Origin of the sequence: Mucilaginibacter sp. PAMB04274, from assembly GCF_039634385.2 — a bacterium.
Classification (GTDB): domain Bacteria; phylum Bacteroidota; class Bacteroidia; order Sphingobacteriales; family Sphingobacteriaceae; genus Mucilaginibacter.
The window spans coordinates 5,363,169-5,478,511 of record NZ_CP155081.2 but is presented as its reverse complement, the minus strand read 5'-3'; the positions used below and the strand labels follow the sequence as shown (position 1 = coordinate 5,478,511).

Sequence of the window (115,343 nt, the reverse complement as noted above, 5' to 3'; positions counted from 1 at the left end):
TGCATGCGTATGCGTGCAGGTATCTGTGTGTATTTCTCCTTTTGTGTGAAGTGACGGAAACGGTAAAAGATGTTGTTTGATGCCAGTAATGATGCGCAGCCAGCGGCTTCACCGGTTTCTGCGGCTGTAGCTCCCTGCTCTTCAGCGTATTTAGTGAAGTATTGGGTTAACGGTTTGTTATTATTGTTTATAGCCGTACTTAAAGCAATTAAAGCGCACTCTTTGGTATTTAAATGTTCAGAAGTTAAGGTGCTGGTCAGGTTCAGCTTTAAATCGCGCAGGTAGCGTGATTCGCCTTTCTCAAGCAGCGTTAAACTTTCAGTACGGTAATCTTTGTCTACAGCAACGCTTTGCAGTAATTCTTCTATGATATCGGTGCTTTCGCTCATTTTTGTATTTAATTTAGAATGGATTAAAAACAACAATCCCCGTAATGAGATACATTACGGGGATTAATTATAGTGTTATGCAGTTAATGTTTCCTGACCTTTTTCCCAGTTACAAGGGCAAAGCTCGTCAGTTTGTAAACCGTCTAATACACGTAAAACTTCTTTAACGTTACGGCCAACGTTCAGGTCGTTAACACAAACCCAACGTACAACACCAGTAGGATCGATGATGAAAGTAGCACGGTAAGCGATTTTTTCGGTAGGCTCTAAAATACCCAGATCTTCAGCTAATGATTTTGAAGTATCAGCCAGCATTGGGAACTTCAAATCACGTAAATCATCATGATTTTTTCTCCAGGCTGCGTGTACAAACTCAGAGTCGGTAGAAGCACCGATTAAACGGGCATCGCGGTCGCGGAACTCACCGTAATTTTTGTTAAACTCAGCGATCTCAGTAGGGCAAACAAAAGTAAAGTCTTTTGGCCACCAGAACATTACAGTCCAAACGTTATCATCGTTTATCAAAAAATCAGAAGTTATGTCTTCAAACTCTTTTCCTTTTTCAATGCTAACTACAGCTTTTTTATTAAAAGAAGGAAATTTTTCACCAACTGTTATCATAATGTATCTTTTGTTAGATTTTTTACAAATATAAGGAAGATTAGTTGGTTGCAGTATTTTTTTAATTGATGTTGTATAGCTTTTGTCTATATATAAATTGATTTTTATAGTCGTCTAAAATAAATCTAAAGCTGAGTTATTTTGTTGCTTATATTATGAACGAAACGGAGTTTTTAGCGCTGAAACAACAATACAAACCTAAGAAGGTAGAGATCCTTTTTATTGCCGATGGCATGCCGGTTAACAACAGATATTTCTACCTCAAAAACTCTAGTATGTTCAGGGCGGTAAAAGACGCTTTTACGCAGGCCTTTGGCGACTTTAATTCTAATGACGGATTTTTGACGGCCTTTCAGGAAATGGGAGCCTACTTTGATAGCCTAACGGTAGAGCCTATCAAATATCTGCCACCTAAGGAGCAAACTATTGCCAGGCAAAAAGGGGTTCAGCCGCTGGCAGACAGGATTGCTGAAATGCAACCTCGCCTGGTAATCATCTCATTAAAAACGATAGAGAAGTATGCCCGGGAAGCCATTCACTTATCGGGTGTTACATCTATAGAGCATGTTGCCGTTACACCATTCCCGGTTAAAAGTATGGCGAATGTGAACAACTGCATTAACGGAATAATTACTGCGCTAAAGGCGGTAGATTGGTAGGAACAATTCAGCCAGGCTTGATCCTAAATATTATAAAGGACAGTAACGCTTCAATCGATTACGGTTCGCCCTCCCTAATAAGCTGTGAATTGTTATTATTTTATCGGTGCCCAAGATCCTAACACAAAAAAGCCCGGCTCTCAATAAGAACCGGGCAACTATGACTAACTAAACTAAAAAATATGCTAAAATAATTCTGGGCGTGATACTGGCCCGCCCTGCTCTGTTCCCATAGCACCCATTACACCAAATATGGCTGCAAACGCCAGTAGTGAGTGAATCAAATCAGTTGCATTATATACAAATACACTAACAGCCCATCCGGTAAGGCATATAGCCGCTATTAAAAAAAATAATATTCTCATCATGATAATAGCCCCCTTGTTTTTTATAGATAGATGCTCTATTGTACGGGCGTAATCTAAAACAGGTTGCTATTATTTTTAATTTTTTTGCCGAATTATATTTTAAGCCATTTTTTGCGTACCGCCAGTTGTTGTGGTGTAAGGTCGGTGCGGCTTTGTATGTTGTACCTAACAATAGTGCTTTTTAACAAGGTTACCGGTATTACCAGCGGAAGCCCATCGCATATTACGGCTACCTGTACTCGGTCTCCAACTTGTTTACCCGGTATCAGGTTCTTGAGGTCGGTTGCGGGTATACCATCAATTGATACCAGCTCATCGTTCACGTTAACGCCGTCCACCCAAGCCGATGTACCACGCAAAACTCCGCTTACTTTTAATCGGCCGCCGGCCAGCGCTACGGTGCGAATACCCAGATCAGGCAGGTTCAGGTTCTCGTTTTCGTTAAAGACATGGTAGCCGGCATATCCCAGATACTTATTATAATCCAGCGGCTCTACGCCATTGATGTATTTACGGTAAAAGTCGTCCATTTTTTTGCCGGCAAACTTTTCTACAGCAGCTTTAAATTCAGCATCGGTGTAGCCGCGTTTTTTTACTTTGTAATACTCGTTATACATATAGCGCATCACATCATCTAATGATTGCCTGCCGTTGGTGGCATTTATGATTTCCAGGTCCATCATCATGCCAATTACCGAGCCCTTATTGTAGTATGAAATACTGGTATTAATGGTGTTTTCATCGGGGCGGTAACTTTTTATCCAAGCATCAAAGCTGGCTTGCGAAAGGGGCTGTATTTTAGTGCCAGGCGTGTTTTCAATAATTCCAAAATCACCGGCAAGTGCCGTAAAATAATGATCAACCGGAAACAGCTGCGTACGCCTTACTATTAGGTTGTCATAATAAGCGGTAAAACCTTCGGCAATCCACAGGTTGGTGGTATAATTCTCGTTATCATAGTCAAACGGACCTAAAGCAATTGGGCGTAGGCGCTTAACGTTCCACAAATGGAAATGCTCATGCGCTACCAGGCTTAAAAAGCCTTCATAGGTCGACTCTTTAGCGTATCCATCACGTGCAGCACCCAAAACGGTAGAACTTAAATGTTCCAGGCCTCCGCTGCCTTTGGCATAGTTATGCACAATAAAAACATAGCGCTTGTTAGGGTTTTCGCCAAATATGGCTACTTCCTCGGCAATTACTTTGGCCATGTCTTTCTTTAAGCGTTCGGCGTCATAATTAGCCTCCCCATACATAGCTACTTCGTAGTGTGTATCGCCAACTTTAAAATCAAATACATCCTGCGTACCTACTTCAATTGGCGAGTCGAACAGAATATCGTAGTTGGGCGATTTAACCGTGAACGGATCATTATTCACCATCTCCAAACTGGTTGATACTTTATTCCAGTTTTTGTAAGGTTTAATTTTAATGGTTGATGGCAGGTTAAGACCACCTTCGGGGTAAAAGAACATGCCAGAGGTAGACAGGAACGCGTGCGTTACATCAATAAACGCTGTACGTACCGATATCTCGAAGGCATAAAAGCGATATTTTACTTTTACTGATGATAAGCCCTGGGTGTTTAGCTGCCAGACATTTTTACGGGTTTTGGTTACACTAACTGGCTTGCTGCCGCTTTGTGCCGTAAACGATTCCACGTTTTTAGAAAACTCACGGACAAGGTAGGAGCCGGGTGTCCATACCGGTAATTTCAGGTTCAGCTTACTTTGCGCCAGGCCCTTGATCTCCATTTCAATATCAGCATAATGTGCCTGTGCTTCTGGAAAACTAACGGTATAGGCTATTTGCAGCGGACCCGCTGCCTGGCTTGTTGTGCTCATGAGTACAAAATAAAATAAAACAAGAATATTCAGTTGCCACTTTTTCATGCCGCCAAAATAGAAAAATTTGGTGGCTAAGCTTTGTTTAAGCCTTCATATACAAGTTGTAAAATGGTTGATACATACATCGGGAGTTAGTAATAACGGCTTATTTTGCCTGTTAGTTAAGGTATAAACACAATCAGCCCTTATTTCGTACGCATATTTATTTTCATTATAAATTGTGTGCAATATAATGTAGCATGTAAGCTAAACATGGCATTTACCATATTTATAAAACGGAAGGTTGTATGAATTTACCTGGCTAAAACAATTTTGAGATCATTAAACACAAAAAAGCATACTGGTAATTATTAGTTCATGAAGATCAGATACATAGTTTATATAGCAATAGCTTTGATTGTTGGTTACCTGGTTTACAACAAACTTCATGGTGATAAGGGTAAGGAGGGGCAGGGCCAGGCCACCGGTGGTGGTGGTGCCGGCGGCGGTAAAGACGGTAAGCGCAAAGGCGGCCCTATACCGGTAACGGTTCAAATAGTTAAGGATACGGTAATGACCAATACCATTAACTTAACCGGTACTGTTGATGCCAATGAGCGCGTTAATTTAATTAGCCAAACGGCCGGCAATATAACCGGCATCTACTTTACAGAAGGCGGGCACGTTACCAAAGGGCAGGTACTGGTGAAGGTATATGATCAGGATTTGCAGGCTACTTTAAAGCAAAACCAGTATCAAATTGCACTGGCAAAAGAAAACGAATACCGAAACCGCGTTTTGCTACAAAAGGAAGCTGTAAGCCGCCAGGAGTATGATACGTCTTTATCGAGTTACAATACATTAAAAGCACAGGGCGATGTAATAAAGGCACAAATTGCCCGTACGGTGGTAAGAGCCCCCTTTAGCGGTGTAATTGGCTTGCGTAATGTAAGCCCGGGCGGTTATCTGTCGCCCTCAACAGCGATTGCTACGCTGGTAAATACCGATCCAATGAAGGTGACGTTTTCGATACCCGAGCGTTACAGGTCGTTTGTAAAACCAGGCAGTAAAGTGAACTTTACCATTGCCAGTTCGCGCAACAACTTTTCGGCAACGGTTTATGCTATAGACCCCTCCGTTGATCCCTCAACCCGAACCGTTACGGTAAGGGCCCGGGCGGCTAATCCGCGTAACGAGATCACGGCCGGTGGTTTTGCAAAAATTAACCTGGTGCTGGAGCAATCGCCCCGCGCCATTATGGTACCTACCCAGTGCGTAGTGCCCGATCTTAAATCAAGCAAGGTATTTCTTGCCCGTAATGATACGGCCATAGCAGTACCGGTAAAAACAGATAACCGTACAGATGTTGCCATTGAGGTAACCGAGGGTTTAAAGCCCGGCGATAGCTTAATCGTATCGGGTATTATCCAGATGCGCCCTAAGGTGCCGTTAAAAATTATTAAAGTTCTTCATTAAGCATATTCAATGAGTTTATCCTCAGTAAGTATAAAACGGCCGGTACTGGCCACGGTAATGTCGGTCATTATTGTGGTGTTTGGGGTCATAGGCTATAAGTTTTTAGGTATACGCGATTTCCCGTCCGTAGATCCTCCCATTGTTAGTGTAAGTACCAGCTACTCGGGTGCTAATGCTGATGTTATTGAGTCGCAGATTACCGAGCCGCTCGAAAAGGCCATTAACGGCGTACAGGGTATCCGTAATATTTCATCAACCAGTTCGGTTGGTTCAAGTAATATTACGGTAGAGTTTAACCTCGATGCCGACCTTGAAACAGCAGCGAACGACGTGCGTGATAAGGTATCGCAGGCACAGCGCCAGCTCCCCCAGGATATTAATGCCCCACCGGTAGTGAGCAAGGCTGATGCCAATGCCGATAACATTATTACCCTTACCGTAAGCAGTAACACCCGTAACATTACGCAGATAAATGATTATGCGGAGAACGTATTACAGGAAGCTCTGCAAACCATACCAGGGGTAAGCGCCATCAACCTGCAGGGGCAGCGCCAGTATGCTATGCGCTTGTGGATCGATCCTAACAAGCTGTCGGCCTTAAGCCTTACCGCTTCAGACATCAGCGCCGCACTGGCTCAGGAAAACGTGGAGCTGCCTGCGGGTAAAATTGAGGGTAACAATACCGAGGTAACCGTACGCGCCCTGGGTAAACTGGTAACCGAGCAGGATTTTAATAACCTCATTATCCGGTCGGATAGTAACCGTGTTATTCGCCTGAGCGATGTGGGTTATGCCGTGTTAGGTTCGGCCAATGAGCAAACTGCTTTTAAGGAATCGGGCGTACCACAGGTGGGTTTGGCTGTTATACCGCAGCCTGGCGCTAACTACGTACAAATAGCCAAAGACTTTTACAAACGCCTGGAGCAGGTAAAAAAAGATTTGCCGCCCGATATTCAGGTACAGGTGGCGCTGGATAATACCCGTTTCATTAATCAATCGATAGAGGAGGTAGAAGAAACGCTGATCATTTCTTTCATACTGGTGGTAATCATCATTTACCTGTTCTTCCGCGACTGGCTCATTGCTTTCCGTCCGCTGATAGATATTCCGGTATCATTGATCGGGGCATTTTTTATCATGTATGTATGTGGCTTCTCCATCAATATTCTTACCCTGCTGGGCATTGTACTGGCAACAGGATTAGTGGTGGATGACGGTATCGTTGTGACAGAAAACATTTACAAGAAAATAGAGGAGGGCATGCCAATACGCAAGGCTGCTTTTGAGGGTTCGGCCGAGATATTTTTTGCGGTTATATCTACATCGGTAACGTTAGCTGCAGTGTTTTTACCCATTGTGTTTTTGCAAGGATTTACCGGAAGGCTGTTTCGCGAGTTTGCGGTTGTAGTGGCAGGCGCGGTATTAATATCGGCCTTTGTTTCACTGTCCTTAACACCGATGCTGAACGTGAAACTGGTGCGAAAAAACCACAAAAAGTCGGCTTTTTATGAAAAAACTGAGCCGTTTTTTGTGCGTATGAACACGGCCTACACCGAAACGCTGATTACGTTCATGAAACGCAAATGGGTATCGGTATTGATACTGGTTGTTTCTATTGTGCTGGTTGGCGTGCTGGTAAAAGTAATCCCTTCAGAACTTGCCCCTTTGGATGACCGCAGCTTATTGCGTTACACCGCAACGGCATCAGAAGGTGCTACCTACGAGTACATGACCAAGTACATGGACAAGGTATCTCAACTGGTGGAAGACTCTATTCCGGAAGCAAAAATTAATATCGAGATCGTATCGCCGGGCTTTGGTGGGGCGGGCTCAACCAATTCCGGCTTTGGCCGTATAGGCTTGGTTGCACCTGATGAACGTACCCGAACACAGGCCCAGATTGCTGACTGGCTCAACGCCAAGCTCAAACGTATGCCCGATGCTCGGGCCCTGGTTGTGCAGGAGCAAACCATAAGCGGTGGTGGTAGCGGAGCGCGTACATCGCTACCGGTACAGTTCGTAATCCAGAATCAGGATTTTGAAAAAATACGTAAGGTACTGCCCGAGTTCTTCTCTGAGGTGAGCAAAAGCCCGGTATTCTCCAGCTCCGATGTGAACCTGAAATTTACCAAGCCCGAGTTGCGCATAACTACTGACCGCGACCGTGCACGGGATTTGGGTGTATCGGTAGCGGCTATTTCGCAAACCTTGCAGCTTTATTATAGTGCTGGCCGTTTAGATTATTTTTTAATGAGCGGGAAGCAATACCAGGTGATTGCACAGGTTGATCGCGCCAACCGCGATCAACCGCTTGACCTGAAATCGGTTTATGTGCGTAGTGATAAGGGCACCCTGGTGCAGCTTGATAACGTGGTTAAGGTTGAAGAAAGTGCGGCTCCACCAGCCATTTATCACTTTAACCGTTATAAGTCGGCCACGGTGCAGGCAGGCTTAGCCCCCGGCTATACTATTGGCGATGGCATTGATGAAATGCAGCGCATATCAAACAAAATGCTCGACCCAAGCTTTAGTACCGCCCTGAGCGGCCCCTCACGTGACTATGCCGAAAGCTCGTCTAATATCCTTTTTGCATTTGGCTTTGCGCTGTTATTGATATATCTGGTACTCGCCGCACAATTTGAGAGTTTTATGGACCCGGTAATTGTGATGCTTACCGTGCCGTTGGCTATTGCCGGTGCCTTTGTATCGCTTTGGCTGTTTAACCAAACGCTCAATATTTTTAGTGAGATTGGTATGATTACCTTAGTAGGGTTGGTAACCAAAAATGGTATTTTGATTGTGGAGTTCGCCAACCAGCGTATGGAGCAGGGCCTAGCCAAATATGAGGCTGTTGTTGAAGCGGCTACCGCTCGTTTGCGCCCCATCCTCATGACCAGCTTGGCCGTGGTGTTGGGTGCGGTGCCGATTGCATTTGCATTAGGAGCAGGTGCAAAAAGCCGTGTATCATTAGGTATTGTAATTATGGGCGGTATGATGTTCTCGCTCATACTAACGCTTTATGTAATACCTATGATGTATGTATTGCTGGCTTCCAAAACCAGGCATAACCCCGACGAAGAAATTGAGGAAGAAGAACCTAAAAAAGAACCTTTATTAATTGAAAACCTGTAAGCAACAAATGAGTATAAGGAAAGTAATATACCTTGTTATGGGATGCTTTATAGGAATCAACACTGTAAATGCACAAGATAACAAGGTGCCCAATGCACCCGTTTTAACGTTACGTGAGGCGGTTGAAATTGCGCTTCAAAACAATTATGACATACGGCTGTCCAGAAACACATCAACTATAGCCAGTAACAATGTTACCTTAGGTAATGCAGGCATATTGCCAAGTGTTTCGGGTAACTATACCGCAAGCAACAGTATACAAAGCACCACCCAAACCCGGTCTGACAGTACGGTTAACCAAATAACCAGGGCTAACAATACCGGCAGCAACTATGGTGTAAGCCTTAACTGGACCATTTTTGACGGCTTTAACATGTTTGCCACTTATGATGCCTTAAAAGAGCGCAATAAATTAGGGCAGATACGTTTGCAGGATACCATCCAGCGTACGGTGGCCGGCCTTGTGAACACTTACTTTGACCTCATTAATCAGCAAAAGCAAATTGAGGCTTTACAAAGTGTAATTGCTATATCGCGTACACAGCTTCGCTATGCTAACGATCGGTTCCAGGTAGGCCGTGTTGCCCGGCTGGATGTATACAACGCTCAGGTGGCTTTAAATACCGATACAGCAGCCCTTATAGCACAGCAGCAAACGTTTAAGGCCAGTAAGATAGAATTGAACCGCATTATGTCTCGCGATCCTCAAACTGAGTTTAACGTGGCCGACACGATTGTGGTAGATGATAAGCTGATTTTGGCTAACATCATCAATCAGGCACAAACTCAAAACCCGGCTATCCTTTCGGCAAACATAAGCCAGCGGTTGTCGGAGCTTACATTAAAACAGGTACGGTCTACCCGCTACCCGCAGGTATCGGTTAATACAGGTTATGTGTGGAGCAATAGTACTAACCCGGCTGGCTTTGCCCGTGTGCAGCGGTCTAACGGCTTAAACTATGGTTTGGCAGCCACTATTAACATATTCGACGGCTTTAACCAATGGCGGCGCGAGCGCAATGCTAAATTACAGATAGATAATTCGAAACTTAATGCCGAGCAAACACGTATAGAGGTCGAAGCGCAGATTTCCAACTTGTTCAGCAGCTACCTTTCGGGTCTGCAACTGATCAAAATTGGTCAATCTAGTGTTGAGTTGGCGCGTAAAAGCCTCGACATTTCTCTGGAGAAATACAGACTGGGTACCATTACCCCTTTAGAGATACGCGAAGCACAGCGCAACTACCTGGATGCACAGGCTGTGTTTTATAATGCCCAGTATCAATCTAAAGTAGCCGAAACTACGTTAAAGCAAATAACAGGCAGTATAAACATCCAGTAAAATGTTTACGGTTGTTTTTTTTATAAGGTTAAAAGCCTAAATTTGAACGTAATGTATAGTGGCTTTAAAACATGTTTGCTCATTGACGATAATTACATAGATAATTTCGTTACCCGCAGAATACTGGAATCCAGTCATTTTGCTGAAACTATTATTGTACAGCAATCGGCCACTGATGCAATCACTGCTATAAGGGAAGGCTCTTTAAAACCCGATGTAATATTTCTGGATTTGCGCATGCCTTTAATGAACGGTTTTGAGTTTTTGCAGGAGTATGATAAGCTGAAGGAGCAGGATAAAACTGCCGCTAAAATTTTCATGCTTTCTTCCTCACTTGACCCTGTTGACGTTAAGCGTTCTGATCAAAATAAATACATTACACAGTTTATACACAAACCTCTTACCCAAAAAATTCTGGACGGACTGACTGCATGATATTAGTTGCCGATAGCGGATCTTCTAAAACCGATTGGGTGCTGGCGTCAGATAAACAAAAGCCGGTTAAGTTTAGTACAGGAGGATTAAATCCTTATTTTTTATCTGAAAAGGAAATCATTAAAATCATTCAGGATGAAGCCCCTGTGATGGTGAACCATTTTCCTTTAATTGAAGAAATTTACTTCTTTGGCGCCGGCTGTTCCAGCCCCGACAGGCGCGAAATGGTTTCTAATGCCCTTTCACAGATTTTCCCCCGGGCGTTTATCAGTGTTGATAGCGATTTGCTGGGATCGGCATATGCCACCTGTGGCCACCGCAAAGGGATAGTTTGCGTGTTGGGTACCGGTTCAAATATCTCTTTTTTTGATGGCGAAGATATAACAGTGGGCAAACACGGTTTGGGTTATATACTGGGTGATGAAGGTTCGGGTACTTGGTTTGGCAAGGCGCTGGTTACACATTACATGTATGGTAATATGCCGGCCGATGTGTACAGCCGTTTTAAAAACACATTTAACCTTACCAAAGACGATGTGATTAACAATGTATACTTGAAACGTGGTGCTAACTCTTACCTGGCTTCGTTTGCACGCTTTTTAACCGATATTAAACATACCGACTACGGCCGGCAGCTTATACGCCAGGGCATGTTAGAGTTTATTGAAACCAACGTTAAATCATACACCGAATACCACCAGTATACCTGCCATTTTGTGGGATCTATTGCCTACTTTTTTGGCGATGAGCTAAGAGAGTTGTGCGCCGAAAATGGAGTATCGGTAGGTAAAGTTATCAGGCACCCTATTGATGACCTGCTTGCGTTTATTTTAGAGCGTAATCAAACGCAAGCCTAGTAACAAAAACGCCTGCTTATAGCAGGCGTTTTTGTTTAAACTATAATCTTAATGCGCTTCGAGCCAGTTGGAGCCGGTTCCCATTTCTACCATGATGGGCACCTCGGTTTTGATGGCGCTTTTCATGTGGTGAGCAATAATGGGTTTAACGGTTTCTAATTCGTGTTTGGGTACATCAAACACCAACTCATCATGCACCTGCATGGTCATGCGGGTATCCAGTTTTTTAGCTTTAAACTCCCGATGGATGTTGATCATGGCTATCTTAATCATATCGGCAGCCGAGCCCTGTATAGGGGCATTAATGGCGTTTCGCTCGGCAAAGCCGCGTACGGTTGCATTGGCCGAGTTTATATCGCGCAGGTAACGGCGGCGACCCATCAGCGTTTTCACATAGCCGTTTTCGCGGGCAAAGTTCATGGTATCGCTCATGTAGTTTTTAATGCCGGCATACTGCACAAAGTACTGCTCAATAATATCATTAGCTTCTTTACGCGGAATACCCAAGCTTTGTGATAAGCCAAATGACGACTGGCCGTATATGATACCAAAGTTTACGGCCTTGGCATTACGGCGCTGATCGCTTGTTACTTCTTCCAGCGGTACGCCGTATACATTGGCCGCCGTAGCGGTGTGAATGTCCAGGTTCTTGGCAAAGGCATCCAACATGTTAGGGTCCTGGCTTATTTCAGCAATAATGCGTAGCTCAATCTGCGAGTAATCTGCCGATAGCAGGATGTGGTTTTCATCCCTCGGTATAAAAGCCTTTCGCACCTCGCGGCCACGCTCGGTACGGATCGGGATATTTTGCAGGTTAGGGTTTTGCGAACTTAAACGTCCTGTTGCGGCCACGGCCTGGTTATAATTCGTGTGTATGCGGCCGGTTTTTGGATTCACCATAAGTGGCAGTGCATCCACATAGGTAGATTTTAATTTCAGCAGCTGGCGGAAATCCAATATATCGCGCACAATATCACTTTTGCTGGCCAGCGCCAGCAGCACATCCTCTCCGGTTTGGTATTGGCCGGTTTTGGTCTTCTTGGCCTTAGGATCCAACATAAGTTTTTCGAACAACACTTCTCCCAGTTGTTTTGGCGATGAAACATTGAACTTTACGCCTGCCTTCTCATAAACGGTTTGTTCAAGCCGGTTTATGTCTGTTTCCAGTTCTTTAGATATATCTTTAAGAGTGTTTTCATCTATGCGCACACCTTCAAATTCCACATCGGCCAGTACGTAGATGAGTGGGTGCTCAATTTTATTAACTAAATCTTCGGCTTCAACGGCCTGTAATTTAGGCTCAAATACCGCCTTCAGCTGCAAAGTTACATCGGCATCTTCACCTGCGTAATCCTTTACTTTCTCCACCGGTACATCGCGCATGGTTAGCTGGTTCTTACCTTTGGGGCCAATCAGTTCGGTGATGGATACCGGCGTGTAACCCAAGTAGTTTTCAGAGAGGATATCCATGTTGTGGCGGGTATCCGGATCCAGAATGTAGTGGGCCATCATGGTATCAAACAGCTGACCTTTTACTTCAATGTCATACCACTTCAACACCAGTATATCATACTTTACGTTCTGGCCTACTTTTCCAATAGCTTCGTTCTCGAGCACTGGTTTAAACTCGTGGGCGATAGCCTTAGCTTCCTCGTATGTTGCCGGTACCGGTATATACCAGGCCTCGCCGGGTTTAATGGCAAATGATAAGCCAACCAACTCGCAATTATTTGCATCAATACCGGTGGTTTCGGTATCAAAGGTAATTTCAGTTTGCTGTAACAACAGGGCAAGCAGCTCGGCGCGTTGTTCGGCGGTTTCTACCAGGTGATAATCGTGTGGTACGTTGTTAATGTTTTTGGCAGGCAATTGTACTTCAGGCTCGGCTATATCGGTCACATCAACGGCTAGGGTACGTACGGTACCTGCCACGGGGTTTCCAAACAGATCCTGCTGGCCATTAGGTGATGCTTTGTATTCGGTAATGCTGAAATCGTCGCCAAATACACGGCGGCCCAGCGTACGGAATTCCAATTCGGCAAAAAGCGGCTCCAGCAATTCGCGACTCGGGCCACATAGTTCTAATCCGGCCTCATCCAGTTCAACCGGCGCATCCAGTATAATGGTTGCCAGCTTTTTAGACATGATACCTTGCTCGGCAAAGTTTTCAACGTTTTCGCGCAACTTGCCTTTTAATTCATGGCTGTTTTTAATGATGTTTTCAACCGAACCATATTGCTTTATCAATGATTTAGCGGTTTTCTCGCCTATCCCCGGTATTCCCGGAATATTATCAACGGCATCTCCCCACAAGCCTAAAATATCAATTACCTGGCAAACATCCTCAACCTCCCACTTCTCTTTTACCTCTTTAACCCCCAATATTTCCATATCGTTACCCATGCGGGCCGGTTTGTAAATAAAGATGTTGGGTGATACCAGCTGGGCAAAATCCTTATCGGGCGTCATGCAATAAACCTGGTATCCGCGCTGCTCGGCCTTTTTGGCCAGCGTGCCAATAATGTCATCGGCCTCAAAACCATCAGAGGTAATAACAGGGATATTAAAGCCCAGAATTAACTTTATAACGTAAGGCATCGCCATAGAGAGATCCTCCGGCATGGCCTGGCGATGTGCTTTATAATCGGTAAAATCGGTATGCCGTTCAGTAGGGGCATCGGTATCAAACACTACGGCCATGTGTGTAGGTTTCTCCTTGCGTATCACATCTAACAGGGTATTGGTAAAGCCCATTACGGCCGACGTATTTAAGCCCCCCGACGTAAAGCGCGGGTTTTTGCTCAATGCAAAATGTGCCCGGTACATCAGGGCCATGCCGTCTAACAAGAATAATTTCTTCATTGATCAGAATTTACAGGATTTAAGAATTATCAGAATATGGCAACTATAAATCCTTTAGCACAAAAATAGAATTTAAGCTTAAAGCTGTTATGTAAATGCAACATACTTTACTGAATTCTGAAAATTATAAAATTCAGTGAATTTGGATTTAAGACAATTACTTAAACGCGCACCCCACCACATGATCATTAACCATGCCGGTAGCCTGCATGTGAGCGTAACAAATAGTGGTGCCAAAAAACTTAAAACCACGCTTTTTCATGTCTTTGCTAATGGCATCAGATATTTCTGTACGGGCCGGAACTGTGCCGGGCTGGTTGTTGATGGGCTTGCCATTGGGCATAAAGCTGTACAGGTATTGATCAAAAGAACCGAACTCTTTTTGGACCGCAATAAAGAGTTGTGCATTGGTAATGGTGGATGCAATTTTTAGACGGTTACGAATGATGCCCTCGTCCTGCATCAGGCGTTTCACATCATCAGGACCCATAGTGGCAACTTTTTGAACATCAAAATTGGCAAAAGCGCGGCGGTAGTTATCACGGCGGCGCAAAATGGTGATCCAGCTTAAACCGGCCTGTGCCGATTCGAGTACCAGAAACTCAAATAATACTTTATCATCATGCACTTCCTTGCCCCACTCTTCATCATGGTATTTCATGTAAAGCGGGTCGGTGCCGCACCAGGAGCAGCGTTTAATGGGTTGGTGTTGATTATTGGATGTTGCGGGCATAAACAGCGTGAAAGGTAGGTTGCAAATTGCTAAAATTTTTATCAAAAAGCAAAAGGCAATCCTAATAAGAATTGCCTTTCGCTTTTAATGTTATCCTTTACCAACTACCACGGACTTTCGTAGTTATTGTCGGCATGGTCATGGCTAAAAAACTTTCCGGTTGGGCCATCCGCATCAAGCTCGGCATACCTAAGCACAAATGCCGCCGAGTCTTCAACTTTAAACGGACCGCTGTGCTGATTAAAATCTGTAGCGGTATAACCCGGGTCAACAGCGTTAACTTTAAAGCCGGCGCCTTGCAGTTGATGTGCCAGCACAACTGTGTAAGCATTTAAAGCTGTTTTTGAGGGGCCGTAAGCAGCCGTTTTAACCGCATGAAATTTCCAAGATGGATCGCTGTGTAAAGTAAGTGACCCCAGGCCGGAGGTTACATTAATAATTACCGGTACATCTGCCTTTTGCATAAGCGGAACAAAAGCCTGTGTAACGTTAATTACGCCAAAAAAGTTGGTATCGAATACCTCCCTAATTATATCAACATCTACTGTAGAAGCTTCCTGTGGTGAAGCTCCCAATATGCCTGCATTGTTAATTAAAATATCAAGCGCGGTAATTTTGCCGGCTAATGTTTGCTGTGCAGATTGTACGGATGCTTTGTCGGTTACGTCAATTTGCAGCGCTTCTACCTGGGTAATACCTTCTGCTGCCAGTTTTGAAACGGCAGCCTCCCCATTTTCTATATTGCGGCTACCAATGTATACGAAGTATCCTTTTTGCGCAAGCAGTTTGGCCATTTCAAACCCGATGCTTTTGTTAGCGCCTGTAATAAGTACTGTTTTCATGTTCTTCTTTTTTATGTTGAACAAAGATAGTAGCACCCCTACATGTCATAACAGCACTCTAATAGGAATCAATGGTACATTTCGCGGATGGTGGTGCGATAGCTTACGGGTGTATAGTCGGTAAGGCGTTTAAAGAAGCGGTTAAAGTACGAGGCATCTTCAAAGCCAAGTGCAAAAGCTATTTCTTTAATAGATTGATTGGTATGAAAAAGCAGGCGTTTGGCTTCTACAATGAGGCGCTCATGAATGTGCACAATGGCCGGTTTGCCGCTTTGTTCTTTCACCACCTCGCTTAAATGCCCGGCCGAAATATTCATGATATCGGCATAGGCCGTAACTTCATGTAACTGGGTGTACCATTCATCTATCTTAGAAAGGTAGCTTTTAAGAAGCACCCTATTGGGCTGGGGTGCAACAGCGCTTATTTGCTGCTGGTATAGCCGGCTTAAATAAATAAGTAACACCTTGGTATAGGCCAGTAACATGTTATGCTGCCAGTTGTTTTTTGCCTCGTACTCCGCCTGTATTTTTTCAAGCAGGTCGTCAACAAAAATAAGATCAGCATCGCTTAATACCAATTCATGTCCGTTATCCGGGTTTTGAATAATGGGCAAATTCTTGAGCGAGCCGCTTTCATCAAGTGCTAAAAATTCGTTGGTAAAGCCAATACTTATACTGGTTAGCTCGCTGATGTCTTCCTTTAAAAGCACCTGGCGCGGAACAGTAAAATAAAAGGAATTGGGCTTTAATACATAAGGTACTGTATCCACCCAACCCCGGCTGCTGCCGCGCCTTACCAAAGCCAAAAAATAATAGTCTTTGCGGTGGGGTATCAAAAAGTCCGACTGCTTGTAGTTAACAACACAATTATATTGTTGAACCCGGAACATAGGATTCCCGGTAGCCTCATCGGGCTCAAAGGGATATTTGGGGATTACCGTTTCCTGGGTGGATGCGTACATGTGCTGAAAGGGCTTAAGCTTGCTCGTTCAATTCATCCCAGTACTCTACCGCACGGCGGTAATGCGGGATGACTATAGAGCCGCCCACCAGGTTAGCAATCATGAAGATCTCATTCATTTCGGCATGGTTTACCCCAGCCTCATGGCATTTGCCCAGGTGGTACTTAATGCAATCGTCGCAGCGCAGTACCATGCTGGCTACCAGGCCAAGCATTTCTTTGGTTTTTACATCGAGGGCACCATCGGCATAAGTGGTGGTATCCAATGCAAAAAAGCGTTTAATATTGGTATTGGCCGATTCCATGATCCTATCGTTCATTTTGGTACGATAGCCGTTAAAATCATCTACTAGTTTGCCCATAGTTTTAATGAGTGAATAATGAGTTTTGAATACGTAAATTTTGGGAACGAATTAATATTTGTTAATAATTCAGCTCTTTGGCCGGATCCCAAAACACGTTTTTATAATCTTGTACTTTGTTACCAATAACGGTTACGCCCTCGGCGGCTAACAACTCCTTGCGGTGCTCAATACCCGAGGTGCCGCCGGTGAGCAGGCCCTGGCTGTTTACTACCCGCTGGAATGGAACAGGAGGCTCAACGCCGCCAACCTCGCCCATGGCATGCCCCACCTTACGCGACCAGTTGCCCACGCCTAAAAATTTAGCGATAGCGCCGTATGATGTTACACGGCCAACCGGTATCTGGCGTACAACTTCAAACACGTGTTCGTAAAAGTGGGCGTCGGTCATTGTTTATTCAAACGAAAATTTAAGGTAATTAATGTTCTTATTGTCCTGTAAATATTTCTTTTCGTAATACGTTTTAATGTTCAGCACCTCGTTGGCATAAGGAGAATGATACAGGTCTTCGGTTTTTACATGCAATTTCAAACCCAACTGTTCAATCTTTTCGGCCGTGTAAGCGTGCAGGTCGTCATTGTCGGTTTTTAAATTAATGAAACCGCCCGGTTTAAGCACGTGCTTGTATTTTTCTAAAAAGCGGGGGAAAGTGAGGCGCTTCTTTTCCCGGCTGTCTTGCGGCTGCGGATCAGGGAAAGTGATCCAGATCTCGTCTACCTCGTGTTCGCCAAAATAATCCATTAAAGTTTCTATCTGGATGCGTAAAAAACCTACGTTGGCTATACCCTCCTCAACGGCAGTTTTAGCGCCTCGCCATATGCGGTTGCCTTTGTAGTCGATACCAATAAAATTTTTATCCGAAAACAGTTGTGCTAGGTTAACCGTGTATTCGCCTTTGCCGCAGGCAAGTTCGAGTACAACCGGGTTGCTGTTCTTAAAAAATGTATTGGCCCACTGGCCTTTATACGGTATACCGGCTTGTAACTCAACTACGTTGCTGAAGGTGGCTATTTCAGCAAAGCGCCTTAATTTATCTTTTCCCACTTTTAAAATTAAAGCTGCAAAAATAGTTAAATGAGCATCAAGCGCCAAGTATCAAAAGAGGAACCTACAAGGAGCTGATGTAAATTAACATAAGCGCCCGATACGCCCGAAATAAAAAAGGTGACGTATCCCTACGTCACCTTCATCTGCCGGATTGATCGGCAGCACTTTAACAGATTTTTTATACAGGCCTTACTAAGGGCTCTTTTACAGTAGCAGCCTTAACCGCAGTTTTAGGCTTTTTGCCGAACAGCGATTTAACACGGCCCCAAACCGAGGTAACAGAATCTTCGCTGATATAGGTGGATGCCTTTTGTGACAATAGTCCAACTACCGTTTTTACAATAAAGCCCGAACGTTTGAACAAAGTTTTGTTAAGCGCAATGGGTAATACAAAGCGGGATATTAAGCTTACAATATCAGGCGAGAAAAGCGAACCAATACCGCCTCCACCAGCACCTGCTTCGCCCTCTGGCGATTTAGGGAAGATAGATTTGATGGATTGGAAAATAGCCGATGGACTGCTAAAGCGATGCTTTAAACCCATCTCCTGCTCCTGCTTCAGCTTTTCCAGCCGTATGATCTCTGACTGCAGGTCGAGTACGTTTTTAACGGGTATATCCATGGTTACTTAAATATTTTGCTGATAAGCAAGTTAACAATCGGCTTCTCGATAGTTGATTTAGCAGCTATCGCAATAATCGCAATCAGCAAATAAAACAAGGTTACAATGCCAAAACCTTTCCATGCTGCACCTAACAAATCGCCTAACAGCAGCGCTATGGTAAAGGTGAAGAACATGAAAGTCATGATTGCGCTGAAAGCAACAACTACAACGGTAACTAAACTGGCTGCTACAGATGTGCTCTTCTCAATCGTTTTATACTTGGCCAGTTTAAAGCGGGTTTCCGCGTATTCCTTTAACTGGTCCAGTACGTTTGGTTGTTGCGGTTGTTCAGCTTCTTTTGTCTCTTCCATCTAACTGGGTATTAATGCAAGCAGCTTACGCCACTAAATGGTTATTTATGCGTGTTCTAAATCGTCCTGATATTCAGGCTCTTCACCGCTTATCTTGGTTTTAATGTTGTCAACCACTTTTGTTTTTAAGCTTGCCAGGCGGTCAATCTCGGCAGCAGCAGTCTCTTTAATACTATCGCTTAAGTTGCTTAATGATTCTGATAGTTTATCGCGGGTTTCGGTACCTTTGCTTGGGGCAAACAAAATACCTATTGCAGCACCTGCAGCTAAACCGGCCAATAAGGCCAGGGCTACTTTGGCGCCATCGCCCATCCCTTCATCTTTTTTAAATTTGCTGGTTAGGCTTGGTATTTTTTTGATCAGGTTTGAAACGTCTTGTGTGCTCATGGTGATTAAAATTTATGTTGTTGTAATCAGTTATAGTAATTAACGGCTAAGCTAAGGGTTTGTTTAGCGGCTTTAAAATTTTTGTTACTCATCGGGTGCTGTGCGTACCCGTTCCAGCCTGTCGGCAGCCAGCCGGTTGGTTTGGTAAATTTCTGTCATCAGTATAAAATATGACAGTAATACCGGGCCAAATACCAAGCCCAAGATACCAAATAATGGCAAGCCTATAAACACGCCTATTATAGAAATAATGGGATGCGTATTGGCAATACGTTTGTTAATTACCATGCGCAACACATGGTCGAGGTTGCCGATAAACAAAAGGCCGTATATCATAATGCCTATACCTGCCCAGTTGCGGCCCAGCAGTATGAGGTAAATACCGGCGGGTATAGATAGCGTTGGTGCGCCCACTACGGGCAGGAAGGATATAAAAGTGGCAATAACGCCCCAAAAAACAGCGTCGGGTATGCCTACTATCCAAAAGCCGTTGGCCAGTAGTACGCCCTGCACCAGTGATATGATGCCCTGGCCAAGCACGTTAGAATAAGTTGCGTTACGCAGGGCCACAGCAAACTTTAATGCATGTTGCTCGCTAAAAGGTGCATACCGGAGTAAGCCGGCCTCAAACTCGCGCAATTGGGCAAACATAAAGTACAGGATGAAGTAGAGCACTAGCAGCGTTAAAATAATGTTGGCTGCGCTACCAAGCAAGGAGGGGAAAAGATCGGCCGCGTAGCCGCCTAGCTTTTGTAAGGTTTCTTCGGCAAAGCGGGGCTGGTTAAAATGCTCGGCCGTAAACATGTCAATTTTATCAACCCATGAGTCAATGGGCAGCGTACTGGTTTTAAAGCTGATGATTTTTTCTATCACCATAAAACTCAGCAAAAGGAATGGAATTACAATAACAATGAGCGAGAGGACGATAATGAGCAATGCTGAAATAGCGGCGTTCCACCTGCGCTTTTCGGTTAGATAGAGAAATAATGGCCTGAACATCACATACAGCACAATGGCACCCAATATGGCGCTAAAAATTTCGCTCAGTGCATACAACAAAAAGCAGCCCAGCACAATAATGCTTACCAGTATAATGTTATTACGTTGCTGATGGCTAAATACGGACATGGCTGATTACGGACAATTAATAAACAAAAAAGCGCCAAAATGTTCGGCGCTTTATCAATGATATTTTAGCTATAGGCTAAGGCACCTAATCTATAGTATTTAGCAGGTTGTTAATCTGGGTACAGCTCGTAGCAATCGTATCCATGTAAAAAATGCAGTCGGTTGATGGGTTTTCAACCTCATAGCGCAACTGCTCAATGGCCAGGTGTATGTTAGATAGCTGATTTTTAACATCGTGCTTCAGCATACGCAGGGCCTGTTCATGGGCGGATTGATTTTCTTCGGGCAATCCCATAAAATTATCTGCCTAAGTTTATCGCCTTCATTTTGTTGTAAAGCGTTTTGCGGTCAATCTTTAAAATCTCGGCCGCCTTGGTTTTATTGAAGTTTACCTCCCGCAGTACTTTTAAAATAGTATCGTACTCGGCCTCCAGGGCTGCATTTTTTAGATCGTGCCGGGTTTCTCTTACTACTGTAGCCGTGTTGCCGTCCAGTGAACTTTCGGTTGCTGGCGCTTTGCTGTAGGCCAGCATTTCGAGCGGAAGAGCTTTCATCTGTATCTCATCGCCCTCGGTAAGCAAGGTGGCACGGCGCACTACGTTTTTTAATTCGCGTATGTTACCCTGCCAGCGGTAGTTCATAAAACACTCTACTACCTCCATCGAAAAATCAGATACGCCGCGGCCCAACTCCTGGTTGGCACTTTTTAAGAAATGTGAAGCCAGTTGCATGACATCATTACCACGCTCGCGCAGTGGCGGCATGTATATGCTAAACTCGTTAAAGCGGTGATACAAGTCTTCCCGAAAGCGCCCTTTTTGAATGGCATCCTGCAAATTCTCGTTAGTAGCTACAATAATGCGCACGTCCAGGTCAATCTCTTTGGTTGAGCCTATACGCTTTACCTTACGCTCCTGCACTGTGCGCAACAAAGCAGCCTGTATATCATAAGACAGATTGCCTACCTCATCTAAAAACAAGGTGCCGCCGTTGGCCATTTCAAAATGGCCTATTTTGGTGTAGAGTGCGCCTGTAAATGAACCTTTCTCGTGACCGAAGAATTCGCTCTGTGCCAGTTCTTTGGTTAATGAGCCACAGTCCATTGCAATAAAAGGCTGGTCGCGGCGGGGGCTGTTAAGGTGAATGCTTTTAGCTACCGACTCTTTGCCGGTACCACTTTCGCCCATAATAATTACGCTGTAATTGGTAGGGGCAACCAACTCAATCTGGCGCGATAGTTCTTTAGACGGCCGGCTGTTACCACTCACAAACTCGTTCGAGAACACCTGTTTACGGGTCTCCTTAGTGCCTGTTTTGCTGCTGCTGGCGGCAGGAGATGCTTCCTGTTCAGCCGCCTCAAGCAGGGCATGGTGTGTTTCAATGGCTTTATTAATCGTGGTTAGGATTTCGTCCGGGTAAAGCGGCTTGGTGATATAATCATAAGCCCCCATCTTAATCAGTTCAACAGCCATCTTAATATCCGAATAGCCGGTTATAATAATTACACCGGTTTTGGGATATTGCGTTTTTATAGTTTTCAGTATTTCGCGGCCGTCGGTATCTTCCAGGCGGTAATCGCAAAGAACCAGGTTAAAATCGTTGCTTTTGAGTTGCTCCAACCCGTTGCCACCGCTAGAGGCCGTAGTGACCTCAAACCCGTTTCTGGTCAAAAATTTCGACAGCAACAGCGCGGTATTCACTTCATCATCTATGATGAGTATTTTATTCATATCTGCAGATTACTCTTAGGGTTTGCTATTTTTAGCAGGTAGCTATTGTTACAAAAATGGTAAATTTTGTAACATAATAGTAATGTAAGCCCATTTATTTTAGTGGCTTAAACAATAAAATCATTACCCGCAATACCCTTTTTACGTACGATTTTTACGTTTTGTTGTCCAAACATATCATATGTTAACCGCTCAAAAGTGCTATTTTTTGCTACTTTTGTTTTGATAGTACTGCATATGAGCGAAGAAAGAGCGTTAAATTTTATAGAAGAAATAGTAGAAGACGATTTATCATCAGGCAAGCATAACGGCCGGGTGCATACGCGTTTTCCGCCCGAACCTAATGGTTACCTGCATATTGGGCATGCTAAATCCATATGCCTTAATTTTGGGCTGGCACAACGCTACAATGGTAAAACCAACTTGCGTTTTGATGATACCAACCCGGTTACTGAAGATACAGAGTATGTTGAAAGCATTAAAGAGGACGTACGCTGGCTGGGTTTTGAATGGGCCAACGAGTTATATGCATCCGATTACTTTGACATATTATATGCTTTTGCCCTTAACCTGATTAAGCAGGGACTGGCATATGTTGATGATAGCACACCTGAAGAAATAGCTGCACAAAAAGGCACACCAACTGAGCCGGGTATAGCTAATGACTACCGAAACCGCAGCATTGAAGAAAACGTGCAGCTGTTTGAGGAAATGAAAGCCGGCAAATACCCCGACGGCGCTAAAGTACTGCGTGCTAAAATTGATATGGCATCGCCCAACATGCACATGCGCGATCCTATCATGTACCGTATTAAGCATGCACACCACCACCGTACCGGCAATAAATGGTGCATTTACCCTATGTATGATTTTGCCCATGGGCAAAGTGACGCTATTGAGGAAATTACACATTCCATTTGTACGTTGGAATTTATACCACACCGCCCGTTGTATGAGTGGTTTATAGATAAGCTGGAAATATTTCCGTCGCGGCAATATGAAATGGCCCGCTTAAACCTTACGTATACCGTAATGAGCAAGCGTAAGCTGCTGCAATTGGTGAATGAAGGCCATGTGGAGGATTGGGATGACCCGCGTATGCCAACCATTAGCGGTTTGCGCCGCCGTGGTTATACGCCGGCCTCTGTTCGTGAGTTTTGTGAGCGCATTGGTGTAGCCAAACGCGAGAACCTGATTGACGTAGGCTTGCTGGAATTTTGTATACGCGAAGACCTGAATAAAACCGCCTGGCGTCGTATGGCTGTGCTCGATCCGATTAAACTGATCGTGACCAACTACCCAGAAGGGCAAACCGAAATATTGCACGGCGAGAACAACCCCGAAGCCGAAGGTGGCGAAGGTGGCCGTGATATTCCGTTTAGCCGCGAAATCTATATAGAGCGCGAAGACTTTATGGAAGTTCCGCCTAAGAAGTTTTTCCGTTTGGGCGTTGGCCTTATGGTACGCTTAAAGCATGCCTATATTGTTAAATGCGAAGATTTTGTAAAGGATGCCGATGGTAATGTTACCGAGGTGCATTGTACTTACATTCCTGAATCCAAATCAGGCCAGGATACCAGCGGCATCAATGTAAAGGGTACTATTCATTGGGTGAGCGTACCTGATGCTAAAACTGCCGAGGTAAGACTGTACGACCGCCTGTTCAAATCTGAAAATCCTTCGGCCGAAGAAGGTGATTTTAAAGATGATTTGAACCCTAATAGCCTGCAGGTGATAACCGCCTTTGTTGAGCCTGATCTGGCTACTGCTTTGCCTGGCAAAGGTTACCAGTTTATTCGCAAAGGTTATTTTACGCTCGATAGGCTTTCAACCGATAGCAAGCTGGTGTTTAACCGTACTGTTACATTAAAGGACGCCTGGGCCAAGGAAGTAAAGAAAGGATAACTCAATTATAAAGATTTTAAGCCGCCTCCAAAGGGCGGCTTTTTTTGTGGTTTATTTTTCGGGATGGCTTTTAAAAGAGCGCTTGTATAAAATATCGACATCTTTTTAGCTTTCTTAACTACAAGCTTATTTTTAACATATTATATAATAGCACATTGGAGCAACCTATAAGATAGTTTTTCGTAAAAGCGCTTACCTAATTCTTATTTCCTAGCGAATTAAACTATAGAGTGCTGATATGTGGGGCTATTATATTAAACGGATACCTTTTATAAATTTTGCCTTTTTTGCTTTAGCTGGTTTACTGGTTACGGTAAACAGCCGTGCGCTTTATAATTTCAAAAAAAGCAACACAAGTACTGCACTTTCTACATTTCAATTGCCTGCCTGCGGTACTGTTACTAATTTATCGGCCTGCAGCTCAAGTATGCAGCTGAACGCCGAGCCCAACCAACCTAATTATAGTTGGAGTACTGGCGCTACAACACCTTCTATTACTGTAACCGCTTCCGGAAGTTATTGGTGGGAAACTACAGACTTAACCAATAACAAAGTAACCAACGGCGACTTTACTAACGATAATACCGGCTTTACCAGTGATTATATTTACCAGGCCCCGGGCACTTCTACCGGTGGTGCTGGCGCCCTTACTGCCGAGGGCCGTTATTCCGTTGTTGCCAGCCCTAAAACAGTTCATAACAATTTTGCAGACTTTCCGGACCACACAGCCAACACAACCGGCGCCCGCAATATGATGGTGGTTAACGGTGCACCAACTGCCGGAAAAACAATATGGCGTCAGTCTATTACCGTACAGCCTAATACCGATTATATTTTTTCGGTTTGGTTTACCTCTGCCAATTCGGCCAATCCGGGGCAGCTGAGCTTTTCTATCAATAACACATCGCTGGGAAATCCCATTCTGCTTACAGCCGGTTTGCCCGACTGGAAAAATTTTACGGTGAGGTGGAGTTCGGGTAACAACACAAGCGCTGTAATTGGTATTGTAAACCAAAACACCATAGCCTATGGTAATGACTTTGCCCTGGATGATATCACTTTTTCCCCGGTGTGCCGTAATACGTTTAACGTTAACCTGTACTCTAATCCGCCAAAGCCCTCTATTTCACTATAAGCACAAATAGCCTTAATAATTATATGAAAAATAAATCTACGCTAATCAAAACTGTAATCATCGTCTTGTTTTCGGCATTGTCGTTCAGTGCGGCCGCCCAAACGCCGTTTTCAGGTCCGAGCGATGCCACTACGGCGCCACCCACCACGGCAACTGCCGTAGCCCAGGTACTGTGCTCGGGCAGCCAAATACTGCTTAAAGGTCCGGCAGATGCTACAGGTACTATTAAATATCAATGGTACAAAACAGATAATGCAGGTGTTAAAAAGCTGGTTAAAGAAGGTATTAATAAAGACAATGCCTACTCAGAAACATCAACAGGTGATGGTTACTACACTTACCAATTGGTTATGGTAAACTCTAACAACTGTATTTCCGACCCGTCTGATCCATTCAACTTGTATGTATTGCCGGCATTGAATCCAGTTGTTGATGGTAACGGTTCTGTCTGCGAGAAGGGGCAAACCAATTCTGCATTATCGATAACCGGATTGGATAGCCGCTTTACCTATACTTACCAGTGGACCAGAGAGGGTGCCGACATAGCCACCAACGCTACCAGCGCTACTTACACAGTTACTGAACAAACAGCCGGAACATATAAGTATGCCGTTAAAGTGGCTTACACTCTAAATACCTCGTGTACTAAAACAGCTGCCGATAAGCCAATTACGGTTATCCCGGTTCCAACTAAACCAACTATTCAAATTGGTAACTAATACGGCCGGATGGCTAATAGCGGTAGGTAATTAAGGCAATTGTAATTGCAAAAGTTTAATACATATAGGTTAGGCCTGTTACTGCTTTTAGTAGTAACAGGCTTTGCCCTGCTTCCGGGTAAGGCCTGGGGGCAGCAAGTATTAACAATTGCACCCGGCAAATCAGTTACCATGAGTATACCTGCCAGTGCAGCAGCGGCGGCCTACCAGTGGTATAAAAACGGAAAAATAATATCAGGCGCTACAAACCGGACTTATGTGATCAGCGAGCCTGGAGTGTACACGGTTCGTGCTTTTAATATAGAGTCGTGTCCATCGCCTTTGTCAGATGAAATGGTAGTTAGGCTGGCCGCCATACAGGTAGATCTGGCTGTTACCAAGCAGTCAGAAACACGGCAGGTACGTACCGGTGAGCCGTTTGAGTATTTGCTTAGGGTGGTAAATAAAGGCCCGGCACCAGCAACCAGTGTACAACTCAAAGATGCTTTGCCCGAAGGGCTTGAATATGTAAGTATAAAAAGTGTTTCGGTTGGTAATCCACGGTTTGATGCCGCTACACGGGTGCTTACCTGGGAGATTGGCGATGTTGACCTGAACGGTTATGCCGAACTGAAGTTGCTGGTTAAAGCAGTACAAAATGGGGCCATCGTTAACTCGGTTATGGTAAACTCGGCTGAGGCTGATCTGAATCTGGCCAATAATAGTGCATCGGATACCAAGCAGATTATGGGACTGAGTATTCCCAATGTGTTTACGCCCAATGGTGATGGTAAGAACGATGTTTTCGAGATTCCCGGTCTGGACGGCTTTGCCGAAAATGAAATTACTATAGTTAACCGCTGGGGTAATAGTGTGTACGAGAAAAAGAATTACCATAACGAATGGACCGGCGAGGGTTTGAATGAAGGTACTTACTTCTACATATTCAGAGTGAAGACTAATAAGGATGTATGGGAGGTATATAAGGGTTACGTTACCCTGCTGCGAACTAAGCAATAAGCGTAATATAAAATTTTAGCTGAAGCATACATGAAATTGAGAAGATATACTAGAAAAAAGGCGGGCTGGTTAACTTTTTTATGCATAAGCATTTGCTTTGCTGCACAGGCACAGCAAGACGCGCAATTTAGCCAGTACACATTTAACGGTTTATACATTAACCCGGCCTATGCAGGCTATAAGCAGGATGTTTACGTGAATGCTTTTTACCGCTCACAATGGGCGGGTTTGCAAGGTGCGCCACAAACGTTCTCATTAGCGGCAGATGGAGCAGTAAACGACGCGAAAGTAGGGCTTGGCGTTCTGATTTCTCATGATCGGATTGGTGCGCAAAGTAATTTGGCTGTGTATGGCAATTATGCCTATCGCTTACAAATTGGGTATAACGAAAACAGCCGCCTGGCTTTTGGTATTGGCGCCGGGCTGGTTCAAAATGGTATAGATGGCTCGAAGCTTAATGCGGTTGATGAAGGAGATAGCTACATACCCACGGGCTTTCAAAGTAATTTAGTGCCCGATGCGCGGATTGGCGTTTTATACACTAATGAGCATTTTTTTGTAGGTGCATCGGCAGATAATCTGCTTGCCCGTAAGCTGACGGGTACGCGCGATAAATTTGCTTTAGCGCCTGTACCGGTTCCGCATGTGTACTTTACGGCAGGGGCCTTGTTTGATATTGATGACCAAACCAAGTTTAAGCCCTCAATTTTATTAAAAGACGATATAGGCGGACCTACCAGTTTAGATATAAATGCTTTTACCCTATTGGGCGAACGGGTTTGGATTGGAGGCACCTACCGTACGGCAGTACCTCTATACAAAAAGCAGCATTTGCAAAACACGCTGCAAAAATCAAATGCCGTTGTTGGCATTATTGAAATATTTGCCACAGATCGGCTCCGGGTGGGTTACGCGTTCGATTACTCGTTAACCCCTCTGCGAAACTACAACTATGGCTCTCACGAAATATCTATCGGTATTTACCTGAAGCCCGGCAACCGGGAGACGGTGTTTAACAAATGTTATTTTTAGCAGTGCACTGTAAGTGAATGACTAGGCTTTTTGTTTTTGGCAAAAAAGGAGTATTTTTAGATACTTTATCACCATGCAAGAAGACCTAAACCCAAGTCCTGAAAGCCAGGAACGTGCTAAGCCCGTATGTGCGCAATGCGGGAGTGAGGCTATACTAGCCGGCCATAACGCCAGGCTCTGCGCCGAATGCCGTAACATGTTTATTAAGTACCCTGTACCGATGTGGGTAAAGTTGTTTGGTGCAGGTGTTGTAATACTTATGCTCGTTTCGTTAGCGCTTTCACCGCAAAACTTTAAAGCAACTATTGCACTGTCGCGTGCTGAAAAGCAGGAAAAGGCTCATAATTATGTTTCCGAACAGCAGGAGCTTCAGCAAGCGCTGGGCATAGTTCCTAATAGTACCGAGGTGCTGGCGCATATGCTCATCGCCTCGTTTTACAACGGCGACTTTGATACTTATGGGCGTGTATTGGACAAGTTGAATGGTAAAGAGTTTGATGATAAGGAATTATTGAAAGAGGTTGACGACTTGACAGCCTATACAGCCGATTATTATCCCTCAGATAGTTTAACTAAGCTTACTAAACGCTATCCTCAAGGCGTACCTAATGCTGTTTATGAACAGTACATTAAAACCAATCCTTCTGATCTTTTTGCCCAATATTCTTATACATCAGGCTTTTTTGCCAAAGAGAATTACGTTAAAAGTGATAGTTTGTTAAGGCAAATTATTTCCGTTAACCCGCATCATATGTATGCTTTGTTCATGCTAAGCATTACCAAGCGAGAGTTAAACCAACTCGACTCGTCGGTTCATTATTGTAACCGCATGCTTGATGATAATCATCAGTCTGTGATGGCACTTTCATCTAAAGCCCGTACACTACTTAAACAAAAGCACCTTAAAGAGGGGATGGGTATGGCATTGCAGGCAGACAGGTTAGACCCGAAATTTTACTATAATAAAGCAACAATGGCCATTGCATATCACCTGAATCATAACATTATCGAAAGAGACAAATTGGTAAAACAGGCCGAAAAGGATACCGTATTAGCCGGTTATATGTCTTACGCCAATGAGCTTATTAGCGGAAAAAAGCAGCACATGGTTAACGCACAAACTAATTAAACATGTTTATACCAGGTATATTAATTACGCTCATCACTTTTCCGGGTGTTATTGTGCACGAATTAGCGCACCAGCTATTTTGCCGATGGTTTAAAGTGCCTGTTTTTAAGGTAGTTTATATGCGGGTGGGCAATCCTGCCGGTTACGTACTGCATGAAAAAGTGGATAACAAATGGCAAAACATGATGATTAGTGTAGGGCCGTTTATTATAAATACCGTATTAGGCGCACTTATTGCCTTGCCTGCTGCTTTACCCGTATTTAAGTTTGACAACCCTACACCTGTCGACTTTTTGCTTATATACCTTGGTATCTATCGCTATGCATGCCTTCCCCAGTACAGGTGACGCTAAAAATATATGGGAGGATTTAAAAGAAGAAAACACATCCATGCTGGCCAAAATTGTTGGCTATCCTGTTATCGGCCTTATTTTCATTGGCTCATTGGGGGGGTTCTTCTGGCTTGATGTAGCTTATGGTGTTGCCGTAGCTGTTGGCCTGCCTAACCTGATTGTGGCTGTAATAGCATAAGGGCTGCTTACCTCATATGATGGCAAGCATCAAAGTGTTTCATCTTTAAATAACGCTAATTACGTACAAGGTGGGCTCTTGGTTATTTAGTCAGTCCAAGCTTGCGGTTCTCTAAGTCTTTGTGCTTTCGTCTTTAATCATTCTTCCCTACATACCTTCCAAAAAACTCATAAATACGCAACATTTGGTCTATACGCTGTTTAATGTTGCCCGAGCGGGTAAGCTCGTGGGTAGCGCCGGGGTGTTGTACATATTCTACCGGGCGGTTTAATACTTTCAGGGCTTTGTACATCATTTCGCCTTGCACAATACCTGTGCGCAAATCTGTTTCGCCATGCAGTATCAAAAATGGCGTAGTAATCCTGTTTACATACGTAAACGGCGACTCGCGGGCCAAAATAGGCTTTACCTGTTCATCCCACGGATAACCGCCAAAATACATAGGCACTAAGCGCCAGGCATTGCCTTCGCCAAAAAATGTATTTAAATCGTAAACGCCGCGCTGCGCTGAGGCCGCCGTGAAACGGTTGGTATGGCCTACCAGCCAGGCAGTCAAATACCCGGCGTATGAACCGCCGGTTACTACAGTTTTAGATGGATCAGCCCAGCCCTGGGCCAGCGTGCCGTCTAATGCGGCCAGTACATCTTCGCTTGGTCCGGCTCCCCAGTCCTGGTAATTACCTTTCAGAAAATTAATGCCATAGCCACCCGAGCCACGCGGGTTAGAATAAACAATACCGTAGCCCTGTGCACAAAAATACTGGTACTCGTGCCACATGCTGGCCTCACCCGGACCCCACATGGCGGTTGGTCCGCCGTGTATTTGCAACATTACGGGGTGTTTTTTGGCCGGATCAAGGTTGGTGGGCTTCATTATCCAGTACTCCACCTGCATGCCTTTGCTGTTCGTATAATATTTCTTTTCGGGGAAACTGAGTTTTTTATTTTTTACCCAGTCGTTATTAAACGAGGTAAGGCGTTTAGGTTGCTTGTTGGCTAAATCGCTGGTGTAAATCTCGTACGGGTTGGCTACCTCGGTTTTAACATAGGCCAGCAGGTTTTTGCCTACGTCTAACGCACTCATACCAGCATCAAACGTGCTTAACTGTTCAGGCTTAAGGGTTGCAATACTTACCCTGTAAATTGGTATGCCACCGTTTGATTGTGCCGTAAAGTACAGGTGCTTACTATCGGCCGACCAGGTGAAGTTAGAGGCGTTGCGATCAAGCGGAATGGTGATAGATTTTGCCGGCTCTTTAAAATCATGAATATAAATAGCCGGAATATTAATTTCCAGACCCTTACTTACTGTATACACCATGTAGCGGCCGTTAGCCGATACAGCAGCATTAGCCAGCGAAAGCCCAGCCCGACTTATTAGTTGAGTTAGGTTGCCATCCTTTAAGGAGATGCTGTAAATGGCCGATTGCATGACACGGTCGGGGTTGTTCACCGGGTCCATGGCTGAGGTTAAAACAACCGACTGTCCATCGGGCATAAACTGGGCGTTACTGAAGCTGTAAAAGCCACTGGTAAGGGGTTGGGAAACAGCGCCGGCAACGGGTTGCGTAATAAAATAATGGGTAAAGCGGTAGTCGGGCTCAGTAGAGGCTTCGCCTTCAAAATTAAGCTTGTTAAATACTTTAACCACTTTACGGTCGGCTTCATCTTGTGCCAAATAACTGCGTATTGCTTCTATGTCGCCATTAGCATCAGGCTTTACATGGTTATACTTGGTGTACCGGTTAAAACCGGGCTTCTCAGTATTCCATGCCGGTACTTGCTTGCTGGCATTCAGAAGAGAATCTTTCAGTAACTCAGCAAGGCTTAAATTGCTGCTGTATAAGAGTTGCTTGCCCTTGGGCGCCCACTGCGGTGCCGATACGCCGTATAAGCTGTTGGTGATTTGCACGGGCCTACCTCCAAACGCGCCAACTACAAAAAGCTGTGGCTTGCCTTTTACCGCACTTATAAAGGCAATCCACTGGTCATCGGCAGACCATGCCGGCTGGCTCGCTGCGCTATCGGTCAACAGGCGTGGGGCCGAACTATGATCGGTAGGGGCTACCCATACCTGCGTTTTGTAGGTGTAATCTTGAGGATTCTTTTTGTCGAGTATTATGGCATTCACGGTAAATGCAACATTTTTGCCCTTATGCGATAGGGTAAGACCACTGATCTGTTTAATGCGGATCATGTCAGTCACCTGCATTAGTTCGGTGCCCTGCTGAGCTAACACGCAGTAAGCATGTGTAAGTAGGACGGCAAGAAATAGCGCTTTTTTCATAAAATTGACTGTAGACAGCTAAATATAAACATTAAGCCCCCCGCGGGAAAATAATGCAGCAGATACTTCTAAATTTTTTGCAATGCCATTAAACCTTGGTGAGCAAACAGGCTCTATAAAGTGCTTTTGAATAATGTGAGCCTTTGGGCCTATGCAAACAGCCTTAAAAAACAAAAGGCAGCTTGTAACAAAAACAAGCTGCATTACGTCTGGTGTTCATATTGTATTTAAGCACTTAACCTAAACATACTAAAATTGTCACTTTATCTAAACCCTATATCACTGTTAAGGCGCCGGCTAACACCGGCGCTCCAACAACCAGCATGCTGCCTCCCTGGATTATTTAAAATCTGCTGGTAATTTAAAGCTACCGACTTTGCATTTACTTGAGGTGTTGCTTATGCATAGCCATGAATGTGTATTGCCCTGTTAATGTCAAAGCCATACTTCATCAAAAAATTACAAACCTTAAAACCACACAATTAGTCACAATGAAATCATTTACAATTTTCAATCGTTTTTTAATGCTTACACTGGCTTCGGCTGCTTTATTTACTACTTCATGTAAAAAAGATCCGGTGCAAAAGCCAGATGAACCCAATGCTAAACTTGTCAAATTAGAGCAATCGGCCGGTAATTATACCACGTTTGAGTACAATGCAAACGGCTCGCTCAATAAAATGAAAGCGGTAGAAGGCGGCATAGCCAAAGAAATCAGTTTGACCTATGCAAATAACAGGATAGCGAGCGGCGCATCGGCCAATAATGCCATGAAGTTTAATTACAATGCCGTACCAGCTTGATAAGGTGGATTTGCACGATGGTTCGCTGCAAACGCCGGCCGCCGGCCACATGGTGTTTGCCTATCAAAACAATGTTTTAAACAGCATAATCACTACTGCTTATTTTCCCGGTAATGCCGAACCCTTGCCCATTGTAAAACTGGCGTATGAATATTATGCCAACGGCGATATAAAAGTGCAGAAAGAATACATGTTTAATGTTCTAACCGAAGAATTTGAGTTAGCAGAAATGCATACTTATGAGTATGATACTAAAACGAATCCGTTGGCAGCACTGGGCGAAATCTACCAGGTATCGTTCGAAATACCATCTAAACACAACCCGGTGAAAGATACTCATACCGATAAAGAAGGAAATTTAGTTCAAACCACTACTTACATCTATACCTACAATAGCAATGGATACCCTGTACAAGCTGAAAAGAAAGTTACAGCACCCGGCCAGGCTAACCCTACTGTTAGCCTCCTTAAATACACATACCAATAAAATTTGCTACTACATATTGGTAGCAAGCTAAAATTTATATTAAAAATACAAAAGCCGCGTCTTGCTTAAAAGACGCGGCTTTTGTGTTTTATGAAAGTATCCTAACAGCAAATTATTTCTAATCTGCCATTGCTTATTTCTGTCTGAAAAATATTTGTACGGGTACGCCGCCAAAGTCGAAGTTTTCGCGCAGCTTGTTTTCAATAAAGCGGCGGTAAGGCTCTTTAATGTACTGCGGTAAATTACAAAAGAACGCAAACATAGGCGACGTGCCATTTATCTGCGTAGCATACTTAATTTTTACGTGTTTGCCTTTGATAGATGGTGGCGGGTAGCTTTCAATAATAGGCAGCATCACATCATTCAGTTTTGAGGTAGGAACTTTTTTGCTACGGTTATTATAAACCTCCTGGGCAGTTTCAAGTACTTTTAGTAAGCGCTGCTTTTCTAATACGGAGGTGAAAACGATAGGCACATCTGTAAAAGGCGCAATTTTCTCTTGTATTTGCTCTTCAAAAACTTTAACGGTTTTGTTGTTCTTTTCAATCAAATCCCATTTGTTTACCACTATTACGAGGCCTTTTTTATTTTTCTCCGCAAGGTGAAAAATGTTGATATCCTGTGATTCTAGCCCTTCTACCGCATCTACCATCAGTATAACTACATCTGCCTCTTCCAACGCTTTTATGGTACGCATCACCGAGTAAAACTCAATGTTCTCCCTTACTTTGGTTTTTTTGCGCAGTCCGGCGGTGTCAATCAGCATAAACTCGTGACCATAGCGGTTGTAGTGAATGTGAATAGAATCGCGCGTGGTACCTGCAATAGGCGTAACAATATTACGCTCCTGACCAATTAAGGCATTAATGATAGAAGATTTACCTACGTTAGGACGACCTACGATGGCGTATTTGGGTAAGGTGTTTTCTTCTGCCGGTTCTTCATCAAAGGTTTTAATAACCTCATCCAGCAGTTCACCAGTGCCAGATCCGGTCATGGATGAAATGTTGTAAATCTCACCCAAACCTAAAGCGTAAAACTCAGTGGCATCGCTTTGCTGCGAATTATTGTCTACCTTATTTACTACCACAAAAACAGGCTTTTTACCTTTGCGTAGTATAGAAGCAATTTCATCGTCTAAATCGGTTATGCCGGTGGTTACATCAACCACAAACAAAATGGACGTGGCTTCTTCAATGGCAATAACAACCTGCTCACGTATGGCAGCTTCAAAAACGTCTTCAGAATTGGCCACGTAGCCGCCTGTATCAATTACGTTGAACGTGCGACCCACCCACTCGGCAATACCGTAATGGCGGTCGCGCGTAACGCCGCTAAAGTCATCTACAATGGCTTTGCGGCTTTCAGTTAATCTATTATATAAAGTGGATTTGCCTACATTAGGGCGGCCCACAATAGCTACTATATTACTCATATGTATGTTAAGATATGAGATGTGAGCTATGAGATGAAGAGGAACATACTATAACGTTCCAGTCTCGTATCACACAGCATACATCTAAATTTTAGTCTTCGTATCCGAATTGCTTCAGATAATTTTTCTTGCTGCGCCAATCGCTAATAACCTTTACAAACGTTTGCAGGAAAACTTTACGTTGAAAAAAGTCTTCCATGCTACGGCGTGCATAAGTACCAACAATTTTAAGCATTTCGCCGTTTTTACCAATCAGGATATTTTTTTGCGAGTCGCGCTCTACAATAATTTCAGCACTGATTTTGTATAACGTATCGCTTTCTTCAAACGCAGTGATGATGACCTCGGTACTATAGGGTATTTCCTTTTTATACTGTTTAAACACTTGCTCCCGTATCATTTCGGCAGCAAAGAAGCGGTCATTACGGTCGGTCAAAAAATCCTTCTCATAATAGGGCGGATGCTCGGGCAAGTTCTCTACTACAAAATCCATAACGCCGCGTATGTTATGGTCCATTAGCGCCGATATGGCAAAGATGGCTTTAGGGTTCAGTTTTTCCTGCCAGTAATCAACCTTGGCTTTTACCGTTTCGGCATCGCTTTTATCAATTTTGTTAATAAGCACTACTACCGGTGCCTGCGAGTTTTGCAATTTCTCTAACACGTCACCTTCGTCATGTGCTTCGTTAATGTCAGTTACGAACAGTATCAGGTCAGCATCTACAATAGAGCCGGATACCTGGTGCATCATGCTTTCTTGCAATAAATAATGCGGCTTGATAACGCCCGGAGTATCCGAAAAAACGATTTGGTAATTGTCTGCATTAACAATACCCATAATGCGGTGACGTGTAGTTTGTGCTTTAGGTGTGATGATAGACATCTTTTCGCCTACAAACGCATTCATCAGGGTGGATTTACCTGCGTTAGGCTTACCAATAATGCTCACAAATCCGGCCCGGTGACTCATATAGAAAAAATATTTAAAATAAAATTTGGAGTACAAAGAAACGAATTATATCTTTGCAGTCCAATAAAAAAACAAACATAGTGCGGGATGGAGCAGTTGGTAGCTCGTCGGGCTCATAACCCGAAGGTCGTAGGTTCGAGTCCTGCTCCCGCTACCTGAGGATAAAGCAGTTACGATAAAGCGTAGCTGCCTTTCTTTTTTGCTGTTAAAACAGTGTTTAAACAAGATGAGAAATAACGATGTGGCCAAGACAGCCTGACGTTACACCGTTTAACGCCTTTTATGTATTAAAAATACGACAATAAAAGATAAAAAGGCCATATCTAGATCTTGGTTATTGAACGTTTTGTGGCACGCAAAACGAGCCGTTATCAATTTAATAGCTTTATAACTTTTTCAAATAGCTTTCAAGATCATGGCAGTCTGACTAAGAACCTGTACCCAAGCCAATATTTCGTCTCTCTTTTTAATTATTACAGCCAATTTGTTTTTTACCCGTTTTGCTTTCATACATCAAGTTTTTTACTTGATGTAAAACTGTGCATCGCCAAAGTGGAGTAACCGGTTACAAATTAAATTAGCTTTTTCGATTGCCTCGCGTAGGCTATTAACATCGGGTTTAACTTACTTTACTTGCTGCATCCTTATTGTCTTTCAAATACGCCCGCACGCCTTCAATCGTGAGCTTGACAAACAGCATTATGCAAAGATTTATTTGCTCTTCAATTTGATCATCTCTGTCCCTGCTAGCAGGAAAGCACCTACACCGTAATATTCGGTATCGTCGGAGGTTACTTTTTCCGGGGACACTCCCTGTGGCTGTACGTAGCCAAGTTTGCCGTCGGGATGTACACAGGCAACAAGTGACTGCCAAGCTTTAATTGCTACAGGATAATATTTGTCATGAGGTAGAATGTGATGATTGATTCCCCAAGCCAGAGCATAACAGAAAAAGGCAGTTCCGCTGGTCTCCTTTACCTGATAACTTTCGGGATCCAGCAGGCTCGCATGCCATGTACCATCCGGCTGTTGCAATCCGGCAATTCGCTCGGCCATCTCCTTGAACTGTTTGATGAAACGGGCTCTGTCAGGATGCCTTGCAGGCATAACGGATAGCACGTTTGTTATGCCTCCTAATACCCAGCCGTTCCCCCTGCTCCAGAAGACAGGTTTTCCATTTTTCTCTTTTTGGGTAAAGTATCGGCTATCTCTAAAGAAAAGATGTTCTTCATTGCTGTACAGGTAGTCACTTGTTTTCCACCACAATCGGCTGGCGAGATCCAGATATTTTTTGTCCTTAGTAGCATCTGATAAGTAAGCTAGAGCAGGTGGCGCCATAAACAGAGCGTCACACCAAGCCCATTCCCGCAAATAAATACTGTTCACCCAAAGCAGTGGTTCTGTATGAGGAATAATGGCTAAGGTATCAGCTAATGACCGGAGATCGGCAATATAGCTTGGGTTTTTAAATTTTTTGTACAATAGCGAATACATTTGTCCGACACAATAATCGTCGGCAAAGCGACGTCGAGGACCGATTTTCCATTGATTTAATTCACCTACCTGCACCAATTTATTCCAATATTTCTTATCCGGTGCAATTTTAGCCCAAGCGACCATTCCGGTAAACATTGCACCGCTTGTCCAATCTTTGGGAGGATTTTTCCAGCCATGAACTTCTATATCTCTCCATTGCCAGTCAGCAACGCGTTGCATGATGTTTTTTATACTGTCTTTAGAAAATGGCCCAACACTTTCTTTTGCAAATGAAATAGTAGTACTCCATATCAAAACGAGTGTTAGAAAAAAGCGAAAAGAACGTTTAAAATATATAGTCACGCTGACTTTTAAATAATTGGTTTTTTGTTGATGGAAGTTGTTATGCATACTCATGTTAAAGTGATGTAATTGGCTTGAAAGTGACCGTGATGGAGCCAGATTCCGAAGGGTCCAGCACGATTCCTATACGGGTGAATGATGGTGAATTTTCTTCAATTTTTTCGGATATGATGTGAAAGCCTTTTGGGGTCTTGATGATGGCTATCATCTTTTCTTTTTCACCATCGAACTCAATGCTGTCAGGTCCGGTTTGACGCCATCCGGCCCGCGTGATCAACGCGAATTCGAAGTTTGCTTTAGCTTTGAACTGAAAGTCGTCCTTTACCGTCAAAGAACTCAAATCTTGTCGGTCATAAAGAAATGTTCGCTTTAATTGAGTAAGGTTAGGCACCTTGTATGCTGAAGATATGTCCATGGTAAATTCATCTCGCTGATCCGTAAAGTTTGCTTTTGAGATGACAGCTTGGGCTGCAGCTCCAGCTTGCTGGTCCTTTCCAGCAACTAAAGGAACTGGGTGCCCGTATGACCCAATGGATTTAAAAGTATAGCGTTCGGGGCCAAATGTTTTAGCAGAGTAAACAAAGGGGCCGCCAGGATCTCCCATGAGCATCTCATTACCCACAACTACGCTAAACGATCCTACATCGTTGTGATTGTGGATTTCATTATTGTTGCCGCCTTTGAGGGCGGCTCCCATTTTGCCACGAGTGCCAGGAAGCGGTCTAACCACCAACACGCCAGCCTCCTTGAAATAAGACCTCAAGCCAGGCGATAGTGATGAATTTACCGCCTTAATCTGACTTTCGGAAGCTGAGTTTGGGAAAACCTGCATGATATCTTCAATTAGGTCAGCCGTTTGCCCTTTAAAGCTTAAAGTGTCATATTTTGTTAATCCAAGTCCGAGGGTGCGGCTGCAGTACCACAATATATTCGCAGGTGCCTTAAGTCCAACATGGCAATCAGCAATATAGGGATAAACATCGTTGATAATTTCTAAGTTAGGCGCATAAGCGGCAATCCGTTTGATTTTCGGATCTGCAAACAAGTCAATATGCCCGTTGGTTGCTTTGAAAACGCTCTCACGCAGAAGTATATAGTGTCCAAATCCGTATGCGTAATACCCGAGACCTTCTGTACAATAACCTTCATCTGTAAATCCAGCTATACTATTTTTCGAGTAACGTTCTGCGATGGCGACAAATTTTGCGCGTTCTTTAGGTTCTGGAATTAGTGCCAATGCAGCGCCGGTAACACCCGCCAGGCAAACGGAATTCCAGTTGTTGGTCCAGGTGAGCCAGTAATGGTAATTATTTCCCGTTCTTAGAGAGGTCAGCACTGGTTCAAAAATATGCTTGTTCATTTGAACAAGGACTTCCTTACGCAACGATGGCGGTATTTTGTCATCGAGTAGATATAAAGCTTGTGCAATGTTTTGCGCAAGAACGGATGCCCCTAAATCCACCGTGTAATAGCGACCCTCAATGTTTTGTTTAGTTTTGTCATGTGCCGGCAGCGACCAAGATTTTTGGTGGATTAATTCGGTTAACACCATCTGGATAGTGCCAGTGAACCGCCCTTTATTTTCCAAGCATTCTGCCCAAACCAATGGTATTAGCCAGCTTGACCTGGCGCTCATCATCCGTTCACCTTCGGTGCGTGTACCTTTCGTGAAGTACATTAAATATTGTTCATCATCCCACGCAGGGAACGGTTTGCCTAACAGCAAAACTGCTTTTTCAAGAACTCTAGTATAAGCAGGATCTTGATAGAGTTTATTCCAAACTGTACGGTTGTGATAGTTTTCACCCAAACCTTGAGGTGCGGGCGGAAGCAGCTCTGCTATTTGCGTAACCCGTTTCATGTCCAGAGGTATGAGAGTGGCCACTGTTTTCAACACATCCATAGAGTCCCGAGCTCGACCCGGTAAATTTTTGGCTTGTGCTACTCCTAAAGACAGGGCCGCGACAAGAGCAATAAGTATTTTTTTGTTCTTCATAATAATTTCTGCACTCATGCTATCTACATAGCAGTAATCCTAGTTTAAGGTAGAACGACTGGTAATGAAATTTTCTCTTCAACTATTTTATTACAAAGGTTTTCCAGCAATAAACCCTGCATCAAAAAATTGTAAGGACATGAATTGGTCTGTAAAGCCCACCTTGTAATGATCACGTGATGAGTTAAAGTCCAAAACTACCGGCATTTTTATAGCTCTTGAGGGTAATTTTCGGTTATTTCAGGGGTAATAATTAGTCTTTAGTGTGTTATCCCTAAATAATATTGTAGATACTTGCTTCATTTGTATTCCGATTATAAACAATTTCTTTGCAAGGATGCGTCAAGAGTAGCTGCTTACACTTGCCTGTTGCCAAGTGGTAATGCCCTTTCTTTTAGGCACCTAACGATTGACATTTTCTGCAAAAAAAAGTTACATTTAGGATTTAATAGACGATGAGGAAGTTTTGGTGCGTGATTTTGTTGTTGTTAGCCTGTTCAGCAGCTTATCCTCAGCTTTCTTTTGATCACCTTACCGTAGCTAACGGACTATCGCAAAGTTCGGTGATCTCGATATGCAAGGATAGTAGAGGTTATATGTGGTTTGGGACCCGCGATCGCCTAAACCGCTATGACGCGCGTTCGATTAAAACCTTTAACCACGATTACAAAGATCCAGGCAGCATCAGCTGCAGTGATTATGTGTTCTCAATTATTGAAGACAGCAAAAAGAACCTTTGGGTTGGCACCGTTAAAGGGCTAAACCGGTACCGGCCTGAGAATAATTCCTTTGAACATTTTCTGCACAATCCAGCAAAAAAGCATTCTATCAGTGATGATAATGTTTACTGTATCTACAACGATCGAAAAGGTAGAATATGGATTGGGACGAACAACGGCTTGAATCTCTTGGCAAACTCCGCCTCTCGAGAATTCATGCACTTCTTCAAAGCGAAGATAGGTCAACCCGGCTTGTCCAGTAATCAGGTATATGCCATCTATGAAGATCATGCCGGTAATATATGGGTAGGTGGCAGCAACGGTCTAACCAAAATTTCGTACGCAAAAGGGAAATACCAGTATTTAGTTTTTCCTAGTACGGGTAATGATCCCGACAGCCTTCATGGTAATGCCGTGAGGACGATAACTGAAGACCGCCAGCACCGCCTCTGGTTCGGCACGGAAACCGGGGGGCTGAACCTTTATAACCCGGAAACTGCTTCTTTTACGCACTTTAAACATGATCCGCTAAATCAAAACAGCTTGAGTCATAATGACGTTAGGAAAATTATACTAGACAAAACTGGTCAGCTTTGGGTCGGCACAATTAACGGACTTAATATCCTGAATCCCGAAACGCAAACCTTCGTGCGTTATGAGCATGATGCAGAAAATCGTAGGAGTTTAAGTGATAATTCTATAAAAGATATTTACCAGGACCAAAATGGCAGTATCTGGATTGGTACTACTTATGGTGGTGTAAATGTGGTTCATCCGGACAATATACCTTTCAAGGTTTATCAAGCCAATAAATTCAAAAATAGCATTAGTGGCAATATCATAAGTGCTATAATTGCCGGCCCAAAAGGAAACTTATGGATTGGAACAGAGGGTTACGGCCTAAACCAGTTTAACACTGTCTCTGGCGAATTCAAACATTACAAAAACCAGCCTGCCAACAAGCAAAGCTTATCGACAAATTTTGTGAAAGCAGTATACCGCGATAGCAAGGATAACCTTTGGGTAGGTTTGCATCAGGGCGGCCTGGAGCTGTTTCAGCCGGCAGGGGAGAATTTTAAGCACTTCCGGCACGATCCCAACAATGCTGCATCTATAAGCAGCGATATTGTCAGCAGTTTACTTGAAGACAGTCGGGGGCGCTTTTGGGTAGGCACCTCAAACGGGTTGAATATATTAGATCTGCAGTCTCAAAGGTTCAGAATGTACTTGTCGGATCCGGTTAAACCATTCAGGCTGACAAAAGAGAGTGTTCGATGTATTTATGAAGATTCTAAACATAATATTTGGGTTGGTACAACCGTAGGATTAAATCTGCTTAGACCAACGTCTGCTTCGTTTAAGTGGTTCATGGCCAATGAACGTAATCCAAACAGTTTAAAGGTCGGGTACATCAATTGCATAAAGGAAGATAGCCAGGGAAACGTCTGGGTCGGCTCTTTTCATGGTGGCCTGAGCCGTTATATTCCTTCCAAAGGGTCTTTCATAACTTACGGCATTTCACAGGGACTGTCGAGCGATAATGTATTGAATATACAACAGGGCGATGCCAATACGCTATGGATCAGTACCGACAATGGCTTAGTTAGTTTTGACTTACGCTCATATAAATTCAAGAGCTTTACGGTAAAAGATGGCTTGCCGACAAATGAATTTAACTATAACTCTTCGTTCAAAGATGAAAGGGGTAACCTGTTTTTGGGTACCTATAACGGCCTAGTTAGCTTTAATCCCAGAGAAATAAAATCCAACGAGATTGAGCCGGTTGTTCAGCTATCGGGATTGAAGCTGTTCAACGAACCCGTAGCGATCGGTGACAAAACTGGTCTTCTTCACCAGGATATAAGTCTAACTAAAGAAATTACTTTTAACCACAACCAGAACGTATTCAGTATCGACTTCACTTCTCTCAATTTTGACAAGCCCGACCGTAACCAATTCATGTTTAAATTGGATGGTTTTGAAAAAAAATGGAATTATGTTAGTGTGCCTACAGCAACTTACACAAATCTGCCAGCTGGAGAATATGACTTCTTGCTTCGTGGCAGCAATAATGATGGTGTTTGGAGCAAAACTATTAAGAAACTGCACATACGTATATTACCACCTTTTTGGCTAACATGGTGGGCTTACCTGGCTTACCTCATTATTTTTGGTGTTACACTTTATCTAGTAATAAGATTTTTTCGCCGCCAAGCACGCCTGGAACGTGACTTGTATTATGAACATCTGAATTACGAGCGGCAACAGGAAGTACATCAGTTAAAATTGGACTTCTTTACAAAGATCTCTCACGAAATACGAACTCCACTTTCATTGATCCTAGCTCCTGTAGAAAGTTTACTCGAAGCAGAAAAGGGAAATATAGTTCTTCGTCAGCATTTACAATATGTAAAGCAGAACGCAAACCGACTGATGCGGCTGGTGAACGAGTTATTAGACTTTAGGAAAGCGGAAAACGGGTTTTTAAAGCTCCGGGTAGCAGAGCAGGATATTTCAGCTTTCTGCAAAGATATTTTTGAGTCTTTTGCTGGTCTGGCTGCCTCCAGAAATATTACTTATTTATTTGAAGCAGATGAGCATCCAGTAGCTTTGTATTTCGACGCCTCACAGTTGGAAAAGGTACTTTTTAATATCTTGTCTAACGCTTTTAAGTTTACGCCTGATAACGGTACCATCCTTGTTGCTTTAAAAACGGGATCTAGTAGTGTAGAAATCCATTTAACTGATAATGGACCCGGTATTAGTAAGGAGGGGCAGGAACATATTTTTGAAAATTTTTACCAGGATAAAGGCGCAGCCGACGCATCAGGCTGGGGTATAGGATTGGCGCTGGCAAAAAATATTGTTGACTTGCATAAAGGTGAGATTACTGTCGATAGTGTACAAGCTACAGAAAAGCATAGCGGTACAACTACCTTCAAGGTTATTCTTGCTCGCGGATTATCCCACTTTTCAGCAGATCAGTTTGCCAAGTCTTTGAATTCATTGAAAATCGAAAACGAGGAAATCCTGAGTCCGGTTAGCCTTCCTACACTGGGCCATGAAACCGAATTGCAAGTTGAAAAGCCTGTGCTGTTGCTCGTTGAGGATAATCAGGAAGTCCGCGATTTCTTAAAAGTTACTTTATGCCGTGACTATCAAATATACGAAAGTGAAAATGGTAAGGAAGGCTGGGAGGCTGCACTTAAAACAATACCGGATCTCGTTATTAGTGATGTAGCTATGCCCATTATGGACGGCTATGCCTTATGTGGGAATATAAAAGCGGATGAACGTACCAATCACATTCCGGTTATTCTTTTAACTGCCAAAGCCGATCAAAACAACCAGCTAGACGGCTTAAAGAGGGGGGCAGATGTATACATTACCAAGCCATTCAGCGTCAATATCCTGCAGCAGCATATTCGTAATTTACTGTCGGTGAGGCAGGCCATGCGCCAGAAATTTTCGCAACAGATGTTGCTGATGCCAACTAGCCGTGTGATTGATTCACCGGATGAAACTTTCTTAAATAAATTACTGCGAATTACCGAGTCACATCTTGAAAACCCAGACTTTGATGTTGCGATGCTTGTTGATAAGGCTGGCATGAGTCAAACTGTATTATACCGTAAAATTAAGGCTCTTTCCGGAATGTCAATCTCTGATTTCATCAAATCGGTAAGGTTAAAGCAAGCTGCCGCCTTGCTTGTGCAAAATAAATTGACGATTGCAGAAGTTGCTTATGCAGTCGGCTTTAATGACCGGAAGTATTTTAGTAAGGAATTTAAAAAGCAGTTTGGCAAGTCTCCATCTGATTATGTAACCCAAGTGCTTACCCACGAGGTTTAAGTTGATTTTTAACCTTTCTTTTCTCATTTCTTAACATAGCCGATTCCTTACCCCTAATTCGGCGGCATTTTACCCTCTAAAAAAGTGTATTGCATCTCATCTTCGTCTTTGCCAGAACGCATCGACAGTTTGATCTTGCATGCATGTACGGCGCATTGAAACCAAAACTGATTATATTCAAAACTATTTATATGACCCGTACTCTACTACGTGTAATTTTATTATTCCTCTTATTTACCTCTATTGCTTTCCGACCTAAGCCTAACATTTATAAAAAAGGTTGGATTGACCTGAATAAAAACGGCAAAAAAGATTTGTACGAAGATTCAGAGCAACCGATTGAGCAGCGCCTTGATAACCTCATAGCGCAAATGAATCTAAACGAAAAAACTTGCCAAATGGCCACCCTGTATGGATACGATCGTATCTTAAAGGATTCTCTTCCGACACCAGCATGGAAAGAGAAAATCTGGAAAGATGGTATTGCCAATATTGATGAACACCTGAATGGTTTTGTTAATTGGGATAAAATCTCCTCCAGCCCTTATGTAACAGATATCGAAAAACATGTATGGGCGATGAACGAAGCCCAACGGTTTTTTATTGAACAAACCAGGTTAGGCATTCCGGCGGATTTTACAGATGAAGGCATAAGGGGTGTAGAAGCTTACCAAGCTACCGCTTTCCCTACACAACTGAATATGGGAATGACATGGGATAAAGAACTTGTTCGGCAGGAAGGATTGATTACCGGAATGGAAGCACGAGCACTGGGTTATACCAATGTTTATGCGCCTATTCTGGATGTGGCGCGCGATCAGCGCTGGGGGCGCTTGGAGGAAGTATTTGGCGAGGATCCGTACTTAGTTGCACGTCTAGGTGTAGAAATGGCAACCGGGATGCAACACAACAACCAGATAGCTGCTACGGCTAAACATTTTGCCGTCTACAGCGCCAATAAAGGAGCTAGAGAAGGATTGGCACGGACTGACCCACAGATTGCTCCTCGTGAAGTTGAGAATATTTTGCTTTACCCATTTAAAAAAGTAATCAAGGAAGCTGGAATAATGGGAGTCATGAGCTCTTATAACGATTACGATGGCATACCTGTGTCGGGAAGTAGTTATTGGCTTATTCAGCGATTAAGGCAAGAAATGGGCTTCAAAGGTTACGTGGTCAGTGACAGTGATGCTCTGGAGTATTTGTATCGTAAACACCATGTTGCTGCTAATCTTAAAGAAGCCGTTTATCAAGCATTTATGGCAGGAATGAACGTGCGGACGACTTTCAAAGAGCCAGACAGTATCATACTCTATGCCCGTGAATTAGTGAAAGAAGGACGCCTTCCTATGGATACGCTGAATAGCAGGGTACGGGATGTATTACGCGTCAAGTTCAAGCTGGGTTTATTTGACCACCCGTATGTGTTAAACGCAAAAGCTTCTGCTCTTCTTGTCAATAGTAAAGGCAACCAGGCTGTTGCTTTAAGAGCATCTAAAGAAAGCATTGTCCTCCTAAAGAACCGCAACCGGGTACTTCCATTGGCTAAACAGCAAAAAGTTGCAGTAATTGGTCCAAATGCGGCTAATGATGCCTATGCGCACGGCCACTACGGTCCGCTTAAGTCAGAAAGTACAAATATTCTGCAAGGAATTATTGCTAAAATAGGCAGGGCTAATGTTTCTTACGCTCAAGGCTGTACCTTGGTGGACAAGCACTGGCCCGAAAGTGAGATCATGCCGGTAGACCCAACAGTTGCTGAACAGGCCGCCATAGATAGCGCCGTTCAGGTGGCCCGTCAGGCTGATGTTGCCGTTGTTGCATTGGGTGGCAATACTTTAACTGCCGGTGAAAATAAAAGTCGAACCAGTCTGGATCTACCCGGATTTCAGTTGCGATTGGTAAAAGCTATCAAAGCGTCGGGCAAGCCGGTTGTAGTGGTATTGATTGGCTCTCAGCCGATGACAATCAATTGGATTGACCAACAGATTGACGGAATAATATATGCTGGATACCCCGGCGCTCAGGGAGGTACCGCTATCGCAGATGTATTATTCGGAGACTACAACCCAGGCGGCAAGCTTACGCTAACCTTTCCTAAATCTGTAGGACAGCTGCCTTTAAATTTTCCTGCTAAACCTAATTCTCAAACTGATGAAGGAGAATTGGCTAAAGTTAAAGGCTTACTGTACCCGTTTGGCTTTGGCTTAAGCTATACCTCATTTGTATATAAAGACCTGAAATTAACAAATAACCTGCGTGGCGACGAAGGGCAGGTAACTGTTTCGTTTACAATTACAAACAATGGCAAAGTGAGCGGCGACGAGATACCGCAGTTGTACATACGCGACTTGTTGAGTTCGGTTACAACTTACGAGAAAGTACTTCGGGGCTTTGACCGGATTACGCTTAAGCCGGGAGAAAGCAAGCCGGTTAGTTTTTCCCTTGTTGCAGATGATCTCAAACTTTTCAACAGAGAAATGAAATATGTGCTTGAACTCGGGGACTTCAAGGTTATGGTCGGTAGTTCTTCTCAGGATATTCGACTGGAAGGAAAGTTCACGATCCAATAGCTAACATAAAAATCATTCATAAAGCTATAACCAGCCATTTTTTAACAACATAGTATTAGTTGCGCCAATAACCAATAAATAACCAACAATTATGAACATGACGAATGCTCCAGTAAACCAATTTAAACCATTATGAAAAAAATTCTACATTCTCATATTGATGCCTACCGACGGGGCAGTTGTTTAAGAATCCTCGTCTTCTTCCTCGTGCTCAATTCAGGTTTCTATAGTGCATTTGCACAGGTTCGGAAGATTTCGGGCGCTGTGACAGACGCTAAAGGCGAACCTTTAACAGGGGTTACAGTGAAAGTTAAGAACGGACCGGCCGGTACAGTCACCGATGTACAAGGTAGGTTCACGATCAATGTGCCAAATCCACAAGCTACATTGGTTTTTAGTTACATCGGTTTTGTAACACAAGAACAAGCTATTGGTAACCGCGAACAGATCACAGTTACCTTAGTGGAACAAAAGTCTGACCTGAATGAAGTTGTTGTCATCGGCTACGGAACGGCCCGGAAAAAGGATTTGACAGGCTCAGTTGGACAAGTTCCCGTTACTGACATGACTAAAGCACCTGTCCGGTCAATTGATGAATCGCTTGCTGGACGTGTGGCCGGTGTGCAAATTAACTCTAGTGATGGTCAGCCCGGCTCACAAGCTAATATCGTAATTCGTGGCCCCAATTCTATCACGCAGGACAATTCCCCTTTATATGTGGTTGACGGCTTCCCTATTGAGGGATTTAACTTGAATACCTTTAACCCACAAGATATCCAATCAATCGAAGTACTTAAAGATGCGTCTTCAACAGCAATCTATGGAGCTCGTGGTGCTAATGGCGTCGTTATCATCAACACGAAAAAGGGTGTTACCGGTACTCCTAAAATTAACTTCACTACAACTCAAAGCTACAATGCCAACATCAAAAGGATGAAGTTAATGAATGCCTACGATTTCCTGTCCTACAACCTGGAACGTGACGGTACTTTAGGCAATGCTTTAAACCCAACGCCTACTTACATTTACTTAGCTCAGCCGAGTAGGACACTGGAAGATTATAGAAATTATCAATCGACCGACTGGCAGTCGCCGTTTTTCAAAACAGGCAGGTTAAGTAACTACTCTCTAGCCTTGCGGGGTGGAACGGCCCAAACCTTATATTCTGTATCCGGCTCTATCGATGATCAAACCGGGACGATCATCGCAACCGGTTACCAACGTTACCAGGGTAGGGTGACTTTGGATCAAACCGTAAATACCAAATTAAAAGTAGGAATTAACGCCAACTATGCCCGTTTGAAGCAGTATGGCAATGCTGCCTCAACCTCTACAAACAGTGGCACAACCAACATTCTTTACAGTGTCTGGGGTTATAGTCCACTCACCACGTTTACCGAGGACGATAGCTTAGACCCTACGACTAATACATCCAATGATTATAAGTTCAACCCCGTGTTGAATCAAATGAACCTTGTTCGTGATGTATATACTAATAATCTAAACGTAAATACGTATTTAACTTACAATATAACCCCGGAACTGGTGTTTAAGGCCACTGGTGTGATCAACAATACGGTTACAGAGAACGAAAATTTTAACAACACACGTACTTACTATGGTAGCCCAACCAGTAACGCTGGTTTGACCAATGGCGTTAACGGGTCTGTCATGACTACGAAAGTGAATAATTGGGCCAACGAGAATACATTGACCTACACAAAAACATTCGCCCAGTCTCATAACCTAAACATCTTGCTTGGTTTTACTCAACAAGGAAATACGTCTACTGTAAGGGGCTTTGGAGCCAATTTTTTGCCGAACGAATCATTAGGTGTTAGCGGATTGGACGAGGGAACGTTAGCTCCAGCATCAACACGGGCCAGCAGTTCGTTATGGAATGCTGCATCCTTTTTGGGGCGTGTTGCCTACAATTACAGGTCTAAGTACTATTTCACAGGATCTTACAGGGCGGATGGGTCATCCAAATTTAGCAGTAATAATCATTGGAGCTATTTCCCGTCCGGCGCACTAGCCTGGCGTTTCACCGAAGAAGGATTTCTTAAAAATAAGAGTGTTCTTACTGACGGTAAGATCAGGGCAAGTTACGGTAGAACAGGCAACAACAGAGTTGGCGACTTCTCTTACTTGGCCAGATATGCCGTTCAACCGGGTTCCAGCTATGTTTTTAATAACGCCTATGTTCCTATTATTGTGCCTTTGACAATTGCCAATCCTGATCTAAAATGGGAGACTACAGATCAGTATGACGCAGGTTTAGATTTAGCTTTTTTAAAAAGTCGAGTTAATCTGACTGTTGATATTTACCGTAAAAAAACGGCTAACCTGCTCCTAAATGCTACCCTACCTGCTTCGTCAGGATACGGCAGTGCAATTGAAAACATCGGCAGCGTTCAGAATCAAGGTTTAGAAATTACGCTGAATACTGTTAACATCAATAGCCAGAATTTTCAATGGAGCTCAAGCTTTAATATATCTTTTAATCAAAACAAGGTATTGTCCTTGGCTAACAACCAACAGACTTTGTTAACCGGTATTTCTTGGGATAACAACTGGTCTGGAATTCCGGCCTACATTGCCAAGATTGGCCAGCCACTAGGATTGATGTATGGTTATGTATGGGACGGCAACTATCAGTACAGTGACTTTACAAAAACATCAACCAATACCTACCTGCTTAGAGATAATGTACCGTCTAACGGTAATGCCCGCTCCTCTATACAGCCAGGCGACATTAAATACAAGGATATCAATGGAGATGGTGTCGTAAACACCGCTGACTATACAATTATCGGTCATTCCCTGCCGGTGCATATTGGAGGTTTCAACAACAATTTTGTATATAAGAACTTTGATCTAAATGTCTTTTTTCAATGGTCTTACGGCAATCAGCTGCAAAATACCAGCCGTATGGTTTTTGAAGGAAATGCGCTTAATAAGACCTTCTTGGAACAATTTGACAGCTACACAGATCATTGGATGCCAAACAATACAGCTTCTGCAAATTACCGTGTCAATGGCTTCTTTGGCGGAGGATATTCAACAAGAACAATTGAAGACGGCTCATACCTTCGGCTAAAAACCGTTCAGTTCGGGTATAACCTTCCTAAAAAGTGGCTCGATAAGGTTAAAATAACCTCGCTGCGCATCTATGTTTCAGGGCAAAACCTTTATACATGGACCAAGTACACAGGTTTGGATCCAGAGGTAAGCACTTATAATTCAGCATTAACTGGTGGATTTGATTATAGTGCCTATCCGCGTCCACGGACTCTCGCCTTTGGTGCCAATGTTACTTTTTAAACCGCAAAATAAACATGATTATGAAAAAGATTATCTGTCTCATATTAACCGTACTCTGTATGGGTGTGGTTTCCTGTAAGAAATTTTTAGATACGGTACCCACTGATCAACTAGTGCCGGATAATTATTATGATACCGAAGCTAAGTTAACCAACGCTCTAGCAGGGGTTTATCAGCCGCTGAGCTCACCAGGTGTTTATGGCGATGCCCTTTTTGACGCCCTAGGTGCACCAACAGATGAAGGTTTTTATGCTCGTTCCGGGCAAACAACAGGAACAATGGTATACAACTTTGACTATGGTAACGCAGACCTCAGTAACTTTTGGAATACCCTGTTCAGAGGAGTAGAAAGAGCTAATCTCCTAATCAAGAATATCAATATTGCACAAATGGACGAGAGTAAGCGCCAGGTTGTTTTGGGTGAAGCGCTGTTCCTTAGAGGCTATTATTATTATCTGTTGGTCACTTATTTTGGTGATGTTCCTCTTAAGATAGAACCAACGCCTTCAGTTTCTGGGGTTAATATTCCAAGAACGCCCTCGAAACAAGTTTATGACCAAATATTGGCAGATATGCAGGCTGCAGAAGCAAAGGTTAGCACAGCGACTGTTTTGGGCTCTCCAAGCCGGGTATCGAAAACTACAGTAGAAGGTATTCTCGCCAGAGTCTGCTTGCAAATGGCTGGTTATCCTTTGAACGATGAATCCAAATATGCCGAGGCATTGAAATGGGCAAAAATGGTACAAGCATCGGGTGAACATGCTTTGAATAGAAGCTATCGCCAACTTTTCATCAACATGCACCAGGACCTGTATGATATTAAGGAGAGTATGTGGGAAATGGACTATAAGGGAACGGGTGCCGATGGTTCAGGTAATCAGAATCGCCTAGGAAATACGAATGGTATTGCCCTCTCGGTAAATTTTGACCAAGTGGGTTATAGTTACGGTTTTGTGAACACCACCGCCAAATTATTTAACTTATACCAACCAGGTGACCTCAGACGTGATTGGAATATTGCTCCATTCAGTTATAACACCACCACAAATCCGGTCAGCTACAATTATTTTACACCGGCGCAGATCTATAACCGGAATGCGAGTAAATGGCGGAGAGAATATGAGCTGTCTGCTGTAAAAGCAAAAAATTATACGCCAATTAATTTTCCGGTTCTACGCTATGCTGATGTTCTGCTTATGATCGCGGAAGCTGAAAACCATATTAACGGTCCGACGGCAGTTGCTTATGATGCCATTAATCAAGTGCGAAGGAGAGGGTTCGGCCTTGATCCCGCCACTGCAGGTGTAACGCAGAACGTGTTAAACACTGTGACTTTAGCCACCACAGGAAATACCGGCTATTTGACCACCAATGTGAATATCCCTGTTACGTTTACCGGGGGTGGTGGTACCGGAGCAACAGGTATGGCCGTTGTGGCTACCACCGGTAAGGTTACGGCTGTTGCTATTCTAAACCCGGGATCGGGTTATACTTCTGCACCAACCGTCAACATTGGTAACGCCTGGCAGCCCAATACAGCCTACACTACCGGAACCCAGATTTATAATGGAAATAACCTCTATACAGTTACTACTTCTGGAACCTCTACGGCTATGGGCCCTACGCAAACAGCTGGTGCATCAACTGCTGCAGCTACAGGTGCAGTATTTACTTATGCGGGCCAACGTGCAACGGCAACCGTTACCATCGCTTCATCTCCGGTAGACCTAAGCGGTCTAACAAAAGATCAATTTCAATTAGCGCTTCAGGATGAGCGCGCTCGGGAGCTCTGTTATGAAGCCCAACGTAAACCGGATTTGATCCGTTGGGGTATTTGGGTACAGACGATGAACAACGTGGCTGCGGAGATCCGGGCAAACGGAGGATCTTTTGCATATGGCGCTTTAGCCGGCTCTAACATAACCAGCCGTAATCTGCTTTACCCAATTCCAGCTTCGGAGCTGACGGTAAATAATGCGGCTACTCAAAATCCAGGTTGGTAAATTAATCTATGCAATCATGTCAATTAAAATAAAAATATTCCAGTTCATTACCCCTATGGTGGCAGCGCTTTTGCTGGGTTCCTATGGGTGCAGCAAGAAAAACGAAGCAGAACCTATAAGCTTTGACGTCACCACAACAAAGGTGAATGGCACTTCAACCTCTGCTTTCGGGCGGCAGGATACAGTTATTTTTAAATTTTCGGGTAATCCTGATATGATTACCTTTTACTCCGGCGAGGTCGGCAAACGATATGAGTATATCTCCCGTACGAATGCAACGGGTACTCCCCAGCTTCAGTTCAGTAGCCTTCGTGCCAATGGTTCGCAGGCAGGGAGTTTGTCCTTGTTAATTTCTACTGATTTTAAAGGAGCTAAAGCGGGGTTAGTCAATGGCGTTTTTACACGCGATACGGCAGGGACTAACGCCAATATAGCCGCTGCTACCTGGACCGATATTACTGGCCGTGCGACGCTTTCTACAGGTGCAGCTGCGGCTGTATCTTCCGGCACTATCAACCTTTCAGAATTTTCAAAGGGCCAACCGGTTTTTTTGGCGTTCAAATACACCGCTGCGCCCGGCTCTATTCAAAATAAATGGACCATTACCAATTTCGCTATTACCAATGTTTTAAGTGACAATACATCTTACACCATCGCTAACCTGAATGGGCCTGCCAGCGCCATTAGTAACTATGGAGTAAATACCTTTGGCCCTGGTTGGGCTGTCTCCTTTGACCCAGCCAAGAATACTAATAACATTGGATGGGTTTATACCGACAAGACATCACTTGTCATCACTGGCGCCGCCACAGCCGCCGCTGCTACTGCCGGAGTAGAAGCATGGGCGATCACTGGACCAATTGATTTAACCCGCGTGACTCCAGATGCTGGTACCAGCATCAAAAATATAACGGCAAAACTGCCATCATATCAATACAATTATGCTGCGCCAGGCAAATATAATGCTGTGTTTGTTGCCGTGAATGCCACATCCGACGAAAGCAGGAGCTTAAATCGTACAGCCAGTTTAACCGTTAATCCTTAAAATGAGAACCATGCGGAATTATGGGATGTTACTGTTACTGATTGATTTGTTTTTCATAATGGGTATCAAGAGCGGGAACGCTCAGGATGCTAAGAGGCACCCATTCAACATCTACGGCTTCATTGTCTATGCAGGGTATATTAAGCAAGGTGTGAAGCAACAAAATTCAATGTCGCAACTGCAAAATTATTTGCAGTCCATAGGTATTGGAAAGTATAACTTGATTTACGAACATAAGGTGCTGGATTATCCCAATGGAGATAAAAAGAACGGAACAATTAATCTAAATCGGATGGATTCATTAGCCGCATTAGCGGTTAATGAACCTACTGGTTTGGTAAGCCTCGACCTTGAAGGATGGAACCGATTTGACACATCCAGAACAGTACACCGCATGTTAGACGCCATAAAATCTTTTCGCCGGATTAATAAAGTTTCACCGCTTGGATTTTATGCCACGGTGCCGCAGGATACCTATGGTTTTCCAAAAGACCAGCAACTTTATGAGCGATTAAATAAGGCTTATCGACCTGTAGCTGCTGAAGTGGATTATTACAGTCCTTCCCTCTACAATTATAAAGGCGTAGATAGTCTGGACTGGTACAAAGCTGCTGTTTTCAACTTAGAAGCCTGCCATAAGTATAGCTTTTCCGGAAAGCAAATATTACCGTATATCACGCCTGAGGTTTGGAATGGTGATCAAACCACATTCTTAACCTATGAACAAATGTGGTATCGTCTCAAAGTACTTTATGACCTGGGCGCAGACGGCTGCTTATTGTGGACGAGCAGCAAAACCCGCAATCCGGATGGAACAAAAATATTTGTAGATGAGAATGCCGGGTGGCTGAAAGCTGTCAAGGACTTCATCAAACAGTACCCTTCATCAAACCATTAACCAATACATAACCATTATGAAAACTAAATTGATGATTGCTGCACTGGTAAGCGTAATTGCGGTTACAAGCTGCAAGAAAAACAACCAGGAACCTAAAGATGTATCAGACCAAACTGGAACGGAGAAAGTCAGAGCTAACTCTGTTGCTGACCATGTTATCGAAACGGGAATGACGCTCGCGCAAATTAACGCTGTTATTGCCGGTGCAACGGCTGGTCAAACTGTTTTAGTACAGCCCGGTACATATACAATTACCGGGAAAATTAACATGAAAGCGGGTGTTTCACTGGTCAAGCAAACAACAACCAACCCCATTTTCGATGCAACCAGTTTAGCTTCAATTCTGACCCTGAATTATACAACTGATATGAGCAACGTGACCTTATCAGGCATTACCTTTTGGAATATCCGGATGCAGATTAGTGGTGCAAGTGCGCCGCAAGTGAAATACTGTCTGTTCGATTACGGTAAGCGGGCGGCAAATACTGATAAGTCAAATAACTTAAAAGATGACTATCTGGAATATATCAACACGAACAACGCCCTAGTTTCTAATTGCAATTTCATGCATCGTTCAACAGACCCTGGTAGAGGTGTTTGGGTTAAAGGAGCGACGGATACTAAAGTGTTGAATAATACCTTTGGCAATGGCGGAACGACCGGATATTTCGTTTGTGCCATTAATGATAACAGCCAAAGTAATTCCCTTGTAGACGGTAATATTATTAATCGGAATACAGCCTTAAATGCAAATGATGCCTTAACTGATCATGGTATTTACGGACATAGTTTCAATGGTCTAACTATCAGTAATAACACCATAACCGGCTGGCCAACTAATGGAAGTGGCGGCAGTGTCAAAGTACGTAATGGACAAAACGTGACGATCAGCAATAATACTATGAATGGATCAGGAGTGTTGCTGTATGAATACTCAAACTTGCCAGCCTTTCCTTTTCTTAAAAACGTGGTTGTAATGAGCAATACCATTAATGTAAGCAGTGCTGCCAGTGATCTCTATCATGGTATTGGCTATTACCGGGATAATACAACTGACTCAGAATATTCCATAAAGATCAGCGACAATATTTTGCCAAACGGCAGTATTGTAGCTAATGATACTAAGATCAACATAACTGATTTCAACGCTGCCGGCGGCGGTGTTTATAACAATGATACAGCTGCTGGCTATTTCTTATTAAAAGCCGGCATTACCAATTCAGGCAACTATTAATATGAAGTTCCTTTACTTTTCCATTTACATGCTGATTGGCATGGCTGCCCTTGCGCAGCCATGCCCTATCATTCCACAACCTAATTCGGCTAAAGCAATTACAGAGGAATTTACTTTAACGGAACGAACCGTCATCAGCTACAATGGCGTTGAAATTCAACCGTTGGCAAATTTCTTACAAGCGGATCTGTTAAAATCTGTAGGGCAAACAGCTATAATAGGGAAATTGAGAGTTAGCGGCGGGATTCACCTAGAATTCGTCAAGAAGCTCCGGGCTCAGACAGGCGAAGCCTATGTCTTGACCGTTGGCAGAAAAGGAACCACCATTTCAGCTACATCTTCCCACGGCTTATTCAACGGAATAAACTCCTTCCTGCAACTAATCCGTCTTGGCCAGAAGAATGTGGGAAAAAAGACTATCCGGATAGCGGGTTGGGAAATTAACGACGAACCGCGTTTCGAATGGCGGGGCATCCTTTTAGATGAATCCAGGCATTTTTTTGGAATGAGCACCGTTAAAGAGCTGCTGGATTGGATGGCTTTTTATAAATTAAATAAGTTTCACTGGCACTTAACGGATGAGCCGGCTTGGCGGATTGAGATTAAATCCTATCCCAAACTCACACAGGTCGGCAGCACAGGTAGTTTCGACGACCCGTTGGCTCCAGCTAATTATTATACCCAAGAACAGATCAAAGAAATTGTGGCTTATGCGGGCGCACGTTTCATTGACGTCATCCCGGAGATTGATATGCCGGGTCACGCAACGGCCGCTAACCGAGCCTATCCAGCTTTCAGCGGTGGTGGTTCATCCAAACATCCAGAATTTACTTTTAATCCTGGCTTGGATACAACTTACAGGTACTTAAGCAGCATTTTAAGGGAGGCAGATGCTCTTTTTCCTTCTAACATGGTGCACATAGGCGGTGATGAAGTAAGCTTTGGAAATGAAAAATGGAATAGCATCCTCGAAGTAAAAAAACTTATGAACAGTCAGCGCTTGCGGGATTTGATTGCCGTTGAGCATTACTTTAGTGCTCGTATGGCGGATACCCTGTATAAGCTCAATAACAAAGTTCTGTTGTGGGATGAAGCCGCTGATACTAATCTACCACGTGATAAAACCCAAATTTTCTGGTGGCGGCACGACCACCCGGAGCAACTGAAAAAGGCCCTTGACAAGGGTTTTGCGACTGTCCTTTGCCCACGTTTACCGTTTTATTTTGACTTCAAGCAGGACAGCACGCAACGTTATGGAAGAACATGGGGAAAGGCTTTCGTTTCTCTTGATAAACTTTATGGTTTCAACTTAAATGATCTGCAACTAAGCGAAAAGCAGAGATCCCATATACTAGGTGTGCAAGCCGGCATTTGGACAGAATTTATTCCATCAAAAGCTAAACTGCAATATATGCTTTTCCCGCGTATCACCGCCCTGGCCGAAACAGGCTGGACGCAGGATGCGCGAAAAGACCTTCAAAACTTTTACAGCCGTGTAGCCATGCATACTAGGCTGTATCGGGAAGCAGGGATCTATTATTATGAAAGGCAGAACCCCAAACTGACGCCAGAACCGCTTACCTCTGAACAAATTACTGATCCTGCTAGAGCACAGCAATAATCTACACTTTTGATATATATACACGTTTATGTTACGACTAAACCTCCTTGAAGAGACGCGATTTGAAAAGCTTCCCGTTAAAGTATTTGCCACTCCATCCGACGCCAGCTTCGTGGTTGCCCGGCGAATTGCAGACATCATTATTGAAAAGCAGCAAAAAATGAAACTGCTGTTTTAGGCCTGGCGACAGGAGCAACTCCCGTAGGCGTTTACAGCGAGTTAATACGGTTACACAAGGATGAGGGCTTGAGTTTTCGCAATGTCGTTACATTTAACCTGGATGAGTATTACCCTATGCAACCCGATGCCGAACAAAGTTATGTTCGGTTTATGAACGAGCAGTTGTTTAATCACATTGATATCAATCGTGAAAACATTCATATTCCGGACGGAACACTTTCCAAGGAACTGATAGAGTTGTTTTGCCTTTAGTATGAATATAAAATCAGCGCCGTTGGCGGAATTGACATACAGTTATTAGGTATTGGACGAACCAGCCATATTGGGTTCAACGAACCTGGTTCTGGCCCTAATTCCGGCACCCGGCTCGTCAATTTAGCTGACCTCACGAGGCGGGATGCGGCAAAAGATTTTGGCGGAAAGGAGAATGTGCCGGTGAAAGCCATTGCCATGGGTATAGGTACGATATTCAAGGCAAGGCGATCGCCGGAGCACGCTTAGCCAGTGTGCGGATACAGAAATTAATTTCCAGAATTTACCATTTTACGACCGGACTAAGTCATAGAAAAGCGTTTCCTACGAAGAGGTATTCTTCAAACCATGCGGTAAACCTTGCCTCCCGGCTTAGTATAATCGGAAACAAGTCTTTGATGCCTTGTTTACATACTCATTACTTGCTAAAAGAGTATTATAATAGCCTTTTATATTATAACTGGGCATGTTTTCAAAAAAAACATTTATTTTTATAAGCTTAATAGTCTCTTTCCTCGTATTATATCTGTATTCCCTTGAAAATAGTATTCTTTGCAGCGTTAGTCTGCCTGTTTACCCTTGCTTTACCCAGGACCTACGCACAAAGCTGGCAGCCTCTTGGCCCTAACGAGAAAGAGCAGCTTTATCCTGGAGCGTCCGGTCATATGGATATGAAACTTAAAGAAGGTATCCCGTATGTGGCTATGAGTATAAACAAAGGTGTTGTGGTAAGACGCCCCATTGCAACTGGCCGCGGATGGGAACAGGTGGGTAACTATGTAGTTAATACGCAATTCGAAAGTCCTACGTTAATAAACATCGAAATTAATAAGGATATTATTTATGTGGCTTATGTGAATATAGGAACAGTATATATCAAAAAGCTATTGCCAGGTGCGAGCGTATGGGAAACGGTTGGAGCAGATGCGCTACCGAGCGGACAAATTGGACACCTGTCCATGGTATTTAATGATGATGTTCCATATGTAATATTTCAGAATGCACTAGCCGGCACCAAATTGACTGTAATGCGGCTGAATGCTGCCGGAACCGGTTGGGAAAACGTCGGTAACGCTTCTTTTACACAAGGTAAAGCGTATTACCCATCTCTGGCCTTTTATAATCATGTACCGTATGTCGCTTATGAAGATGTAGGTATATCCACGAGGGTAATGCTGATGCGCCTTAACGCCACAGGTACCAACTGGGAGACATTGGCTTCTACTGAGACAAATGTTGGCTCGGTTAATTTCACTTCCCTTGCCTTTAAGGGATCAATACCTTGTGTAGCTTACGCTAATGGAAACCAGGCGAGCAAGGCAACGGTTATTCAGTATAACGTAGCCTCAAAAGCTTTTGAGCCTTTAGGTCAGTCAAATTTCTCACAGGGTGCCGCTTCCGAAATTGTGCTTAAAGAGAATGGTGGTACTGTCTACATTGCGTATACCGATCTGAGCCAGGACAGCAAGCTAACGGTCATGAAACTGAGCCCAAATGCGACAAACTGGACACTGGCCGGCAACGCTGCCTTCACCGCCGGCAATACCGACCAGATTTCACTGGAATTTGCTGGAAACAAACCGGTATTAACCTACCGGGATTATGGGTTTCTGAACCGCGCTAAAATTGCGCAATTGAATGATTCAGGTACAAAATGGGAACTGGCAAGTACATCTGGCTTTACGCCGGGAAGTGCCCGCAGTATGAAACTGGTCAATGACGGTACCCGCCCTTATTTGGCCTACACTGATCAAAGCAATAACCAGCGTCTGGCCGTTAGGCGGTATAATAAAACCTCTGGAAGCTGGGAGAGCGCCGGACCATCTGTAATTTCCACCAATGCTGTTAGCAACATGGATGTTGCCATGAACGGCACGCAAGCCTATGTTGTTTATGGGGATGGTGCAGCGGGAAATAAAGCAACCGTTAAAAAGCTTAACGCGGCAGGCGACAATTGGGAGACGGTAGGAAGTCCGGGCTTTTCAGGCGCAGTTACTCCAGATGCCAAGATAGCACTGGCATTCAACGGGACAACTCCTTATATCGCTCACGCCGATTATAATAACTCCGGTAAAGGTACGGTTATGCGCCTTAACGACGCTGGTACGACATGGCAGGTTGTCGGCAAGCCGAACTTTACGACTGTACAAGCCAAAGACATGGCGATGGCGATCGAACAAGGCACTCCCTACATCGCTTATTATGATAGATCTACGTCAAAGGCCATCATTACGCGGCTGAATACCGCTGGTACGGATTGGGAAACTGTAGCGGAGGTGCCGTTTAATACAGGTGAAGTGGTGACCGTTTCGGCGCTGGTTTTTAATCAGTCCGCTATGTATCTGCTGTGCAGGCGGTCGTCATACTTGGCTTTATACCAGTTTAACGCCGCTAAGACCACCTGGACACCGGTGGGGAAAAATGCAATAACTGGCTATATCAGTGCAGACGATGAGGCTATAACATTTTTGGGTACCACGCCTTATATTTCTTACATTAATGATCTTGGCGATAAGCAAAATGTGGTCAGGCCCAACCTGGCTGGCACCGATTGGGAGACTGTAGGACCGTCTACGGGCATCTCTGAAACCGCGATTCTGAATACAGCCTTGACAAGTATTGGTGATGAACTAATTGTAGCCTATGAAAGTGGGGGAGCATTCGCACAATCGTTTAAAGTGTCTGCCGCTATCACAGCAGCGCAGCCCTTGAGTGCCGGTACCGGTAAAACAGTGACGCTTACCGGTCGTAATTTTACTGGCGCTACAGCGGTTTCGTTTGGCGGAACACCGGCAGCTTCATTCAAAGTTGTATCGCCAACCACCATCACTGCAGTAACAGGAAGCGGGGCTTCTGGTGATATCCAGGTGATATCGCCTGCTGGTACTGCTATATTCAGCGGTTTCGAATTTGTTCCGGCTCCGGGTATCACGTCCTTCTCCCCAGCATCAGGTGCGTCTGGTACTAAAGTAACGCTTACAGGCAGTAACTTTACCAATGCCAGCCAGGTAACCTTGGGTGGGTATCCAGTGGCGTTATTCAGTGTCGAATCTCCAACGTCTATTACCGCTGTTGCAAGCGACAAAGGTGGTACGGGTTCCTTTGTGGTAACAACATCCGGAGGTACAGCTATATCGCAGCGGCTGTTTATTTACAGTTATCCGCCTACTGTCACTGCAGCTAACTTGATGAGCGCCAAAACCGGCGCCACCGTCACGCTTACCGGTACCAACTTGTCTACAGTAACTGCTGTGAGTTTTGGCGGGGTACCAGCTGCATCTTTTAAAATTGTTTCGGCAACCAGCCTAACAGCGGTTGTCGGGGAAGGAGCTTCAGGGGAGATCTCGGTAACCAGCCCCGGTGGTACCGCAGTGCTGGCGAGTTTTACTTACCTTTCTGAAAAGCCAACCATTACCTCCTTAAGCGAAAATAAGGGTAGCTATGGAACTACGATCAGCATTAAAGGTGCCAACTTTACAGGCACAACCACCGTTAGTTTTGGTGGCACGGCAGTACAATCCTATACAGTAGTTAGTCCTGAACTGATAACAGCGGTGCTGGGCAACGGGGCAAACGGGGAAGTCAAGGTTATTACCCCTAAAGGCACCGCAATTTTGGATGGCTTTACATTTATAGCCGCGCCGGTTATTCAATCGTTTACACCGGTTACTGCTGCTGCCGGCACGCCGGTAACCATAAACGGTCTTAACTTCAGTGGGACGACCACAGTACAATTTGGTGGTATTGCGGCAGCATCTTACCAGGTTGTCTCATCCGAAAAGATTACAGCAGTGATAGGTACCGGCAAGACAGGTGAGGTAACGGTCAGCACGCCTTTAGGCCAGGCCTCATTAAAAGGTTTTGTATTCCTGGACGCGCCAGTAATCAGTTCGTTTACACCGGCAAATGCTAAAAAAGGGACAGTGGTTACGATAACCGGTACCAATTTGCGTAGCACAACAGCCGTAACATTTGGCGGGCGGGTTGCTGCTTCGTTCCAGGCTCTTTCCGAAACCAGCCTGACCGCTGTAGTTGGAGAGGGTGCAAGTGGTGCTGTCGAGGTAAGTAGCCCAACCGGTAAAGCCAGCGCTTTGGGCTTCACCTATATTCAGCCACCAGGTATCACCTCGTTTTCGCCAGCCAATGCAGGAGCCGGTGCGCTGGTAACGCTTACCGGTACCAACTTCTTGGGTACAACCGGCATACAATTTGGTGGTGTGCCGGTAGCCTCTTTTACGGTTAATTCATCCACGAGCATTACAGCAACCGTCGGTTCTGGAGGCACTGGTTCTGTAAATGTAATTACACCGGGCGGTGAAGCTGTACTCAGCGGCTTCAGGTTTATTCCACAACCTGTCATCCAATCGTTCACACCATCAAACGCTAAAAGTGGGGAGACCGTATCCATCCTCGGTACGAACCTGGAGGGTGCAACTGTAGTAGCTTTTGGCGGGACACCCGCTGCTTCCTACAACGTGGTTTCTTCAACTTTGATCACTGCTACCGTCGCCAACGGCGGATCGGGAACTATTTCATTGCGTACGCCGGGCGGCTCCGCAACTAAAGACGGCTTTATTTTCAATCCCCCGCCACGGGTGGTTTCCTTCTCACCCAAAACGGCCGGACCCGGAAGCCAGGTGCTAATCAGCGGCGAAAACTTCACCGGTGCCACCGAGGTTTCTTTAGGAGGTACACCAGCCGCAAGTTTCCGCATTATTTCGTCGACTGCTATCTCGGCCCAGGTGCCACTTACGTCGCTCAACAACGGAGCAGTGAGGGTAACAACGTCTTACGGCTCGGGTGTTACGGATGGATTCCGTTACATTCCGCAACCGGTACTGACCCCTGATGGGCCGACCACCTTTGTCAAAGGAGGGAAGGTGACACTGCGGGCAAGCGATGGTCAGGGTTATGTATACCAGTGGTACCGTGATGGCATCGCTATTGCTGGTCAAAACAGCACTGCATATACAGTTACCGAGAGCGGTACCTACATGGCTAAATTAACGGTTGACGGTTATTCAACCCAAACAGAACCGGTTCTGGTGGAAGCGCAGTATGTGTTGCCGGCTAGTAACTTCAGGGTATCGGCTACCAGCGCCAGTTGTAAAGGTCAGGCCAACGGTGCCATTGACGTTACCGCGGAACAACCGCTGCGATACACCGCCACGTTAACTGGTAACGGATTAAACCGGACCTATCCGTTCACCCAGCAGTTGACCATCCCAGCATTGGGTGCCGGAAGTTATAACGTATGTATCACGGTAGCAGGGGAGGCGGGCTATCAACAGTGTTTTGAACTTAAGGTAACCGAACCTAAAGATTTAGCGGTATATACTTTATTTAACAGAGAGAACAATACAGTGAGTATTGATCTGCAAGGCGGCACTGAGTATGCATTAACGTTAAACGGCGCGGTCTACTATACTTCTGGTAATACGATCAGCCTGCCTTTGTCCAGAGGGAGCAACCGGTTACTCGTAAGTACCAATCAACCATGCCAGGGCACGGTTGAAAGAATGCTAAATTACTCTGGCAATCAGACTCCCTATCCTAATCCAGTAGAGCGTACATTGTATGTGAACCTGGGGGAGGTAAATGTTCCCTCTTCAGAAATCCGAATCTACTCCACAACCAACGGGCGCCTTGTTTGGAGTAGTAGATATGTGAATGCATCCGGCGTGGTCGAACTTGATCTCTCTGCCGTGAGCCCAGGTATTTACTCCATGCAGCTTTTGCAGGGTAAAGAAAAGGCTGCTTTTAAAATTGTTAAGAAATGAAAAAACTGATTTTATTGATAGGGTACGCTTTGTTGTTTGCGGGTTGCGGAGGCGGTAAAGATGTGCCGGAAGCTGTGCTGCCACCTGGGAAAGCTGCCCTGCTCTTTCCGGCCAAAGATGAATTGTGCACACAAGGCACGGTGCTGTCGCCCACGCAAAGTGCCATTACCTTTAAATGGAACGCTGCCGACCATGCTACAAGCTATGAGGTGAGTGTTAAAAATTTACTAACCCAAACGCTGACCTCGCAAAGCACCACAGCTACCTCACTTGCCTTAACATTGCAGCGAAATACGCCCTACTCATGGACGGTAATCTCCCGGTCTTCACAAAGTGACAGTATCAGGAGGAGTGATAGCTGGAAGTTTTATAACGCAGGACCTGGTACGACAAATTATGCACCCTTTCCGGCAGAATTGTTGATCCCGGCATTGGGGCAAACGGTTGTTGCTTCAAATGGCAAGATTAAGCTGGACTGGTCAGGCAATGACGTTGATGGCGATATCGTTAATTATGATGTATACCTGGGAACCAAGAGCGATCCGGCAGTATGGGTAAAAGATATTAAAGATAGTGAATTGAACAGCATAGATGTGGTTTCCGGACAACGTTACTTCTGGAAGATTGTAAGCCATGATGCTTCAGGAAACACGTCCTATTCAGACATCTTTCAGTTCACGGTACGGTAGAGGAAAAGCCTATGCTGGCAAGCTGAGGCGCTTTAACAGGAATAAACCTATTGATTGTCAGGTGACAAAAATAAGGTGCTAAGTGTTCGATCTTGGTCCGCTTCCTTCTACCCAAGTAAGTAAAAGCCTCAAATTGATAAGATTTGGGACTTTTCCGTTTATCATTATATCTGTTTGAGGTATAGTGGTAGGTACACAAAAATCCTTAAAGGTGCACTTAATTTATCTTTGTAACTAATACTTCTAACCACAAAGTTAGCATCGCGGCATCACATTGTACACTTCGTTCAAGGTAGTACATAAAAACAGGGTATCCATAATAGTCATGATAATTTTGTTTATGGGTTAGTTAGGTTGGTATAAAAATATAATTACTAATTATTTATATTTTGCCATCCTTAAAAAAACCGAGCCAAATTATGAGATGTTCCGTTTGTAATTCACTAATATTTACCTGGTTGATGATTTTGCTTACAACAAATATTCAAGCGCAAAACAAGGTATGGTCACAATTACGCTCACCCAATAAGCTCACCGCCGTTCAACTGGCTACCAATGGAAAGGGGGAGCTTTTGTATAAAATGGATTTTAAAGGCAAGGCGGTAATTGAATGGTCAAACCTGGGGCTGGAAACCGACGAGCCTAATATGGCCAACCACATTGCAGTAGCCGCACAGGTTACCCAGCACCATCATGAGCGTTTTGCCTGGCCGTTGGGTGAAGATGCGGTTATTGATAATGACTATAATGAAACCATAATTCATTGTCAGTCATCCAATGCAAAATTTGAAGTTTACCTCCGCTTATACAATGGTAGCCTGGCTTTTAAGTATGTTTATCCAAATGCAGGTAACAAAACCGTAAGTGTCAAAAAAGAGCTCACTACTTTTAATTTGGCATCCCCATATAAAATTTACCAGTACCACGAAGAATCTACTTTTAACGCCCTGCCGGTAGATTCACTTCCCGGCATCAGTGATTTACCCTCTACCTTGGTTAATCAGAACCGCAGCCTGTACTTGAGCATTGGCGAGGCCGAGAACTTAAATTTTACCAAAAGCGTTTTGATTAAGGGCAGCCGACCTGGCAGTTTAGCTTTGACCTTTTACATGGATACGGTTTACCGCGACCAAAAAGTTCAGCACATTAAAAGAGACACCCTGCTTATTTTCAAAAACCAGCTCATTACCCCATGGCGCACGGTAAGTTGTTCTGAAACGGCTATTGGGCTGCACCAGTTCAGTCAGCTTGGTTTGAGGCTGGTTAAGCCACTTACAACGGCCGTACCGCAAAATATTAAACCGGGTAAGGTATTCAGGGTGCAAATCAATACCCAAAGCGGACTGGACGGCGTAGACTTCGCCCGCAAGATGAATTTTCAATACATTATGTTTGACGCGGGCTGGTATGGTCCGGAATATAAGAGCTCTTCCGATCCTACCCGCTGGATACCCGAACTAGACCTGCCCAAGGTACTGGCTCACGCTAAAGAAAACGGGATTGGCGTAATTCTATATGTTAATTATATAGCTTTAAAAGCTAAATTAGACACCATACTGCCTCTATACAAAAAGTGGGGCGTTAGCGGGTTAAAATTTGGCTTTATTGATGGTGGAACGCAGTGGGGGCTATCATGGTTAGACACGGCGGTAAAAAAGGTAAACGAATACGGCTTTGTGTTAAATATTCACGACCATTATAAACCCACCGGCCTGAGCAGACGCTATCCATACAATTTAAGCCAGGAAGGTATTCGTGGAGATGAAAACTCACCCGATGCTTACCACAATACCGTTTTACCTTTTACAAGGTTTTTAGCCGGCCCAGCCGATTTTACATTTTGTTTCCCTAACCCATCCAATAGCTATAGCAAAAACATTAAAGTAAGTAAGGCGCAGCAACTCGCTTTAACCGTCGTATACTTTGATCCTTTGCAGTCTATTTTCTGGTACGGCAGATCAAATGAGTACACCAATGATCGGGAGATTGAATTTTTTAAATATGTACCCACAGTTTGGGACGAATCGCACTATGTAGCTGGCGAGATAGGCGAACATATTACGGTAGCCCGCAGAAAAGAAGACGTTTGGTTTGTAGGAACTGCCGCCGGCTTCTCGCCCATTCAGCAAACGCTTAAACTTGACTTTCTGAAAAAGAATCAAGCCTATTTGGCTACTATCTACAGCGACGACGCTAATCAAAGTATCGGCAAACGTACCGTTAACGTGAAATGGAATGATACCCTTCCGTTAAACATTAATGCCAAAGGTGGACAGGCCATCATTATACGCCCTGCAAATTAGGAAGCGATTATGCGATTGAAAGCTTATTAGACTGATCTTAACGTAATGAGGAGGTCAGAAGTTTTTCTTTTGCTTTAACTATTAGTTTTCAAGGAAAGTTAGAATAATGGCTATTCACATTAGATAATTTTTTCACTTTGTATTAACAATCTTTAATAATTCATTATTATTGAAAACCATTATATTAACCTAATTGAAGCTCTTTTTTTATGCCGAACACGGCTTACATATTGATTAATGAAGCGGAACTGTTTCTAAAGCTATCTCAGGGTGACGAAAGCGCGTTTGAAAGCATTTACCGTCACTATGTAAAAAGGCTGGGTCCTTTTGTAGATAGGATGATACGTTGCCCCGAATTGGCCGAAGAGGTTGTGCAGGATATATTTGTTCAACTTTGGGTAAACCGTCATTTATTATCCGATGTAAGGCAACCTGCTGCCTATTTATTCAATATGGCATCTAATAAAACTTTGGATTATATCAGGAAAATTGCCAATAATGACAAGTTGATGCAAAAGGTGGCCGGACAGTCTTCTGAATTAATTTATGATACCGAAGAGCGGATAAATTATAATGAAAGCCTGAAACTCATTGAAGAAGCCACCGCTGTGCTCCCCAACCAGCGCCGCTTGATTTATATTTTAAGTAGAAATGAGGGCCTTTCTCATGAGCAAATTGCTGATAAGCTCAATATCTCTAAAAGCACCGTCAAAAATCAATTGGTTAAGGCCCTGAAATCAATCAAAAGTTACTTGCAAGAACACTCCACTGATTTATGTGTTGCAGTTTTCATCATCATAAATTTTAAAGATTAAATATTTTTAATTGCAGTAGTCCATACTGCTTTAATAATCGTCTTTACTATAACTGGCAAATAACAGAAAGAAGTTATCGCCCGGTGTTCCAATTGTAAATTTTGATCGGTCTTTATTAAACTGTTTGTTTTAAGTGAAGCTGATGGATACCGTGCCTGTAACAAATTGATACAGGCTATAACCGTAACCATTTAGCAAAACTTTTACTGATTACATGATTAAAGGCGAAATAAATAGATGGATGAATTACTATTTCCCTACTTAAGCAAATTAAAAAAGTTGGCGTATGGCAAAGCTTGTATTGGAAGTGCAGGTTGCCTGAATGCCACCTTTTTGCTGTGAAAAATCTTTAGTCAACAAATTGAGCAAAACTAAATTACATCGAATGAACTACCACTACTCCGTTCTATAACAGTTGTTCGGGGGTTATTACGTATAACACCTGCCGGCAGGAGCTTTCCTGTACCTCAACAATTATAAGCTGCCTTAAGCAATAGAAACTCATTATACCAACGCACTAAATGGTGCAGGAGGCTTTGGTGGCTGTTGTTTTAATTCAGAAATCACATATTCTTATCTGTCAACCATTTAACTATATTCATGAAAAAGATAGCATTAATCTTTTTTATTATACTTAACAGCATTTATTTAAAAGCTCAACGGCAACCATCCGACATAAATTTTAATCACAACTGGCAATTTAAACTGGGTGAACAAAACGGTGCCGAGCTGCAAAATTACAACGCGTCGGCCTGGCGTTTGCTAACAGTGCCGCACGATTGGAGCATAGAAGGCGATTTTAGTAAAAATCATCCGGTCGGCCCTGACGGCGGTGCGCTTCCAGGCGGCATAGGCTGGTATCGAAAAACGTTCAACGTTCCCGTTTCCTACAAGGATAAAAAGGTTTATATTGATTTTGACGGCGTTTATTGCCGCAGTACTATTTGGATCAACGGTCACAAACTGGGTTATCGGCCCAATGGTTTCATTTCGTTTAGGTATGATTTAACGCCTTACTTAAACTTTGATAAATCAAATGTAATCAGTGTAAAAGTTGATAATTCGCAGCAGCCTAATTCCAGGTGGTATTCTGGCTCAGGCATTTACCGCAATGTGTGGCTGGTAGTTCAAAATCAAACAGCGATTGATCACTGGGGCAGTTTTGTAACCAGCAAGGATGTTGACAACGCCATGGCAAGCGTTAATTTGAACCTTACGGTAGCTAATTATAACCTGGCGGCTAAAGAAGTAACGGTTGTTTCTACGATCCTGAATGCAGAGCAAAAAGTAGTAGCCACTGCACGTAGTAAGGTGGCATTGCAAACAACCCGCAGCCAGGTTTCGCAATCCTTCAAGGTCACCAATCCGCAGTTATGGTCGGTTGAGCGGCCTTACCTATACACCGTTATAAGCCGTATTGAAAACGCAAAAGGTGTATTAAGCCAGTACACTACCCCTTTGGGCATAAGGTATTTTAAATTCGATTCAAAAAAAGGATTCTACCTTAATGGAAAACCGCTCAAAATATTAGGTGTATGCAATCATCATGATTTAGGTGCATTAGGAGCCGCTTTTAACGTTCGTGCTGCCGAACGGCAGCTGGAACTGCTCAGGGCTATGGGTTGCAACGCCATCCGAACATCGCATAATCCGCCTGCCCCTGAACTGCTCGACCTGGCCGACCGCATGGGCTTTTTAATTATGGATGAAGCATTTGACATGTGGGAGAAAGAGAAAATTAAATACGATTATCACCTGAGCTTTAAAGAATGGCATGAGCGTGATTTACAAGATCAGATTTTGCGCGACCGGAACCATCCCAGCGTATTTTGCTGGAGTATTGGCAACGAAATACCGGAGCAGCGCATGCCCCAAGGTAGTGCTATAGCCAGAAGGCTCAGGGAGATTGTCAATAAATTAGACACTACCCGTTTGGTAACCACCGCCAACAATTTTCCCGATACGGCCAATTACATCGTTAAATCGGGTGCTGTTGATTTGGTAGGTTACAATTACAATCACAAAACGTTCGAGAACTTTCCGGTTGATTTCCCCGGCAAGCTATTTATCGCTACCGAAACCACATCGGCCCTGCAAACCCGCGGGGTGTACGATATGCCGTCGGATAGTGTGCGGCGTTGGCCCTATAAAGTTATTGACGGTAAAGAAGTTCGTATACCCATGAACGAAGATTTAACTTGTTCGGCTTACGATAATGTAGCTTCCACATGGGGTTCAACGCACGAAGAAACCTGGAAACTGATTAAAAAGTACGATTACTTATCTGGCCTTTTTATTTGGACCGGCTTTGATTACCTGGGCGAACCTACACCTTATACCTGGCCGGCCCGTAGTTCTTATTTTGGCATACTGGATTTGGCCGGTTTTCCAAAAGACGTTTACTACCTGTACCAAAGTGAATGGACCAATAAGCAGGTGCTCCACATTTTTCCGCACTGGAACTGGAAAAACGGTGAAACGCACGATATTTGGGCTTATTACAACAACGCCGACGAAGTGGAGCTGTTTTTAAACGGTAAATCGGTTGGCGTCAGAAAAAAGCAGGGTGATGATTTGCACGTGATGTGGAAGTTGAAATTCACACCTGGCGTACTCAAAGCAGTAGCCAGAAAAAACGGGAAGGTTATAGCCACCAAAGAAGTTAAAACCGCTGGTCAGCCAGCCCATATCGAATTAATAGCCGACCGTAGCCGCATAAAAGCCAATCAAACCGATCTTTCTTTTATCACCGTTAGGGTAACTGATAAAGACGGTACAGTGGTGCCCGATGCTGCCAACGGAATCAAGTTTTCGGTAAAAGGGCCAGGCAAGATTGCGGGTGTGGATAATGGCAATCCCACCAGCCATCTGTCGATGAAGGGCAGCTACATGAAAGCTTTTCATGGCTTATCATTAGTCATGCTGCAAAGTACACAACAGGCCGGCAATGTTACGCTAACAGCAACTTCGCCCGGATTAACAACAGCTACCCTAACTATTACCACACGCTAGCAAATGAAAGCATATAAACTCATCACCACAGTTTTATTAATAAGTGCCGGGCTGCAAACGGCCTATACCCAGGTACGCCAAACACCTAAATGGCTGGATACCGCCGTATTTTATCAGGTCTATCCACCCAGTTTTAAGGATAGCAACGGAGACGGAATTGGTGATTTAAAAGGAATGCTGCAAAAGCTGCCATACATTCAATCATTAGGTGTAAATGTGGTTTGGTTAAACCCCTGCTTTGAATCTGGTTTCAGAGATGGTGGGTATGACGTAACCAATTTTTACCAGGTAGCTCCGCGTTACGGCACCAATGATGATTTAAAAGAACTTTGCCGGCAGGCGCATCGCTTAGGTATTAAGGTTTGTTTTGATTTGGTTGCCGGGCATACTTCTGTAGATCACCCTTGGTTCAAAAGCTCCGCTACAGATACAACCGGCATTTACCGCGACCGGTACGTTTGGACGAACTCAAAGCAAATAAAACCCGAAAAGTTTGTTAACGGCGGTTACAACCGCAATGGTACCTACCTCAAAAATTACTTCGCCTTTCAGCCGGCTTTGAATTATGGTTATGCGCACCCCAACCCGGCCCATAGCTGGGAGCAGCCGCCCACGGCAGCGGGCCCGGTTGCCACCCGAGAAGAGCTGAAAAAAATCATGGCTTACTGGATGGAGCAGGGCGCTGATGGTTTCCGGGTAGATATGGCTTCGTCGCTCATCAAAAATGATCCTGATTTTGCCGAAACTAATAAACTATGGAACGGCATACGCAATTGGTTTTCGGGCCGCTACCCCGAAGGAATGCTGATTGCTGAATGGAGCAACCCGCAGCAGGCAATTAAGGCCGGTTTTATGATGGATTTTTTAATGCATTTTAATACCAAAGGTTATCCATCCCTGTTTTTTGATGATACAGCGGTTGTGCTTAAAGGTAAAGACCCGTTTTTTTCTAAAGCTGGCAAAGGTAACGTTACCGAGTTTGTAGACAGCTACCTGCACCACCAGCAATCGGTTGGTCAGAATGGGTTTATTGCAGTGCCTACGTCCAATCACGACTTTCAGCGGTTAAGAAGCGGCCATCGGCAGGATGTAAAACAACTAAAGGTGGCTATGGCTTTTTTGCTTACCTGGCAGTCGGTACCGTTCATTTATTATGGCGACGAGATTGGAATGCGCTTTATGTCATCATCCCTACCCGACAAGGAAGGCAGCGTACTGCCTGATGATTTAAATCCGGGCTACAGGGCCAACAGGGCAGGTTCGCGTACGCCTATGCAATGGTCGGCCGCCGCCAACGCCGGTTTTTCTGCTGCTCCTGCCCAGGAGTTATATCTACCGGTTGATGCAGCGCCAGACCGTCCTACCGTTGAAGCTCAGGATAAAGACAATCAATCGTTGCTCAATTTTGTACGGCAGCTTATTGTCAAACGGAAAGCTGAACAAGCTTTAAGCAATAAAGGTGAGCTGAAAATCTTATACGCCAAAAAGAACGAGTATCCGCTCATTTTCAGCCGATTTGATAAAAACAATAGATTTCTGATTTGCATAAACCCGGCCGATAAACCTGTAAACGTCACTTTGCCAGCAACTGCACAAACAGCAGTTCCGGTAATGGTTCAGGATTGTGAGGTTACCGTAACAAATAAACAAATGAGGGTGGCTATGCAAGGTGTGAGCTTTGGTATTTACAAACTGAACTAATTTTCAAAACGCCACTTCATTGAGCATAAGCCATTCACATTAATTATAAGCACCAATATGTAATACCAATCAATAAACCACAAAAACCATTTTTATGAGAATCATTAACGTTATTGGCTTGCTGGCCTGTTTAGGTGCAGTAAGTTCCTGTAAAAAGCCATCGTTAGACAGTGTGCGGAACACCAGTGATGAGAAGCAAGTAAAACCCATGTCGAGCTTCTTTTCGGGAACATTTACGCATCCGGGCATCATGAACAATCAGCGGGATATTGACCGAATTAAATCCAAATACCTTACTACCGAGCCCTGGAAAAGTGCCTTTACTGCGTTTTCGGCAAACGCCTATTCAAGCGCAAATTATCCAGTGAAAATAAACGATACCGTGACTTGTGTAATTCGTGACGTGGGTGGCGTGGATATAGCTAATTTTACCAAATTCCGTCAGGATTGCAATGGTGCTTACCAAAATGCTTTAATGTACGTCATCACCAATAACCTGGCGCATGCTACAAAGGCTAAAACTATTCTTAACAAATGGGCCTCGCAGCTGCAGCGTATTTATGGGTATGATGCCAAACTTGCAGCAGCATTAGGCGGCTTTAAGCTGGCTTGCGCTGCCGAACTGATAAGATACAGCCCGGTGAGCCTAACCAGTACAGAGATTACCAATATTGAAAACATGTTCAAAAGCGTGTTTTACCCGGTAACACAATCCTATTATCCTACCGCAAATGGTAACTGGGATGCAGCCATGATAAAAGCTCACATGGCTTATGGTGTATTTTGTAATGATGCGACCATCTTTAACAATGCCGTAAATCAGTTTTATAACAAAAACACATCAACTAACGGCTCTCTTGATAAATATATACTCAGCACCACCGGCCAATGCCAGGAAAGTGGCCGCGATCAGAGCCACTCGCAGCTAGGGCTGGGCCATTTGGCCGAAGCCAGCCAAGTAGGTGCTAACCAAGGGTTAGATATGTTTAGCTCATTAAATAACCGGTTATTGCTGGGTTATGAATATACCGCTAAATATAATTTAGGTTACACCGTGCCATTTCAGCCGTATTACAAAGTGGATGGAAACCTAAGCGAGGGTACAGTTATTTCCACAACCGACCGCGGTGTTTGGGTGCCTGTATATGAGCTCGTATACAATCATTATGCTAACAGGGCAGGTATGCCGGCAGCCTCTTACCAATACACTAAACAAGTGGCCGACCAGTTAAGGCCCGAGGGCGAGGCTCATTTTATAGATCAGGTAGGATGGGGAACATTGTTGTATACCATTGAGCCATCATCGACCAACCTGTTATCGAACAATGATTTTACCAACGGCACCACCAACTGGACTAATGAGGGCTATGCCACTTTAACACCCTATGTGGACGCAGGCGAGCCAGTAATTAAAGTAGAATCGCGCACGTTTGATTATGGAGGCCCAAGGCAGAATGTCAAAAATGCTTTGGTAGCGAACGGACAGGGCACTTATGACGTTAGCGCCATGCTTAAAAAAATTACGGCTACTACTACGCCATTGGTAGGCGCTGTAACTATCAAGCTGAACTACAATGGAGGCGCTTACTATACGCGTGTTAAAGAGAACTATACCAACGGATGGACGCAAATTTCAGGTTCGGTAAACTTACAGTGGACCGGTACGCTTACCAACGCCGAATTTTATGTTGAAACACCTGGAAACACCTGGGGAATTGAAGTTGACAAATGTTCATTAGTCAAAGTAAAATAGATGAATTGTTTTTTGCTCTTCAATAGCAGTAATTCTATACCCGCTCACTAAAAAATATTTTTTTGGTGAGCGGATAGTCCTTGTAGTCTTGATAATCGTCTTACCAATAACCAACGAGATAAACCTCCTGCTTTTATGAACCATCAAATAACGGAAATTAAAAAGTTGCTGTATAAGTACCACAGCAATACTGCCACGCGTGAGGAGGTCGAGCAGTTATTTAATTTGATGGCCAGGCATGACAACTCGGAGCAGGTGAAACAGTTGCTGCAGCAAGAACTTGCTGACACTGAAACGCAAGAAGTTAACAACAAAAGATGGAATGACCTATTTGAGCGAATTGAAGAAGAGATAACAGGATTGGAAACAACTCAGCACTCTTTTTTAGGTGTTTTGCGTTGGTGGGGAGCCGCCGCCTCTGTTTTGATTTTTATTGCAGCAAGTTTTTTCTTTTTTAACCAACGCCAAAACAAGTTACAGCTTACGGTACAGAAAAAAACACAATTTGATATTAAGCCCGGTGAAAGAAAGGCCACTTTGATTTTGGCCAGTGGAGAAGAAATTACCCTGACAGACGGACTGAAAGATACCATTTCAAAGAGTGAAAACTTATCGGTTGTAATAGACGATCAGCATGCCATACACTACCAGGCGGGCAAAGTGGTACCAGTGGGCGAGAATAAGTTGGTGACAGGCAAAGGAGAGCAATCACCCTATTATTTACTACTGCCCGATGGAACAAAAGCCTGGCTTAACGCTGCATCTTCCATTACTTTTCCAACTGCATTTACCGGTAAGAACAGGGTAGTGAAGATAACCGGTGAGGTCTATTTTGAGGTGGTTCACAACGCGCGTCAGCCGTTTCAGGTAAAAGCAGCGGGCCAAACTGTTGAAGATATTGGTACCTCATTTAACATCAATGCCTACGCTGATGAACCAGAGGTAAGCACCACACTGCTAGAGGGTAGTGCCAAAGTTATAAATGTAACGCAAAGTGTAGTATTAAAACCCGGCCAACAGGCATTAAGTAACACCGGTAGCAGCATAAGTGTTAAGCAGGCAGATGTTGCTGCGATTATGGCTTGGCAAAAAGGCCTGTTTAAGTTTAAAGATGCCGACTTGAGATTAGTTATGCGGCAGTTGGCCAGGTGGTACAACGTTGAAGTGCGGTACGAGGGTAATATACCTAACCGTAAATTTTCTGGCGAGGTAACCCGCAACTTGAAACTGTCTCAAATGCTTGAAGTTTTAAGCTACTACCAGGTACATTTTGAAGTTAAGAAAGAGAAGGACAATAGCGTAATTATCGTTAAACCTTAAAATCAATAACCTATAAATAAATTTTACTAACCAATAAACCCTAAAATCAATGAGAGCTAACACCAAACGGCAGACTTAAAATGCCAGGTTGGTTCAAAAAAAACCGCAAAAGTGTTGGAAGCACTCCTGCGGCACATGTTTGAATTAACCCTCCCAATAAAGCATTGGGAAAACTTTAGTCAAGCTATTCTGAGCAAAAACCCAAACTTTTCAAAAGTAATGATTTTTTATGCTTTTTTAACAGGCAGCAGGCCGTGTCGTATTTGGCTGCCTCAAAAACTTTTATTGGTTATGAAATTAACCACTGTCTTAATTTTTTTAGCCTTATTTACCGCCAGCGCCAAAACCTTCAGCCAAATAAATCTTGAAGAACGCAACGTACCGCTGGAAACCGTTCTGCAAAAAATTCAAACGCAAACTCAGTATCATTTTTTTTATGATGCCGATGAACTTAAAAATATTAAGCTTAGCGTCCATGTAAAAAATGCACCACTGCTTACGGCGCTGAAAATGTGTTTTAAGGATCTTCCTTTTGCTTTTAAAGTACTACAGGATAACGTACTTATTAAGCGTACCAGTAACGATACTGAACCTAAACCTATCACAGAAAACAAAGTTACAGCGGTGCCGGTAACTGTTACCGGTACCGTTAGTGATGATAAAGGCCAGCCGCTACAAGGTGTTACCGTTAAAATACGAGGGGCTAACACTGCCGTAATTACACAAAGCAACGGTTCGTATTCTATACGAGTACCGGATACCCGCTCAGTGTTGGTATTTACCTTTGTTGGCTTTCAAACCGAAGAGGTCCCAGCTGATAAGCCGGTTGTAAATGTTACCTTAAAAGAGCAAGCAACTGGTTTAAATCAGGTAGTGGTTATTGGCTACGGCCAGGTCAGAAAACGTGACCTGACCGGTGCTGTGGGTTCGGTTAAAGTAGAAGATTTGCAAAAGGCACCGGTTCCATCATTCGATCAGGCCTTAGCCGGACGTGTGGCAGGTGTGCAAACCAGCAATACCGATGGCCAGCCCGGTGGTCAAGGCATTAACATTGTCATAAGAGGTAATAACTCGCTAACCGGCAGCAATACGCCGCTTTATGTAATAGATGGGTTCCCGATTGAGAATCCTGATATCAACGCCATCAATCCTGCCGAAATAGAAACTTTTGATGTATTGAAGGATGCTTCGGCCACGGCTGTATACGGTGCACGTGGTGCTAATGGTGTTATCATCATCAATACCAAGCGTGGTAAAAAAGGCGACCCTGAGGTTAGTTATAATGGCTACTACGGCGTAGCTACCGTACCTAAACCTTTAGACCTGCTAAATCCGTATCAGTTTGTACAATTACAAGCCGAACTTAACCCTAACCGTGTAGCCAGTGATTATTTTGTAAATGGCTATACATTAGAAAGCTATCGCGACTTTCCCGGAGCAATAGACTGGCAAAAAGAGTTGTTTCAGGCTGCTCCATATCAAAACCATTTTTTATCTCTATCCGGCGGTACCGATAAAACCAAGTATAGCCTTTCAGGATCCTTTTTTAACCAAAAAGGGGTAATTATAGCTTCGGGATTTAGAAGAGCGCAAGGCCGTTTTAATCTTGATCAAAACGTCAGTTCGAAAATCAAAGTAGGTATCAACACCAACTATTCTAACAGTGTAAGGTCGGGTACTATACCGCGCAGCCAAACAGCAAAAGGCAATAACGGTAACAGCGAAAGGTTTAACCTTTTATATAATACCTGGATATACCGGCAGGTGGCCGGAAGAGTAGCCAGCGATAATTTACTGAGCGATTTATTAGATCCTGAACTGTCAACCGGTGACTACCGGATAAATCCGTTAACATCGGCTAAAAACGAATATAACAGCGACTTTGTAAACAACTTAAATATCAATGGATATTTAGAGTACGCAATTAGCAAAGCGTTAAAGCTACGTATTACTGGCGGTGTCAATTTGTTCCAAAGCCGGAACGAGATATTTAATAACACGCAAACCCGGTCTGGAAGTCCGTTAACAATACAAGGCCAAACTACCGGTATAAACGGAAGTCTTTATAACACGGAGGGCAATGATTATGTGAATGAGAACAGCCTTACTTACAACACAACGTTTGGCAAAAACCATCAGTTAAATGCAGTAGGTATTTATTCATTGCAAAAAAATACCACCCGGGGCTATGGTTTTGCAGCTGGTTTGCTGCCCAATGAAGGGTTAGGTATCAGTGGTATTGACCAAGGCTCAACCACTAACCTCAGTTCTTATATCTCCACCTTCACGCTGCAATCATTTACAGGCCGTGTAAATTATACATTTTTAAGGCGGTACTTGTTTACTGCCACTATGCGGGCCGATGGGTCTTCAAAGTTCGCAACAGGAAACAAATGGGGCTATTTTCCTTCGGGCGCAGTTGCCTGGCGGGTGAGCGATGAAGCTTTTATAAAAAAAGCATCCTTGGTCTCTAATTTAAAACTGCGGGCCAGTTATGGTTTAACCGGCAATAACCGGGTTAGCGATTTTGGCTATCTGTCGCAAATTAATACCGCTCTTAATACCGGATACCCTTTTGGTAATGCCGTACAGCAAATATTTTATCCCAGCAATCTGGGTAACGATCAGCTGAAATGGGAAAGCACCGGACAGCTGGACATCGGTGCCGACATTGGCTTGTGGAAAGATAGATTTAGCTTAGTTGTTGACTATTACAAAAAACAAACTTACGATTTGCTGCTGAACGCCAACATTTCGCCAAGCACCGGTTTTAACAGCAGCGTAATCAATATTGGTAAAACCAGTAACGAGGGTTTAGAAGCCACGCTAAGCACGGTTAATATACAGGGCAAAACTTTCCGGTGGACAACTGATTTGAATATCGCATTTAACCGAAACCGGATTGTAGCTTTAACCAGTGGCGAAAACGCCCGTTTTACCTTCCCGTCAAGCTTCTCTGATAACTGGCGTACATCAGCTTATATCAGCAGACTCAACTACCCGATCACTCAGTTTTATGGCTTTGTGTATGATGGCGTTTACCAGTATAATGATTTTACCCGACTGCCTAACGGCAATTACGTAATCAACAGTAGCCTGCCAACTACCGGCGGTTTAGTGGGTACCGCTGCACGCCAGCCCGGCGATGCGAAATACAAAGATTTAAACGGCGACGGCATTGTGAACGATGCTGACCAAACGGTTTTAGGTACACCTTACCCATCCCATATAGGAGGCCTGTCAAACAACTTTACTTATAAAAATTTCGATCTGAATATTTTATTTCAGTGGTCATACGGTAACGAGATTTTAAACGCCAACCGTATTTATTTAGAAGGAGGCGGTAACGGAACATTGGGTTACGGTACTAACCAAATGGCATCATTTGCTAACCGGTGGACGCCAACCAACCCTAATAATGAAGTGCCCAGGTTAAACTCGCAAGGTATTGTGGGGGTTTGGTCGAGCCGGTACATTGAGGATGCGTCTTATTTACGTCTTAAAACGCTTTCGCTTGGCTACAATATACAAGCCAGGTTTATGAAAAGGGCGCATATCAAGTCGCTTCGTGTATACGGAACGGCGCAAAATCTCATACTCTGGACTAAGTATAGTGGCATGGACCCCGAAGCCAACACCAAGGGCCCCGGTTTAACTCCTGCCTTTGATTTTTCGGCTTATCCAAACTCACGTACGGTTGTATTCGGTTTAAACTTTACTCTTTAAAAAAAACTTATGTTGAAGAAATTTGGAATTATGCTGGCAACAAGTTTTTTGCTGGCTAATACAGCGTGTAAAAAGTATTTAGAACCTAAACCAACTGATTTTCTTACGCCTGTTACTTATTATCAAAACAAATCACAGCTCAATCTCTCGCTCAACGGCATTTACCAGGTAATGGCTCAGGCATCTTCGTATGGCGAAATGTATCAATATACCATTACTAACGCAACCGATGAAAGCATAACGAACTTTAATACTAATTTGCCTGGCCCCAGCTTTTATAACGCTACGCCAAGTAACTCAGATGTGATAAATTACTGGGCAAATCTGTATACAGGTGTTAACCGGGCTAATTTGTTGCTCGAAAACATTAACGTAGCAACAGACATTTCTGATACTGAAAGGCGCCATGTTAAAGGTGAAGCGGTGTTTTTACGTGCCTACTATTACTTTTTGTTAACGCAATGGTTTGGCGATGTTCCTTTGCGTTTAAATGCTACCAGTTCGGCTTTAGCTACCGACTTTGAATTTACCAGTACCAAGGCAGTTTACGATTTTGTAATTAACGAAATGACAACCGCCGAGGGCCTTTTGAATGACCAGCCTGCCGATGCGTTTAACTATACCGAACGCGTTACAATTACCACAGTACAGGGCATGCTGGCCCGGGTATGTTTGTATGCCGCAGGCGAACCGGTTAACGATACTAAACGCATGGCCGAAGCCCTTTCATGGGCACAAAAGGTAGTAACCTCCGGAAAGCACCGGCTTACGCCTGATTATACACAAATCTTTAAGTTAGAATCTGCTGATGCTTATGACTTGGCTAACCGTGAAGTGATGTGGGAAGTTGGGTTTAGCTGGAATCCAACCAATACAGGGCGGTTAACCGCAAGCCAGGTAAGGGTTGGCATACCTACCCAGGCTATGTCTGTTGGCCGTATGTATGGCTGGACTAATATTTACCCTCGCGTGTTTAAAGCATATGAATCGGTAATAAATCCGGCGGCACCTGTGCCAAATCAAGACCTTTCGCCCGATTTGCGACGTGACTGGAACTGCCCGGTATTTAGCTGGGTAGGAGGCGATGCTAATACACCACCAACACCTTCCTACTTTGCGTACAACAACTACTGGGACCGTTACCCAGGCAAGTGGCGCCGACAATACGAAACAGTAGTGCCACGTGATAATAACAACAGTCCCCGCAATCTTCCTATTATCCGTTACGCTGATGTATTACTGATGCTGGCCGAAGCAGATAATGAACTGAACGGACCAACTCAATTAGGCATTGATGCCGTTAATCAAGTAAGAAAACGTGGTTATGGTGAAAGCATTCAGGGCAGAAGTATTATCAAAATCAACATCAACGATGGTGGTAGCGGCTATACCACTGTGCCGGTGGTAACTATAAACGGCGGCGGCGGCAGCGGCGCTACTGCAACGGCAACCATAAGCGGGGGCCGGGTTACTGCGATAAACTTAACAGCTTTAGGGTCTAATTTTGCTACTGTGCCTAATGTGAGTATTTCGGGTGGCAGCGGATCAGGTGCTACGGCAACTGCTGTACTGTCTGACGCTACATTAACACCTGATAAATTTGCCTCTAAAGAAGCTTTCCGTAAAACCATACAAGATGAGCGGCTGCGCGAATTAAACGGAGAATTTTTGCGAAAACAAGACTTGAAAAGATGGGGCTTGCTAATTCCTACCCTAAAGGCAATGGCAAATGAAGCAACTGTTGGCAGCACCGACAAGAATCCCGACGGAACACCCGTTATTCCGGCAGCTGCGTCCAATGTTCGTAGCAAGTACACCATACCTGGCAGTAACATATCAACAAAAGACATTTATTTGCCTATACCACAAACCGAAATTACGTATAACCGCCAGGCCCGCCAAAACCCTGGATATTAAACCTGCAAAGTTATGAAAGCAATTATATGGATACTTTTAGGCAGCGTGATGCTGGCCGCATGTAATAAAGCTGATGTTAAACAGCCGGCTAATTTTGATGTAACAGCAGCTAACACCACTGTTAAAGCCGGAACAGCGGTGACGTTCAATATTTCAGGCACACCTGATGACATTGTATTTTACTCAGGTGAATTTGGTAAAACCTATGTACAGAAAGATTTGGTTGAAGCGCCTGAGGCAGGCAATCCTGAAATGGAATTTCAAAGCAATGTTCAATTTGGTACTACAACGCTGAATAACGTAACCGTTTTGGTGTCTAATAACTTCAACGGGGTGTATGACAGTACCAATGTAAAAGCAGCCACCTGGACTGACGTTACCTCGCGTCTTAAGTTAGGCACCAGTGCCACTAACCTTTCATCGGGCGTAGTAAATTTGAATGATCTCAAAGCAGCCGACAAACCTTTTTTGTATGTAGCTTTCAGGTATTTATCAGATAGGGCCGCAACGCTTAAGCAGCGGCAGTGGACGATAGGCAGTTTTCAGTTCCGCACCCGTTTTCCGGATGGGAAAGTATTTAACCATGCTACTTCTATTGCCGAGGCCGGATTTGGATCTGTTGAATTTAAAGGTGATTCCACAAAGTGGGTACCCGGAACATCCCTGTTTCATGCGGGGCTTGCCGCCGGATATCCTTCGGACGATGACTGGTCAATTAGCCGGGCCTTTAACCTGCGCACACTTGTTCCGGAAAGGAAAGGATCGGTTAATATCAAGTCTATTGCCCAGGCAAGCTTGCCGCAGTACCGGTTTACTTATAGCACTCCCGGAACTTACAAAGCCACATTTGTAGCTACCAATCAAAATATTGATAAGCAAGAGCAGGTGGTAAAGGAAGTTACTGTAACCGTTACGCAGTAATTACATCATTTAATTATCAAAAATAAAACTGGAATTTAAATGACAAGGATACTGTTAAGGGCTTGTTTAAGCATGGCGGTATGGCTTTGCTTAACCGAAATATGGTGCCCAGGCAATCTTTATGCACAGCCTGTGCAAATTCCGGCTAACATACCTAACGTTCATCCACGCATCTATGCAGGCGTAAATAGTAAGGATAATTTGAATAGCAAGTTTACCCAGGTAGCCTGGTGCCGCGAGTATATAGATGACCTGAAAAAAGAAACACAGCCTTACCTGGAGCACTTTAAAACGGACACCAGTTGGCTGGTTTCCAGGCTGCAAATGTACTGGAAAACACACCACACCGATATTTACATCAAGGGAACCAACTTTTTACGGGCCGAAGGCCAAGCAAGCGTTCCTACTGTAAGGTACGCCGGGAGTAGAGATTGGGCGTCAGATTACATTGTGCCCAGCATCGGCAACGTAAGGCCCTACGCCGACGGGCCGGACGGTAAGGTATACATGATTAACAAAAGAAACGAAGGTGAATGGGTGAGTCCCGAAAAAACCGGGCTGGTGATTGAGCGTATTAATCAAAGAATACTGGAGGTAGCCCAAAATGCTGCTTTTTTATATTGGTTTACCGGCGAAGTAACTTATGCACGCCTGGCAGCCAGTGTATTAAAACCGTATATAGCTGGCCTGTATTACCGCAAGTTTCCGGTTAACACAGTTGATACACAAGAGAGTTATTTGACAGGGCTAACCTCATTTGAAGTTATTCATGAAGAAGCTATAGTTCCGGCAACGGTTTGCTATGATTTTTTGTACAATTATCTTCAACAAACTGCACCGGGATTCGGTAAAAAGTTTGCCGATCCGGTATTTCAAAAAATGGCCGATAACATCATCGAAAAAGGTGTTCCGGATAACAACTGGAATATTTTTGAAATGCGCTACCTGTCCTATCTGGCTCTGGCGCTCGATAACAACAGCAGTTATGCTAACGGAAAGGGTATATCTTATTATCTGGATGTTATTTATAACCGCGAGTCGCCCCGGCAACGTTCTTTTATTAAATGCCTCGACGGGTTTGACCCTAAAGTAGCTACCTGGCACGAGGCGCCAAGCTATTGCCTGCATGTATGCGAAGACATGACGCAGATTGCGCTCTTGAACGACCAGGTAATGCCCGGCAAACAGGATCGCTTGTTAACTACGCTTAAAAAGGCTACAATGGCTACTGCAGAGTACCTATTTCCAAACAAAAGGATTACCGCATTTGGCGACAGTCATTATGATGAACTTTCGACCGATAACCTGGAGTTTGCCATAGCGCTTACCCGTAAATATAACGATAGCGATGAGCTGAAATTTACCCGCTTATTGCAATTTATAAATACGGAGAATAAGCCAAGGCCAACAAAAAAATCACTATTCAGTCTGTTTTTTTATGTAGATAGGCTTAAAGCAGCGCCCAAAGCCACGCTCGAAGATTTTGCCTCACCAGCATTTTTCGCATCTAACCAAAGCTGGTTTGTGCAACGCAATGGATTCAGTGAAAACAATGGGTTAATGATTTCGGCTAATGCCTCGCAAGGTAATCACTCACATGCCAACGGCGTTAATATGGAATTGTACGGTAAGGGTTATCCGCTTGCCCCTGATTTTTCTAATGGTGAGAGTTATTGGCATTCGGGCTATCGAGAGTTCTATTCACAATTTGCTGCGCATAATACGGTAGTGGTTGATGGAAAATCGGCGTATGGCGTTATGTTAACAGCTATACCTTTCAAACTACTCAATAACTACCCGCAGGCAGAAAAGCAATCCGGGTATTTTAAGCCGGTTACTTTTGCCAACATAGTTTTTAATGAACCCTCAACCAACGCTACGCAATTACGCTTATTGAGCACAGTGCGTATCAGTGATACCAGCGGATACTATGTCGACATCTTCCGATCAAAACGAGCAGATGGGAAAGACATTAAGCATGAATACGTTTATCACAATTTAGGGCAGCAGTTTGGCTTGCAGGAAACCAACGGCAATCAGCTTACGCTGCAGCCTACTACCGACCTGGGCACCGCAAAAGGCGACGTGAAAGGCTATGATTATTTTACCGATAAACGCAGCATTGCTTATGACAAGGATTTTATAGCCAACTTTAAACTGGCTGTAGAAACTAAGCCAGTAGTGCAAATGAACCTGTGGATGAAGGGCGATAAAAACCGGCAGTTGTACCTGGCTAACTCACCTAAATCATACGCATTAAATACCGGCGTTGTGCCAGCTGAAATTGCCAGTTTAGATGTGCCAACGTTGTTGGTGCGTCAGCCCGGCGAAGCCTGGACTCATCCTTTTGCCGCCGTAATTGAACCCTCGTATGTTGGTGGTAACAGTGTTATGTCAACTTCGTATTTTAATTCGACAGCGCCTAATAGTGAATTTGTGGGCATAAAAGTTAATTGTGCGGACAAAAGCACGCAGTATATACTATCGGATGTAAAAGGCACGCAATTAAACGAGTATCAACATCTAAAGTTTACCGGTACATACGGCGTAGCAGCCGAGAAAAAAGGCCAGTTACAATACCTGTTCTTGGGCCAGGGCACCGTTTTAGCGGTACGCGAGTACAGACTTGAAGCCATAAGCGGTAATTTAACTGCCGCTTTCCAGCAAGATAAGGACGTATTCCGCTTGTTTGCACAACAACCCTTAAAGCTAACATTACCTTATAAAGGTAATGCGCAAACCCCCGAGTTAACAGTTACCGATAAATTAGGTAAAACCAAGGTTTATACAGGTAGAATAGATAATTCGGCAAATAATAAGTTGGCCACGTTTGTCATTGATGCGGAGACCAGCAACGGAGTTTCTCTGAAAATTTCCAAATAATACCATGCCATAAACCAGGTCAATGCGTTTGCATAACCTTGGTTTATAACATAACACTTACATTATGAAGCTTACGATCATAAAGGTTTTCTTTTTTCTCGTTATCCTATCGCTAGCGTCCTTTTCTCTCAGGCGAAATGATTGGTTAGCAAAAAGCTTTGAAGCTGCCGAGGTGCAGTATACACACATGTTACAAACCAATGCCAATTTAAAGCAATACCCACGCTCTTACCACAATGATACGGTGCCCACTTACACCGGTATTAACGACTGGACAGGCGGTTTTTGGCCCGGTTGCTTATGGTATGTTTATGATTATACGAGGAAGAATAAATGGAAAGATGCAGCCACTACGTGGACCGAATCATTAGAGGCTAACCAATTCAACACTACCCACCATGATATCGGCTTTATGATGTATTGTAGTTATGGCAACGCTTACCGGCTTACGCAAAATCCAAAATATAAGTCGGTTTTAGTACAAAGCGCTAAATCACTAATCACCCGTTTTAATCCAAAAGTTGGTGCAATTAAATCTTGGAACGAATTTAAATCCTGGGGTAGCGGCAAGGTTTACAATTACCCGGTTATTATTGATAATATGATTAATCTGGAGCTGTTGTTTTTTGCCTCTAAAGTAACCGGCGACGCCTCTTATAAGCGAGTTGCCATCAAACATGCCGAAATCACGTTAAAAAACCACTTTCGCGAAAGTGGCAGTTCATACCATGTGGTTTGCTATGATAGTATTTCGGGCCGGGTATTAACGCGCGAAACGGCGCAGGGTCTTGCCGACAACTCGGTATGGGCGCGCGGCCAGGCTTGGGCCATATATGGCTACACAATGATGTACCGCGAAACACATGATCATCGGTTTCTAAACGCAGCTATCAGGATGGCGCAATTTTATCTGAATGCGCCCACTTTACCTACCGACCAGATACCTTACTGGGACTTTAATGCCGGCCAGCCGGGTTATAAAGCAAACTGGAACTACGATTCACAACGGTACAGCCCGGCTCCGCGCGATGCTGCTGCTGCAGCCGTTACCTGCTCGGCACTGCTGGAATTAAGTACCTACACGAGTGCAATGTTGAGTAAAAGCTTTTTTAACCGGGCTCAAGCTATGTTAAAGTCACTCAGTAGTCCGGCTTATTTGGCCAAACCCGGTACCAATGCTAATTTTTTGTTGATGCACAGCACCGGTAACATGCCTAAGCAAAGCGAGATTGACGTACCTATTGTATACGCTGATTATTATTATTTAGAAGCTTTGCTGCGTTACAAACAATTAACTAAAAATCGGCCCTTGAAATTTTAACTCAATTATCAATAGCACAGTCCATGAAAAAGATATGGCTTATGTTTATCCTGGTGTTTCAATGCCATTTAAAATTACTGGCACAGTTACAGGGTAACGCCCAATTTGTAAATCCTTTTATTGGCGCGGCTGATAATGGCCACACTTTTCCGGGTGCAACAGTGCCATTTGGTTTGGTGCAGGCCAGTCCCGAAACCGGTAACGCCAGCTGGGACTATTGTTCCGGCTACAGGTATGAAGACAAAAAGATATGGGGCTTTGCCCAAACACACTTAAACGGTACTGGCATTCCCGATTTAGGAGATATTCTACTACAACCCTTCAGCGGTTCAGCCAGTCGCGATAATTTTCAAAGTTCATTTGATAAAAGCACGGAAAAAGCCTCGCCCGGATATTACACAGTAGTGTTAAAAGATTTTAATATTAAAGCCGAGTTAACGGCTACCGCACATACGGCCTTTCATCAATATACTTATAGCAACCTGTCGGGCCCCGCCAGCTTACTGGTCGATTTACAGTCGGGTCTGGTATCCTCTGAAAAACAATTACGGGAGCATGTATTAGAAAGCGAACAAAGCTTTGAAGGTACAAATACTATAACAGGTTACAGCAAAGTAAGGCAATGGGTTGAGCGCAACCTGTATTACGTAATTGTATTTAATAGACCTATAATTGGTAAAAAAGAGCTGCCCCGCTTACCCGGTGAAAAAGCGCCACGTTACGTGTTGGATTTTAATTTGAAAGCTGGTGAAAAGTTGCTGGTTAAAATAGCAATATCCACCGTTAGTGTTGATGGCGCCCGCAAAAACCTTAAGGACGAGTCAACTGGCTGGAGTTTTGATGCCGTACGCAATCAAGCCTGGCAAACGTGGAATCAATACCTGTCTAAAGTTCATGTTAAAGGCAATTTGAATCAAAAAGTTAATTTTTATACCTCCTTATACCATCTGTTTATTCAGCCTAATAACATAGCCGATGTTGATGGGCATTATCGCGGGCCTGATAATAAAGTTTATCAGTCTAAATCAAAATCCTATTACTCTACATTTTCATTATGGGATACCTATAGGGCTGCACACCCGCTGTATACCATACTGATACCCGAAAAAGCGGGTGAATTTATCAACTCCATGCTACAGCATACCGATAAGCAAGGTTATTTGCCTATTTGGACGCTTTGGGGAAAAGAAAATTTTTGTATGATTGGCAACCACGCCGTTCCAGTTATAGCCGATGCCTATTCGAAAAAACTTAAAGGATTTGATGCACAACGAGCTTTTCAGGCGATTGACAAATCATTAACAACCGAACACCCCAAATCACAATGGGGTATATATGACCAATATGGCTACCTGCCATTTGATTTGGTTAAGGAAGAATCCGTTTCCCGTACCTTGGAACAAGCATTTGACGATTATGCTGCAGCCATGATGGCTAAGGGTGTTGGTAATCAGTCGCGTTACTTGTTTTACAAAAACAGGGCTGAAAGCTATAAACGAGTCTTTGATACGCAAACCAGTTTGATGCGGGGGAAAGATTCTAACAGACACTGGCGACAGCCGTTCAACGTGTTCCATCTTTCGCACGCCGGAGACGCAGGCGGAGATTATACGGAGGGCAATGCCTGGCAATACACCTGGTCGGTACAGCACGATGTACCGGGTTTGATCCAGTTAATGGGCGGTAAGGTTAAAACCGCTCAAAAGCTCGATTCTCTATTCACATTACCATCAACCAAAGAAGGAAATGGGTTCACCGGTGATGTAACCGGATTAATTGGCCAGTATGCACATGGTAATGAGCCTAGCCACCACGTAGCTTATATGTATACCTTGCTCGGCAAACCACATAGAACACAAGAGTTGGTTCGTGAAATTTGCAGTAAATTTTACATGAACAAGTCAGACGGTTTATCAGGTAATGATGACTGTGGTCAGATGTCGGCCTGGTATATTTTTACTGCAATGGGCTTTTATCCGGTAAACCCTATTGGCGGTGAATTTGTACTGGGTGCACCTCAGCTACCGGAAATCAGGATGGAAGTAGGAAAGGGTAAGTTTTTCATTATACAGGCAAAGAACCTTTCCAATCGTAAGAAATACGTAAAGCAAGTATTACTTAATGGTAAACATTATTTGCCATCAACCATTCAATACCAACAGCTAATGTCGGGGGGGCGACTAATTTTCGAAATGATGTAAGTGAATTATTGCAATTCACTTTAAGAGGCCCAATTCCTGACCAGAATAAATCCTAGAGAGCTGATCAAACAGATCCGGTTAAACGCGCCCAACAGTTTTATTAGCAAACAAGCAGTTCAATGTTGACCAGGTCTTCTGTAGAATTTGTTTTAATGATCCTGTTATTTTTGGAATACTTTATGTTACAATTTGGTTTATCTTGTTCCGAATTTATTGGATACAGCTCATTAGTGATTTAAAGCTAACAGGCAATTTTTTTGTAACTAAGATCAAGAAGATGAATTTTGCCATTTGGATATCCAATCGTCCGCTAACTGCTCCAATTCCCTATTCACACTTTTTTTCTTCAACTCATTCAAAGCAACGGCCAGATCTTTCAGTTCCCAACCTTTGCTATTCAAGGTAAACCAAGCTTCTTTAAATTGCCCTCTATTCAGATAGTCGTAAAATTGAGCATTTTTGTCACCGGTGCTAAGTAACCATGTCGGCAGGTCCATTATGGTGCTTAACATTCCTTCATCAGCGATTTCATACAATGATGAGTTTTGAATAATATCAGGTGAGTTCAGTGTATATATTGATGAAGGAAAATCACCGTTATATTCAGATAAGGTGCGCAAATATTTGAATGGCATGTTTTGATCAAAATAGGGCAAATGCCCGAATTCTTTTGGGTCATCGCCATACTCCACGGTAAACTCGTCAACTTCTAATGCATACTTGTAATCAACTTGTTCACAAAATCTGACAATGTCGTGGGTTAACCCATCTTTAGTCATAATCATCTGTAAAACTATCGATGTGATGAACTGATCGGTATCACGAGCAATTTCAGATAGGTGACCATGCTCGAGAATATACTCTGCGTACGTCTCCTTACGATCACAAAAAAAGTGTTTAACGATGCCTTTATACGATGCGCCATGCCCTAAAAATAACGGGACCAAACATGGCGGGTGTGGGTACCAGTGACCATCAATGGCATTAAAGCCATCAAGGTAAGCAGGTAATTCAATCTCTTTAGTAATGAGTTTTTGAATGCGGCTGTCTATAGTCAACATGCTGATAATTGGTAAGTGAAATTAAGATGATCGTTGATGTTTTCTGTACGTTTATCAATCTTAAAGTTTAACGTTGTCAGTTGATTTTATTTTAACTCACATTTACTTAGCCTGTAAATATCTTCAAGGCATTTCTCAATCTCTTTTTGGTGTAACCATACCCACTTAACGCTGCTCCATCTGTTGTGCAGGGAGGTAACACGAGTGGTCACAGGAGATGTTATGGTTGGAAGATCGGTAAACTTTTACGCCATCGTATAGTCAAATGATGCGTAGAGAAGAAAAGCAAATAGCTGACCGGTCCTTTGATCAATTCAAGTATAAATGTGGTTGGACTTGTTTCCCTTTCAGACAACAGTGCAGGCCAAAACCATGGCATGATAGCTTTCCCTGCCAAGCCTTTCAAATTCTGCCTAATATCTTCTTTACATCATTCATTCTATGGAGCCTCTGTGACCTAGATTAACAGCAAGCAAGCAGTAGAAAAGGCTATTAGACCTATATGTAGCGAGCTATAAAGGGCACTAATCCAATAGCGTCCAGGCCCGTTTGGCTTGTACGGTTTGCACCACTTGCTGTTCGGCAACTACAATGTTTTCTTTACGCTGGCCAATGTATTCCAGCGTGCTTAACTTATTCCATAAAGCCACAATTACTTTCAAAAATTCATCTACGGCTGTTACCGATGAGCGGATATCATGATGGTTATAAACAATCTCAATCAAACGGGCCAGCAATTCTTCAAAGTTGCCCGGGGTCACATCTTTCCACTCGTAAAAATATTTAAGCAGCTCTTCGCGCTCGGCACCAGCAATGCTTTTTACGGTGCTGAAGAACACGTGTGCCATTTCAGAAAAATAACCCACTAATACTACAGGCGATTGGTTGTAAGCTATATTGCGGTAAGGAAAATAGATACGGGCTATGTAATCGAGCATCTTTTCGCATAAAGCTTTCACATTCTTTCCAATTGTCGAAATAGATTCTTTGGAGGTGATTTTGTCTAGTATTCTAAAAGACAGGAGCTGAATTTGATTGAGTTGTCCGCTAAATAACTCATAGGCACTAACCAGGTCCGGGTGGCTCAATAAACAAGCGCTTGGGGGTATATAATTGGTATGTATTTGTATACCCGAACCGTTTTTAGTGAATTTACCAATTTCTAAGTAGTGATTTGTGCGGTTATTGATTTGGGATGCTGGTAAAAAGGTTACGGTATATCTGCTTTCAACGTCGGGATAACGCAAAGGCAATTCCTCTGCATCTGGCTGCCCTGCTGCCACGCGCTCATGAGGATTAACAGTGAGAACGATAAAGTAAGTTTCATTGCCGTCTTCTAAACCATCTTGATTAAAATAATGGTCAAATGTTACTTCCTGGCCTATACCTTGTGTGGCAATAGATATCCGGTAACCTTCAGCGGTTACGGCATTGCACGTTTTTATTTTTACTTGTATGTGGTTAGAAGCCCTTTCAATGATCTGAACATCAAAAGTGCCATTACTTGTGCCCCCAAATGGTGGCAGCAAGCCAAAATTATAATTGTTTAGAAGCAGGGCATTGCTGTCCTTTACCAAATCATGTATAAAATTATCAGTTTGCACAAAGTGGCTGCTTGATATTTTCATACCATCCACCCAGTTTACAGCTTTATGTTTTACAGGTAGTATCATATTATATTACTGAATAGCAATTTATAGATATATCGCCTCATCACCGGTTCTTTGCGGTTCGTTTACGGCTTCCGAAACCCTTTTGGCCATGATAGCGTATTTTTCTGTTATATTATTTTGTTCAATGTCCAGCTCAGGATCGATAAAATTACGTTGGCTGAAAAATGATGGTTTAATGTAAAAAATCCATTTATAGCTTTCGCCTTTCGCCTGCTGGTATTCTATCTGTGAATCGGGGAACTTTGTGTTGTAATCTTCAATAAATTTCTGAAACCATAAACCAAAATTCATATTACGAGGAGCTTTAGCTTTTACTTTAAGTTGCTCACTGTCGGCTGTGCTTTTATAAAGATTCACCTCCAATACTAACAGCCGGTTAAAATCTAAATGCTCCATGCTGATGTCTACAGGATATAATGGATACTGCCATACCTTGTATATTTCGAGCGGTATGTTTAAATAAGCTACATAAGCCCACCAAAACACTAACGGAAGTAAAAAGGCAAACACAGCAGTAGAGGCCCATATGCCATATTTCAAATTGTTCAACCAGTCAAACCCAAGCTTAAACAAAAATGCGCCTAACATGCAGCTTAATAAGCTACAAATAAAAACAAAGCCTTTTCGGGTGTTGAGTTCCTGATCATAGTAAGTTACAGCCAGGTAAACAAATATAATCCCGGCGGTTAACATGTAAAGTTGTGCACAAATGTATCCCCAAGGCATAAACTGCAAGTCCAGAAATCCCAATAAACCAGGAAGGCCTAACACCAATGAGGTAATAAGCATTGTTACGATAAGCCTTTTATTATTAAACACCTGATTTTTTTTGTTGATAACGGTCATAATAGCCGTACTCACCGCAAAAATTACCGGGAACAGAAGATAGCGTATAAAAAAAGATTTAACATCCATAAAGACTGCAAGCTTTCAGCAAATATTAAGTTCATGGAAAAATGAACTTTGCTTAATCAATTACCAAAATTTGGGGTTATTGTTTTTAGAAAATTATACCAAGTGCTATGCCCGCCTTAACAGACAAAGTGAACTTATTAGATACTGATTTTAAAGCCTCAACCATAGCTGCAGGTATGGTAGAAGCCGACCAAACAGAGGCAGACCGCGTTGTAATTTTACCGCAGGGTGCGCACCACCGCGCCTACGCCAAAGAGGTGGCTAACGTAACTACTTATCAATCAGCTTATCGAAACCGAACGATGCAGGCCATATATATCAATCGCGAGGGGTTGTACGATATGCTGCCTGAAGGTTTGTTTCATCAACCACCTGCCTCCAGCGTCATGATAACCGAAGAGGAAATGGTAAAAGATATAAAAGTGCGGCGTGAGGAGGAGCGCCTGGCCCGCAATTTTTTTGCCCCGCTTGAAATAGAGTTATACGGCTTGCGCACGGTTATTGAGTTATACGAAACCCGGTTAGATAAAAAAAGCGAGTATGATGAGCTGATTGATATATTTTTAAAAGAGTGGAAAGAATTTAAATGCTTCAGTAATCAGCAGATGATTGTGTTAATACATGTGCTGCCCGTTATTCATGAACAACGCAATAATTTGCCGTTTTTGCGTAATGTGCTCAGTATTATGTTCAATGCTCCGTTTGAACTCACTTATCAAACCGTAATGGAGGTATTAAAGCCCAGTGGCGAAGCTGGGTTGGGAAACCAGTTGGGTTTTGGGCAATTGGGGGTTAACTTAATTGCCGGAAACAGCAAAGAACCCGATGAGCAGCTCCAAATAACAATTGGTCCGTTAACCACAACACAAATGCTGGCTTTATTACCCGGAACCCAGGCTGCAAAAGCATTAGATGTGTTACTTAATTATTTCGTCCCTATGCAAACCAGTATGATTACACACTACACAATAGGCACCGAGTATCAAAAAGCGGTATTGGGCGCCTCTTCTGAAAATGCATGCTTAGGATTTACAACCTACCTTGGCAGCTAAGCATTAACAAATATCCTGTAAGTTGAATTCATTACACTACGGCTATCCAGCTTTGAGGCCAGCAAAGTAATTAGTGTATCCCAGTCTTGTGTGCTTAATTGTAAGGTTGGCTCAGGCTTCAGGTAAATATCAATAGTTTTTTGAAACCCCTCTTTAGGGTTGCTGGAAACAGCCAGTCCCTTCTTTATTTGCACATCTGTAATCTTATTGCCCAAATCGTAGTAACAAAAACTAATTAAGTCTGCCTGAGTAACAATTCGGTCTTTGGTAGTAAGGCCATATTTATAAGCTTGTATGCGTTCGGTAGCACCTAAACTGTCCCTTCCGCCAACTGTGCTTGTCATTAGCCTAACTGAGTCGGGTTTAACTTTGTACATCTCAAACTGTTGCAATTTGGCTCCCCGGCGTATATGATTAGCTGCCCCTGCCAGTGTTGTCCAATAATTTAGGTAAAGCATGGAGGCTTGTTTAGCAGGCTTGATAACTAAATAGTTCAAAAGTTCTGAACTGTGATCGGAATTTTGCGATTTGCGTTCAATCAATGATAAATTTTGCTCCAGGGTTCGGAGCACACCAGCCATATAGTCGGTTCCGTAACTGGCAAAAGCAGCCTTTTCATCACGAAGCAGTTCAAAGAGATATTCTATTAGCTGTTGTGCGTTGCGCGAGTCAAACCGCTCTGCCCCACCATGGCGTATCGAATAACTTCCATCATTGCCTGTGCCGGCTTGCGCGTAAGGTATTTCGGCATAAAACGTTTGCCGATCGTCAAAAACTTCTTTAATAGACAAAAAGTAATCTTTGTGATCGGGTTTAATGGGAATGACATTATTTAGCTCACGCAACCGGTATTTTTTTTCGTGCAGCCGGCGATTGATTACAGGAAAACAGTTAATGGAAACTTGCAATTCATCAATGATATCTGGACGGATAGCAGCCGGAAACCTAAGTTTTATCCATACACATGGCTTTAAGCGGTTTATATCAGCAGGGTTAAATAATGCTGTCAATTCATTCGGTAAGATTTCCCTAACGGGCGTAATGTCTTGTAATTTATCATCAGTTAAGGTAATAAACCTGTTGGCATAAAACTCTTTAATATCACGTACAATCAGGTTAATTGTATTCTGCTCGTAAAAAATAGGCTTGTTTTGCAGTAGCTGGTCATCTATATAATTTATGCCCGACTGGCTATTGAGTTCTTCGCCATTTAAATAGCATTGCACAACCGATAGTAGCTTATAAAAATCTTCGTTTGCCGCATAGTCCGGCCATTCAATAAATAATGCCAGTTGATTGATATTGGTAAGGCCAGGTGCGCATTCAATACCTATCCAAAGGCTTTGGCTATCGGTAAAACCACTTCCAACATGTGGCAGCGCTGTATTCTTATGCATATGCTCATCATACTCGTATAAATGATGCCCGCTGCAGGCATATTTTACAGTTGCATTGTACAGGTCCATCTGTCCTACGGGCGAAAAAAAAGCATCTGCCTGCTCGTCCGATGGCTTTCCGTTTTCTTTAACAGCTGGTTGCCTGTAAAAGAAATGGTTGTTAACCGCCAGCGATTCTTTCAGTTCAACGGGTTGTGCTTTTAATACAGCATGAGCCGGCAAGGCCGATGTTAGATAATCTGAAGCTAAAATCCTGGAAATTTTATGAAGTATTCTGTCTTCTAAATTCTTTACGTCGTTAGATATATTAAACAGTTCTGTGCTCAAAGCTTCAATTAAAAGCTTGACCATCGGATCCATATCGTTTACATTATTGGTTCCCCAATAATCCATTGCGTTACGTAGTATACGGGCACGTATGTCTTCTTTAGACGAAAATAGCGTTTGGTTCATGCTTTAGGCTGAAAGGGGACTTAAAAATAGTGCAGTTGAAAACGTGTAATTTTCTCCGGTTTTTTGAATTTTAGCTTTAATGATGATTTCTACTTGTTTTTTTATTTCGCTTACATTACGTAGAGGGTAAAATTTATTTACTTCTTGTATGCGTACCTCAATATGCACATCGTATATGCGCGTTTCGTATTTGGTAATGGAGCGCATAAGTGATTTTCTGAGCTTCTCTTCCCACATACTTTCACTAACAATCAGTTCGAAATCCAAATCCCAGATTTCACACCCGAAGTCTGGTTGATAACGGTGCTCACCATAGCGGGTAAAAATGATCAGTTCAATGTATTGTGATACCGAGCTGCCAATATCTTGCTTATTTAAATCATACCCTTTAAATAAATTACCCAGCTGAAATGGTTTTTTGTAAAGTGGGATAGCCATATACCCTGTGTTAAGTTTTAAGCAAAATGCTGCAACATTTAAACAAAACTTTTCGGAAATGGTTGTTGGGATGTTGTGAAGATTGAAGGAGTTGACCTGTTTGTACAAATAAAGGTCAAGTAAAGGTGGTTACTGCCTGTTACTGGTAATAACCTACGCGGGGGGTGTTTTCAACAACTTTTTTTACCAGTTTTGATTTTATATTTACATGAAGCCGGTCAACAGTCGTGATTTAAAGCGTGCCTATCTTGCCTTTACAGCTTATTTTTTATTGCTGCTCTTTTTCAGCATTGCATCCGTTTATCTGTTTTTTTTAACCTCCGATCGTGAGGTTGCTCAATTAAATGAACGCGTTAAGCAGTCCGAAAAACTGATCTCAATCCGAAATAATATCAACAACAACTTTGATATTATTATTATGCGGATGGCGCAGTTGTCTCAGTACACTAAAGTAAATTCTGTTGAACTTAACAACGAAAATCTGTTGTTAAACGACATTCAGGAAAGCAACCTGAAAATACAAGCAGCATTGCAGCAAAATAGCCTGCCTTTAAAAAGCTTTGAGCTTTATAAAAAAATGAGCGACAACATTAGCACAGTTGCTACCATCAAAGATTCGTTGTTTACCACGCGCTTTCAAATCGAAAGTGCCCGTTTACAACTGCAGTCTTGTAACCGAACCAACAATTCGGCTGTTAACAAGCTAAAAAACTTTAGAAGATAAACTATGAAATTCAGCATTAAAGAACGCCGTGAAAAATTCTTGTTTTTTTTAGGGATCTTTTTGTTTACCGCTGCTATTTTATGTACAGCCTTATTCTATAATCGTGGCAATGCAAGTGACATTTCAAAAAGCGATTTTTCTAAACGATTACAGGAAGAGGACTATTTTGAAGCAGCCGTAACACAGGCATTACCAGCTATCGATACCACTTATGGGCGTATTGTAAAGTTTAATCCGAATGTACAGGCCGTGTTTCTAGAAAACGACATTAAAAATGCTATTACTGCCATCAGGTCGTATTACAACAGCCGCCCTTACGATAACCGTTACAAATGCTTTATATACGCTTCAAAAATTCAGGAAAACTTATTCTATGACAAGCGTGAACTAAAAGGGAACTACAACGACATAGCTCATATTAATAAACTTTTAGACGAATGTAAATTATCGACCAGGCAGCTACAACAAAGCCTGGGCGCGCGTTAACCTAACTTAATACTTTTCACTTATGCAAGACGATTACCGCAATGGCCGCTCGGTTGAAACCAACAGGCAAAACTATCTTTTCCTCTACATTATCGTTTCTGTACTTTTGTTAGCCGGTCTTATTTTCTTATTCAAAAACGCATTGTTTGATGATAAGACGGTTAATGCAAAAATCCTGAAGAACGAGATATATCTGAATGAGGACCTAGTTTACTCGGACAATACCCAGGGCGCCAACAAATGGCTTTGGGAGTTTGGCAATGGCGAAAAAGCAACTACACAAAGCGGTACGTACCGCTTTAAAAAGCCGGGCGCTTATATTATCCGCTTAACCGTTGATGGTAAATTACAACAGCAATTTCCTCTTGATGTAAAAGATACGGTGGCTGCGCTGGCTAAAGATACCTTGCTTACTATAAACGGCCCAACACAAGGTATAGTTAACGAAGAGGTTAGGCTGGAGGCCCAGGGAGACGCCAGGATATTTGAATGGTCATTTGGTGAAACCGGCCGTATTGATGTAAAAGGACCTACTGCGCTGTATACCTACCACAGCCCGGGCATATATACGGTAAGGCTAAGTACCGATAAAAATAAGAGGCCTGTTTATCATCGTATACGCGTTACCAACCCGGACTCGGCCATTGTTAATGCTATAATAGCACCTGGCGAAGGCGAGCGTAAAGCGATAGACGACATCAGGGCACATCTGCAGGCTATTGCTAACGGTGCCGATTTTAACCATCATTATTACTACCTGGTTAATAAATATTTTTGTGGTGATGAGCGGGTTGCCGTTAACCTTGATGCAGGGGGCGACAGTAAGCAAACTGATTTGTATACCTATTGCATGCGTTTAACGTTTGGAGGCGGCATTAGTATTGATGAAGCCCAGGTAACGGCCAAACCCAAGTCTAACTGTTCAAGCCTGTTAACTGTAAAACAGCATTCTGCAACATCAGCTCAAGGTATCAAACGCACTAAATAGTACTTCCCTACAATCTATCCTGCCATGAAAAAAATTATTATTGCACTCACTATATTATCGGCTTTAACGGTTAAGGCGCAATCGCCTGTTTCTATCAGCAAAAAAGTAAAAACAATGCCCGCGGCTTTCGAAAAGCCAAATGATAAAACCAACGTATACGATGATGGTAAAACCACTTCGTTACCTTGGATAGTTTTTTCAGACCGCGATGAAAACTACACTTATACAGCGCCCGGCGGTTCGCTGGTTATGAAAAAGCTGAAGTTTATGGAGCCGTTCTACATAAGCCAGGAGAAAAATGGTTATGTAAAGGTAATTAAATATCAGCCTGGTATGGTTCAGGGGCGTAAACTGGTTAATAAAAAGGCGGCCCAAAGCTACGGTTGGATTAACAAAAACAAAGTTTTGCTGTGGCAGTCTGCTTACGTCAATCCAGCAAGCGGGCATGTGCAAAAAGCCTTAACCCTGGTGTCGGGTAAAGGTGCATTAGCTAACCCTGATGTATCTTACGATAAAAGCGATTCACTTTACGTATACACCTCTCCCGATTTATCCCAGAAAAAAAACAAAGTTGCGCTTAATCAACTACTTTACATTTATAAAAAATCGCCCGATGGCAGAACTGTATTGGTAGGATCAGACGACCAATTGATTGCCGATAGTGCAGCCCGTAGCGTTTATGGATGGATACCTGCTGATGCTGTGCATGGCTGGGGCGATCGTTTATACATTGGCACAACCAGGCCGGGTTACCAGGCCGATGACTCAGCAGCAGTACTAATTAATTCGGCTTTACAATCAGGCAGTCCGCTGAGTGGTCAGTTTGTATTTGATCCGCTAATTGATGCCGACCAGCCCTTGTTACGCAGCCTGCCGGTAATCACGCCTCCTTCGGCTACTAATGCGGGTACAATGCAGGTGGGTTTAGCTACTGATGTTTATGATAAATCTAATAACAGCATATTAAATATTAAAGGCGGCCATATTACGTACAAAAACTACCTGGCTTTGCGCCGGGGAATGCGTCAGATTAACGTGGTGTTTGTAGTGGATGGCGGAAGCGCCATGCGCAATTATTTTGGCGGTTTAACCAGTACTATCCAATCTTTTGAAAAAACCTTTAATGCGTATAACCAGGGGTATCCTGTTAGTTATGGCGCTGTTGTTTACCGTAACTCAAGCAATTGTACAACAGGGGGTATAGAGCAGCAACCTTTTAGCACCGATTACCGCCAGGTGGTACGCTTTATGGAAAAGCAGTCCATTATAACTTCTGCTTGCGATGCCTCCACCAACAGCCAGCCGGTATTTGATGGCATCAGTGCTTCGCTCCAAATGTTTGCCAATCGCCCCAATCAAAGTAATTTAATTGTATTAATCGGCAGTACAGGTAATACGGATTATAGTAATGATGCTGTAAATAGCCTTGCGGCTCGAATGGCTAATGTGGATGCAAGATTGCTGGCCATACAAGTTTATAGTGATTACAAATCTATTTACAATGATTTTGTTATACAATCGCGTAAACTGGTGTCAGAATCGGCTAATTTAGCGGCGGAGCGTAAAAAGAGCCGCATGGTGGTTGGCGAAGGCTTAAGTAATACCCAGCAATTCAACACCTCTGTATCCGATTCGGTATCTTTCTACCTGGACTATCCCCGAAACAGCTTGGTGCAGGGTGCTGTGATTTTCCCACCTAAAGGTGTGGTTAAATCTAACCTGGCAATGGAAACTTCGCTTAAAAAGCTATTGGCCGAAACCCAATACGATATTAAGACGCAAACGCACTCGCTGGATAGTGCTTTTAGGCTTACCGGTCGTGAGCACCGCTATGTAACGCCTTTGGTGTTATCGCAATTAAGCCCGCCGGTGCCGGCAACCCTGGGCGACAATATGCCACACAACGGTTTTAAATATTATTTTGCCGCCAATGTACCTGCTAATGTAGTTGCACAAAACCCGCAACAACTGCAATATCTTCTTATTTTAAACGATGCCGAGTACAAGCAAATGCAGGATGTATTATCCATGATGATTGGAGAAAACTTGCAGCAAGACGCCAGTAACTTTCGCAGAAAGTTATTTAAAAATTACCTGAACATTTTGCGTAAAAACATGAAGCTGGACCTGAGCCGGGGCGATATTAAACGCATGAGTTTGGCCGATTATATTCAAAAAGCCATTGGCTTACCGCCTTTAGCAAACCCGGCCCTCGGCAAGTATAAGGTGGTTGATTTAAAACGTGATGGTAGCATGCCGCAACAAAAATTTGAGGCCTATATTAATTATTTAATTACAAGCCGTAACGCCGTTAAGCAACAAGCTATGCTAACACAACATTTTGATTCAAACGGCAAAACTTATTACTACATAACTCAAGCCAACTGGCGATAATCTATAATTATGAACATCATCAACTTGAGTGAATCGGTAAAAACCGCTGTTCGCGTTGCCCAATCTCTGGCCAAAGAGTATCATCATAAAGAGTTTGGTCCGGCCCACCTGCTTAAAGGGTTATTGCATCAGGAAGTAGGGCTGCGTAACTTTTTAACGTCCATTGACAAAGACCCGGCTTATGTAGGCGATTGGGCCGACATACGGATGGAAGATTATAATACAGCCATTAATGTGCCCGACGAAATGTTGGGGAACGATGCTGTTAAGCAGGTATTTGATGAGGCTGACAACATACGGTTAAAATTGGGGCTAGATAGCATTACGCCCGTATGCGTGTTAACCGCACTGGTTAAACCTAATGTAGGTTTTGATGCAGGTCAGCTTAAATCGCTTCCCATCAAAGAAAAAGAACTGCTGGATTTGTATCTGCAGGACGATGGGGTAAAGCAGGCTGTAACATCAGGTAACCACGCAAACGGAGATCCAAATGCGTCCACAGGGAGCGGTACATCAAACGGCGCACTCTTAAAATACTGTATTGACCGTACAGACCTGGCCCGGCAAGGAAAAACAGATCCTATCATTGGGCGCGACCGTGAAACCCGTATGATTATGGAGATATTAAGCCGGCGTACCAAACCCAACGTAATTATAACCGGTGATGCAGGTGTGGGCAAAACAGCGCTTATTGACGGCCTGGCGTTGGATATTATTCATAATCGTGTACCACAGTCATTGCTCAATGTTAGTTTGTTTGAGCTGGACATGGGGTCGCTGATTGCTGGTGCATCTTACAAGGGCGAGATTGAAGATCGCCTTAAAAATATATTGCGAGAAATTAAACAGTACGAAAAAGCAATATTGTTTATTGATGAAATCCATACGCTGCTTGACAACAAAGGCCCGGTTGGCGGCGGGGTAGGCAACTTGCTGAAGCCCGAGCTCGCCCGCGGAGAAATAACCGTAATCGGCGCAACTACTGTTGACGAATACCGGAAAATAATTGAGCCCGAACAAGCTTTTAGCCGCCGTTTTGAAGTATTACAGGTAAATGAGCCTGATATAGATACGGCCATTAAAATGCTCGAAAGATTGGTGCCGCACTATGAAGAGCACCATCAGCTCAAAATAAATATTGAAGCCGTGCATGATTGCGTACGCCTAGCCAAGCGGTACCTTAAAGACCGCCGTTTGCCCGATGCTGCTTTTGATTTAATGGACCGGACGATGGCAGCCATCAGGCTGATGAATGATACCTCAGACAGTACATTGAAAGAATTAACTGAGGATTTTAGCATATTAAAAAATAAAGAGGCGGGGCAAGCCGAAGTATCAGATTATAAATGGTTGTACACACTTCTTCAAAATAAAACAAGCGCTGTTTTGTTAGGCAAGTTGGAGGATGATGCCCAGGTAAGCAGTTTTGAAACGCCTGCTGAGTTTGAAGAGTACTTTGAGCGCAACTTACCTAAACTTCAGGCGCTGGCCCAGGAGAAAACCAGCGAGGTTGACAAACAAGATATAGCAGCCATCATATCATATAAAACCGGCATCCCATTAGGCAAAATCCAGGCGCAAGAGCAGGAAAGGCTTTTGAACATGGAAAGCTTTTTGAAAAAGAGGGTAGTGGGGCAGGATCAGGCATTAAAAGCTGTAGCTGACGCTATTTTGGAATCGCGAAGTGGGCTTAACAAAAAAGGACAGCCTATAGGCTCTTTCTTTTTACTTGGCCCTACCGGAACAGGTAAAACAGAATTAGCCAAATCCATAGCCGACTTTTTATTTAATGATGAAAAGGCCATGATCCGGTTTGATATGTCGGAGTTTAAAGAAGAGCATTCTGCGGCATTATTATATGGTGCGCCGCCGGGCTACGTAGGTTATGAAGAAGGGGGCTTGCTGGTGAATAAAATAAGGCAGCAACCTTATACTGTGTTGCTGTTTGATGAGATTGAAAAAGCTCACCCATCGGTATTTGACATCTTTTTACAAATACTGGACGAAGGCCACATGCACGATCGGCTAGGCAAGGAAGGCGATTTTTCAAACGCGCTTATACTGTTCACCTCAAACATTGGCAGCGAATGGATTGCGGAAAAATTGAGTGAAGGCCACCTGCCTTCCTCCAATGAATTGATGGAAATTATGGCCCGGCATTTCAGGCCCGAATTTTTAGCCCGCCTGTCTGAAATTGTGCCTTTTGCACCCATTTCCGAGCAAAATGTGGTTAGGATTTTTGATATACAACTCAAAGGCCTTATCGAAGCTTTGGATAAAATGGGTATTGGCTTTTCAATCAGCGAAGAAGCCAAGAGTATGCTGGCTTTGGGTGGTTTTACACCCAAGTATGGCGCCAGGCAATTATCGGGTGTGATACGTAACCAGCTCCGGCGGCCAATATCTAAATACATCATTGCAGGCCAGTTAAAAAAAGGACAGCATATTGATGTGGCTAAAAAAGCCGATACCGATGAGCTAGATTGGGTAATAACTTAACAATAAGCCAGTAAACTCAACGATTTAAAAACATTAACTATTGAACAGAGTTTACTACTAAGACATTTAAAGGACAGTACATCTCATTTTTGCAAATATGTTTAATTACGAAATTGGTGGCAACGAGAGGAAAGTAGATACCTCCGAAGCTTTTGGCGAAATATCTCCGAATAAAACGCTGTTTATTCAAAAACTAACCGATAACGAACCGCTGCGTCCTGAAAAGGTTGAGGGTTTAAAAACGGTGGAAGAGGTTTTTGAGCATTTTAAACCGAGCATTGATGTAGAGCTTGATAGATTGGACGGCTCTTCTACAACCGAAAATCTTAAGTTTAAAAACTTAGGCGATTTTGGTGTTAAACAGTTAGTACAGCAAAGCAGTTACCTACGCAAACTCAACATTGAGCGCGAGATGTACATGAGCATCATTAAACAGCTAAAAACCAACAAAACACTAAAAACAGCGCTGGATAATGAAGAATCAAGAGCCGCTTTTGTAAGCGCACTTAAAAACTTTGTAAAAGAACTGGAATAATTTTAGCTCACTCCTATACCTCAATACTAGCAAAATGGCAACACCAAACGAGCAAGCACTCAACGATACCTCATCGGCTCAAGGATATAAACCGGCTGAAAAAAGCGCCGCCCCCGAACTAAGCTTAAATGAAAGTTTAAATAAATTGTCCAGGGTGGGCGGTTTTGATTTGCTGGAAACTACAGTAGACGGCCTGCAAAACCTAAATCCCGAACGCAAAGCGCGTAAACAAATTTTCTTGAACGATGAAGAAAAAAAGCAGGAGCGTGAAGAACTGAAACAGAAGCTGGGCCAATGGATTGAAGCATTGGAAAGCGGTGGTTCTGTGAGCGACATGGTAGCAACCAGCAGCGAAAAACTGCAGCAGGTTGAAGAAAACCTGAATGCTAACATTAACAACGTATTGCAAAGTACCCGCGAACTAGAGCAGGCCTACCGCTCTGTGCATTTATTCTATAAAAATACCGAATCTGATAAGATCAAGAATTTGGTAATGATGAATGCCAGTTTAGACCAGTTAAAAGAATTGGACAATCCGCGTTTCATAGAATACGTAGGTGACGAACTGAAACAAAACTATGACCGGCTCGATTTACGCCAGAACTACTCTCTGATGGTTATACCGGGCTATTTAGGATCAAATAAAGTGGTAGAACGCTGGTCTAAAATGGCATACGAAAATAAGGTAATGCTGGTGACCGACTTTGCCGACCTTGACCAACCCGATGATGTGGTTGATTTATTTAGCGCGGCCAACTTAACCGGTGGTGATGCTTTTAAAGCGAATACCATTATGACCTGTAATTGGTTAGTAGGCCGTGGTAAAGTAGCAGAAGTGGGCGAAGAAGATGATCTTTATGTACCCGGTTCAGCTGCGCTGGCTGGCAAAATGTATTATACATTAATGTCACAAGTTACAGCGGGCAAAAAACATGGTGCAGTTAACGAGGTAGATGGCGTTCGCTTCGATCTAAAGAAAAGTGAAATTTCGCACCTCGAAAAACTGGGTTTGGTACCTATGGTAAACGAGTATGGAAAAGTGATGGCGTTTTCAGCCAAAACCCTGTTTAACGGTGATAATATTGGTTTGCAGACTTACTCAGTAGTTAGGGTGTTCGATTACATTACCAAAGTATTGTTCGATTTCCTGAACCGCAGGGCGTTTGAAAACTGGAATTCAAAAACTGAGCAGGATTTACGCTCTCAAATCGTGAAGTTCTTGGATAATATACAAGGACCTGACCGCCTGATTGAGCGCTTTAAAATAGTGCGGTTTGAGCGCGATGAAGTGCAGAAAGACCGTATCCACTTAGATATACATATCACGCCTTACTTCCCAGCCAAAAGCTTTGTTGTGAAGCTGGATGGACAAAAAGGTGATGACGATAGCGCTGTTTGGAACACTGAATATAACCAGCAATAATAGCTCAATAATATGGAAGGCCTGGTATAATTATACCGGGCCTTTTACGTTGTATTAAGGCAATGTAAAATTGCTTGCTTTTGTTGGTTAAGCCTGCTTACCTTTATCCGCACAAAGATGAAACAGGTTGTCCTTATAAACGCAGATATTGATAAAACGCCCATTACCCGGGCGCTTATCAACGCTTACCGTGCCGGCGCAGACCGCGCTAATGCTGCTTTAAAGGAAATCACTATTGCTGATCTGAAATTTAACCCGAACAAACCATTACTAAATAAACTAACCGAAGGGCAGCCAGATTTAGCCGAGGTAATAGCCACCATACGCTGGAGCCACCATATAGTTGTGTTTTGCCCGGTGTATAAGAGTTCCATCAACTTTAAAATTAAAGGGTTTTTTGACCGTATTTTTTTACCCGACCAAGTCTTCATCATCCGTAACCCGGCTTTTAGTAATGACTTTAGCGGCCGTTCGGCCCGGATAGTTTCCATATTAGATGAGGCTGCCTGGCAAGATTGGCAAATAAATCAGCGTACCACTTACCTTCCTATAAAGCGTACCATACTCGAAAAATGCCGTATCAAGCCTGTGCAAACTAATACTATTGGCCATTTACACTCCCTGCAAAACCCATACGCGCAAAAGTGGTTAAACAAGCTGGAAAGCTTCGGTGAAAAATTAATTTAGCTAACAATAAAGTAATTTTTATTTTCCTTAAACAATATATAAGATATATTGTAGTTAATATTGAGAGTGCCGCTTATAAATAAGGCACTTAAATATTATTAACCTTAGAAATTTATCGTTATGGCTTTCAAAGCAAGATTAAATTTTTCGGGCAGGGAGTACGATGTGCTAAACTGCTCTTATGCCTTAAACCGTGATGTTGACTCAAAGGGGCGCCCTGCTTCAGGAGTTTACGGTGGAACCATCGACATTGAAGTAGAATCAACCGAAGATACATCGGTGGTTGAAGCTATGGTGAACAACCAGTACAAGCCTATTGTAGGTAGTTTGCTGATCAAAAAGTCTGAAGAGGATGCAAAGATGAAGGAGCTTACTTTTGAAGACGGGTATATTGTAAAATATGCCGAAGGCTTAAACATCACCGGCGATACCCCGATGACTTACAAATTCACTATATCGGCCCGTAAAATTAAACTGGGTAATGCCGAGCATGTGAACGACTGGCCAGGTAGGGCATAAGTTTTCTGCATAGAGAACATTAAGAGCAGGCTTATATTGGCAAATGCTTAATATAGTTTGCGTATTGTTTAATCTTTAATTTTAAAAACATGGCTTTTAAAGCAAGAATTAATATAGGCTCAAAGGAGTTTGATGTACTGCAGTGCAGTTTTGCACTCAGCCGTGATGTTGATGCCAAAGGACGGCCGTCATCGGGTGTTTACGGCGGAACAGTACAGGTAGAAGTAGAATCGACTGAAGATACTTCTGTAATTGAATCAATGGTTAACAACCAGTATAAACCGCTGAGCGGCACCATTACCTTCAAAAAATCAGAAGAAGATGCCAAAATGAAAGAATTATCTTTCGAAGACGGTTATATTATTCAATATAATGAAGGTTTGTCTGTTGTAGGCAATGCGCCTATGTCACTAAGTTTTGTGATTTCTGCACGCCGACTAAAAGTTGGCAATGCCGATCATGAAAATGACTGGCCTAAATAAAATTATAGCATAAGCCCTTGAGGCAATGAAATACCAGATACGGAGAGGAATACGCAAGTATCTTCTCCGTTTTTTTTGCTGTTTACTCCGATTACTTATGAAGATTAAAAAGCGTATCGTTAGTCATACACCTCCTACTGTTCAAAAGAAAAAGTCAAACATACCCACCGCTATGGAGTATGTGAATCTTTTTAATACCTGCGTAATTAATAAAGACAAGCTGCTGGCTGTTGACAAAATAATTGACGAAAAAGTGGTGGTGAACAGACAGCGTTACGAAGGTGTTTCGCAAATGGTAAAAGGCGGTAATACTGCGCAAGTTTCAGCTCAACCTCTCTTTCAATCTGCACACGTACCGTTTAATAACCGATTTGCGTCCTATGCCAAAGCAGCCTGGGAGCAATCTCCGGTGAGGGAAGATTTATTTGGGCGTTCGGTTACTGAGGTATTGCAGCCGGGGCAACAAAGCAAATACTTAAAGCCCGGCTTTGCCGACAACAGCAGTAGCTTTGGCATGAACCGCGATTTTTTTGCGATGGCTGCAAATTTTAACAGCGCAGGTGTGCCTTGGTACTTCATTGCTTGTGTACACTACCTGGAATGTAGCTTTGATTTTAAAAAGCATTTGCACAACGGCGATCCGCTTACCGGTTATACTGTGCACGTTCCTGCGCACAGGCCAAAAGTTGGACATGCGCCTCCCTTTACTTTTGAAGAAAGCGCAGTAGATGCATTAAAGCTGATGAAATATGACCAGGTAACTAACTGGAGCCTGCCATTTATATTGCAAAAACTGGAAGGATACAACGGATTTGGTTACAACCGTAAAGGTGTGCATACGCCTTATTTATGGAGCTATTCAAACCACTATGTTAAAGGCAAATATGTAAAGGATGGCGTTTTTGATGCAGAGGCCGTATCACAACAACTAGGTGCAGGTGTAATTTTAAAACGCATGGAACAACGTGCGCTAATTAGTATCCCACGAAACTAAAATGGTTATCAAGAAGTATATCTTGTTGTGGAGCACGTTAACATTGCATGTTTTAACGGGTTGTAAACCTGCTCCGGGGCAGCGTAATGAGCTTAAACAGTCGGTTACTCCAAAAGTAAATGTTGCAGCTCAGTCACAGCAACCGGTAATTGATAACGATGAGCCGCTTTTCAGGCAGTTCTTGGCACAGTTCAAATTTGCTGTGAAGCAAAAGGATAAAGCCGCATTATCTAACATGTTATATTATCCTTTGCAAACCAGTCCGCAGTGGAGTAACACTGATTTGCAAAGCTCGACAAGCAACTATCAAGACGGTTTGTTAAGTAAAAAAGAACTGCCTTTATACATGGCAGATATTTTTTCGGGTGATGTGACGCGTTTGGTTCCTGCAAGTACAGAGGATGATTTATCAGTTATTGATGCACACAGTAATGAAGATTATTATCTCAGGCTACGGCAGGTGACAGACAAAGGCACCTCGTTATATGAGTTGCAAAAACAATATGTACAGGATAACGGTAAAGAAACATCATTTGGCTTTGTATTTGGTAAGGTAAAAGGAACATATAAAATATTAAGCTATTACACACCCTGGCCGCTAAAGGGTTAACCCAAAACCTTGATTATGGAAAACAAGATCAGCGTTGAAATTAATATTGAAGGTACCCCCATCGCTCACTTTTCGAGTTTTGTATTAAACCAGCGGTTTAATGAGCATCACTCGTTTGAGCTACGCCTCAATCACGATCAGATTGAGGGCACGAACAACGTTACGCTCGAAAAATCGAAAACCTTTATTGGGAAAAATATTACTGTACAGTTTGGAAATTTTTTGGGTAAAGAAAATCAGTTTACTGGCAAAGTAACCCGTGTGGAAATATCACAAAGTCATGGTTTTCAAGGCGATATTCTAATCAGTGGTTTCAGCCCGTCTATATTGATAGACCGTGGCCCGGATTTAGGATCCTACCTTAATAAAAGCCTTACTACTATATTGCAACAGGCTACCGCCGATGCCCCGCAGAACGACCTAAACTTTCAGGTTAAACCAACCTATACCTCTCCTATAGATTATATGATTCAATACCGCGAAAGCGATTTTGAATTTATCAATCGCTTATCGGCCGAGTATCATGAATGGTTTTACTATGACGGTACCAAGTTAAATTTTGGTAAGCCTGACAAACTGGAAGAAGTGGACCTGGTTTATGGACGTGATCTGCATAGCTTGCAATACGGTATGCAGATAGCACCGCTCAAATATCAGAAGTTTGCTTACCATTCGCCGCAAGACCAGGTTTTTAGTGCACAGCCAGCTGCGGCCTCATCGTCTTCGCCAGATTTGTCTCATGTGGTTTCAGCATCTGATCAGGTCTTTAGCAAACGCTATAATGAGCCGCTTAACGTTCGTATCAATTCACAAAAGGAGATAGACACATTTGTTAATGATGAACATAATGCGCTTGTATCAGAGTTGCTGAACATCATGGGTAACGGCGATAACCCACAAGTGGGGTTAGGCAAAGTAGTTAATATTAGCACCAGTATGCGTGCCGAAACCGGCTTTCAGGTGCAAGATTTTGGAAAGTTTTTGGTAACCGCAGTTTATCATCAGTTGGATGGCGTAGGCCATTATCAAAATACATTTGAAGGCGTATCGGCCAGCAGTGAAAAGCTAAATGTAAAGCAGGCGCAGAAACCATTTGCTGATATGCAACTGGCAACTGTGCTGGATAACGACGATCCGAAAAAACAGGGACGGGTAAAAGTGAAGTTTAAATGGCAGTGTACCAGTAACGACCCTACCGAATGGTTACGGGTAGTAAGTCCCGATGCTGGCAGTAGCGATAAAGTAAACACAAATAGGGGATTTGTTTTTGTTCCGGAAAAGGATGACCAGGTTTTAGTGGCTTTTGAAGAAGGTAATATCGCCAGGCCTATTGTGATTGGTAGTATGTTTAGTGGTAAAACCGGTATTGGCGGCGGCGTAGGCAACAACGGTAAAAGCCTGATTTCAAAAAGTGGGCATATGCTCAGATTGGATGATTCGGCAGGTATTACTTTTATTGATAAAAGTAAATTAAACCATATTGAAATTGATGGCAACAACACAATAACCATTACTGCCGACCAAACCATAAAGCTGGTTACCGGCGAGAGTTCGATTACACTTAATAGTAACGGAACTATTGACCTTGTAGGCCAAGTGATTAATATACAGGGTAAACAGGCTATCAATGCTAACGCCTGCGATATGCCCGGCAACGCGGTTAACATGGGCACTTACGGCACAACCGCCATTGCTATTGAGAGCCAAAACAAAACCGTTACTATTGCAGGCGCCTTAACGGTATTTTCAAATACAACAATAAGTACTACCGCTAATGGCAAGCATACCATTACTGGAAATCAGGTAGACATTAATTGATTTTAACATGAGCAGATTGCGCTTTTTTGAAGATTCACAACCCACTGAAACGGGCAGTAAAAATCCTGTTTTTGTTCCGTCTGGTCAGGAAAAAAATGACGATGGTTTAGATGATAATTATAAATTATCGGCCCGTTACCGGTGTGAGCAATTTAATACCACTAAAGTAGAAGATCATATTACTTTTCACTGTGATACCAAAAAGCAGTACTTACTTAAACTTACACCCGGCCGTAAAGCACAGGTTGTGCTTGAGCAATATTTGTATAAAGTAAACCCACCGGCGCTAAAAGATGCTATTGCTGCTACAGAAAAGTTAGAGTTTGATAAGGAAAACGTTGCATTTGGCTTACATGCCGATAACTCCATAAAAAGTGTCAATAATTTTGCTGCCTTGCAGCAAAAATGGAACCAGTTCAAGCCCGAACTTATTAATTCAGAACTTTACAGAACAATAGGACGCACCAATCCGGCTGCCGCAGAGGGGCTTATTCAAGGCGGTGATTTAGAATTTGGAACTGAAGATGTTTTACTTAAAACATATGATAAATCATTGTTTTACCATACCATTTTTAATGATTTTGATCCCGAAAAAGATAGGGAAAGCAAGCAGCAGCTCGAATTTAATTCGCAAATATTTGTTAATGTACCATTAGAGCTTGAATTAACACATGGTGTAATTAACGATAGCGAGCGTACCACCGAAGTAATGACCGTAGGTAAGTTAAACAAAGGCAAGCTTAACGAAGACACTTTAATACAACAATACAATCAGTTTTACAAGCCTATCATCGAGTACGATTTTACCGAATACATTTTCGAGTACATTATAAGGCGTACAGTTGATAAAAATTCAGGTTTAATTTTAAGTGCAACCGTTCAGTTAAAAGAGGCTGTTAAATATAATTATGAATTTGTTACGCAGTTTGACCTCAAAAAGCTGGAAGACTAGCTTGTAGTGTAACAATATAATACCGTGAATATGCAACAGCAACCTGAAATAAAAAAGTTTCAGTTCAATAATGTGGTAACATTTCCTTATTACATCAATTATGTAATGGGATTTTTCATTGGCTTGCCCCTGCTTTTTTTATATGGAGAATATGGAATGAGGTATCTTGGTATTTGGGGACTTATACTGGTTTTTTTGATAGTAGGGTTAACAGTTATGGGGATTACTAAAGCATCATCCAAAAACTTGTTGTTATACTTTGACAAAGAGGCGCTTTATATCGTTGAAAACCATAAACCCCCGCAAAAAATAATGAAAGACAGTATTGACGGGGTTTACAGTTATGATTACAATCGTATTGAAAAATCTTTCATTTCATTACAAATTAAATTTAAGACCGGTAAAAATATCTCTATCACTGATATGGATACAAGTGAGAAAGTAGACCAGCAAAAAGCCTTATTGATGAGTGATTTTTTAACTACGTTAAAAAAAGAAATGGGGTTTGAATTTATAAAGAAGAATACGGGGCGCAGCTTACAAAAGCTGGGTGCCTGTTGGTATTCAAGGCCGCAGTAAGCAACTGCTTTTAAACAAATATATGGTTCACCATAAAGTATAATATTATGAGCGTTTCTTATATTCCCAAAAACGTATATGCAGTATGTACCTTTCAAACAGATAATGCACCCCGTATGTTTGTTGATACGCGAGCTAAAATCAGCGTATTTTATAGCCAAGGGCAGCGTACGCTATTAACTATTGAGGATAGGAATATTAATGAAGAATTTCCTTGCAAAAGCCCTAAAAACGCCATGTGGAGTTTTCTTGCTTTTGGTGCAGGCTTAATTGTGGGCGCTTTCTTGCTCTCCAACCCGGTAGGGTGGGTTATAGCACTTGGAGTAGGCTCCATGATAGTGGGTGGTTATTATGCAACGCAAATTAATCATAAATGTACTGGTGCTTTGGGTAACGGGCATTGGGCACTGGAGCATCCTAAGGTAAGATTTAATCAGGAACGGGCAATAACCCACAATTCTATGTTGGTATGTGATGCTGGCGGGGTATTGTCCCCCATTTTTAGCCTAGATGTAGCTAACCGCTATGCGCAATCAATTTCCGATAACAATGCTGGTGAAATTTTCTTTAACACCATTGCTTCATTTTTTGGAGGAGCGGGTGCAGTATTGGCTTTTAGCGGAGCTACTGCAGGGGTAGTAGGTATGGCTAAGCTGGGTGGTATAGCAAAAACAATAGGCTGGATGGGTGGAACAATGGCATTTGTTGCAGCGGGCACTTATGGCCAGCGTGAGGTTTTAAGAAGTAATTTGGCCCCGGGCAATGAACACTACACCCGCCTGAATGAGGTAGATGCTAACAATCCGGTACCTGGTTATGTACCAAATCCGCTTGGAGCTACGCCGGGCGATTTAGGCAGTCCCGACATCTTAGAAGTAGACGCCAAATCAGGATGGTTTGCTAAAGATCAGGAGGGTAGAACTGTTGTTGTTTTCAATGGACGGCAATATGTTAAAGATGTGCAAGGTAACTACCGCGAGTTTAAGGAAAGTACAAAACTTGCCAGCGATTTAAAGAAAATTGAAGGGATACCCCCACGCGAACTGCATAAAAATGAAATAGCTCGTCAAATCACAAAGGACATCAGGCAGGGCAGGTATAACGAAAGTATGGTAAAACTGTCTAGAGACGGTAACCAGGTAGTACGTCCAAGAGACTTAATCCGTGTATTGCCTGATGCGCGTGCCGTAAAAATTAACAGTTTTAGAACATTAGGTCAGCTGGGTGTAAAAGGAGGAGGACTAATTGCATTTGTGTTTCCGTTTGTGGCTACCCGATTTTCTGAGCAGGCACGTGCCGAGTTAGCATCGGCTATGGCCGAAGACATGAACAATGGTATAAACGTAACCTGTGACCAGTAAAAAGGTACCGTCCTGTATCAATACGCCTGCAATAACTATTAATCATTGCAAGGAGCATCTACTTGAGCAGACTAATGTCTTAATAACGAAAGCTAAAGGCTACGGAACGCTGATGCCAAAGCGTATTTCGGACATGAATTGTGTCCGACATAGCTTTTGTTTAATATAAATAGCTTCACATCCCACTTTACTGATCCGAAGTTGATTTATATAACGCTTCAGTACCTCTTTAGCGATGTTTTTATAGAACAGATAGCTTAAAAATGCGTGCGGCCAATTAATACTGAATTTCGACACTTTAGTTACCTCTATGCGTATAAGCAGACAAAATACTGCATGGACGTAGACAGGTCCACAGCAATTCAAAAGAGACCTATTATAAACTTATTTAGAAACTCGTTGATTATAGTATATGTATTGGGGTTAGAGCCCGAAGCTTTCCTTGTTCTAAGCAATACAAAGTGGCCCTTCTATGATTTAGTTTTGTAACAGTATTATTGATATGGCTGACGAGTTCGACTTTTATCCGCTTACTTTTGCAAAGAAAGAAAAAGCCTCAAATTGATAATATTTGGGGCTTTTTGTTTATCATTATATCTGCTTGAGGTATAGTGATAGGTACAAAAAGCCATTAAGGTACACCAGCTTTGTCTTTTTAAGTAACTGTATATCAATGTTTAAAGCTAGTTCTCTGATTTTGCAATTCTTAATCATTGAAACCAAGTGGTACACAACACTCACATCCTGTTTTCTCTAAATAAAATTTGGAATATTTTTAAGAAGGTTTTAGCCGGGCAGCCGGTGCTGTGGCTGGTGTTGTCAATGAACTTTTATTGGGTTTACAATCTTTAGGCCGGGGCTTCATCCAACTAATTTAGTTGTGCAGTTTACCAATGCCTTTCCGTTATTAATGATTAAAATAGCGACACTTTATTATGATGACCAACTTGATTGATAGCCTACAAAGAATAATCGCGCTAAGTCCGGAAGAAAAAGAAACCGTCACTTCTTTATTCAAGGAAAAGAGTTACAAAAAAGGAGATTTCTTCTTAGCAGAAGGACAGGTTTGTAAACAGGTGGGGTTTGTTACTAAGGGGCTATTGCGATACTACATCAACCACGATGGAGAAGATAAAACATACGACTTTGCACAGGAAAATAACTTTGTTTGCAACTATGAAAGTTTTCTGCCGCAAATCTCATCTACAAAAAACATCCAAGCGTTAGAGGACTGTGAAATGCTACAGATCTCATTTACCGACTTACAACTGTTTTATCAATCTGTGAGCGGAGCCGAGCGGTTTGGCCGGGTAGTAATTGAACAGGTTTTTGTACAAACCCTGCAAGACTTGAGTTCGTTCTATACAGACACACCAGAGCTTCGCTATGAAAAATTTCTGAAAAGGCACCCAGGCTTGCTACAAAGAATCTCGCAATATCATATTGCATCGTATGTAGGCGTAAAGCCGCAATCTCTCAGCCGTATCCGCAAAAGAATTTTCACAGAAAAATGATTTGTTAACCCAGGTGCATGAATGCCGGATTTGGGTTAGGGAACTTTGTGTCATCATTTAAAACAAATAATCATGACACAAAGAATTTTTATTGCAATCGCATTCCTCACAGGGTTGGGAATGATTTTTATCGGAACCAGGTTCCTTTTGGCGCCCGAAACAGCAGAAGCCGGTTACGGCATACACTTTAACGAGCACGCCGACTACTCTTTCCATTACATTAAAGGTATCCGTGATGTGTTTTCAGGTTTAGTAATTTGCCTGCTTATCTTAACTAAGCAAACCAAAGCATTAGGTATTACGCTGGCGGCAGGACCCATTATCCCTGTCACCGATATGCTGATCGTATTAAGCAAAAGTTATAATGGCATCCCTCAAGCTATCCCTCATATAGCCGCCATTATCGTTTGCGCCGCTGCCGGAACTATCTTATTAAGCCATAAATCCTCAAACAAATAAAACCTTAACCAAAGCTATATGAAAACGCAAGGATACATCAAGCTAATCAGTTCAGCAGATACTCATAAAGAAAGTGTGATTGAATTTAACATCATTCCAAACGAAAAGACGCCATGGCATTATCACACGCTTTTTGCAGAGACTTTTGAAGTGCTACAGGGTACGTTGGAAGTAGGACTGAACAACCGGGTGCATCAGTTAAAAGCAGGTGACAGGGTAACGATCAAGCCTAACGAGAAACACTACTTTCACAACGTATCAACTGATAATTGTTTAATAAAAGTAACAGTAAGCCCGGGCAATAAAAACTTTGAAAATGCGCTGCTGATATCAAAAGGACTGGCAAAAGATGGCCTGGCCAGTGCGGCAGGAACACCCAAAAAACTTGCTGACCTTGCTTTGTTCGTTTACTTAAACAAATCTAAAATGGTAAGTCTACAAAAGATCGCAGCACCTCTTTTTAATTATCTTGCTAAGAGGGCCATTAAGAAAGGACGGTTAAAAGAATTAGAATTGAAATATTGCAGCTAAAAAAATCATGAGTCTGATCAACCCGTTATGTGATTCACAGGCATAGCCTTAATACAAGTTTAATCATTCAACCCATGAAGCCACCGGTGCTAAACGCATCGGGGCTTTTTCCCTTCGTTAGCAGATAATCAATCAAGATTCGCAAACACTTTGGCAGGTCTTGGTTCGTTCGTCAAGGATGCCTGCATTTGCCAGGCCTTCCTTTTCAATTTGTTTCTTGCCCCAATGATGCAAATGCGCTATAAAAGGAATCAACTCTTTACCTGTTTCGCTAAGTGAATACTCCACTTTGGGCGGCACCTCGTGGTACATTTTGCGGATAATCAGTTTATCTTCTTCCAGTTCCCGCAGGGTTTGGGTAAGCATTTTAGTGGTAATATCAGGTAAGGTCCGGTTCAGCTCACCGTAGCGTAAAACCCTTTTCATATCTAAATACCACAAAATGCGTGCTTTGTATTTGCCGCCAATGCGCTTAAAGGCGTAATCAACCGCACAAAGCTGTGTCGCTTCAGTCACTTTAGATTTATTTTTCATTTCAAAATTATTGTAAAAGGCTGTTAATCAGTAATACATACTTTTAGGTACATAAGATACAAAAAAGTACATACTTGCCAAATATATACAAATCGGATAGTATTGCAGCACATTAGATTACACTGTCAAGTCCTAAGCAAGGCTTGGTATTTATTCACATACAACAAATACATACGATGAAAGAGCTTGAAAATACATCAGACCATAATGCAAGCAAACGAATGATGAAAGCAGTAAGACTGCACGAATATGGCGGCCCCGAAGTATTGCGCTATGAGGACGCACCCGTTCCTGAACTGAAGCCCGGTGAAGTGCTCGTGCGCGTTCATGCAGTTGGACTTAATCCGCCAGACTGGTATCTGCGCGACGGTTATAAATCACTGCCACCCGAATGGAGACCTCAAGTACCTTTCCCCATTATTTTAGGCACAGACATTTCGGGCATTGTTGAAGCGGTGGCAGATGAGGTTGAAGGTTTTTCTATTGGTGATGAAGTGTATTCGATGGTTCGCTTCTTTAGCGTTGGCGAAAGCAGTGCCTATGCCGAGTATGTTAGCGTACCTGCATCAGAACTGGCACTGAAACCTGCCGGTATTGATCATATCCATGCTGTCGGAGCGCCAATGTCCCTGCTTACAGCATGGCAATACCTGGTCGAGGTGGGGCACGATGCACCCAACCCCCTTCAGCCCAACAAGCATCAGCCTGTACCACTTGAGGGCAAGCGGGTGCTGATTAACGGAGCTGCAGGCGGTGTAGGGCACTTTTCGGTCCAGATTGCCAAGCTGAAAGGTGCACATGTAATTGCCGTGGCATCAGGCA

The 115,343-nt window shown here is 43.2% G+C and carries 87 protein-coding genes, 1 tRNA gene and 1 pseudogene (2 of these 89 cut by a window edge); 61 read left to right on the top strand and 28 right to left on the bottom strand.

What is annotated here, in order from left to right:
• Both ABDD95_RS23370 and ABDD95_RS23365 read right to left on the bottom strand, forming a co-directional pair.
• Positions 1 to 389: the 5' portion of a carboxymuconolactone decarboxylase family protein gene (locus tag ABDD95_RS23370; protein ID WP_345949784.1), read on the bottom strand. The gene continues 196 nt to the left of window position 1, outside the view; 389 of the gene's 585 nt are visible here — the first part of the coding sequence; its start codon is at positions 387 to 389; its stop codon lies off the left edge, out of view.
• Positions 390 to 464: 75 nt separating this feature from the next.
• Complete coding sequence (locus tag ABDD95_RS23365) at positions 465 to 1,010, bottom strand: peroxiredoxin (protein ID WP_345949783.1); 546 nt, start codon at positions 1,008 to 1,010, stop codon at positions 465 to 467.
• Positions 1,011 to 1,165: 155 nt separating this feature from the next.
• Between ABDD95_RS23365 and ABDD95_RS23360 the strand changes: the two genes are divergently transcribed.
• Entirely contained in the window at positions 1,166 to 1,669 is a 504-nt protein-coding gene (locus tag ABDD95_RS23360; protein WP_345949782.1) for a hypothetical protein, read from the top strand.
• A 185-nt stretch (positions 1,670 to 1,854) separates the two neighbouring features.
• Here ABDD95_RS23360 and ABDD95_RS23355 read toward each other — a convergent pair whose 3' ends face one another.
• Together ABDD95_RS23355 and ABDD95_RS23350 are read right to left on the bottom strand one after the other, a co-directional pair.
• Positions 1,855 to 2,037 carry a hypothetical protein gene (locus ABDD95_RS23355; RefSeq protein ID WP_345949781.1) on the bottom strand — a complete coding sequence of 61 codons (183 nt, stop codon included), beginning with the start codon at positions 2,035 to 2,037 and terminating at the stop codon, positions 1,855 to 1,857.
• A 92-nt stretch (positions 2,038 to 2,129) separates the two neighbouring features.
• The gene (locus ABDD95_RS23350) at positions 2,130 to 3,881 is read right to left on the bottom strand and encodes a peptidase M61 (RefSeq protein WP_345949780.1); all 1,752 of its coding nucleotides are present in this window, start codon (positions 3,879 to 3,881) and stop codon (positions 2,130 to 2,132) included.
• Between the two features lie 360 nt (positions 3,882 to 4,241).
• Here ABDD95_RS23350 and ABDD95_RS23345 point away from each other — a divergent pair, with 360 nt between their 5' ends.
• Genes ABDD95_RS23345 through ABDD95_RS23325 form a run of 5 tightly spaced genes read left to right on the top strand, consistent with a single transcriptional unit; the run spans position 4,242 to position 11,105 of the window.
• Entirely contained in the window at positions 4,242 to 5,339 is a 1,098-nt protein-coding gene (locus ABDD95_RS23345; RefSeq protein ID WP_345949779.1) for an efflux RND transporter periplasmic adaptor subunit, read from the top strand.
• 9 nt (positions 5,340 to 5,348) lie between these two features.
• Positions 5,349 to 8,471, top strand: a complete 3,123-nt coding sequence (locus ABDD95_RS23340; RefSeq protein ID WP_345949778.1) for an efflux RND transporter permease subunit — start codon at positions 5,349 to 5,351, stop codon at positions 8,469 to 8,471.
• A gap of 37 nt (positions 8,472 to 8,508) precedes the next feature.
• On the top strand, positions 8,509 to 9,813 hold the full coding sequence (locus ABDD95_RS23335) for a TolC family protein (RefSeq protein WP_345949777.1): 1,305 nt from the start codon (positions 8,509 to 8,511) through the stop codon (positions 9,811 to 9,813).
• A 51-nt stretch (positions 9,814 to 9,864) separates the two neighbouring features.
• Entirely contained in the window at positions 9,865 to 10,248 is a 384-nt protein-coding gene (locus ABDD95_RS23330) for a response regulator (protein ID WP_345949776.1), read from the top strand.
• On the top strand, positions 10,245 to 11,105 hold the full coding sequence (locus ABDD95_RS23325; RefSeq protein ID WP_345949775.1) for an N-acetylglucosamine kinase: 861 nt from the start codon (positions 10,245 to 10,247) through the stop codon (positions 11,103 to 11,105). Before ABDD95_RS23330 ends, ABDD95_RS23325 begins: the two co-directional genes overlap by 4 nt.
• Positions 11,106 to 11,153: 48 nt before the next feature.
• Here the strand turns inward: ABDD95_RS23325 and polA are convergent, their stop codons facing one another.
• The 13 genes from polA to ABDD95_RS23260 all read right to left on the bottom strand — a co-directional run bounded on the left by polA (position 11,154) and on the right by ABDD95_RS23260 (position 22,133).
• On the bottom strand, positions 11,154 to 13,967 hold the full coding sequence (polA, locus tag ABDD95_RS23320) for a DNA polymerase I (protein WP_345949774.1): 2,814 nt from the start codon (positions 13,965 to 13,967) through the stop codon (positions 11,154 to 11,156).
• Between the two features lie 157 nt (positions 13,968 to 14,124).
• The gene (locus ABDD95_RS23315) at positions 14,125 to 14,700 is read right to left on the bottom strand and encodes a DNA-3-methyladenine glycosylase I (RefSeq protein ID WP_345949773.1); all 576 of its coding nucleotides are present in this window, start codon (positions 14,698 to 14,700) and stop codon (positions 14,125 to 14,127) included.
• A gap of 104 nt (positions 14,701 to 14,804) precedes the next feature.
• Complete coding sequence (locus ABDD95_RS23310; RefSeq protein WP_345949772.1) at positions 14,805 to 15,542, bottom strand: SDR family NAD(P)-dependent oxidoreductase; 738 nt, start codon at positions 15,540 to 15,542, stop codon at positions 14,805 to 14,807.
• A gap of 68 nt (positions 15,543 to 15,610) precedes the next feature.
• Positions 15,611 to 16,504 (bottom strand): helix-turn-helix transcriptional regulator, encoded by an 894-nt coding sequence (locus ABDD95_RS23305; protein WP_345949771.1) that lies wholly within the window; start codon positions 16,502 to 16,504, stop codon positions 15,611 to 15,613.
• A gap of 13 nt (positions 16,505 to 16,517) precedes the next feature.
• Positions 16,518 to 16,865, bottom strand: a complete 348-nt coding sequence (locus ABDD95_RS23300) for a carboxymuconolactone decarboxylase family protein (RefSeq protein WP_345949770.1) — start codon at positions 16,863 to 16,865, stop codon at positions 16,518 to 16,520.
• Between the two features lie 61 nt (positions 16,866 to 16,926).
• The gene (locus ABDD95_RS23295) at positions 16,927 to 17,256 is read right to left on the bottom strand and encodes an MGMT family protein (protein ID WP_345949769.1); all 330 of its coding nucleotides are present in this window, start codon (positions 17,254 to 17,256) and stop codon (positions 16,927 to 16,929) included.
• Positions 17,257 to 17,259: 3 nt separating this feature from the next.
• Positions 17,260 to 17,910 (bottom strand): tRNA (guanosine(46)-N7)-methyltransferase TrmB, encoded by a 651-nt coding sequence (trmB, locus tag ABDD95_RS23290; protein WP_345949768.1) that lies wholly within the window; start codon positions 17,908 to 17,910, stop codon positions 17,260 to 17,262.
• Positions 17,911 to 18,091: 181 nt separating this feature from the next.
• Complete coding sequence (locus ABDD95_RS23285; RefSeq protein ID WP_345949767.1) at positions 18,092 to 18,535, bottom strand: hypothetical protein; 444 nt, start codon at positions 18,533 to 18,535, stop codon at positions 18,092 to 18,094.
• A 2-nt stretch (positions 18,536 to 18,537) separates the two neighbouring features.
• Complete coding sequence (locus ABDD95_RS23280; RefSeq protein ID WP_345949766.1) at positions 18,538 to 18,888, bottom strand: phage holin family protein; 351 nt, start codon at positions 18,886 to 18,888, stop codon at positions 18,538 to 18,540.
• 45 nt (positions 18,889 to 18,933) lie between these two features.
• Positions 18,934 to 19,275, bottom strand: a complete 342-nt coding sequence (locus ABDD95_RS23275; protein WP_345949765.1) for a YtxH domain-containing protein — start codon at positions 19,273 to 19,275, stop codon at positions 18,934 to 18,936.
• A gap of 84 nt (positions 19,276 to 19,359) precedes the next feature.
• Positions 19,360 to 20,403 carry an AI-2E family transporter gene (locus tag ABDD95_RS23270; protein ID WP_345949764.1) on the bottom strand — a complete coding sequence of 348 codons (1,044 nt, stop codon included), beginning with the start codon at positions 20,401 to 20,403 and terminating at the stop codon, positions 19,360 to 19,362.
• Between the two features lie 85 nt (positions 20,404 to 20,488).
• On the bottom strand, positions 20,489 to 20,698 hold the full coding sequence (locus ABDD95_RS23265) for a hypothetical protein (RefSeq protein ID WP_345949763.1): 210 nt from the start codon (positions 20,696 to 20,698) through the stop codon (positions 20,489 to 20,491).
• A gap of 4 nt (positions 20,699 to 20,702) precedes the next feature.
• Positions 20,703 to 22,133: a sigma-54 dependent transcriptional regulator gene (locus ABDD95_RS23260; protein ID WP_345949762.1), complete on the bottom strand. Its 1,431-nt coding sequence runs from the start codon at positions 22,131 to 22,133 to the stop codon at positions 20,703 to 20,705.
• 237 nt (positions 22,134 to 22,370) lie between these two features.
• Between ABDD95_RS23260 and ABDD95_RS23255 the strand changes: the two genes are divergently transcribed.
• From ABDD95_RS23255 to ABDD95_RS23220, 8 genes are all read left to right on the top strand, one after another.
• Positions 22,371 to 24,038: a glutamine--tRNA ligase/YqeY domain fusion protein gene (locus tag ABDD95_RS23255; RefSeq protein WP_345949761.1), complete on the top strand. Its 1,668-nt coding sequence runs from the start codon at positions 22,371 to 22,373 to the stop codon at positions 24,036 to 24,038.
• A gap of 238 nt (positions 24,039 to 24,276) precedes the next feature.
• Positions 24,277 to 25,173: a hypothetical protein gene (locus ABDD95_RS23250; RefSeq protein ID WP_345949760.1), complete on the top strand. Its 897-nt coding sequence runs from the start codon at positions 24,277 to 24,279 to the stop codon at positions 25,171 to 25,173.
• A gap of 23 nt (positions 25,174 to 25,196) precedes the next feature.
• A complete protein-coding gene (locus tag ABDD95_RS23245) occupies positions 25,197 to 25,892 on the top strand; it encodes a hypothetical protein (RefSeq protein WP_345949759.1) in 696 nt (231 codons plus the stop codon).
• 45 nt (positions 25,893 to 25,937) lie between these two features.
• On the top strand, positions 25,938 to 26,891 hold the full coding sequence (locus tag ABDD95_RS23240; RefSeq protein ID WP_345949758.1) for a gliding motility-associated C-terminal domain-containing protein: 954 nt from the start codon (positions 25,938 to 25,940) through the stop codon (positions 26,889 to 26,891).
• A 30-nt stretch (positions 26,892 to 26,921) separates the two neighbouring features.
• Positions 26,922 to 27,923 carry a type IX secretion system membrane protein PorP/SprF gene (locus ABDD95_RS23235; RefSeq protein ID WP_345949757.1) on the top strand — a complete coding sequence of 334 codons (1,002 nt, stop codon included), beginning with the start codon at positions 26,922 to 26,924 and terminating at the stop codon, positions 27,921 to 27,923.
• A 73-nt stretch (positions 27,924 to 27,996) separates the two neighbouring features.
• A complete protein-coding gene (locus ABDD95_RS23230; RefSeq protein ID WP_345949756.1) occupies positions 27,997 to 29,052 on the top strand; it encodes a hypothetical protein in 1,056 nt (351 codons plus the stop codon).
• 2 nt (positions 29,053 to 29,054) lie between these two features.
• A complete protein-coding gene (locus ABDD95_RS23225) occupies positions 29,055 to 29,399 on the top strand; it encodes a DUF3267 domain-containing protein (protein WP_345949755.1) in 345 nt (114 codons plus the stop codon).
• A complete protein-coding gene (locus ABDD95_RS23220) occupies positions 29,374 to 29,583 on the top strand; it encodes a hypothetical protein (protein WP_345949754.1) in 210 nt (69 codons plus the stop codon). Before ABDD95_RS23225 ends, ABDD95_RS23220 begins: the two co-directional genes overlap by 26 nt.
• A 133-nt stretch (positions 29,584 to 29,716) precedes the next feature.
• Here ABDD95_RS23220 and ABDD95_RS23215 read toward each other — a convergent pair whose 3' ends face one another.
• Entirely contained in the window at positions 29,717 to 31,870 is a 2,154-nt protein-coding gene (locus ABDD95_RS23215; RefSeq protein ID WP_345949753.1) for a S9 family peptidase, read from the bottom strand.
• A 491-nt stretch (positions 31,871 to 32,361) separates the two neighbouring features.
• Here ABDD95_RS23215 and ABDD95_RS23210 point away from each other — a divergent pair, with 491 nt between their 5' ends.
• Complete coding sequence (locus ABDD95_RS23210) at positions 32,362 to 32,673, top strand: hypothetical protein (RefSeq protein ID WP_345949752.1); 312 nt, start codon at positions 32,362 to 32,364, stop codon at positions 32,671 to 32,673.
• On the top strand, positions 32,657 to 33,160 hold the full coding sequence (locus ABDD95_RS23205; RefSeq protein ID WP_345949751.1) for a hypothetical protein: 504 nt from the start codon (positions 32,657 to 32,659) through the stop codon (positions 33,158 to 33,160). Before ABDD95_RS23210 ends, ABDD95_RS23205 begins: the two co-directional genes overlap by 17 nt.
• Positions 33,161 to 33,293: 133 nt before the next feature.
• On the opposite strand, the gene der is transcribed toward ABDD95_RS23205, so the two are convergent.
• Positions 33,294 to 34,595: a ribosome biogenesis GTPase Der gene (der, locus tag ABDD95_RS23200; RefSeq protein ID WP_345949750.1), complete on the bottom strand. Its 1,302-nt coding sequence runs from the start codon at positions 34,593 to 34,595 to the stop codon at positions 33,294 to 33,296.
• Positions 34,596 to 34,686: 91 nt separating this feature from the next.
• Positions 34,687 to 35,565 (bottom strand): GTPase Era, encoded by an 879-nt coding sequence (era, locus tag ABDD95_RS23195; protein WP_345949749.1) that lies wholly within the window; start codon positions 35,563 to 35,565, stop codon positions 34,687 to 34,689.
• Positions 35,566 to 35,646: 81 nt separating this feature from the next.
• Here era and ABDD95_RS23190 point away from each other — a divergent pair.
• Positions 35,647 to 35,719 (top strand) — tRNA-Met (locus tag ABDD95_RS23190).
• A gap of 557 nt (positions 35,720 to 36,276) precedes the next feature.
• On the opposite strand, the gene ABDD95_RS23185 is transcribed toward ABDD95_RS23190, so the two are convergent.
• Both ABDD95_RS23185 and ABDD95_RS23180 read right to left on the bottom strand, forming a co-directional pair.
• Positions 36,277 to 37,458, bottom strand: coding sequence for a glycoside hydrolase family 88 protein (locus tag ABDD95_RS23185; RefSeq protein ID WP_345949748.1), 1,182 nt, complete (start codon positions 37,456 to 37,458; stop codon positions 36,277 to 36,279).
• Position 37,459: 1 nt separating this feature from the next.
• Positions 37,460 to 39,418, bottom strand: coding sequence for a heparinase II/III family protein (locus ABDD95_RS23180; protein ID WP_345949747.1), 1,959 nt, complete (start codon positions 39,416 to 39,418; stop codon positions 37,460 to 37,462).
• 437 nt (positions 39,419 to 39,855) lie between these two features.
• Here ABDD95_RS23180 and ABDD95_RS23175 point away from each other — a divergent pair, with 437 nt between their 5' ends.
• From ABDD95_RS23175 to ABDD95_RS23065, 23 genes and pseudogenes are all read left to right on the top strand, one after another.
• Entirely contained in the window at positions 39,856 to 43,971 is a 4,116-nt protein-coding gene (locus ABDD95_RS23175) for a two-component regulator propeller domain-containing protein (RefSeq protein ID WP_345949746.1), read from the top strand.
• A gap of 191 nt (positions 43,972 to 44,162) precedes the next feature.
• Positions 44,163 to 46,544 (top strand): glycoside hydrolase family 3 N-terminal domain-containing protein, encoded by a 2,382-nt coding sequence (locus tag ABDD95_RS23170; RefSeq protein WP_345949745.1) that lies wholly within the window; start codon positions 44,163 to 44,165, stop codon positions 46,542 to 46,544.
• 132 nt (positions 46,545 to 46,676) lie between these two features.
• A complete protein-coding gene (locus ABDD95_RS23165) occupies positions 46,677 to 49,868 on the top strand; it encodes a TonB-dependent receptor (RefSeq protein WP_345949744.1) in 3,192 nt (1,063 codons plus the stop codon).
• Positions 49,869 to 49,888: 20 nt separating this feature from the next.
• The gene (locus ABDD95_RS23160; protein ID WP_345949743.1) at positions 49,889 to 51,871 is read left to right on the top strand and encodes a RagB/SusD family nutrient uptake outer membrane protein; all 1,983 of its coding nucleotides are present in this window, start codon (positions 49,889 to 49,891) and stop codon (positions 51,869 to 51,871) included.
• 16 nt (positions 51,872 to 51,887) lie between these two features.
• Positions 51,888 to 52,916 (top strand): DUF5017 domain-containing protein, encoded by a 1,029-nt coding sequence (locus tag ABDD95_RS23155; protein ID WP_345949742.1) that lies wholly within the window; start codon positions 51,888 to 51,890, stop codon positions 52,914 to 52,916.
• Position 52,917: 1 nt separating this feature from the next.
• Positions 52,918 to 53,814, top strand: a complete 897-nt coding sequence (locus ABDD95_RS23150; protein WP_345949741.1) for a hypothetical protein — start codon at positions 52,918 to 52,920, stop codon at positions 53,812 to 53,814.
• A gap of 16 nt (positions 53,815 to 53,830) precedes the next feature.
• Entirely contained in the window at positions 53,831 to 55,048 is a 1,218-nt protein-coding gene (locus tag ABDD95_RS23145; protein ID WP_345949740.1) for a right-handed parallel beta-helix repeat-containing protein, read from the top strand.
• Between the two features lies 1 nt (position 55,049).
• Positions 55,050 to 56,669 (top strand): beta-N-acetylhexosaminidase, encoded by a 1,620-nt coding sequence (locus ABDD95_RS23140; RefSeq protein WP_345949739.1) that lies wholly within the window; start codon positions 55,050 to 55,052, stop codon positions 56,667 to 56,669.
• A 28-nt stretch (positions 56,670 to 56,697) separates the two neighbouring features.
• Positions 56,698 to 57,329 (top strand): annotated as a pseudogene (locus ABDD95_RS23135) (6-phosphogluconolactonase); the annotation flags it as partial.
• A 308-nt stretch (positions 57,330 to 57,637) separates the two neighbouring features.
• Complete coding sequence (locus ABDD95_RS23130; protein WP_345949738.1) at positions 57,638 to 62,881, top strand: IPT/TIG domain-containing protein; 5,244 nt, start codon at positions 57,638 to 57,640, stop codon at positions 62,879 to 62,881.
• Positions 62,878 to 63,570: a hypothetical protein gene (locus ABDD95_RS23125; protein ID WP_345949737.1), complete on the top strand. Its 693-nt coding sequence runs from the start codon at positions 62,878 to 62,880 to the stop codon at positions 63,568 to 63,570. The genes ABDD95_RS23130 and ABDD95_RS23125 overlap by 4 nt, the downstream gene beginning before the upstream one ends.
• Before the next feature lie 461 nt (positions 63,571 to 64,031).
• Positions 64,032 to 65,873 carry a glycoside hydrolase family 97 catalytic domain-containing protein gene (locus tag ABDD95_RS23120; RefSeq protein ID WP_345949736.1) on the top strand — a complete coding sequence of 614 codons (1,842 nt, stop codon included), beginning with the start codon at positions 64,032 to 64,034 and terminating at the stop codon, positions 65,871 to 65,873.
• A gap of 209 nt (positions 65,874 to 66,082) precedes the next feature.
• The gene (locus ABDD95_RS23115; RefSeq protein ID WP_345949735.1) at positions 66,083 to 66,688 is read left to right on the top strand and encodes an RNA polymerase sigma-70 factor; all 606 of its coding nucleotides are present in this window, start codon (positions 66,083 to 66,085) and stop codon (positions 66,686 to 66,688) included.
• A gap of 600 nt (positions 66,689 to 67,288) precedes the next feature.
• Complete coding sequence (gene galB, locus ABDD95_RS23110; protein WP_345949734.1) at positions 67,289 to 69,700, top strand: beta-galactosidase GalB; 2,412 nt, start codon at positions 67,289 to 67,291, stop codon at positions 69,698 to 69,700.
• 3 nt (positions 69,701 to 69,703) lie between these two features.
• Positions 69,704 to 71,401, top strand: coding sequence for an alpha-amylase family glycosyl hydrolase (locus ABDD95_RS23105; protein WP_345949733.1), 1,698 nt, complete (start codon positions 69,704 to 69,706; stop codon positions 71,399 to 71,401).
• Between the two features lie 94 nt (positions 71,402 to 71,495).
• On the top strand, positions 71,496 to 73,154 hold the full coding sequence (locus ABDD95_RS23100) for an alginate lyase family protein (protein WP_345949732.1): 1,659 nt from the start codon (positions 71,496 to 71,498) through the stop codon (positions 73,152 to 73,154).
• A 135-nt stretch (positions 73,155 to 73,289) separates the two neighbouring features.
• Complete coding sequence (locus ABDD95_RS23095; protein ID WP_345949731.1) at positions 73,290 to 74,474, top strand: FecR domain-containing protein; 1,185 nt, start codon at positions 73,290 to 73,292, stop codon at positions 74,472 to 74,474.
• A gap of 291 nt (positions 74,475 to 74,765) precedes the next feature.
• Positions 74,766 to 78,200: a TonB-dependent receptor gene (locus tag ABDD95_RS23090; protein WP_345949730.1), complete on the top strand. Its 3,435-nt coding sequence runs from the start codon at positions 74,766 to 74,768 to the stop codon at positions 78,198 to 78,200.
• Positions 78,201 to 78,209: 9 nt separating this feature from the next.
• Positions 78,210 to 80,117, top strand: coding sequence for a RagB/SusD family nutrient uptake outer membrane protein (locus ABDD95_RS23085; RefSeq protein ID WP_345949729.1), 1,908 nt, complete (start codon positions 78,210 to 78,212; stop codon positions 80,115 to 80,117).
• A gap of 12 nt (positions 80,118 to 80,129) precedes the next feature.
• Complete coding sequence (locus ABDD95_RS23080) at positions 80,130 to 81,038, top strand: DUF5017 domain-containing protein (RefSeq protein ID WP_345949728.1); 909 nt, start codon at positions 80,130 to 80,132, stop codon at positions 81,036 to 81,038.
• A 39-nt stretch (positions 81,039 to 81,077) separates the two neighbouring features.
• Positions 81,078 to 83,921 (top strand): hypothetical protein, encoded by a 2,844-nt coding sequence (locus tag ABDD95_RS23075; protein WP_345949727.1) that lies wholly within the window; start codon positions 81,078 to 81,080, stop codon positions 83,919 to 83,921.
• A 64-nt stretch (positions 83,922 to 83,985) separates the two neighbouring features.
• The gene (locus tag ABDD95_RS23070; RefSeq protein WP_345949726.1) at positions 83,986 to 85,242 is read left to right on the top strand and encodes a glycoside hydrolase family 88 protein; all 1,257 of its coding nucleotides are present in this window, start codon (positions 83,986 to 83,988) and stop codon (positions 85,240 to 85,242) included.
• A 23-nt stretch (positions 85,243 to 85,265) separates the two neighbouring features.
• Positions 85,266 to 87,443 (top strand): GH92 family glycosyl hydrolase, encoded by a 2,178-nt coding sequence (locus tag ABDD95_RS23065; RefSeq protein WP_345949725.1) that lies wholly within the window; start codon positions 85,266 to 85,268, stop codon positions 87,441 to 87,443.
• A gap of 269 nt (positions 87,444 to 87,712) precedes the next feature.
• Here the strand turns inward: ABDD95_RS23065 and ABDD95_RS23060 are convergent, their stop codons facing one another.
• The 3 genes from ABDD95_RS23060 to ABDD95_RS23050 form a co-directional block, all read right to left on the bottom strand.
• Positions 87,713 to 88,504: a hypothetical protein gene (locus tag ABDD95_RS23060; RefSeq protein ID WP_345949724.1), complete on the bottom strand. Its 792-nt coding sequence runs from the start codon at positions 88,502 to 88,504 to the stop codon at positions 87,713 to 87,715.
• A 524-nt stretch (positions 88,505 to 89,028) separates the two neighbouring features.
• Positions 89,029 to 90,177 carry a hypothetical protein gene (locus ABDD95_RS23055; RefSeq protein ID WP_345949723.1) on the bottom strand — a complete coding sequence of 383 codons (1,149 nt, stop codon included), beginning with the start codon at positions 90,175 to 90,177 and terminating at the stop codon, positions 89,029 to 89,031.
• Between the two features lie 21 nt (positions 90,178 to 90,198).
• Positions 90,199 to 91,092, bottom strand: coding sequence for a TssN family type VI secretion system protein (locus ABDD95_RS23050; protein ID WP_345949722.1), 894 nt, complete (start codon positions 91,090 to 91,092; stop codon positions 90,199 to 90,201).
• A 107-nt stretch (positions 91,093 to 91,199) separates the two neighbouring features.
• Here ABDD95_RS23050 and ABDD95_RS23045 point away from each other — a divergent pair, with 107 nt between their 5' ends.
• Positions 91,200 to 92,144, top strand: coding sequence for a type VI secretion system baseplate subunit TssG (locus ABDD95_RS23045; RefSeq protein ID WP_345949721.1), 945 nt, complete (start codon positions 91,200 to 91,202; stop codon positions 92,142 to 92,144).
• Here the strand turns inward: ABDD95_RS23045 and ABDD95_RS23040 are convergent.
• Entirely contained in the window at positions 92,141 to 93,994 is a 1,854-nt protein-coding gene (locus ABDD95_RS23040; protein WP_345949720.1) for a hypothetical protein, read from the bottom strand. The genes ABDD95_RS23045 and ABDD95_RS23040 overlap by 4 nt on opposite strands.
• Positions 93,995 to 93,997: 3 nt before the next feature.
• A complete protein-coding gene (locus tag ABDD95_RS23035; RefSeq protein ID WP_345949719.1) occupies positions 93,998 to 94,432 on the bottom strand; it encodes a GPW/gp25 family protein in 435 nt (144 codons plus the stop codon).
• Positions 94,433 to 94,640: 208 nt separating this feature from the next.
• On the opposite strand from ABDD95_RS23035, the gene ABDD95_RS23030 reads away from it, so the two are divergent.
• The 19 genes from ABDD95_RS23030 (at position 94,641) to ABDD95_RS22940 (ending at position 113,987) form a co-directional block, all read left to right on the top strand.
• Positions 94,641 to 95,156, top strand: a complete 516-nt coding sequence (locus tag ABDD95_RS23030; RefSeq protein WP_345949718.1) for a hypothetical protein — start codon at positions 94,641 to 94,643, stop codon at positions 95,154 to 95,156.
• Between the two features lie 3 nt (positions 95,157 to 95,159).
• Complete coding sequence (gene tssO, locus ABDD95_RS23025) at positions 95,160 to 95,642, top strand: type VI secretion system TssO (RefSeq protein WP_345949717.1); 483 nt, start codon at positions 95,160 to 95,162, stop codon at positions 95,640 to 95,642.
• 22 nt (positions 95,643 to 95,664) lie between these two features.
• Positions 95,665 to 96,630, top strand: a complete 966-nt coding sequence (locus ABDD95_RS23020) for a PKD domain-containing protein (RefSeq protein WP_345949716.1) — start codon at positions 95,665 to 95,667, stop codon at positions 96,628 to 96,630.
• A 24-nt stretch (positions 96,631 to 96,654) separates the two neighbouring features.
• The gene (gene tssR / locus ABDD95_RS23015; protein ID WP_345949715.1) at positions 96,655 to 99,024 is read left to right on the top strand and encodes a type VI secretion system protein TssR domain-containing protein; all 2,370 of its coding nucleotides are present in this window, start codon (positions 96,655 to 96,657) and stop codon (positions 99,022 to 99,024) included.
• A 9-nt stretch (positions 99,025 to 99,033) separates the two neighbouring features.
• Positions 99,034 to 101,523, top strand: a complete 2,490-nt coding sequence (locus ABDD95_RS23010) for an ATP-dependent Clp protease ATP-binding subunit (protein ID WP_345949714.1) — start codon at positions 99,034 to 99,036, stop codon at positions 101,521 to 101,523.
• A 97-nt stretch (positions 101,524 to 101,620) separates the two neighbouring features.
• A complete protein-coding gene (locus tag ABDD95_RS23005) occupies positions 101,621 to 102,058 on the top strand; it encodes a type VI secretion system contractile sheath small subunit (protein ID WP_345949713.1) in 438 nt (145 codons plus the stop codon).
• 34 nt (positions 102,059 to 102,092) lie between these two features.
• Positions 102,093 to 103,481 (top strand): DUF5458 family protein, encoded by a 1,389-nt coding sequence (locus ABDD95_RS23000; RefSeq protein WP_345949712.1) that lies wholly within the window; start codon positions 102,093 to 102,095, stop codon positions 103,479 to 103,481.
• A 117-nt stretch (positions 103,482 to 103,598) separates the two neighbouring features.
• The gene (locus ABDD95_RS22995; RefSeq protein WP_345949711.1) at positions 103,599 to 104,168 is read left to right on the top strand and encodes an NAD(P)H-dependent oxidoreductase; all 570 of its coding nucleotides are present in this window, start codon (positions 103,599 to 103,601) and stop codon (positions 104,166 to 104,168) included.
• A gap of 120 nt (positions 104,169 to 104,288) precedes the next feature.
• Positions 104,289 to 104,687 (top strand): type VI secretion system tube protein TssD, encoded by a 399-nt coding sequence (gene tssD, locus ABDD95_RS22990; RefSeq protein ID WP_345949710.1) that lies wholly within the window; start codon positions 104,289 to 104,291, stop codon positions 104,685 to 104,687.
• Positions 104,688 to 104,776: 89 nt separating this feature from the next.
• Positions 104,777 to 105,169, top strand: coding sequence for a type VI secretion system tube protein TssD (gene tssD / locus ABDD95_RS22985; protein WP_345949709.1), 393 nt, complete (start codon positions 104,777 to 104,779; stop codon positions 105,167 to 105,169).
• 97 nt (positions 105,170 to 105,266) lie between these two features.
• Positions 105,267 to 106,163 (top strand): hypothetical protein, encoded by an 897-nt coding sequence (locus ABDD95_RS22980; RefSeq protein ID WP_345949708.1) that lies wholly within the window; start codon positions 105,267 to 105,269, stop codon positions 106,161 to 106,163.
• A 1-nt stretch (position 106,164) separates the two neighbouring features.
• Complete coding sequence (locus ABDD95_RS22975) at positions 106,165 to 106,773, top strand: hypothetical protein (RefSeq protein WP_345949707.1); 609 nt, start codon at positions 106,165 to 106,167, stop codon at positions 106,771 to 106,773.
• Positions 106,774 to 106,788: 15 nt separating this feature from the next.
• Positions 106,789 to 108,591 carry a phage baseplate assembly protein V gene (locus ABDD95_RS22970; protein WP_345949706.1) on the top strand — a complete coding sequence of 601 codons (1,803 nt, stop codon included), beginning with the start codon at positions 106,789 to 106,791 and terminating at the stop codon, positions 108,589 to 108,591.
• 7 nt (positions 108,592 to 108,598) lie between these two features.
• Entirely contained in the window at positions 108,599 to 109,543 is a 945-nt protein-coding gene (locus ABDD95_RS22965) for a hypothetical protein (RefSeq protein WP_345949705.1), read from the top strand.
• A gap of 30 nt (positions 109,544 to 109,573) precedes the next feature.
• Complete coding sequence (locus tag ABDD95_RS22960; protein WP_345949704.1) at positions 109,574 to 110,122, top strand: hypothetical protein; 549 nt, start codon at positions 109,574 to 109,576, stop codon at positions 110,120 to 110,122.
• 47 nt (positions 110,123 to 110,169) lie between these two features.
• Complete coding sequence (locus ABDD95_RS22955) at positions 110,170 to 111,483, top strand: hypothetical protein (RefSeq protein ID WP_345949703.1); 1,314 nt, start codon at positions 110,170 to 110,172, stop codon at positions 111,481 to 111,483.
• Between the two features lie 935 nt (positions 111,484 to 112,418).
• Positions 112,419 to 112,997 (top strand): Crp/Fnr family transcriptional regulator, encoded by a 579-nt coding sequence (locus tag ABDD95_RS22950; RefSeq protein ID WP_345949702.1) that lies wholly within the window; start codon positions 112,419 to 112,421, stop codon positions 112,995 to 112,997.
• A 72-nt stretch (positions 112,998 to 113,069) separates the two neighbouring features.
• A complete protein-coding gene (locus ABDD95_RS22945; protein WP_345949701.1) occupies positions 113,070 to 113,456 on the top strand; it encodes a DUF4267 domain-containing protein in 387 nt (128 codons plus the stop codon).
• 18 nt (positions 113,457 to 113,474) lie between these two features.
• Complete coding sequence (locus ABDD95_RS22940; protein ID WP_345949700.1) at positions 113,475 to 113,987, top strand: cupin domain-containing protein; 513 nt, start codon at positions 113,475 to 113,477, stop codon at positions 113,985 to 113,987.
• A 132-nt stretch (positions 113,988 to 114,119) separates the two neighbouring features.
• On the opposite strand, the gene ABDD95_RS22935 is transcribed toward ABDD95_RS22940, so the two are convergent.
• Complete coding sequence (locus ABDD95_RS22935) at positions 114,120 to 114,521, bottom strand: winged helix-turn-helix transcriptional regulator (RefSeq protein WP_345949699.1); 402 nt, start codon at positions 114,519 to 114,521, stop codon at positions 114,120 to 114,122.
• Positions 114,522 to 114,697: 176 nt separating this feature from the next.
• Between ABDD95_RS22935 and ABDD95_RS22930 the strand changes: the two genes are divergently transcribed.
• Positions 114,698 to 115,343: the 5' portion of an NADP-dependent oxidoreductase gene (locus ABDD95_RS22930; RefSeq protein WP_345949698.1), read on the top strand. The gene runs 401 nt beyond the window's last position; 646 of the gene's 1,047 nt are visible here — the first part of the coding sequence; it begins with the start codon at positions 114,698 to 114,700; its stop codon lies beyond the right edge, outside the window.

What these genes read in the sequence shown, in the direction of transcription:
- ABDD95_RS23365 (WP_345949783.1), bottom strand. Translation starts at nt 1,010, where the DNA reads ATGATAACAGTTGGTGAAAAATTTCCTTCTTTTAATAAAAAAGCTGTA.
- ABDD95_RS23360 (WP_345949782.1), top strand. Translation starts at nt 1,166, where the DNA reads ATGAACGAAACGGAGTTTTTAGCGCTGAAACAACAATACAAACCTAAG.
- ABDD95_RS23355 (WP_345949781.1), bottom strand. Translation starts at nt 2,037, where the DNA reads ATGATGAGAATATTATTTTTTTTAATAGCGGCTATATGCCTTACCGGA.
- ABDD95_RS23350 (WP_345949780.1), bottom strand. Translation starts at nt 3,881, where the DNA reads ATGAGCACAACAAGCCAGGCAGCGGGTCCGCTGCAAATAGCCTATACC.
- ABDD95_RS23345 (WP_345949779.1), top strand. Translation starts at nt 4,242, where the DNA reads ATGAAGATCAGATACATAGTTTATATAGCAATAGCTTTGATTGTTGGT.
- ABDD95_RS23340 (WP_345949778.1), top strand. Translation starts at nt 5,349, where the DNA reads ATGAGTTTATCCTCAGTAAGTATAAAACGGCCGGTACTGGCCACGGTA.
- ABDD95_RS23335 (WP_345949777.1), top strand. Translation starts at nt 8,509, where the DNA reads ATGGGATGCTTTATAGGAATCAACACTGTAAATGCACAAGATAACAAG.
- ABDD95_RS23330 (WP_345949776.1), top strand. Translation starts at nt 9,865, where the DNA reads ATGTATAGTGGCTTTAAAACATGTTTGCTCATTGACGATAATTACATA.
- ABDD95_RS23325 (WP_345949775.1), top strand. Translation starts at nt 10,245, where the DNA reads ATGATATTAGTTGCCGATAGCGGATCTTCTAAAACCGATTGGGTGCTG.
- polA (WP_345949774.1), bottom strand. Translation starts at nt 13,967, where the DNA reads ATGAAGAAATTATTCTTGTTAGACGGCATGGCCCTGATGTACCGGGCA.
- ABDD95_RS23315 (WP_345949773.1), bottom strand. Translation starts at nt 14,700, where the DNA reads ATGCCCGCAACATCCAATAATCAACACCAACCCATTAAACGCTGCTCC.
- ABDD95_RS23310 (WP_345949772.1), bottom strand. Translation starts at nt 15,542, where the DNA reads ATGAAAACAGTACTTATTACAGGCGCTAACAAAAGCATCGGGTTTGAA.
- ABDD95_RS23305 (WP_345949771.1), bottom strand. Translation starts at nt 16,504, where the DNA reads ATGTACGCATCCACCCAGGAAACGGTAATCCCCAAATATCCCTTTGAG.
- ABDD95_RS23300 (WP_345949770.1), bottom strand. Translation starts at nt 16,865, where the DNA reads ATGGGCAAACTAGTAGATGATTTTAACGGCTATCGTACCAAAATGAAC.
- ABDD95_RS23295 (WP_345949769.1), bottom strand. Translation starts at nt 17,256, where the DNA reads ATGACCGACGCCCACTTTTACGAACACGTGTTTGAAGTTGTACGCCAG.
- ABDD95_RS23285 (WP_345949767.1), bottom strand. Translation starts at nt 18,535, where the DNA reads ATGGATATACCCGTTAAAAACGTACTCGACCTGCAGTCAGAGATCATA.
- ABDD95_RS23280 (WP_345949766.1), bottom strand. Translation starts at nt 18,888, where the DNA reads ATGGAAGAGACAAAAGAAGCTGAACAACCGCAACAACCAAACGTACTG.
- ABDD95_RS23275 (WP_345949765.1), bottom strand. Translation starts at nt 19,275, where the DNA reads ATGAGCACACAAGACGTTTCAAACCTGATCAAAAAAATACCAAGCCTA.
- ABDD95_RS23270 (WP_345949764.1), bottom strand. Translation starts at nt 20,403, where the DNA reads ATGTCCGTATTTAGCCATCAGCAACGTAATAACATTATACTGGTAAGC.
- ABDD95_RS23265 (WP_345949763.1), bottom strand. Translation starts at nt 20,698, where the DNA reads ATGGGATTGCCCGAAGAAAATCAATCCGCCCATGAACAGGCCCTGCGT.
- ABDD95_RS23260 (WP_345949762.1), bottom strand. Translation starts at nt 22,133, where the DNA reads ATGAATAAAATACTCATCATAGATGATGAAGTGAATACCGCGCTGTTG.
- ABDD95_RS23255 (WP_345949761.1), top strand. Translation starts at nt 22,371, where the DNA reads ATGAGCGAAGAAAGAGCGTTAAATTTTATAGAAGAAATAGTAGAAGAC.
- ABDD95_RS23250 (WP_345949760.1), top strand. Translation starts at nt 24,277, where the DNA reads ATGTGGGGCTATTATATTAAACGGATACCTTTTATAAATTTTGCCTTT.
- ABDD95_RS23245 (WP_345949759.1), top strand. Translation starts at nt 25,197, where the DNA reads ATGAAAAATAAATCTACGCTAATCAAAACTGTAATCATCGTCTTGTTT.
- ABDD95_RS23235 (WP_345949757.1), top strand. Translation starts at nt 26,922, where the DNA reads ATGAAATTGAGAAGATATACTAGAAAAAAGGCGGGCTGGTTAACTTTT.
- ABDD95_RS23230 (WP_345949756.1), top strand. Translation starts at nt 27,997, where the DNA reads ATGCAAGAAGACCTAAACCCAAGTCCTGAAAGCCAGGAACGTGCTAAG.
- ABDD95_RS23225 (WP_345949755.1), top strand. Translation starts at nt 29,055, where the DNA reads ATGTTTATACCAGGTATATTAATTACGCTCATCACTTTTCCGGGTGTT.
- ABDD95_RS23220 (WP_345949754.1), top strand. Translation starts at nt 29,374, where the DNA reads ATGCATGCCTTCCCCAGTACAGGTGACGCTAAAAATATATGGGAGGAT.
- ABDD95_RS23215 (WP_345949753.1), bottom strand. Translation starts at nt 31,870, where the DNA reads ATGAAAAAAGCGCTATTTCTTGCCGTCCTACTTACACATGCTTACTGC.
- ABDD95_RS23210 (WP_345949752.1), top strand. Translation starts at nt 32,362, where the DNA reads ATGAAATCATTTACAATTTTCAATCGTTTTTTAATGCTTACACTGGCT.
- ABDD95_RS23205 (WP_345949751.1), top strand. Translation starts at nt 32,657, where the DNA reads ATGCCGTACCAGCTTGATAAGGTGGATTTGCACGATGGTTCGCTGCAA.
- der (WP_345949750.1), bottom strand. Translation starts at nt 34,595, where the DNA reads ATGAGTAATATAGTAGCTATTGTGGGCCGCCCTAATGTAGGCAAATCC.
- era (WP_345949749.1), bottom strand. Translation starts at nt 35,565, where the DNA reads ATGAGTCACCGGGCCGGATTTGTGAGCATTATTGGTAAGCCTAACGCA.
- ABDD95_RS23185 (WP_345949748.1), bottom strand. Translation starts at nt 37,458, where the DNA reads ATGAGTATGCATAACAACTTCCATCAACAAAAAACCAATTATTTAAAA.
- ABDD95_RS23180 (WP_345949747.1), bottom strand. Translation starts at nt 39,418, where the DNA reads ATGAGTGCAGAAATTATTATGAAGAACAAAAAAATACTTATTGCTCTT.
- ABDD95_RS23175 (WP_345949746.1), top strand. Translation starts at nt 39,856, where the DNA reads ATGAGGAAGTTTTGGTGCGTGATTTTGTTGTTGTTAGCCTGTTCAGCA.
- ABDD95_RS23170 (WP_345949745.1), top strand. Translation starts at nt 44,163, where the DNA reads ATGACCCGTACTCTACTACGTGTAATTTTATTATTCCTCTTATTTACC.
- ABDD95_RS23165 (WP_345949744.1), top strand. Translation starts at nt 46,677, where the DNA reads ATGAAAAAAATTCTACATTCTCATATTGATGCCTACCGACGGGGCAGT.
- ABDD95_RS23160 (WP_345949743.1), top strand. Translation starts at nt 49,889, where the DNA reads ATGAAAAAGATTATCTGTCTCATATTAACCGTACTCTGTATGGGTGTG.
- ABDD95_RS23155 (WP_345949742.1), top strand. Translation starts at nt 51,888, where the DNA reads ATGTCAATTAAAATAAAAATATTCCAGTTCATTACCCCTATGGTGGCA.
- ABDD95_RS23150 (WP_345949741.1), top strand. Translation starts at nt 52,918, where the DNA reads ATGAGAACCATGCGGAATTATGGGATGTTACTGTTACTGATTGATTTG.
- ABDD95_RS23145 (WP_345949740.1), top strand. Translation starts at nt 53,831, where the DNA reads ATGAAAACTAAATTGATGATTGCTGCACTGGTAAGCGTAATTGCGGTT.
- ABDD95_RS23140 (WP_345949739.1), top strand. Translation starts at nt 55,050, where the DNA reads ATGAAGTTCCTTTACTTTTCCATTTACATGCTGATTGGCATGGCTGCC.
- ABDD95_RS23125 (WP_345949737.1), top strand. Translation starts at nt 62,878, where the DNA reads ATGAAAAAACTGATTTTATTGATAGGGTACGCTTTGTTGTTTGCGGGT.
- ABDD95_RS23120 (WP_345949736.1), top strand. Translation starts at nt 64,032, where the DNA reads ATGATTTTGCTTACAACAAATATTCAAGCGCAAAACAAGGTATGGTCA.
- ABDD95_RS23115 (WP_345949735.1), top strand. Translation starts at nt 66,083, where the DNA reads ATGCCGAACACGGCTTACATATTGATTAATGAAGCGGAACTGTTTCTA.
- galB (WP_345949734.1), top strand. Translation starts at nt 67,289, where the DNA reads ATGAAAAAGATAGCATTAATCTTTTTTATTATACTTAACAGCATTTAT.
- ABDD95_RS23105 (WP_345949733.1), top strand. Translation starts at nt 69,704, where the DNA reads ATGAAAGCATATAAACTCATCACCACAGTTTTATTAATAAGTGCCGGG.
- ABDD95_RS23100 (WP_345949732.1), top strand. Translation starts at nt 71,496, where the DNA reads ATGAGAATCATTAACGTTATTGGCTTGCTGGCCTGTTTAGGTGCAGTA.
- ABDD95_RS23095 (WP_345949731.1), top strand. Translation starts at nt 73,290, where the DNA reads ATGAACCATCAAATAACGGAAATTAAAAAGTTGCTGTATAAGTACCAC.
- ABDD95_RS23090 (WP_345949730.1), top strand. Translation starts at nt 74,766, where the DNA reads ATGAAATTAACCACTGTCTTAATTTTTTTAGCCTTATTTACCGCCAGC.
- ABDD95_RS23085 (WP_345949729.1), top strand. Translation starts at nt 78,210, where the DNA reads ATGTTGAAGAAATTTGGAATTATGCTGGCAACAAGTTTTTTGCTGGCT.
- ABDD95_RS23080 (WP_345949728.1), top strand. Translation starts at nt 80,130, where the DNA reads ATGAAAGCAATTATATGGATACTTTTAGGCAGCGTGATGCTGGCCGCA.
- ABDD95_RS23075 (WP_345949727.1), top strand. Translation starts at nt 81,078, where the DNA reads ATGACAAGGATACTGTTAAGGGCTTGTTTAAGCATGGCGGTATGGCTT.
- ABDD95_RS23070 (WP_345949726.1), top strand. Translation starts at nt 83,986, where the DNA reads ATGAAGCTTACGATCATAAAGGTTTTCTTTTTTCTCGTTATCCTATCG.
- ABDD95_RS23065 (WP_345949725.1), top strand. Translation starts at nt 85,266, where the DNA reads ATGAAAAAGATATGGCTTATGTTTATCCTGGTGTTTCAATGCCATTTA.
- ABDD95_RS23060 (WP_345949724.1), bottom strand. Translation starts at nt 88,504, where the DNA reads ATGTTGACTATAGACAGCCGCATTCAAAAACTCATTACTAAAGAGATT.
- ABDD95_RS23055 (WP_345949723.1), bottom strand. Translation starts at nt 90,177, where the DNA reads ATGATACTACCTGTAAAACATAAAGCTGTAAACTGGGTGGATGGTATG.
- ABDD95_RS23050 (WP_345949722.1), bottom strand. Translation starts at nt 91,092, where the DNA reads ATGGATGTTAAATCTTTTTTTATACGCTATCTTCTGTTCCCGGTAATT.
- ABDD95_RS23045 (WP_345949721.1), top strand. Translation starts at nt 91,200, where the DNA reads ATGCCCGCCTTAACAGACAAAGTGAACTTATTAGATACTGATTTTAAA.
- ABDD95_RS23040 (WP_345949720.1), bottom strand. Translation starts at nt 93,994, where the DNA reads ATGAACCAAACGCTATTTTCGTCTAAAGAAGACATACGTGCCCGTATA.
- ABDD95_RS23035 (WP_345949719.1), bottom strand. Translation starts at nt 94,432, where the DNA reads ATGGCTATCCCACTTTACAAAAAACCATTTCAGCTGGGTAATTTATTT.
- ABDD95_RS23030 (WP_345949718.1), top strand. Translation starts at nt 94,641, where the DNA reads ATGAAGCCGGTCAACAGTCGTGATTTAAAGCGTGCCTATCTTGCCTTT.
- tssO (WP_345949717.1), top strand. Translation starts at nt 95,160, where the DNA reads ATGAAATTCAGCATTAAAGAACGCCGTGAAAAATTCTTGTTTTTTTTA.
- ABDD95_RS23020 (WP_345949716.1), top strand. Translation starts at nt 95,665, where the DNA reads ATGCAAGACGATTACCGCAATGGCCGCTCGGTTGAAACCAACAGGCAA.
- tssR (WP_345949715.1), top strand. Translation starts at nt 96,655, where the DNA reads ATGAAAAAAATTATTATTGCACTCACTATATTATCGGCTTTAACGGTT.
- ABDD95_RS23010 (WP_345949714.1), top strand. Translation starts at nt 99,034, where the DNA reads ATGAACATCATCAACTTGAGTGAATCGGTAAAAACCGCTGTTCGCGTT.
- ABDD95_RS23005 (WP_345949713.1), top strand. Translation starts at nt 101,621, where the DNA reads ATGTTTAATTACGAAATTGGTGGCAACGAGAGGAAAGTAGATACCTCC.
- ABDD95_RS23000 (WP_345949712.1), top strand. Translation starts at nt 102,093, where the DNA reads ATGGCAACACCAAACGAGCAAGCACTCAACGATACCTCATCGGCTCAA.
- ABDD95_RS22995 (WP_345949711.1), top strand. Translation starts at nt 103,599, where the DNA reads ATGAAACAGGTTGTCCTTATAAACGCAGATATTGATAAAACGCCCATT.
- tssD (WP_345949710.1), top strand. Translation starts at nt 104,289, where the DNA reads ATGGCTTTCAAAGCAAGATTAAATTTTTCGGGCAGGGAGTACGATGTG.
- tssD (WP_345949709.1), top strand. Translation starts at nt 104,777, where the DNA reads ATGGCTTTTAAAGCAAGAATTAATATAGGCTCAAAGGAGTTTGATGTA.
- ABDD95_RS22980 (WP_345949708.1), top strand. Translation starts at nt 105,267, where the DNA reads ATGAAGATTAAAAAGCGTATCGTTAGTCATACACCTCCTACTGTTCAA.
- ABDD95_RS22975 (WP_345949707.1), top strand. Translation starts at nt 106,165, where the DNA reads ATGGTTATCAAGAAGTATATCTTGTTGTGGAGCACGTTAACATTGCAT.
- ABDD95_RS22970 (WP_345949706.1), top strand. Translation starts at nt 106,789, where the DNA reads ATGGAAAACAAGATCAGCGTTGAAATTAATATTGAAGGTACCCCCATC.
- ABDD95_RS22965 (WP_345949705.1), top strand. Translation starts at nt 108,599, where the DNA reads ATGAGCAGATTGCGCTTTTTTGAAGATTCACAACCCACTGAAACGGGC.
- ABDD95_RS22960 (WP_345949704.1), top strand. Translation starts at nt 109,574, where the DNA reads ATGCAACAGCAACCTGAAATAAAAAAGTTTCAGTTCAATAATGTGGTA.
- ABDD95_RS22955 (WP_345949703.1), top strand. Translation starts at nt 110,170, where the DNA reads ATGAGCGTTTCTTATATTCCCAAAAACGTATATGCAGTATGTACCTTT.
- ABDD95_RS22950 (WP_345949702.1), top strand. Translation starts at nt 112,419, where the DNA reads ATGATGACCAACTTGATTGATAGCCTACAAAGAATAATCGCGCTAAGT.
- ABDD95_RS22945 (WP_345949701.1), top strand. Translation starts at nt 113,070, where the DNA reads ATGACACAAAGAATTTTTATTGCAATCGCATTCCTCACAGGGTTGGGA.
- ABDD95_RS22940 (WP_345949700.1), top strand. Translation starts at nt 113,475, where the DNA reads ATGAAAACGCAAGGATACATCAAGCTAATCAGTTCAGCAGATACTCAT.
- ABDD95_RS22935 (WP_345949699.1), bottom strand. Translation starts at nt 114,521, where the DNA reads ATGAAAAATAAATCTAAAGTGACTGAAGCGACACAGCTTTGTGCGGTT.